Source organism: Rhodanobacter sp. FDAARGOS 1247, assembly GCF_016889805.1.
GTDB lineage: Bacteria > Pseudomonadota > Gammaproteobacteria > Xanthomonadales > Rhodanobacteraceae > Rhodanobacter.
The window spans coordinates 3,169,259-3,284,601 of the sequence record NZ_CP069535.1; the positions used below are offsets into that span (position 1 = coordinate 3,169,259).

Below are 115,343 nucleotides of genomic sequence, written 5' to 3' on the forward strand. Positions count from 1 at the left end.
CGGCAGCCACGAGATCGCGTTCGACGAGAAATCCGACCTGGTCTTCAACAAGCGCCAGAAGCTGCCGTTCCACACCAACGGCATGCGCTTCTCCGCCTACGACGCCGACGGCAACGAACTGGCCAGCCGCGACTACTACTCCGTCGGCGGTGGCTTCGTCGTCAACACCGACGAGGCGGCCGAAGACCGCATCGTGGCGGACACCACGGCCCAGCCCTACCCGTTCACCAGCGGCGACGAAATGCTGGCGCTGTGCAAGCAGCACAAGCTCACCATCGCCCAGCTGATGATGGCGAACGAGAGCGTGTGGCGCCCGGAAGCGGAAACCCGCGCCGGCCTGCTGACCATCTGGCAGGCGATGAAGGACTGCGTCGAACGCGGCCTGCGTTCGCCCGGCACCCTGCCCGGCGGCCTGAAGGTTACACGTCGCGCGCCGGCGATGCTGGAAGACCTGCGCAACCAGCCCGAGGCCGCGCTGAAGGATCCGCTGACCATCCTCGACTGGGTCAATCTCTACGCACTGGCCGTCAACGAGGAAAACGCCGCCGGCGGCCGCGTGGTCACCGCGCCCACCAACGGCGCGGCCGGCATCATCCCCGCGGTCGGCCATTACTACCTGCGCTTCTGTCCCAAGGCCGACGACGAAGGCATCATCGAATACCTGCTCACCGCCGCCGCCATCGGCATCCTGTACAAGGAAAACGCCTCGATCTCCGGCGCCGAAGTCGGCTGCCAGGGCGAAGTCGGCGTGGCCTGCTCGATGGCCGCCGGTGGCCTCACCGCCGCGCTGGGCGGCAACGTGATGCAGGTGGAGAACGCCGCCGAAATCGGCATGGAACACAACCTCGGCCTCACCTGCGACCCCATCGGCGGCCTGGTGCAGATCCCCTGTATCGAACGCAACGCGATGGGCTCGGTGAAAGCCATCAACGCCAGCCGCATGGCGCTGAAGAGCGACGGCAAGCACCGCGTGTCGCTGGACAAGGTCATCAAGACCATGCGCGATACGGGGCGCGACATGAAGGACAAGTACAAGGAAACGTCGCGAGGCGGATTGGCGGTCAACGTCATCGAGTGCTGAGGCTGCGTCGCGGAATTTTCACCGACAAAAGCGAAGGGCTTTCGGGCCGCAGGCGCACGAAAGCTTCGGCCCTCGATCATTGCGATAACAACCGACGCGCAGCGGCTCAAGAAGCCGGATCAAGAGCCATCCTTTCCTCCAGGAAAGGGAGCAAAACAGGCTCCATGACCACCGACAGGTGACATCCCCCGCCCGATTCTGCAACCATCGACCCCTTTACGGCGTGCTCGGCGCCGCTACGGGAACCTCCATGACACAAGAACGCGCGATTCGCCGCGACGTCGGCCCGTTCGCCCTGATGCTTACCGGCCTGGGCTCCATCATCGGTTCGGGCTGGTTGTTCGGCGCCTGGCGCGCCGCGCAGATCGCCGGCCCCGGTGCGATCTGGGCCTGGGTGCTGGGTGCGGCGATCATCATGACGATTGCGCTGACCTACGCGGAGCTGGGCGCGATGTTCCCCGAGTCCGGCGGCATGGTGCGCTACGGTCACTACTCGCACGGTTCGCTAGTGGGCTTCATCGCGGCGTGGGCGAACTGGATCGCGATCGTCTCGGTGATCTCGGTGGAGGCGGAAGCGTCGGCGCAGTACATGTCGTCGTGGAAGTGGGACTGGGCGAAGGACCTGTACCACAAGGTGCCCGGCGGCCACGGCGAGCTGAGCACCAATGGCCTGCTGATCGCGGCGGCGCTGGTGATCGCGTACTTCCTGTTCAACTTCTGGAGCGTGAAGCTGTTCGCCCGCTCGAACACGGCGATCACGCTGTTCAAGCTGATCATCCCCGCGCTCACCGCGGTGCTGCTGATCATGAGCGGCTTCCATCCGGAGAACTTCAGCGTCGGCATCCACGGCGAGCTGCACAAGACCGATTTCCCGTCGATCCTCACCGCAGTGGCGATCGCCGGCATCGTGTTCAGCTTCAACGGTTTCCAGAGCCCGGTGAACCTGGCCGGCGAAGCGCGCAATCCGGGTCGCAGCATTCCGTTCGCGATCGTCTGCTCGATCGCGCTGGCCACCGTGGTCTACGTGCTGCTGCAGGTCTCGTTCATCGGCGCGGTGCCGCGCGAGATGCTGGCCAACGTGGGCTGGCACGGCATCGACTTCTCGTCGCCGTTCGCCGACCTGGCGATCATCCTGGGCCTGCAGTGGCTGGCAACCCTGCTGTTCATCGACGCGGTGATCAGCCCCAGCGGCACCGGCATGACCTACACCGCCACCACCGCGCGCATGCTCTACGGCATGGAGCGCAACGGCACGCTGCCGAAGATCCTGGGCCGCGTGCATCCGAAGTGGGGCGTGCCGCGTCCGGCGATGTGGGTGAACCTGGTGGTGTCGTTCCTGTTCCTGTTCTTCTTCCGCGGCTGGGGTTCGCTGGCGGCGGTGATCTCGGTGGCGACGATCATCTCCTACCTCACCGGTCCGGTCAGCGTGATGACGCTGCGTCGCACCGCGCCGGAGCTCAACCGCCCGTTCCGGCTGGCCGGCCTGCCGATCCTGGCCGGCATCGCCTTCATCATGTCGACCGAGCTGCTGTACTGGGCGAAGTGGCCGCTGACCGGCGAGATCATCCTGCTGATGGTGGTCGCGCTGCCGGTGTACTTCTACTACCAGGCCAAGGCCGGCTGGCACGACTTCGGCCGCCAGATGAAGGGCGCCTGGTGGCTGGTCTGCTACCTGCCCGCGCTGGCCGTGGTGTCGTGGGCCGGCAGCACCACCTTCGGCGGCAAGGGTTACCTGCCGTATGGCTGGGACCTGCTGCTGGTCGCGGTGATCGGCCTGGCGTTCTACCTGTGGGGCGTGAAGTCCGGCTGGCGCACGCCGTCGGTGGAAGCGGCGCGGATGGAAGCGCATGACGATCCGGATGCGCCGCTGGTGCCGCCGGACGAGGAAACCGCCGAGCGGGTCACCGGGCACTGACACCGGCCCCTTCGTTCCACCACAGCGCGCAGCCATCGGCTGCGCGTTTTTGTTTTTGCGCTGCGCCCATGTCGAAAATGCCCGTGGCCATTCGTCGCCATGGCAGACCCGCGCAAACCGCCACGCCGCCCAACCCGAGGAATCACCCATGTCACCCAAGACCTGCCGCTCGCTCAACACGCTGTGCTTCGCCGCCCTGCTCGCCTTCGGTTCGGCGGCCAGCGCCGCCACGGTCAAGTACAACATCGATCCCGACCACACCTATCCCAGCTTCGAGGCCGACCACATGGGCGGGTTGTCGGTGTGGCGCGGCAAGTTCAACCACAGCAGCGGCACGGTGATGCTGGACAAGGCCGCAGGCACCGGCTCGGTGGACGTCATCGTCGACATGAAGAGCGCCGATTTCGGCCAGGACCAGCTCAACGCCGGCACCCAGGGCGAGGAACTGTTCGACACGGCGAAGTACCCGCAGGCGCACTACACCGGCAAGCTGGTCGACTTCGTCAACGGCGCACCGACCCGGGTCAGCGGCCAGCTGACCCTGCACGGAGTCACCCATCCGCTGGACCTGAAGATCAACAGCTTCAAATGCATGCCGCACCCGATGTTCAAGCGCGAGGTCTGCGGTGCCGATGCGCTGGCTACGTTCAAGCGCGACGCGTACGGCATGGACGCAGGCAAGGCCTACGGTTTCGACATGACGGTGACCTTGCGCATCCAGGTCGAGGCGATCGCCGCACCGGCAAGCTGAGCGACCTCAACCCAGCGCCAGCACGTCCCCCAGCAAGGCCTGCGCGGTCACTTCCGGGCCGGCGCCCGGGCCCTGGATCACCAGCGGCTGGGTGTTGTAGCGGGTGGTGGTGAGGGCGAACTGGTTGTCGGTGCCGTACAGCCGCGCGGCGGGATGGGTGAGCGGCACTTCGGTCAGGCCGACGCGGGCCTGGCCGCGCTGGTTCAGGCGGGCGAGGAAGCGCAGCACGCAGCCGCGCGAGCTGGCTTCGGCACAGCGCGCGGCGAGTGCGGCGTCCAGCTCGTCCAGCCGCGTCATGAACGCCTCGGTGTCCAGCGCGCACAAGGACGGCGGCACCAGGCCTTCCACCTGCACCTCGTCGGCGCCCAGGGCGTAGCCCGCGTTGCGGGCGATGATCAGCAGCTTGCGCGCCACGTCCTCGCCGGACAGGTCCGAGCGCGGGTCGGGTTCGGTATAGCCAAGCTGGCGCGCCTCGCGCAGCAGTTCGGAGAACGGGCGGCTGCCGTCGTACTGGTTGAACAGCCACGACAGCGAACCGGAGAAGACGCCTTCCAGGGTCAGCAAGGCGTCGCCGCAATGGCGCAGCCGGCGCAACGTCGACAGCACCGGCAGGCCGGCGCCCACGGTGGCCGAGTCGCCATAGCGCCCCCCTTGCGCCAGCGCGGCCTGCAGCGCGCGCCAGCCGGACAGCTCGCCGCCGGCCAGCGCCTTGTTGGCGGTGACCACGTGGTAGCCCTGCGCCAGCCACTCGGCATGGCGCGTGGCCAGGGTCGCGCTGGCGGTGGCGTCGATGATCACCCTGACCGGCGCGCCGCTGGCGTCCAGCGCCGCCAGCAGGCCGGCATCGTCGCGTGGTGCGCCGTGCTGGTTCAGCTGTTCGCGCAGGTTGCGCTGGGCCAGCCGGGCCGGCTCGGTCTGCTGGCGCCGCGAATTGGCCGCGCCGACCAGCCGCAAGGCACTGGCCGACGAGGTGTTCAGCAGCTTCAGCAAGGCGCCGCCGACCACGCCGGTCCCCAGCAGGACGACGGCGATCGCAGGCGCGGACTCCGGCCGCGGAAGCAGGGCCGGCTCGGCCAGCACGGCGCTCATGCAGGCACCCGGCGTTTGGACGTCTTTACGGCGATGGCGCGCTGCAGCCCCGCGTCCAGATCGCGCAGCAGGTCGTCGCCATCCTCGATGCCCACCGACAGCCGCAGCAGGCTGTCGGAAATGCCGGCGGTGCGGCGCGCCTCCGGCGCCATCGAGGCGTGGGTCATGCTGGCCGGATGGGCGACCAGGCTCTCCACCCCGCCCAGCGATTCGGCCAGCGAGAAATGTTGCAGGCCATCGACGAAGGCCTCGACCTGGGCCACGTCGCCGTCCAGCTCGAAGCTCAGCATGGCGCCGAAGCCCTGCTGCTGGCGCCCCGCCAGCACGTGGCCGGCATGGCTGGCCAGGCCCGGGTAATAGACGGTGCGCACGGCCGCGTGGGCCTCCAGGCGTTCGGCGATGCGGGCGGCGCTTTCCTGGTGCTGGCGCAGGCGCACGCCCAGGGTGCGCAGGCCGCGCAGGGTGAGGTAGCTGTCGAACGGCGCGCCGGTGAGGCCGTTGCAGTTGGCCCACCACTTCAGCTGCTCGGCCACCGCCGCGTCGCGCGCCACCACGGCGCCGCCGACCACGTCACTGTGGCCGTTGATGTACTTGGTGGTCGAATGCACCACCACGTCCGCGCCCAGCAGCAGGGGCTGCTGCAGCGCCGGCGACAGGAAGGTGTTGTCCACCACCAGCAGGGCGCCCACCGCATGGGCGGCCTGCGCCACGTGGCGAATGTCGGTGATCCGCAGCAGCGGGTTGGATGGGGTTTCCACCCACACCAGCGCCGGGCGGCGCGCCAGGCCGGCGGCCAGCGACACCGGATCGGTGAGGTCGGCGAACTCGACGCTGAAGCGGCCCTTCTTCGCCCACGCATCGAGCAGGCGCCAGGTGCCGCCGTAGCAGTCGTGCGCCGCCAGCACGGTGGCGCCGGCCGGCACCAGTTCCAGCGCCAGCGCCACCGCCGACATCCCGCTGGAAGTCACCACCGCGCCCACGCCCTGCTCCAGGTCGGCCAGGGCGTCGCCCAGCAGGTCGCGGGTGGGGTTGCCGCTGCGCGAGTAGTCATAGGCGCGCTTGCGACCGAAGCCGGCGAAGCTGTAGTTGGTCGACAGATGCAGGGCCGGCACCACGGCGCCGTGCTGGGTGTCGCTTTCGATGCCGGCGCGCACGGCGCGGGTACAGGGGGCGGGCGAGGTCATCTCAATCTCCAGGTCTTTCAGCAAGCGGTGGCTTTCTTCGTAGGGCGGGCACTGCCCGCCGGCTTTTCGACATTGCCGCCGCGTCAACGGCGGCGGGCAGTGCCCGCCCTACAGGGTCAGGGCTTCGCGCAGCAGGGGGGCGAGTTGTTCGGGTTCTTTCAGGAAGGCGTCGTGGCCGTACGGCGACTCGACCACTTCCAGCGTGGCCGGCCCGCGCAGGCGACGCTGCAGTTCGCACAGGTCGGCCAGCGGCACCAGCCGGTCCGACGGGAAGCCGATCAGCGTGGTCGGCGTGGGCACCTGCTCGGGCGCCACGTCGTGCAGGTCGATCGACTCGGACAGGGCGAGGAAACGATCGGCGTCGAAGCGCTCCACGAAGCGGCGGCCCTGGTGTTCCAGGTAGTCCTCGACCGGGAAGTGGAAGCGATCGTCGCGGAATGCCGGGGCGCCGGCAAATCGGCGGCCGAACTCGGCGCTGCCGCGGTAGGTGGTGATCGCCAGCTGCCGCGACAGCGCCAGCGCCTCATCGACGTGGCCGCTGGCCTGGCCCAGCCGCACGATGCCGCGCTGCACGCTGCGCTGGGCGGTGCTGAGCGGATGGGCGCGATGGGCGCCGGCCAGCAGCACCAGCCGTTCCAGCTGGCGCGGATGGCGGGCGGCGAAAGCCAGCCCCACCATCGCGCCATACGACGAGCCGACGAAGGCGTGCACCTGGGTCAGGCCCAGCTCGCGCAGCAGCGCGGCCAGCGCGTCGGCCTGGTCTTCGCTGGAGATGGACGCGGTGCCCAGTTGCGCCGGGGTCAGCCAGTCGATCGCCAACACCCGGCAGCGGGTCAGGTCGATCGCCGCACCGTCGCCGACCAGCTCCTGCCACCAGCCCGGGGCCGCCGCACCGGCCGGGGCGCTGACGTCGCGATCGGCCGAGATGCCGCCCTGCACGATCACCGTGGGCGCGCCTGCCGCGCCGTGCCATGCATAGCTCACCTCGACCGCGCGCGCGCCGGCGCCGTACTTCGGGCTGAGCTGCAGCCGGCGCGTGCCGCGCTGGGCGGTGAGGCGGGCGCGCGGCTCGATGGAAGACGGGGACGCGCTGTCGGCGGCGCCGCTACAGCGCGTCTCGATACAGCGGGCTTCGGGCAGGAAGGTCATCTCGCGCTCTCCGGTCGACATCGCCCTGCGAGCTACCGGAAAGGTCGTCATCCATGGCACGACGGCAGCACGCCGCGAACCGGATCACGCCCATCTACCGGTGGATGCCGAAGCATCCCCGCAGGAGTTGGCACCGTGGCGGAAACGTTCCGCAGGTTGCCCCGGCTTCAAAGGGCCTGTCCCTCAGCCGGTCTCGATGAGTGAGGCGGATCTTGAGGCCTTGCCAATCAACTGTCAATAGACGTCTAAACATCTAGACGTATATATGGACACAACTCACAAAATGCTTAAAGAGCGACTTTCCACCCGACATCCGGCCCGCTGAACCGCCTCGCAACCGCGACCACCCCGGGCGGTGCAAGGCCGTCGCCGCGCCTTCCGCGTCCTGCTAACGTATGCCGATGACTCCCCACCCCGACACGTCCGCCCTGCATGCCCGGCTGCAGCGCGACGGTTTTGCCTTCGTCACCGCCGAGATCATGCGAGACCTGCTGCCCGCCTCGGCGCTTACCGACTGGCCCGCCTTCGTCGCCAGCTGGAACGACCTGGCGCCGGACAGCTACCTGGCCGCCAGCGGTCGCCATCGCCGGCGCCGGCACGCCACCTTCTCCGCCGATGCTGGATACGGCGTGCGCGCCGAAGCGCACCAGCCGCATTACCAGAGCCTCCACTACAACCCGCTGCAGGGCGACATCCTGCGCTGGTTCGAGCCGGTACTGCCGGCGATCGCCGACGGCGCCAGCCTGCGCCGCATCCTCGCGTTCTGCCACGAGCGGTTCGGCGCGCTGGCGCCGCAGGTGCGCCACTGGCATGTCGAGGTGCACCAGTTCCGCATCGAGGCCCGCGCGGACGAGGCCGGCGAACCCACCCCCGAAGGCGTGCACCGCGACGGCGTCGACTACGTGCTGGTGCTGCTGATCGACCGCGAGAACATCGAGCGCGGCACCACCACCATCCACGCGGCCGATCGCCGCGAAGTCGGCCAGTTCACCCTGACCCACCCGCTGGACGCCGCCCTGGTCGACGACCACCGTGTCTTCCACGGCGTGACCGCGGTGACCCCGCTCGATCCCGCGCAAGCGGCACATCGCGACGTGCTGGTGGTGACCTTCCGGCGCGACGCCGCACCGCGCTGAGAGGTTGTGATTTTTCAACCTCGAAGCCCGGCCACGGATGGCCGGACGCGGATCGGTCACGCAAGTGACTGATCCGCGTGAGCACGTCCGGGCATGTACCGGACGTGCGATAGAAGCAAACCACAGGAAGTGGTTTTCTTCACAAGCTCTCAGAGGTCGTGATTGCGGGCGACCGGTTCGACTGCAACACTGCGGTCCAGCCACTCCTCTCGCCAGCCAGGGAACCCGCCATGTCCGTTGCCGCCAACATCGTGATCGCGCTGATTGCGCTGCTGCACCTGTGGTTCCTGGTGCTGGAGATGTTCCTGTGGACACGGCCGTCCGGGCGCCGCGCATTCGGCACCACGGCGGAGTTCGCCGAACAGTCGAAGGCGCTGGCAGCGAACCAGGGGCTCTACAACGGCTTCCTCGCTGCCGGACTGGTGTGGGGACTGCTGCTGGGCAACGGCGGCGCCGGCTTCAGCGTGAAGCTGTTCTTCCTCGTCTGCGTGCTGATCGCCGGCATCTACGGCGGACTGACCGCGGCGCGGAAGATCCTGTGGTTCCAGGCCCTGCCCGCGCTGGTGGCGCTGGTGTTGATCCACCTGGTCTGATGGTCCGTCACCCATGACTTCACTCCCCCGCGAAGCGGTCGGCCAGCGCTACGACCCGGCACTGATGCAGCGCGCCCGCGAGCGCAGCTGGGACGCCCTGCACGGCATCCGCCAGCGCATGCGTCCGGGCATCAGCGAGGAAGAGGCCAAGGCCGAGGCGATGGAGGTGTTCCGCGAACTGGGCTGCGAGCGGCTGTGGCATCCGGTGCTGGTACGCATCGGCGCGAATACCACCAAGGCCTACCGGCAAGCCTCCGATCCTGGCGTGCGGCTGGGCGAGAACGACAGTTACTTCATCGATCTCGGCCTGGTCTTCGACGGCCATGAAGGCGATGTCGGCGACACCTTCGTGATCGGGGATGCCCCGCAACAGCAGGCCTGCGCCGAGGCGGCGCGCGCGCTGTTCCACGAGGTGGCCGACGCCTGGCGTGGCCAGGGGCTGAGCGGCCAGGCGCTGTATGCGTTCGCCGAGGCGCGCGCCGCCGCGATGGGCTGGCGCTTCAACCAGGCCACCAAGGGCCACCGGGTGGGCGACTTCCCGCACGCGATCCACAAGGGCGGCGACCTGGCCGACCTGGGCGCGCCGCCGTCACGCGACCTGTGGATACTGGAGATCCAGATCGCGCACCCCACCGAACCGTTCGGCGCGTTCTACGAGGACCTGCTGTCCGGCTGACGGCGTGGCCGTCGCACCGCCTGCATTGAAAATCCCCGCAACAGACGGCATCTGAGCCGTCTGTTCCCGACACGTCATCGTGCCGCCCTATGGAGTTCTGCCCGTGGCCCGCAACAAACCCCTGAATCTGTACCGCAACATCGGCATCATCGCGCACATCGACGCGGGCAAGACCACGACCACCGAGCGCGTGCTGTATTACACCGGCAAGAAGCACCAGATCGTCGACGTGCACGACACCAAGGAAGGCAAGGGTTCCACCACCACTGACTACATGGAGCAGGAGCGCAAGCGCGGCATCACGATCCAGTCGGCCGCGGTGTCGGCGGTGTGGAAGGGCCACCAGATCAACGTCATCGACACGCCGGGACACGTCGACTTCACCATCGAGGTGAACCGCTCGCTGCGCGTGCTGGACGGCGCCGTGGTGGTGTTCGACGGCGTCGCCGGCGTGGAGCCGCAGACCGAGACCAACTGGCGCCTGGCCGACCAGTACAAGGTGCCGCGGCTGTGCTACGTCAACAAGATGGATCGCATCGGCGCCAACTTCGCGCATTGCGTGAAGGGCATCCGCGAGCGCCTCGGCGCCAACGCGCTGCTGTGCCAGGTGCCGCTGGGCAGCAGCGACGAATTCGTGGGCATGGCCGACCTGGTCGCCGGCACGGGCTACATCTGGGCCTCCGACGACAAGGACAGCGTGTGGGAGAGCGTGCCGCTGGAGCAGCTGAAAGACCGCCTGAAGTTCGGCTCCGACGCCGACAACGCGTGGATCGCCGACCTGCCCAGGCTGCGTGAGGACCTGCTGGAAAGCGCGCTGGCGCTGGACGACGACGCGTTCGAACATTTGATCAACACCGGCGAATTCGACCCGGCCGTGCTCAAGCGCTGCATCCGCAAGGGCACCGTCACCGGCGAGCTGGTGCCGGTGTTGTGCGGCTCGTCGTACAAGAACAAGGGCGTGCAGCAGTTGCTGGATGCCGTGGTCGACTACCTGCCCTACCCCGGCGAGAACGGCGGCATCGCGATGGTCGACGAGGACGGCAACGTCGTCGGCGAACAGGCGGTGACCGACGACGCGCCGGCGCGCGCGCTGGCGTTCAAGGTGATCAACGACCAGTTCGGCACGCTGACCTTCTGCCGCATCTACTCCGGCGTGATCAGGAAGGGCGACACCCTGCTCAATGTCACCCGCGGCAAGAAGGAGCGCGTGGGCCGCATCGTCGAAGTGCAGGCCGACGACACGAAAGAGATCGATGAGGTCCGCGCGGGCGACATCTGCGCCTTCGTCTCGATGAAGGACACCGAGACCGGCGACTCGCTGAGCGATCCGGCGCACCCAGCGCTGCTCGAGCGCATGCGCTTCCCCGACCCGGTGATCAGCGTGTCGGTCGAGCCGAAGAGCCGCAACGACGTCGACAAGCTGTCCACCGCGCTCTACAAGATGGTCAAGGCCGATCCGTCGCTGCGCATGGAAGTGGACCAGGAAACCGGCCAGACCGTGCTCAAGGGCATGGGCGAGCTGCACCTGGAAATCACCATCGACCGCATGCGCACCGAACTGGGCGTGGAAGCGAGCATGGGCAAGCCGCGGGTGAGCTTCCGCGAGGCATTCGGCCAGACCGTCGAGCACACCTATACGCACAAGAAGCAGAGCGGCGGCTCGGGCCAGTTCGCCGAGGTGAAGATGATCTTCGAGCCGGGCGAACCGGGCTCGGGCGTGGTGTTCTCCGACGAGGTGGTCGGCGGCCGCGTGCCCCGAGAATACATCCCCGCGGTCGAGCACGCGATCAAGACCGAATCGCGCGAAGGCCAGATCGCCGGCTACGAGGTGGTCGACTTCAAGGCACGCCTGATCGACGGCAAGTTCCATGACGTCGACTCCTCCGCGCTGGCCTTCGAGATCGCCACCCGCCAGTGCTTCCGCGAAGCGCAGAAGCTCAGCAAGCCGAAGCTGCTGGAGCCGATCATGAGCCTGGAGGTGGTCACCGAAGCGACCTACCTGGGCGACGTGATCGGCGACATCAACCGCCGCCGCGGCACCATCACCGACCAGGGCCAGAAGGGCACCTCGGCCTTCGTGCAGGGTTTCGTGCCGCTGTCGGAAATGTTCGGCTACATCAACTTCCTGCGCTCGGCCACCAGCGGCCGCGGCAACTTCTCGATGATCTTCGATCACTACCAGGAAGTGCCCGCCAGCATGGTCGACAAGCTGATGGAGAAGGAAGCGAAGTAAGGCCCACACACGCCACGACGAGGATCGCCGCGACGTACTGCAGCAGGCCCGGGGGCTCGTATCCCGGGCCTGTTCTGTTGGGGCGACCACCACGACCACGGGATTTTTTACGCGAATTTTATGCTGTTGCCGCACGACGCTATGCCGTTGTTACAGCCTGACGCCCAGACTGCGCGCCTGATCCGTTCCAGGTACTGCAGATGTTCTACATCCCCGCTCCTCACATCGCACCGGCTTCTGCCCAAGCCCGCGCCACCGACCAGCGCGCATGAGCAACTCTCCACAAAAGCGCCGCCTCGCCGCGCTGGCGCTCGGCGCCGTGGGCGTGGTCTACGGTGACATCGGCACCAGCCCCCTGTACACGCTGAAGGAAGTGTTCGGCGCGCATGGCGTGCCGGCCTCTCCGGCGAATGTGCTGGGCGCGCTGAGCCTGGTGTTCTGGTCGCTGATCATCGTGGTCTCGATCAAGTACCTGCTTTTCATCATGCGCGCCGACAACCGCGGCGAGGGCGGCATCATGGCCTTGCTGGCGCTGGCCCAGCGCAGCGCGCGGCACGTGCCACGGCTGCGCATGAGCCTGATTGCGCTGGGCCTGTTCGGTGCTGCGCTGTTCTACGGCGACGGCGTGATTACCCCGGCGATCTCGGTGCTGTCGGCGGTCGAGGGACTGAAAGTGGCCGCGCCCGCGCTTGAACGCTGGGTGGTACCGATCACCATCGGCGTCATCGTCGGCCTGTTCTGGCTGCAGAAGCACGGCACCCACCGCATCGGCGCCGTGTTCGGCCCGGTCTGCGCGGTCTGGTTCATCAGCATCGCCGGGCTCGGCGTGCTGGGTATCGCGCGCAACCCGGAAGTCCTGCTGGCGCTCAGCCCGGGCTACGGCTTCGACTTCTTTCTGCGCAATCAGGCCGAAGCCTTCTTCGCGCTGGGTGCGGTGGTGCTGGCGGTCACCGGCACGGAGGCGCTTTATGCGGACATGGGCCATTTCGGCAAGCGGCCGATCCAGCTGGCCTGGTTCAATTTCGTGTTGCCGGCGCTGGTGCTGAACTACTTCGGCCAGGGCGCGCTGATCCTTCACGACCCCGCTGCGGTGGCCAACCCGTTCTACCACCTGGTACCGCGGTTCATGCTGTACCCGATGATCGCGCTGGCGACCGCGGCCACCGTGATCGCCTCGCAGGCGGTGATCTCCGGCGCATTCTCGATGACGCGCGAGGCGATGCAACTGGGCTACATGCCACGCATGCCCGTGGTGCACACGTCACACGAGATGGCGGGGCAGATCTTCGTGCCGTGGATCAACCGGGTCCTGCTGGTCCTGATCGTGGCGGCCGTGCTCGGCTTCCGCTCGTCGGACAACCTGGGCGCCGCCTACGGCATCGCGGTCACCGGCACCATGGTCATCACCACCCTGCTGGCCCTGGTGGTGGCGCGCTACCAGTGGCGCTGGCGTCTTCCCGCGGTGCTCGCCACCGGCGCCTGCCTGCTCACCGTGGACCTTGGCTTCTTCAGCGCCAACCTGGTCAAGGTCGAGCACGGCGGCTGGTTTCCGCTGGCGCTGGGCCTGGGCGTTTTCGTGGCGATGACCACCTGGCGCCGCGGGCGCGAGCTGGTGGTGCGCGAAATCCAGCAAGGCGGCCTGGCGCTGGCGCCGTTCATCCGCAACCTGGCCGATCACCCGGCGACGCGGGTACCCGGCACGGCCGTGTTCCTTACCGCCAACCCCGAGTCGATCCCCAGCTCGCTGCTGCACAACCTCAAGCACAACAAGGTATTGCACGAACGCAACGTGCTGCTCACGGTGGAGACCCTGGATACGCCCCGGGCCGAGCCCGCCGAATGGTTCGAATGGACGGCGCTGGGCGAAGGATTCATTCGACTGCGCCTGCGCTTCGGCTTCGGCGAGGACCCGGATGTACCGCTGCGGCTGGCGCAATGCGGCCCGGCCGGCCTGCCGTTCGACATGATGGAAACCACCTTCTTCGTGTCGCGCGAGACCGTGGTGGCCGGCCGCCATGCCCACGGCATGGCGGCGTGGCGTGACCGCCTGTTCGCCTTCATGGCGCACAATGCGCTGTCCGCGACGGCGTTCTTCCAGATTCCTGGCAATCGGCGCATCGAGCTCGGATCGGAGGTGGAGATATGACGCGACGCCAGCCAGCAACCCCGGCACCGAGGCGCCTGCAGCATGCATGAGCCGGCGTCACGCCGCCGACGCGGTTCGATCGTAGCCGACTACCTGTTTGCCACGATGGTCACGCTGGCGGCCTTTGCGCTGGCTTTCGTCGCCGACCGCTACCTGTCGATCGCCAACCTGTCGCTGATCCTGCTGACCGCGGTGCTTGCCGTTGCGGTGCGCAAGCGCATGGCCGTGGCCGTCTATACCGCCGTGCTCTGTTTCATCGGCGACAACTTCTTCTTCACCCGGCCACGCCACACGCTGGCAGTCGCCAGCGCCGACGACGTGCTGGCGATCGGCCTGTTCCTGATCGTCGCCCTGGTCTGCAGCCGCATGGCCACCCGGCTCTCCAGCCAGGTCGTCTCGCTGCGTGCCGCCCAGTTGCGGGCACGCACGCTGTTGCAGCTTGGCAAGCAACTGGCTACCGCCAGCGATGCTGCAGCGATTCGCGAGGTCGGCGCGCGCGCACTGACGCAAGCTGTCGGTGCAACCGCGCGCATCGACCCTGCCGAGGGCGAATCCACGGTCGAACGGAACGGCGATTCTGACGATCGCTGGGTGGTTCCGTTGACCGTTGGCGCACATGACCATGGCAGGGTGACGTTTGCCACGCCGGGTTCGGACGAACCCGACGTCGAGCGGCGCGAGCTGGCGCTCGCAATGGGTCAGGACATTGCGCTGGCACTGGAACGCGCCCGTTTGGCGCACGAGCTGGAGCAGGCGCGCGTGCAAGGTGAAACCGAGAGACTGCGCAATGCCCTGCTCTCCTCCGTCTCGCACGACCTGCGCTCGCCGCTGGCATCGATGATTGGTGCTGCCGACACCCTTGTCATGTATGAAACGCAACTGCCGCGCGGCGAGCGGCAGGAGTTGCTGCAGTCGATCGTGCATGAGGGCCAGCGGCTGGACCGCTACATCCAGAACCTGCTGGACATGACCCGGCTCGGCCATGGCGCGCTCAGGCTGCATCGCGACTGGGTCGATGCGACCGAAGTGGTGGTCGCCGCCACCGACAGGTTGCGCCGGTTCTTCCCGGAACTCGCCATACGGACGGCACTGCCGCAGGAGACGGTGCTGCTCTACGTGCACCCGGCACTGATCGAGCAGGCGCTGTTCAACGTGCTGGAAAACGCCGCGCATTTCTCGCCGCCCGGCGAGGCCGTGAACGTGGAGGCGGCCGTGACCGGCGAACAGCTGCAGATCGAAGTGATCGACCACGGCCCGGGCATTCCGCCGGACGAGCGGTCGCGTATCTTCGACATGTTCCATTCGGTCTCGCGTGGCGACCGCGGCAACAAGGGCACCGGGCTGGGACTGTCGATCTGCCGCGGCATGATCGGCGCGCATGGCGGCAGCGTGGAAGCCTTGCCCACGGCCGGTGGCGGCACCACCATCCGCATCACCCTGCCACTGCCACCTGCACCGGAGACCAGCGCTTGAACACGTCCGCGCCACGCGTGCTGGTGATCGATGACGAGATGCAGATCCGTCGCTTCCTCGACATCGGCCTGCGTGCCGAGGGTTATCAGGTACTGCTGGCGGCCAGCGCGGCGGAAGGTCTGACACTGGCTGCCACGCAGTCGCCCGACCTGGTCATCCTCGACCTGGGCCTGCCCGATCGCGAAGGCCACGAAGTGCTGGCCGAACTGCGCCAGTGGAGCTCGGTGCCGGTGCTGATGCTGTCCGTGCGCAACGCCGAGAGCGAGAAGGTGCGCGCGCTGGACAACGGCGCCAACGACTATGTGACCAAGCCGTTCGGCATGCAGGAACTGATGGCCCGGCTGCGCGCCCTGCTGCGCCACCATCCCGCAACCGGCACGACCGACCTGCCGCCACGTTATGACGATGGCCATCTGGCGATCGATCTGGTACGACGTGAAGTCAGCCTCGATGGCCACGAGGTCGCGTTGACCCGCAAGGAATACGCCGTGCTCGCGCTGCTGCTGCGCCATGCCGGCCGCGTGGTCAGCCAGCAACAGTTGCTGCGCGAGGTATGGGGTGCCAGCCACGTGCAGGACACCCACTACCTGCGCATCGTGCTGGGCCGCCTGCGCCAGAAGCTGGGCGATGATCCAGCCGCGCCGCGCTGGCTGAAGACCGAGCCTGGCGTAGGTTACCGCTTCCTGGAAGGCACCGGCGAATTACCGCCTGGCTGAAGTCGTGCAGACCGGCATCGTCCCTGCCGCATCCATCGGCTCGCGGCTTCGCTGCTTGCCTACATCTCGATCTCTTCGCCGCCAAGGTCCGTGATCATCCGCTCGGCCTGCCGCACCAGGACCTGCGATGACTCCTTGTAGCGGTTCGCGATCTCGCGGATGCCGTCCGCGCAGCCGAGGAAGGCATCGACGACGTCCGGGTCGAAGTGCGTTCCGCGTCCTTCGCGGATGACCTGCACCGCCTCTTCATGGGATATCGCCCGTTTGTATACGCGCTTGTTGATCAATGCGTCGTACACGTCCGCCACGGCCATCAGCCTTGCCGAAATGGGTATCTCGTCTCCCTTCAGGCCCTTCGGATAGCCACTGCCATCCCACCATTCCTGGTGGCTGTAGGCGATCTCCTTGGCATAACGCAGGAAGCCGATCTCCTCGCCGATGGCGGCTTCGGCATTGGCAATGGCGTTGCCGCCCAGCGTGGTGTGCATCTTCATGATTTCGAATTCGTCCGGCGTCAGCTTGCCCGCCTTGAGCAGAATCCGGTCGGGAATGCCGATCTTGCCGATGTCGTGCAGCGGTGCCGACTTGAACAGCAGGTCGATCGTGCCTTCGGTCAGGAAGGCGGCGAAACGCGGGTGACGGGCGAGCTTTTGCGCCAGCAGCTTCACGTAATGCTGGGTGCGCAGGATGTGGTTGCCGGTATCGTTGTCGCGGGTTTCGGCCAGCGATGCCAGGGCGCGGATCGTCACCTCCTGGATCATCGTGACTTCCCGCGTGCGCCGCTGCACCTCGCGCTCCAGAAACTCGCTCTTGTACTTCAGGAAGTCACGCGCCGCCTTGAGCTGCAGATGGTTGCGCACGCGCGACTGCACCAGCGGTGGACTGATCGGCTTGGTGATGTAGTCGACGGCGCCCAGCTCCAGGCCGCGGCGTTCTTCCTCGACCGAGCTCATCGCGGTCAGGAAGATCACCGGGATGTCCCGTGTCCGCGGGTCTGCCCGAAGCTGCCGCAGCACTTCGTAGCCATCCATCTCCGGCATCATGATGTCGAGCAGGATCAGATCCGGTGGCGTCGACGCCTGCGCCAGCTGCAATCCCCGCGCACCACCAGGGGCGACCTTCACCTTGAACTCCCCGCGCAACACCTCGCTGATCAGGGCGAGGTTTTCCGCGGTATCGTCGATGGCCAGCACGACTTCCCGGGTTTCCGATTCGCTCATTGCCTGTCTCCGTCACTTCGCGGCTGCATTCCCTGAGACCCTGTCTAACATACACCCGTGGGTTCCGGGCAAAAAATCCGTGATCGGCGCGTTACTGCGGAAGCGCATCGAGCGCCGTCAGCGCCGCCTCAAAATCGAAAGCCGACATGGCACGCGCCACGTCATGAAAAGCGGATGCATGCGAAGTCCCTCCGGTGAGCCGGAGGATCTCCTCGATCACCGCGGCAGCCTCCGCGTCGCCATCGAGCAGCAGGATGCGCAGGCGCTGGACCAGTCCCTGCAGGTACTCCGGGTCCGCGCCGGCAGACCCGGCGATTGCCTCCGGCTCATGCGTGGTGAGGGCGGCGAGGCCAGCCATGACCTTGTCCAGTTCGACGCAGGTACGCTGCAACAGATCGACGATGCGGTCCGCGCCCGCACTGTTGATGCAGGCAAGTTCCAGTGCGGCGGCGCACGTCTCCAGCGCCCGTGCACCGAGGGTGCCGGCCAGGCCTTTCAGGGTATGCGCCGCACGCTGTCGATCGGCCGGATCGCCCTGCTCCGACGCCTTCAGGAAGCGTGTTTCGAAATCGCGCTGACTGTCGCGGAACATCGTCAGCAGGCGCGTGTACAGCGCCACGTCGTCCATCGCCGCGGCAAGGCCGACCTTCGTGTCGATGCCCGGCAACGGCGGCAGCAGGCCGTCGGTCGGGCCGGTGATGCCGGACGAGGGGTTTTCCTGCACCGGCATGGCGCCCTTCTGGACGGCCGCAGTTGACGAAGCGGCAGGCCTGACCCATTTCGCCAGCGTCGCGAACATGTCGGCGACGCGCAGCGGCTTGGCGATGTGGTCGACCATGCCGGCATCGATGACCTTCTCGCGGTCGCCGATCATCGCGTTGGCGGTCATCGCGATGATCGGCAGTCCCGCCAGCGCAGGCTGGGCGCGGATCGCCCGGCTGGCTTCGTAGCCATCCATCACCGGCATCTGGCAGTCCATCAGCACGGCGTCGAAATGGCTGTCACGGGCCAGTATGTCGAGCGCTTCCTGGCCGTGACCGGCAACCACCACTTCCATGCCGGCCTGGGCCAGGATCTCCCTGGCCAGTTCCTGGTTGACGTCGTTGTCCTCCACCAGCAACACGCGGGCGCCACGCAGCCGACGCAAGGCCTCGTTGTTGCGTTCGGCCTTGCGATGGACGCGGGAGTCGACAACCTTGCCCTTGCCCAGCGCCTCGACCACGGCGTCGAACAACGACGAGAAGGTCACCGGCTTGGTCAGCACGGCCTGGACCCGGACGCCGCTTCTTGCCGCCGCATCGAGTGCTTCATCGCGACCATGGGCGGTCACCATGATCACCGCGGGGAAGGACGTCATGGCGGTGTATTCCTGCAGACGGCGAATGGTTTCCACACCATCCATCGTCGGCATTTTCCAGTCCGTCAGCACCACGTCGTAAGGATGACCGCCGGCCGCCGCCGCGGCCTCGGCAATCATCACCAGGGCCTGGCCACCGCCACTGGCGGTATCGGCGTCCACGCCGAACTCGGTGGCGATCGTCGCCAGGATTTCGCGTGCCACGGGGTTGTCGTCGACGATCAGCAGGCGCAATCCGTTGAGATCGTCGGCATACAGTTCGGGGCGAAGCGAAGGCATGGCCTGCACGCCCAGCAGCGCATGAAAATGGAAGGTCGAGCCCTGGCCCGGCTCGCTGTCGACCCATATCTCGCCACCCATCATGCCGACCAGCCGGCGCGAAATGGCCAGGCCCAGGCCGCTGCCGCCATATTTGCGCGTGGTCGAACTGTCGGCCTGGGAGAACGACCTGAACAGCGCCGAGACCTGTTCGCCGGTCATGCCGATTCCCGAATCGCGCACCTGGAAATGCAGTTCGACCTGGTCGCCTTTCATGGCAACCCTCTCGACGCTGACCACCACCGCGCCCTTCTCGGTGAACTTGACGGCGTTGTTGCCCAGGTTGACCAGGACCTGCCCCAGTCGCAGCGGGTCGCCGACCAGCGCGGTGGGCACGTCCGGAGCGATTTCGAACAGCAGTTCGAGGTTGCGCTGTTCGGCCTTCAGGCCGACCAGGTTGGCAAGGTTGTCCATCACGTCTTCCAGACGGAAGTCGACCGATTCCATGGCCATCTTGCCTGCCTCGATCTTCGAGAAGTCGAGGATGTCGTTGATCACCCCGAGCAGGTTCTCGGCGGCGCGGTGGACTTTCTCGATGTAGTTGCGCTGGCGCGGGTCCAGCGTGGTCTGCAGGGCGAGGTAGGACATGCCGATGATCGCGTTCATCGGCGTGCGTATCTCGTGGCTCATGTTGGCCAGGAAGTCGCTCTTGGCGCGGGTCGCCTCCTCGGCAATGTCCCTCGCCCGCAGCACCTCGCCCTGGACACGCTTGCGCTCGGTAACGTCGACCAGCCAGCCGATGATGCCGTCCTCGCCATCGAACGACAGCGGAACGTAGGTGCCCTGCATGTCGCGAACGCTGCCATCACGGACAACCAGGTGGGTTTCCGCGTTCCTGGCGAATCCGTCGCGCCGGATGATCTCCATCAGGTCTTCGCGTTCGCGCAAGTCCACGTACAGACGACGCCAGTCGTCGCCCGGCCCCAGACCGAAGGTCTTCATGAACCGGGGATTGGCGAACTTGATCTTCCCGTCCACCGAGAAGTCGATATTGATCGGACTGGTATCCAGGATCATCTGGAGACGCTCACGCTCGCCGGCCAGCTTGACGGTCTGCTCGCCGACCTTCGCCTCGAGTTCGTCGGCAAAGCGCCGCAGCGCCTCGCTGGCGCGAACCTCGATGGTGTTGTCCACGCCGACGGTGGCCACGCCCACCGGTGCCTTCTCACCCGAAACCTCGATGGGAAACCGCACCAGCTGGTGGTGTCTGGTCTGGCCCTGGGCATCGGTGAAGCTGATGTCGAATCGCGTGGGCTCGCGCTTCCGCAGCACTTCGTCACGTTGCCGCTCGCGTTGAAGCCGATGCTCCGACTCGGTGCTTTCGTAGCCCGCGGCATCGACGAAGATGTCGAGCAGCGGCGCGATCGCATCGAATCGCGAGTTGGTCTGCACATACCTTCCATCGGCGGCCTGGATGCACATGTAGGCGGGCGCGTTGCTGAAGAAGCTGACAAGCCGTGCCTCGCTGCGCTGCATGTCGCGACGCAAACGTGCGTCGCGGTACGACAGCAGCAACAACAAGGTCACCGCGGTCGCCGCCAGGGCGTAGACCCAGAACGCGGCGAATCGGGAAGGCCGATACGCCTCGGACTCGTCGATTTCCACGATCAGGCCAAGATTCATGCCCTGCAGCCATTGGCCCGCGCCCACCACCGGGACCCGACGGTAGTCGAGGTAGTCGTCCATGAACCAGCTTTCGCCGCCGTTCGAGGCGAGGAGCGCCTGCGCCAGCCGCGTCGGCGGATCGCTGCCCAGCGGAAGCGGCAGCTTGTCCGATGCCGCCGGGTGGCCCGAGGGGACGCGAGCGTACAACCGGCTGACGTGATTGCCCTGCGGCGTCGACAGATTTCCCTCAAAAGCCGATTCGAAGCGGCTCGGCGTGCGCAGGCGCGCATCGCGACCGATCAGCATCGCCTCGCCGGTTTCTCCCTGCCAGCCCGCCGCAAGCAGGGGGAACAGCAACTTGCGCGGGTTGGAGCCGATGCAGAAGTAGCCCAGTACCCGCGTCCCGTCAGCCACGGTGCGACAGGCCAGCTGCACGAAGTCGCGGTCGCCCTCGGCCCTCGCCTGAGCTGACAGCTTGGTCGCGCGGAACGGCGCGGAAACCGCATAGCCGTCGGCGTCGAGCTTGGGCAGCATCGCGGTCAGCACTTGCGAAGTGTCGCCGACATGCACCGGATCATCCACGGCGAGGATCGTACCCGCGGGGTTGTAGAGCACGTAGATCCTGAAGCCGTACTGGGTCTGGCGATGGGCCGCCCACGCAGTCATCCTCGACCGCGCCCCGGCATCTGCCGGATTCAGCGAAAACGACCGGATGAGGTCGATCAACTCGGGGTCTTTCACGATGGCCGCGGTAGCCTCGATCTGGTTCCTGTACAGCACCTGCAGCAGATCGGCGGCGGCGTCGAGGCTGGCCTTGAGCTGGGAACGCACCGACTGCTGGTCGAGCACGCGAATCCGGTTCGCCGCCACGACGCTGAACAACACGATGACGATCGCGCTCGACGCGGCGACCAGTGGCAGCCAGTTGCGGAAGGGCGTGACGCCACCGCCACGCCCTTGAACGAACGAGATCAGGCTGGCCACGAACTTCATGGGTGGCCCAGGCCGGCGAAAACGATCGCAGCCGGATTCCCGGCTGCCGGGCGGGGCACGGGCACCCGCGCGGGGCCGGCGCTGCCAGGGATGATGCGCGTCAGCGCGAAGCCGCCCATCGACAGGATCGGGACGAACTTTCCTTGCAGCCTCGAGCCCATGTGAACTCCCCGCAAAGCGACAGAGATTGCATGCGCGATGGTGTCACACGCGCTTCCACTCCACGTTCACATGCCGGTCGTGCATGCGCCATGAAAGTACGCTGCGCGCGTGACCTCAAGCCGACAGGTGCTCGTACACGATCACCGCGCCCACGCCGATCAGGATGATGCCGCCAATCACCTCGGCGCGTCGACCCACCATCGCACCAAGCACGCGGCCCAGCATGACGCCCAGCGTGACCATGCTGAACGTGCACAGGCCAATCACCACGGCAACCACGGCGATCGGCGTATCGACGAAGGCCAGCCCCACGCCCACGGCCAGCGCATCGATGCTGGTGGACAGGCCGGTCAGTGCAAGGCCGATGAAGCCATGCTTCTTCATATCGTCGGCCGGTTCGTCCGACTCCGGCTTCACGCCGTTCCAGATCATGTGCAAGCCCAGCGCCAGCAGCAGGGCGAACGCGGCCCAGTGATCCCAGGCCTGGATATAACGCGAAGCGCCCCTGCCCAGCAGCCAGCCGACCACCGGCGTGATCGCCTCGATGACGCCGAAGATCAGCCCGGCGCGCATGGCCTGGGACAGCCGCGGGCGCGTCATGCCCGCACCCTTGCCGATCGCCGCGGCGAACGCGTCGGTGGACATGGCGAAGCCGAGCAGCAGGATGGAAACGGGATTCATGCAATGCCTTGTGGTCGGGCCAGGCGCAACGGCAGCACGGCGCGCCCGACCTCCGTGGCGCCGTGAACCGCTGGTCTCGCCAACCGGAATCGGTGTCTTCGCCACGGCGGATGGACGCCGAGCATGTTGACGAAGACGCCTCGTCGCAACGAGGCAGGCTACTCCCCAAGGGGTGTGGTCGAGCCGGCCGGGCCGGCACAACCGGGGGCAAGCGTAACACGGCGTCCGGGGCCATCGGCATTCCACGCTACAATTGCCGGTTCGCGTCCCCATTGACACATCTCCATGTCCAGCCATCTCCAGGAAACCCGCCGTCGCCGCACCTTCGCCATCGTCAGCCACCCTGACGCGGGCAAGACGACGCTGACCGAAAAACTGCTGCTGTTCGGCGGCGCGATCCAGCTGGCAGGCTCGGTGAAGAGCCGCAAGACCTCGCGCAGCGCCACTTCGGACTGGATGGCGCTGGAGAAGGAGCGAGGGATTTCGGTGACCTCGTCGGTGATGCAGTTCCCGTACGAAGGCAAGATCGTCAACCTGCTCGACACGCCGGGACACGCGGACTTTTCCGAGGACACCTACCGCGTGCTGACCGCGGTGGACTCGGCGCTGATGGTGATCGACTGCGCCAAGGGCGTGGAGGAACGCACGATCAAGCTGATGGAGGTGTGCCGGCTGCGCGACACGCCGATCATGACCTTCATCAACAAGCTCGACCGCGAAGGCCGCTCGCCGATCGAGCTGCTCGACGAGGTGGAGTCCGTGCTGGGCATCGCCTGCGCCCCGCTGACCTGGCCGATCGGCATGGGCAAGCGGCTGAAGGGCGTGTACCACCTGGCGCTGGACGAGGTGCACGTGTTCGAGCAGGGCAAGAATTTCACCCGGCAGGACTCCACCATCTTCAAGGGCCTGGACGCACCGGGCCTGGTCGAACGGATCGGCGAGGAGGCCATGCGCGAATTGCGCGAGGAACTCGAACTGGTGCAGGGCGCCGCGCCCTCGTTCGACCTCGACGAGTACCTGGCCGGCCGGCAGACGCCGGTGTTCTTCGGCTCGGCGGTGAACAATTTCGGCGTGCAGCTGCTGCTGGACTTCTTTGTCGAGCACGCGCCGTCGCCGCAGCCGCGCGACACCACCTCGCGGGCGATCGAGCCGGAAGAGGAAAAGCTGTCCGGCTTCGTGTTCAAGATCCAGGCCAACATGGACCCGGCGCACCGCGACCGCGTGGCCTTCATGCGCGTGTGTTCGGGCACCTACAACGCGGGCATGAAGATGGTGCAGACGCGCACCGGCAAGGAAGTGCGCATCGCCAATGCGCTGACCTTCATGGCCAGCGATCGCGAGATCGTCGAGACGGCCTACCCCGGCGACGTGATCGGCCTGCACAACCACGGCACCATCACCATCGGCGACACCTTCACCGAGGGCGAGCAGGTTTCCTTCACCGGCATCCCCAACTTCGCCCCCGAACTGTTCCGCCGCGCCCGCCTGCGCGATCCGCTGAAGATGAAGGCGCTGCAGAAGGGCCTGGCGCAGCTGTCCGAGGAGGGGGCGACCCAGTTCTTCCGCCCGCTGATGTCGAACGACCTGATCCTGGGTGCAGTGGGCGTGCTGCAGTTCGAGGTGGTCGCCTATCGGCTGAAGGACGAGTACAACGTCGACGCCACCTTCGAGCCGGTCACCGTCAGCACCGCGCGCTGGGTCCACTGCGACGACGAGAAGAAGCTGGAGGAGTTCCGCGAGAAGAACGCGATGAACCTGGCCATCGACGGCGCCGGCGAACTGGTCTACATCGCGCCGACCCGGGTCAACCTGCAGCTGGCGCAGGAGCGCTGGCCACAGGTGCGCTTCGCCAACACGCGCGAGCATGCGGCGGCCGTCGACGTCTGAATTTCCGGCGGCATGACGGTCGTCACTGGGCAACCCGGTGACTGACCGCTAACCTGCGCTGATTCCAACCGGGGGAAACCAGCACATGCCGCAGCCAGCCGTCGCCTTCGTCACGCCCGCCGATGCACCCCCGTGGAAACGCTGGCTGGTGTATTCGGCCGGGGCGCGCATCGTGATCTTCATCGCGTTGTTCATCGTGCTGAGTTTCGCCGCTGGCGCCGTGCTGCACCTGCTGGGTCTGGGCAAGGCCTCACCGCCGCTGGAACGCGCTTTCGGCCAGTTTGTCATCCGCGCCCTGATCCCGCTGCTGGTCTACCTGATCCTGGTGAAATGGATCGAGCGCCGGCGCATGCGCGAACTGGCGCCAGCCACGCTGCTGCCGCAAGGCCTGCTGGGCGTGGCGTTCGGCGTGGTGCTTTTCAGCATCATCGTCGGCGTGATGTACCTGCTGGGCAGCTACCAGGTGACCGGAACCAACCCGGATGCGGCATGGCTGCCGGCCTTGCTGGTGGTGGGGCTGGGCGCGGGCATCGGCGAGGAGATCATGTTCCGCGGCGTGCTGTTCCGCATCGTCGAGGAAGGCATGGGCACCTGGGCCGCGCTGATCATCTCGGCACTGTTCTTCGGCGCCGTGCACCTGGGCAACCCCGGCGCCACGCTGTGGAGTTCGCTGGCGATCGCGATCGAGGCCGGACTGCTGTTCGGCCTGCTGTACCACGTGACCCGCTCGTTGCCGCTGTGCATGGGCCTGCACGCGGCGTGGAATTTCACCCAGGGCACGATCTACGGCATCCCCGTTTCGGGCACTGACGCCGACGGCTGGCTGGTGTCCAGCCGCAGCGGCCCGGACTGGCTCAGCGGCGGCGTGTTCGGAGCGGAGGCTTCGGTAGTCGCGCTCGCGCTGTGTTCACTGTGCACGCTGGGCCTGCTGGTGATGGCACTGCGTCGGGGTTCGATCGTCCCGTTGCGCTCACGCCGCTGAGCGGCAGGCGGTGAAGCCGGTGGCTGGCCCGGAGCTGAATTCGCCACGAAACGCGGTTGGGGTTTGGTCGGCGCAGCGGCTACCCTGAGGAGGGGTCGCCGACCGGCGCCCCCTCCTCGCCGGTTTCGGACATCGCCATGGCCACCCACAATCCGCAGCAGCCCGGTTACCGCAGGAAGATCTCGTGGCTGGCCAACCAGCCACTGACGCGCAAGATGATGCTGGCCATCGGCCTGCTGCTGGGCGTGTTTCTGGTTGCCAACGTGGTTACCCTGCACTCCCTGCAGACGCAGGAAAACAACCGGCGCTGGGCCAGTCATACGTATAAGGTGCTGCTGCAGATCGACACGGTGCAACGCGCCGCGCAGACCGGACAGGTGGGCGCGCGCGGCTATCTGCTGGCGGGTTCGGCCAACGAGCTCGCATTGTTCCAGAAGTCCACGCGCGAGCTGGACCTGCGCATTCGCGAATTGCGCCAGTTGGTGGCAGACAACCCCTTGCAACAGGGCCGGCTCGATGCCGTGGCCGCCATGGCCAGCCGCTGGCAACGCGAGGTGGTCGACCTGGGCATCACCCCGTTGAAGCGGTTGGACCCGGGCGTCCCGGACGCCGCCCTGGAGCGTCAGCGCATCCAGACCGGATACATCGCCGGGCGCACCGTGCGCGTCGAGGACATGTCCGCGGCGCTGGATCAGATGGCCGGCGAAGAAAACCGCCTGCTGGCCCTGCGCAACCAACAGCTGGACCAGACCCTGCGCAACACCAAGGCGCTCAACGCGCTTTCCATCCTGCTCGGCATCCTGCTCGGCATCACGGTCATCCGGCTGACCTCGCAACTGGTGATCCGCCCGCTGCGCCGGCTCACCGACCAGATGACCCAGCTCTCCCACCACAACCACGACTTCGAGATACGCCGGCTGGATCGCCGCGACGAGGTGGGCGAGATCGCCCGTGCGCTGCAGGTGTTCAAGCAGATGTCGCTGGACACCGATGCGCGGTCGTGGACTCGCTCCAGGGTGGCGGACATTTCCCAGGTGCTGTTGCAGGCCACCACCCACAAGGACTTCGCCCAGTGGCTGACCAGCGAAGTGGTGCCGCTGTGCAACGCGGGCCTGGGCCTGTTCTACTCGTTCGACGACGCGCGCCATCGGCTGGACCTGCTGGGCAGTTACGGCCTGCGCCTCAGCAACCGGTCCGCCGACCAGTACATGCCCGGCGAGGGCCTGGTGGGTCAGTGCGCGGTGGATCGCAAGGCGATCATCCTGGACCAGGTGCCGGCCGATTACCTGCGCATCGATTCGGGCAGCGGCGAGGCGGTGCCTACCCACGTCGCGATCCTGCCGGTGATCTATCGCGAGACCCTGATCGGCGTGCTGGAGCTGGGCAGTTTCGCAGCGCTGACCGCCCTGCAGCGGCAGCTGCTGGACGAACTGCTGCCGATCGTGGCGCTGGCGCTGGAGAACCTCAACCAGGCCGTGCACACCCAGGACCTGCTGCAGCAGACGCAGGAGCAGGCGGACGAGCTGCGCCTGTCCGAGCTGGTGATGCGCCAGCAGAAGGAGGTGCTGCACGAAAGCAACGCCACGCTGCAGGCGAAGACCGCCGAGCTGGAGGAGCAGTCGCAGCGCCTGATCGCCTCCGAGGAGGAGCAACGCGTGCAGGCCGAGGAGCTGCGCTCCTCCAACGAAGAGCTGCGCGACATGACCGATAGCCTGAACCGGCAGAAGGTCGTGCTGGAAGATCTGCAGCGGGAAACCGAGGAAAAGGCCACCGAGCTGGCGCGCGCCAGCCAGTACAAGTCCGAATTCCTGGCCAACATGTCGCATGAGCTGCGCACGCCGCTGAACAGCCTGTTGATCCTGTCGCGCAGCCTCGCCGACAACGACACCGGCAACCTCGACGACGAGCAGATCGAATCGGCGCAGATCATCCATGACGCCGGCAACAGCCTGTTGCACCTGATCAACGACATCCTGGACCTGTCCAAGGTCGAGGCCGGCAAGATGGAGCTGATGGTCGAGCAGGTCTCCCTCGCCGAGCTCGGCAGGCGCTTGCAGCGCAACTTCGCCCACGTCGCCAGCGACAAGCACCTGGGCTTCGAGCTGGCGATCGACACGGGGCTGCCCGACGTCATCTCCACCGATGGTGGCAAGGTCGAACAGATCGCCAACAACCTGCTCAGCAACGCGTTCAAGTTCACCGCCAGCGGAGCGGTGAACCTGGACATCGGCCGTCCGCGGGCCGACCTGGAAATTCCTGCGGCGCTGTCCGGCCAGCCGCTGCTGGCGATCACCGTGAGCGACACCGGCATCGGCATTCCGCCGGACAAGCTGGAGCGCATCTTCAACGCCTTCGAGCAGGTCGACGCCAGCACCAGCCGCCAGTTCGGCGGCACCGGCCTGGGCCTGGCGATCTCGCGCAAGATGGCGCAGCTGCTGGGCGGCGACGTGGTGCTGCGCAGCGAAGACGGACGCGGCAGCCGGTTCACCCTGTTGCTGCCGGAAACACCGCCGGCCACCACCGCACCGGTCGTCGAAGCGGAAGCCGCACGCGATACGCAGACCCGGCGCATCGCTGCGCCGGCACTGCTGCCCGTCGCCATCGAGGACGACCGTCAATCGCTGCTGCCGGGCCAGGTCACCATCCTGGTGATCGAGGATGATCCCGCCTTCGTGCGCATCCTGATCGACCTGATCCATCGCCGGGGCTATCGGGCGCTGGCCGCGATGGATGGCGAGTCCGGCCTGCGGCTGGCGCGCGAACATCACCCGTCAGGCATCCTGCTGGACGTGTCGCTGCCGGTGATGGACGGCTGGACGGTGCTGGACCGGCTCAAGGTGGATGAGGCCACGCGCTCGATCCCGGTCCACTTCGTGTCGGTCAGCGACGTCGGCCGGCGCGGCATGGAACGGGGCGCGGTCGGCTTCCTGACCAAGCCGGTCAGTCGCGAGGCGATTGCCGGGGCGCTGGACCGCCTGCTGCGCTTCGGCGAGGGCCAGCGGCGCCGGCTGCTGGTGGTGGAAGATGACGCCGCCTCACGCAAGGCCATCCGCACCGCGCTGCGCGCCCACCACGTGGAGGTCGACGAAGCCGACTCGGCCGAGGACGCGCTGCCGAAGATCGCCGAGATCAGCTACGACTGCATCGTGCTGGACCTCGGCTTGCCGGGCATGTCGGGCCTGGAATTGATGGAGCACCTGTCGGCCCGGCCGGAAGCGATGCCGCCGGTGGTGGTGTACTCGGGGCGCGAACTGGACTCGGCCGAACAGCTGAAACTGCGCCAGTACGCCGACGCCATCGTGCTCAAGGGCGCGCGTTCCAGCGAGCGGCTGCTGCAGGAAGTGGGTGCGTTCCTGCAGGACATCCCGCCACCCGCAACGCCGCCCGCAACGACGGAGGCTCCCGCAACCCGGCTGGCCGGTCACCGCGTACTGCTGGTGGACGACGACATGCGCAACCTGTTCGCGCTGTCCAAGGTGCTGCGTGGCTGGGGTCTGCAGGTCGACATGGCCCAGGATGGCTACAAGGCGCTGGCCGCCTTGCAGACCGGCGAGCGGCCCGACCTGATCCTGATGGACATCATGATGCCGGGCATGGACGGCTACACGACGATACGCAACATCCGCGACATGGCCGGCTTCACGACCCTGCCGATCATCGCCGTGACGGCCAAGGCGATGACCGGCGACCGCGAGGTGTGCCTGCAGATGGGCGCCAGCGACTACCTCTCCAAACCGATCGACATCGACAAGCTCGCCGTCATGTTGCGTAGCTGGCTGACGAGCGAACCGTCGTGAGCGCCTGCCGCGACATGCTGCCAGGCAGCGTCGCGCCGGTGGAAGCGGACCGGGTTCACGCCGCACGACGGCCGCATCGGCTACGGTGGCCTCCCGGAAGCAGGGAGCAGCGGGCATGACCAGCGAATCGATGAAGCCGAAGATCCTGATCGTCGACGACACGCCGGCGAACCTGGTGGCGATGCGCCGCCTGCTCGCCCACAGCGGCGCGCAACTGTTCGAGGCGACCAGCGGCAACCAGGCGCTGGCGCTGTGCCTGGATCACGAGTTCGCGTTGATCCTGCTTGACGTCAACATGCCGGACATGGACGGTTTCGAAGTGGCCAGCCTGCTCGGCGACGCCGAGCACCTCGGCGGGACGCCGATCATCTTCGTCACCGCCGCCTACGCCGACGACATGAACCGGCTCAAGGGCTACCACTCCGGTGCCGTGGATTACATCGCCAAGCCGATCAACGACGTGATCCTGCAATCCAAGGTGCGCGTGTTCCTGGAGCTCCATTCGGCGCGGATGAAGCTGCGCGAGGCGATGGCCGAGCTGGCCGAGCGCAACGAGGAACTGCAACGCGAGATCGCCGAGCGCAAGCTGATCGAAACCATGGTGCGCCACCAGGCCAGCCACGATCCGCTGACCGGCCTGCCGAACCGGATCCTGTTCCGCGACCGCCTGCAGGGAGCGATCCAGCGCGCCAACCGGCATCACAGCCGCTTCGCCCTGGCCTGCATCGACATCGACGGCTTCAAGGGCGTCAACGACCGCCACGGCCACGCCGCCGGCGATGCGCTGCTGCAGGAGATCGCCAGCCGCCTGCCCACGCACCTGCGCAGCAACGACACCGTGGCCCGCCTGGGCGGCGACGAATTCGCGCTGGTGCTGGAGGAAATCGACGACCCGCAGGTGGCGCTGCAGCTGTGCGAGAAACTCTGCGCCGCGCTGGGCGAGCCCTACAGCCTGCGCATCAACAGCGAGCGGGTCGAGGTGCGCGTGGGCGCCAGCATCGGCGTCGCGCCATACACGCCGAGCGGACACGCCGATGCCGAAGAGCAGCTGATGCACGCGGCGGACAATGCGATGTACGAGGCCAAGCGCAACGGCAAGAACTGCTGCGTGCTGGCGAACACGTGAAACGGGCCGCGCCACCCGTCAGGTGGCGCGGCGATCCTTCGAACTTACTGGCCGGCCGAATTCTGCGGACGGATCTTGAACGCGCGCAGCTCGTCGGTGTCGAAGTCGTCCACCGAGATGAACTCGAACACGCCTTCGCGCACGCGGCGCAGCAAGTCCGTTTCGGCCTCGGAGATCACTCCCGCCTGCTGCGCCTCGGCGAGCTGACCCAGGTAGTCGTGCGAAGCGAACTGGCCCGACTTCAGCGCCTTGCCGAACTTGCGGTCGACCGGCTCGGCGGCGATCACGTCGGGCAGCAACGCCTTCATGCGGCCGATCGTGTTGTTCGCCGTGGGCGTGGTGTAGACCCAGTCGGTGAGGCGGTCGAGCGCCTCGTTCGGCGCGGTGAGCAGCGCGGCCACGCGACGGCCCAGGCGATCGGACGGCGGCACCTCGCGGCGACCCAGCGGGAACACCAGCACGCGCAGCAGCCACGCCACCGGGCGCACCGGGAAGTTGCGGATCGCGCCATCCAGCGCGTTCTGGATCAGCCACATGCACTGGTGGAAACCCCAGGCCAGGAACGGGCGATCCGCTTCCGGCCGGCCGTTGTCCTCGTACTGCTTGAGCATGGCGCTGGCGATGTACAGGTAGCTGAGCACGTCGCCCAGGCGCGCGGACAGCTTCTCCTTGAACTTCAGCTTGCCGCCGAGCACGCCCATGAACACGTCGGCGCACAGCGCCAGCGCGGCGGAGTAACGGTCGAGCTTGCGGTAGTAGCGGCGCGTATAGGCGTCACCCGCGGTCTCGCCGATGCTGGCGCCACTGAGGCCCATCGCCAGGCTGCGCACCGCGTTGGAGATGCCGAAGCCGATGTGGCCGAACAGCAGGCGATCGAACACCTTCAGCTGCTCGCCGCGATCGGCGATCGACAGCGCCTGCATTTCCTTCAGCACGTAAGGATGGCAGCGGATCGCGCCCTGACCGAAGATCATCAGGCTGCGCGTCATGATGTTGGCGCCTTCCACCGTGATCGCGATCGGCACCGCCGACCAGCCACGCCCGGCATAGTTGCTCGGCCCCAGCTGCACTGCCTTGCCGCCGTGCACGTCCATGGTGTCGCTGGCGATCTGCCGCGCCCATTCGGTGGCGTGGTACTTGGCGATCGCGGACGGCACCGCCGGCTTCTCGCCACGATCAACCGCGGCCGCGGTGGCGCGTGACAGTGCCGCGGTGGCGTAGGTCAGGCCGCCGATGCGCGCCAGCGCTTCCTCGACACCCTCGAAACGGGCCACCGCCAGGCCGAACTGCTTGCGCATGCGCGCATACGCGCCGGTGGCCAGCGCCGAGGCGCGCATGCCGCCGGTGGCATTGGACGGCAGCGAAATCGCGCGACCCACCGACAGGCACTCGACCAGCATGCGCCAGCCGTGGCCGGCCATCTGCGGGCCGCCGATCAGCACCGACAGCGGCGCGAAGACGTCCTTGCCGCGCACCGGCCCGTTCTGGAACGGGATGTTCAGCGGGAAGTGGCGACGGCCGATTTCCAGCCCCGGCGTCGAGCGCGGCAGCAGCGCCAGGGTGATGCCGAGGTCTTCCTTGTCGCCCAGCAGGTGCTCCGGGTCGAACATGCGGAAGGCCAGGCCGACTACGGTGGCCACCGGCGCCAGCGTGATGTAGCGCTTGTCGAAGGTGAGCTTGATGCCCAGCGTCTCGACGCCGTCGACGACCTGCTTGCAGACGATGCCGGTGTCGGGGATCGAGGTGGCGTCGGAACCGGCGTACGGGCCGGTCAGCGCGAAACACGGGATTTCCTCACCTACGGCAAGCCGCGGCAGGTAGTGATTCTTCTGCTCGTCGCTGCCGTAGTGCAGCAGCAGTTCGGCCGGCCCCAGCGAGTTCGGCACGGCCACCGTCGAGGCGACCGTGGCCGACATGCTGTTGAGCTTCTGCAGCACCGCCGAATGCGCCAGCGCGGAGAACTGCAGGCCGCCGTACTGCTTCGGGATGATCATGCCGAAGAAGCGGTTCTTCTTGATGAAGTCCCACACGTTCGGCGGCAGGTCGGCCAGCTCGTGGGTGATCTGCCAGTCGTCGATCATGGCGCACAGCCGTTCCACCGGGCCGTCCATGAAGGCCTGTTCTTCCACGCTGAGTTCCGGCTTCGGCTGCTTCAGCAGCTCGTGCCAGTCCGGCTTGCCGGAGAACAGCTCGCCCTCGAAGCCCACCGTGCCCGCTTCCAGCGCGGTCTGCTCGGTCTCGGACAGTTTCGGCGTGACCCTGGCGAACATCTTCAGCAGCGGCGCGCTGACCTGCTTGCGGCGGAAGTCGACCAGCAGCAGCGGTACGGCGATCGCCAGTTCGATGATCAGCAAGATCGCCGTGGTCCACGGCGCGTGCACCAGCAGGCCGACCACCAGCGTGGTGACGATGGTGGCGATCGCCCACGTGCGCAGGCTGGTGCGATGGTAGGCGCAGGCGCCGGTGGCAATCAGCGCCGCCAGCAGGGTCAGTAGCACGGACATCTCAACACCTCATTGCGATTGAACGGCGGCGGCGAGCCGGCCGACGGGTAATGAATCAAGACTCTGCACGAAGCGCACGACCTCGCGCGTGAAGGCATCGTTCGCGTCACCGGCCACCATGTGCGTGGCGTGCGGCAACTCGACGTGTTCGGCGTGCGGCACCAGTTGCAGGAACTCGTCGACCGTGGCGCGCGACACCACGTCGCTGCGGGCGCCGGACAGCAGCAGCACGGGCACGGAAATCTTCATCGCGGCGGCCTGCAGGCGCGGCTGGTAGCGCTCGCTTTCCTGCACCAGGTCGCCCGCCAGCAGGGCCGGGTCCCAGTGCCAGCGCAGCCGGCCGTCGACGCCCTCGCGCAACAACGGGCGCAGTTGCTGTTCGCTCTTGCGCTCGCGTCGCTGCGGCAGGTATGCGGCGATCTGCTCGGCCGCGTCGGCGTAGTTGTCGAAGCCGTCCGGGTGCGCCTGCATGAAGGCCAGGATGCGTTCCACGCCGGCGGTTTCCCAGCGCGGGGTGATGTCGACCAGCACCAAGGCGCGAAACGGCGAAGGATGGATCTCGCCAGCCAGCACCATGCCGAGCAGGCCGCCCATCGACGCGCCCACCAGGATCGGCGGCTGCGGTTGTGCATGGGCCAGGCGCAGCAGGTCATCGGCGAACTGGTCCATGTGATAGCCGACACCGTGGGGAACCCGATCGCTTTCGCCATGGCCACGGCTGTCGAATGTCACGCAGCGACAGCCCGCATCGGCCAGCGCCGTCGCCGCGCCCGTCCAGGCATGGCGGGTCTGGCCGAAGCCATGGGCAAACAGCAGGCTGGGATCGCCATCGGCATGGCGTGTCTCCACCGCCAGATCCAGGTCGGCGACGGGGAAGCGCAAGCAGGCAGCGGGGTGGCGATCACTCTGAACCATACGTCAGAGTATGGATTGCCTCGACGAACCTCGTCAACCGTGCCGCCAGCGCGGGTTGGCCGCCGCGCGCCCGGGTTCGACGCCCACACACATTACAAATGCACGGCGTCTGGCTACCATACGGACATGAATGTCAGCAGCAAGCCAGAACGTACCCGGCTGTCAGCCGAAGATTGGGAACTCGCCGCCCTGCAGCTGATCGCCGAGCAGGGCGTGGGCGCGTTGGCGGTGGAAGCTCTCGCCCGCCAGCTCGGCGTGACCAAGGGCAGTTTCTACTGGCATTTCCGCACCCGTGAAGCGCTGCTGCACGCGGCGCTGGAACGCTGGGAACAGTACGGCGAGCGCGAGGTGCTGGGCCAGATCGAACAGATCAGTGACCCGCGCAAGCGTCTGCCGGAACTGTTCCGCCGGGTTGCCCACGAATTGCAGCCGCACCGCGTGTATGCCGCGCTGCTGAAGGCGCTGGATCACCCCCAGGTGGTGCCGGTGATGGCGCGCGTGTCGCAGCGACGGATGGAGTTCCTGACCACGGCCTACCGTGAATCCGGCCTGCCGCCGCCGCAGGCCTTGAACCGTGCCCGGCTGACCTACGCCGCCTACGTCGGTTTCCTGCAGCTCAATTTCACCCTGGGGCTGCCACGACTGAACCTGGAGGAGTTCGACGCCTATGTCGAACACATGATCGCGACCCTGATTCCGGCCTGAACAGGAAGCTGCGGAAAGCCCCGAACGGCGCCATCTGGCGCCGTTTTTGTTGCATGAAACCTTGCAATACCAGTGCCTGCAAACTACCGTTTCAGATCACTTTTTGAAAAAACCTCAAGAGGACACGATGGCCAGCAAGCTGGAAGCGCTCGCGCAGTGGGTCGATGAAGTTGCCGCCCTGACCCGCCCCGCGAAGATTCACTGGTGCGACGGCTCGGATGCCGAATATCAATCCCTGGTGCAGGAGATGCTGGCCGACGGCACCCTGATCGAACTGAACCAGCAGACCCATCCGGGCTGCTACCTGCACCGCTCCCACCCCACCGATGTGGCCCGGGTCGAACACCTCACCCTGGTCTGCCACCCGAACCGGGAAGACTCGGGCCCGAACAACCACTGGATGGACCCGGCCGAAGCGCACGCGAAGATCGACGCCCTGTTCGACGGCTGCATGGCAGGCCGCACCATGTACGTGATCCCGTACTGCATGGGCCCGATCGACTCGCCGCTGTCGCGCTGCGGCGTGGAGATCACCGATAGCCCGTACGTGGTCGCCAACATGAAGATCATGACCCGCATGGGCGCCGCCGCGCAGGCGCGCATCGAGCGCGAGGGCAGCTTCGTCAAGGGCCTGCACTCGAAGGGTGAACTCGACCCCGAGCGTCGCTGGATCATGCATTTCCCGGCCGAGCTGTCGATCAAGTCCTACGGCTCCGGCTACGGCGGCAACGCCCTGCTGGGCAAGAAGTGCCACGCACTGCGCATCGCCTCGAACCAGGCCCGCACGGAAGGCTGGCTGGCCGAGCACATGCTGATCGTGGGCATCGAGAACCCGCAGGGCGAAACGCACTACGTCGCCGCCGCGTTCCCCTCCGCCTGCGGCAAGACCAACCTCGCCATGCTGATTCCGCCGGAAGGCTACCGCCAGGCCGGCTGGAAGGTGTGGACCGTGGGCGACGACATCTGCTGGATGCGTCCCGGCGCGGATGGACGGCTGTATGCAATCAACCCGGAAGCGGGTTTCTTCGGCGTGGCGCCGGGCACCAGCAACGCCACCAACCCGAACGCGCTGAAGAGCATTTCGCACGACACCATCTTCACCAACGTGGCCGTCACCGCCGACAACCAGCCGTGGTGGGAAGGCCTGCCCGGCACGCCGGTCACCGACTGGCAGGGGCGTCCGCATGACCCGGCCAATGGCCCGGCCGCGCATCCCAACTCCCGCTTCACCGTCAGCGCGAAACAGTGCCCGACCTGGTCGGAAATAGCCGAGGCGCCCCAGGGCGTGCCGATCAGCGCAATCGTGTTCGGCGGTCGTCGCCCCTCGCTGCTGCCGCTGGTGATGGAATCGCGCGACTGGACGCACGGCGTGCTGATGGGCGCCGCGATGGGTTCGGAAACCACCGCCGCCGCCACCGGCGCGGTCGGCGTGCTGCGCCGCGACTCGATGGCGATGAAGCCGTTTGCCGGCTATCACTACGGCGACTATTTCGCGCACTGGCTGTCGTTCGACCAGCCAGGCGCGAAGCTGCCGAAGGTGTTTCACGTCAACTGGTTCCGCAAGGGCGCCGACGGCAAGTTCCTGTGGCCAGGCTTCGGCGACAACCTGCGCGTACTGGAATGGATGATCGATCGCGCCGAAGGCCGCGTCAGCGGCGTGGAGACGCCGATCGGCATCCTGCCGGCCGAAGGCGAGCTGAAGCTGGACGGCCTCAAGCTCGACCAGGCGCAACTGGACGAACTGCTCGACGTGGACCAGGCCGGCTGGCAGGCCGAACTGGCCGCCATCGGCGACTACCTGCAGACCTTCGCCCCGCGCCTGCCCGAGTCGTTGCACCGGGAGCAGCAGCGGGTTGCCGACGCACTGGACAGCGCCGCTGACCAGCCGCGCCGCGAAGCAGCGGCGTCCTGAACTGACCGATCGCGGGCAGGCCGCCACGGCCTGCCCGCGCGGCTTCAAACCCTTTCGCGCGGTGGCGCATCCAAGCTGGCAAGATGAACGCCGCCTGCCCCGCTCTCGGAAGCACCATGTCGCCTGCCCCAGCGGGAACCAACGACAGCGATGACGTGCGCGCCGCCGCTGCCGGCGACCGCCGCGCGTTTCAACGGCTGTACCAGTTGCACGTGGGGCGGGTGCACGGCGCGGTGTACCGGCTCGCCGGCTACGACCATGCGCGCGCCGAGGATCTCACCCAGGATGCCTTCATCCGCGCGTGGCAGAAGCTGCCAGGCTTCCGTCATGAAAGCGCGTTCGGCACCTGGTTGTACCGGCTGGCGGTGAACGTGGCGCTGATGGACATCCGCGCCCGCGGCGCCGATCCGGTCAGCATGATGGACGAGGAAGACCTGCCCGATGCCGGCAGCACGCCGTTCTGCGCCGCCGAGCGCGAGGAGCTGGAACATGCCGTGGGCAAGCTGCCGCCGCGGGCCCGCGCGGTGCTGGTGCTGCACGACGTCGAAGGCTGGAAGCACGAGGAAATCAGTGCCGAACTGGGCATGGCGGTGGGCACCTCGAAGGCGCAGTTGCACCGCGCCCGCGGCCTGCTGCGCAAGGTATTGGGAGAAAGCTCATGAATGAATTCGAATGGCGTCGACAGATGCGCGAGCTGCGCCAGCCGGTGTCGCCATCGCGCGACCTCTGGGCGGGCATCGACTCGGCGCTCGATCAGGCCGAACACCGCGACGGGAGCGCAGGCAGCCATGCCCCCGCGCATCGGCGACGCTGGCTGTTCGGCGCGGCACTCGCCGCATCGCTGCTGCTGGCCGCCGGCATCGGCTGGCACGCCACGCGCGGCCCGGCCGACATCGTGACCACCCGGGTCGCCGCGAACACCACCTCGTGGAAGCCGTCCGACCCACGGCTCAGCGGCGCCGCCATCGAACTGGATGCCGCCCGCATGGAGCTGCAACTGGCGATCCGGCAGGCGCCTGACTCGCTCGCGCTGCAACGTCTGCTCGGCCGCACCGAACAGCAACAATCCCAACTTCGCCAACTGGCCAACCAGTCCGGCTGATATATCAAGGAACAAGCATGAAAACCGCACGCTATCTTCCGTTGCTGCTGTGCTTCTGCATCGGCCAGGCCCTGGCCGACACGCCGATCAACCTGCACCACGACGCCTCGGCTAACGCCAGGGTCAGCATCAGCAACGTCGCCGGCACGGTGAACGTGATCGCCTGGGATCGCAACGAGGTGCAGGTCAGCGGCCGCCTCGGCGAGGGCGCCAAGCCATTGGCGATCACCGGCAGCAAGGACCACCTGGAAATCAAGGTGGAACCCAAGGGAAGCTCCGGCGGCTGGTTCAACTGGGGCGGCGACAACAACATGTCCGCCACCACGCTGGAACTGCACGTGCCCAGGGCCGCCTCGCTCGAGGTCGACGTGATCAGCGCACCGCTGGTGATCGACGGCATGGACGGCGGCAGCATCGAGGTCAACACCGTGAGTGGCAAGGCGCGCATCAATGCACGCACGCCCTCGCTGACGGTGGACAGCGTCAGCGGCGGCATCGAGCAGGCCGGGCATGCGGACAAGGTCGAACTGCAGACGGTCAGCGGGGACATCCTCGCTCCCTCGCTCGGCAACCAGGTCGAGCTGCAAACCATCTCCGGACGCATCCAGGCCAGCGGGGGCCCGTGGCAGAAACTCACGCTCAGCACCGTGTCGGGCAATGTGCAATTGAACGGCGGGCTGACCGCCGGCGGCAGCATCGATATCGACAGCATGAGCGGCGACGTGCAACTGCAGGTCCCCGCCAGCACGGACGCCAGCCTGCACGCCACCAGCTTCAGCGGCAATCTGCGCAGCGACTTCGGCACGGCGACGCAGCCCGAACACGGCCCGGGCAGTTCGCTCGATGCCCGCCTGGGCAACGGCCAAGGCAAGATCAACGTCGAGACCTTCAGCGGTGACCTGCGCGTGCGTCGGCAGGATTGAACAGGCCAGGCGTGGCCCAGCCCGCCACGCACAAATGAAAACGCCGTCGCGCAAGCGACGGCGTTTCTGTTCGGGCTGCGACGAGCGCTGCCGCGTCGCTCAGAGATCCTGGTGGTACTGCACGTATGGCGTACGCGACTGGTCCGGCTCGGGACCCACCGGCGTGTTGGCCGGCGTACCGGAGGACCACAGGTTCTGCGCGCCGACGCTCAGCGAGCCGCGCCACGGCAGGCGCCATGTCACGCCCAGATCGATGCTGTTCCAGCGGCGATCGGCGTTGAGGTCGCCGGGAATGGCCACTTGCGGCTGCATCGTGCGCCCCGTCAGCACACCGCTCAACGAGCCGTGGTCGACACCGAAACTCAGCACCTTCTGGTCCAGCGTATCGACGCCGAGCAGATTGCCGGGAAGCAGGTGGATGCGGCCGACGCTGGCCCCCAGGTCGATGCCGCTCTTGCTGCCCAGTGCGAGCCGGCCGCGGGCATTGAGCTGCGCGCTGTTGTCAAAACTGGAAAGGCCATCCACGCCCGGCGCCGCACCCGGCAGGACGCGCGGCAACACATTGCCCGCGTTCGGTGCGCTGTTGGTGCCCACGCTGACGCCCACGCTGTAGCGGCCGGTCGCATAGGTGGCGCCCACTTCGCTGCCGCGCAAACGCTGCCCCGGATGGGTCCAGGAAAGCTCGCTCACCTCGGCATGCGCCTGCAAGCGGGGGCCGAGGCCGTATTCCACACCGGTGCTGGTCACGCTGGACCCGTCCAGCACGCGCAAGGCCAGCGGAGAATGACTGGCCATGGTCTCGGCCGTGCTGCTGCGATCGGTCTTCAGCGACAGCACGTGGCCATCGGCCGTGCGCCACAGCGGCACCAGCATGCCCGCTTCCGCCTGGGTGGCGGAGGCCGCCGGCTGCGCCAGCAGATCATCGGCCATCCTGTTGTCGGCGCCCACGGACTGACCGGCCGCGGCAAGCGGCAACGCAACGGTCAGCAGGAGGGCGGAGAGGCGGCGCATGGTCGGAAACCGGTAACTCACTCGAGCGAAAGCGTGATTGGGTGCAAGTGTACCTCGTTTTACGTTTTACTAACACCCTGAAAAGCTGCCGAAACGCACATATTGGGACTCGGCGAGGACATTCGACCCCTGACCCGCGCCGGGGTTCCCCGGCTCGACGCTAGCGGCGAAGCGGGCTTACACGATATAAAGGCGTGTCGTCCCGGCTCAACCAGGTCGTCCCGGAAGCAGCCTTTAGCCTCATGAGCGCCACACCGACGATCCGCCCCTCTTCGTCACCACCGGTGTCGCGAGACCCTGCGGCCCTGCACGCGGCGGTCGAACGCCTGTTCGAGGCGGCGGATGCCGCCGGCGTGATGGAGATTTGCGAGCTGGTGCTGACCCATTTCGGTGTCCAGGGACATCTGCGCTGGCGGCGGCGGGACGAACAGGTCGCGCACCTGGCCGGCCAGCTGGACCTCGCCGAAGACCCGCAAGGTTCGCGCACCCTGATCCTGGAATGGGCCGACCTGCCGCTGGCCGATGTCACGCGCGACCAGCTGGAGTGGCTGGGTCGGCTGGCCGACATCCGCCTGCGCCAGCTTGCCGAGACCAGCCGCCTGTACGAGGCCATTTCGCGCCTGGCCCTGGCCGAGCGCCTGCAACGCGCGCTCTACGCCATCGCCGAACAGGCGGGCGCCGGGCACGACATGCCCGAGATGATGCGCTCGCTGCATGCCATCGTCAGCAGCCTGATGTACGCGGAAAACTTCTACATCGTGCTGTACGACGCGGCAACCGACACGGTCCGCTTCCCCTATTACGTCGACATCGCCGACACCGATCCGCCGCCGCCGGACCAGAGCGTGCCGATGCACGAGCTGCTGCACAGCCTGACCTGGAACCTGTTGCAGGAAGGCCGGCCACTGATGGGTTCCATCGACGAGCTGAGGCAGCAGTTCGGCGACCGCTTCGTGCTGGTCGGCCCCAGCTGCGAGCACTGGCTCGGCGCACCGCTGCTGCGTGCCGGTCGCGTGGTCGGCGGCATCGTGATGCAGAGCTACCGGCCGGATACGCATTATTCGCGGCACGACCTGGACCTGCTCAACTACGTGGCCCAGCACGTGCAGACGGCGCTGGAACGACGCGAGGCGCACATCGAACTGGGCCGCCGCGTCACCGACCGCACGGCGGCGCTGCGCGAGGCCAACCGCGTGCTGCGCCAGCAGGTGCTGCAGCGGCAGCGCGGGGAACGCCTGCAGGCGGCGCTGTTCCGCATCGCGGAACTGGCCAACACCGCCGAAAGCCTGGAGAAGTTCTACGCCGCTACCCACCAGGTGATCAGCGGCCTGCTGTACGCGCGCAATTTCTACATCGCCCTGGTCGACGAGGAAAGCGGGCAGCTCACCTTCCCGTATTCGGTGGACGACATCGACAACGTGCGCCCACCACGGGCGCATGGTCGCGGCGCGACGGAATACGTGCTGCGCCATGCGAAGCCGCTGCTGGCGACGCCGGCCGAGATCGAGCGACTCAGCGCGCTCGGCGAGATCAGCCATTTCGGCACCCGCTCGGTGTGCTGGCTTGGCGTGCCGCTGATCTGGGGCGGCAAGGCGACCGGCGTGCTGGCGCTGCAAAGCTACTCGCCCGAACACACCTACAACGAGCGCGACCAGGAACTGCTGACCTTCGTCAGCTACCACATCGCCAACGCGCTGCAACGCAAGCAGGCGGCAACCTCGCTGAAGCAGGCCTACGCCGGGCTGGAACGCCGCGTCACCGAACGTACCCGCGCCCTGGCACTGGCCAATCGCGACCTGCGTGAACAGATCGCCGAGCGCGAGCGCGTCGAGCGCCGGTTGAAGTACGAGACGCTGCACGACTCGCTGACCGGCCTGCCGAACCGCACCCTGCTGCTGCAACGCCTCGAACAGGCGATGCAGCGCTACATCGCCAGTCCGAACGAACAGTTCGCGGTGCTGTTCATCGACCTGGACCGCTTCAAGGTGATCAACGATTCGGTCGGGCACCTGGTCGGCGACGACCTGCTGTTCCAGGTGGGTGGCCGGATTCGCGCCTGCCTGAAAACGCGCGACGTGGTGGCGCGGCTGGGCGGCGACGAATTCGCCGTGCTGCTGGAAGGCATCGTGGACACCGCCAAGCCGATGCTGATCGCCGATCGCATCATCAGCGAACTGCAGACGCCGTTCCGGCTCGGCACCAAGGAGATCTTCACCTCGGCATCGATCGGCATCGCACTGTCCAGCCCGCATTACCGCCAGCCCGAGGAGCTGCTGCGCGACGCCGACGCGGCGATGTACAACGCGAAGGATGGCGGCCGCCACCGCGCGGCGATGTTCGACGACCGCCTGCGCCGCGAGGCGCTGTCGCTGCTGGACATGGAAAGCGACCTGCGCCACGCGCTCAGCCGCAACGAATTCGAGCCGTTCTATCAGCCGATCGTGGAACTCTCCGACGGGCGCGTCACCGGCTACGAGGCGCTATTGCGCTGGCATCATCCCGAACGCGGCCTGCTGTCGCCGGGCGATTTCCTGCTGATCGCCGAGGAATGCGGCTGCGCCGAGGCAATCGACTGGCAGATCTTCGAGCAGGTGTGCACCCAGGCCGTGCGCCTGATCGGCACCGAAGGCTTCATCAGCATCAACGTGTCCGGCCGGCACTTCCGGGTGGCCGATCTCGACCAGCGCCTGCTGGCGCTGTTCAACCAGTACGCCGTGCCCACCCGCTGCATCCGCATCGAGGTCACCGAGCATGCGCTGCTGGAGAATCCGACCCAGGTCAAACAGATGCTGCAGAACCTGCGCAGCCACGGCGTTGGCATCGCGCTGGATGACTTCGGCACCGGCTATTCCTCGCTCAGCTATCTTCACCAGTATCCGTTCGAGACGCTGAAGATCGATCGCTCCTTCATTACCGAGCTGCCGCCGGACGACACCGAGACCCAGGGCCTGGCGCTGGTGCGCGCGATCCAGGTGCTGGCCGACTCGCTGCAGATGAAGGTGATCGCCGAAGGCATCGAGGAAGAGTCGCAACGCCAGGCGCTGATGCGCGTGGGTTGCCGCTACGGCCAGGGATTCCTGTTCGCCCGGCCGCAACCGGCCAGCACGTGGCTCAGTGCGGACAAGCCCCTGCTGCTGGCCTGAAGCAGTTCACTGGGCGGTATCCGGCGCCGCCGGCGCCGCACTTTCACTGAGCAGATGCTCGGCATCGATGCGGTCGAAGTGGTAGCGCTGCGCACAAAACTCGCAGATCACCTCGATCTCGTTGTCGCGGGCCAGCAGGGCCGCTTCCACTTCCTCGCGACCCAGCGAACGCAGCATCGCCGTCACCCGTTCGCGGCTGCAGCTGCATCCGAATGCCAGTGGCCGGGGTTCGAACAGGCGCACCGACTCCTCGTGATAGAGGCGGTACAGCAGCTGCTCCGGCGCAACGCCCAGCAACTCCTCCACGCCCAGGGTCGCGGTGAGCTGCAGCACGCGGTTCCACGCATCCTCGTCGTGCACGGCGTCGATGCCACCCTCGCCGGGCATCTTCTGCAGCATCAGCCCGACGGCGTGTTCGCCATCAGCGGCCAGCACGATGCGCGCCGGCAACTGTTCGGACTTCACGAAATAGTCTTCCAGCGAATCGGCCAGGCCGGCGTGCCGCAACTCGACCAGGCCCTGGTAACGCTGGCCGCGATCCACGTTGCCGATGGTGATCGCCATGATCGCATCGGACAATGCGTCCAGTGCCAGCGGTGCAGGCAGGGGTTCGCTCCAGCGTGCCAGTCCGCGCAGGTGTCCCTGATCGTTGCACTCGGCAAACAGCAGGCGCAGCGCGCCGGAGCTCTTCAGTTCCAGCGACAGCGCGCCATCGAGCTTGATGTTGCCGGTAAGCAGCGCGCTGGCCGCCAGCGCCTCACCAAGCAGGCTGCGCAGTGGCAGCGGATACTCCGCGCGCGTGGCCACTTCGCGCCAGGCCGGTCCGAGCCGGACCAGCGCCCCGCGCACGCCGGCGCGTTCCAGCAGGAAGCGATGCAGTACGTCTTCGACAGGCAGGTTTTCCACAGGCGGTGATTCCGTTTCGATTCAATCGGCCGAGATGGGGTCGCCATGGCGCCCGCACAACGCCCCTTATACTGCCAGTCATGCCCGCCTTGTTCAGCCATCCCCTGCTTCGTCGCCTGCTGCGATCGCTCGCCATTCTGCTTCTCGGCTGGCTGGCGCTGAGCTGGCTGCTGGTGCTGGTGCTGCGCTTCGTGCCGCCATGGACCTCGGCCGTCATGCTGGAACGGCAGCTCGGTGCCCTGATCCATGGCGAGAAGGACTTCCACCTGCGCCATCACTGGGTGCCGTGGAGGCAGGTTTCGCCCTGGGTGCCGCTGGCGATGGTGGCCGGCGAGGACCAGAAGTTTCCCTATCACCACGGCTTCGACCTCGACTCGATCCAGGACGCCCTCGATGCCGCCGATGACGGCAAGCGCCTGCGCGGCGCCAGCACGATCAGCCAGCAGACCGCCAAGAACCTGTTCCTGTGGAACGGCCGCAGCTTCGTGCGCAAGGGGCTGGAGGCGTACTTCACCGTGCTGATCGAGCTGACCTGGCCCAAGCAGCGCATCCTCGAGGTGTACGTGAACATCGCCGAGCTGGGCGATGGCGTCTACGGTGTCGGCGCAGCCAGCGATGTCTATTTCCACACCACGCCGGCACGACTGGGGCCGGCCCAGGCCGCCCGTCTGGCCGCGGTCCTGCCCAGTCCGCGCCGCATGCACGCGGACCGGCCAAGCGCCTACGTGCAGCGCCGGACGAACTGGATCCAGCAGCAGATGATGCAGCTGGGAGGAACCGGCTACGTCGAGGGCCAGGCCCCTGCACATCCGCCACGCCGGAGCCGCTGAATCCGGCGGCGGCCACGGGCTTCCTGCCGCGCGCCACGATTCACAACTTCACTACACGCGCGAACGAAGGCAGCGCTAGACTCGGCATCGGACAGCCCGTCCGTAGCCGAATGGGGATCCGCGCATGACCCAGGTCAAACATCTGCTGCAAGGCAAGGGCAATGCGATCTACCGCGTTGCACCGGAAACCCCCGTGCTCGAAGCGATCAAGCACATGGCCGAGCATCGCGTCGGCGCGCTGCTGGTGATGCATGGCGAGAAACTGGTCGGCGTGATGTCCGAGCGCGACTACGCGCGCAAGGTGATCCTGCAGGGCCGCTCCTCCTCGCAGACCGCGGTGTCCGACATCATGACCGGCACCCCGCTCACCGTCGGCCCCGACACCGACGTGTTCGACTGCATGCGCCTGTGCACCGACAGCCGCATCCGCCACCTGCCGGTGGTCGAAGGCGACACGGTGGTCGGGGTGATCTCCATCGGTGACCTGGTCAAGGCGGTGATCGATGCGCAGGCCGAGCAGATCGAGCATCTGGAGCGTTACATCACCAGCTGAGATTCGGGAGAGCACCGCCTCAAAGCGGTGCTTTCGCATCCGCGTTCGCGCGCACCTTTTCTTCCGGTTCCAGGTCGGGCGACCAGCCCGCACGGCGGGACACCAGCGTCGCCAGCGCCGCGACACCCGCGCCGGCGAGGGCCAGTCCGCCGATGCCCCAGCCCAGCATCCGCAGCCAGCTCACCGCGCTGGTCACCACCAGGTCGCCGAAGCGCCACACCGCGGTCTCGACGAAGTTCTTGCCCTTGTAGCGCATCTCGCGGGGCACCCGCGTATACAACGCATCCACCGCGGGCTTGGTCATGCCATAGGCAAAGCCGCGCGTGATCACCAGCATCACCGCCAGCAGCAAGGGCACGCTGTAGCCGAAGAAAGAAACGCTGCCGCTGCCGATCAGCGCCACCGCAGCGAGCAAAACCAGATTCACCAGCGACGGCACGACCAGCCCCCAGCCGGCGCCGCGACGCACCAGCAGCCACGGTGTGATGCTGAGCTGCAACGCTGCGCCAAGCAGGTTGGTGGCCAGATCCAGATTGTTGTAGAACGCCGTACGCGCCACGGCATCGGCGAAATTCGCCTTGGCGTAATCGGCCACCATCGCATACGCCAGCGTGCCGATGCCGTCACCGAACAGCATCAGCAAGGCCATGTAGCGCAGGAAGGGATGCGACCACAGTTGCTTGATGCCAGCCCACAACGAGCCGCCGATCACCTCGTCACCTCGGCTGCCGGGCTGCCGATCGTGACTGGCGGAAAGACGCAGTAACAGGATCATCGACGCGGTCAACGACACCGACGACACCAGCAGCAGTGGCGCGACGCCGATCAGATGCACCAGCAGCTTGGTCACCAGCGGCCCGAAGATCGCACCGGCCATGCCCCCCAGCGCGATCAGCGAGAACACGCGCCGCGCCTGGCCGCTGGAAAAGATGTCCGCCATGAAGCTCCAGAACAGCGACACCACGAACAGGTTGAACACGCTGACCCAGACGAAGAACACCACGCCCAGTTCGCGCGCACCGATCCGGTCCTGCGCCATGAAGGCCGGCACGAACCCGAGCAGGCACACGATGAAGAAGCTGTAGCTCCAGCCCAGCAGCTGGCGACGCGGGAAGCGCGCCACCAGGGCACCGAACAGCGGCGTCATCAACAGCATCACCACGAACACCGCGCCGTAGAACAACGGCAGCGACTGCGAGCCGACCGCGCCGCTCAACTGGTCACGCACCGGCCGGATGATGTAATACGAAGTCATCACGAAGAAGAACGCCAATGCGGAGAGCATCGGCGCTGCAGCTTGTTTCACCATGGTCCGACGATACAGACTCACTTCGCACATCCGGCGTGGGGCGCGGCAAGCCTAGCACGCGACCATGTCCACTCTTCGGGGGCAGCAGATTGATGAATCGCCATGACTACATCATCGTCGGCGCCGGCTCGGCCGGCTGCGTGCTGGCCAACCGGCTCAGCGCCAATCCGGCCACGCGCGTGCTGCTGCTGGAAGCGGGCCCGACCGACTGGAACCCGCTGATCCACATGCCCGCCGGCATCGCGCGGCTGGCCAACAATCGCCGCCTCAACTGGAACTACCGCACCGAAGCGGAGCCTGCGCTCAACCAGCGCCGACTGTGGTGGCCGCGCGGCAGGACGCTGGGCGGTTCCAGCTCGATCAACGCGATGTGCTACATCCGCGGGGTCGCTGCCGATTACGACGAGTGGGCCCGGGTCACTGGCGACCCGCGCTGGTCGTGGAACGAGGTGCTGCCCTGGTTCGTGCGCAGCGAAGACAACAGCCGCGGCGGAAGCCCGTTGCACGGCATGCACGGTCCGCTCGGCGTATCCGACCTTCGCCACGTCAACCCGTTGTCACGGATGCTGATCGAGGCGACCGCCAATGCGGGGCATCCGCGCAACGACGATTTCAACGGTGTCGGCCAGGCCGGCTTCGGCCTGTACCAGGTCACCCAGCGTGACGGCGCCCGCTGCTCGACGGCCGCGGCGTTCCTGAAACCGGCGCGCGGTCGCGCCAACCTGCAGGTACGCACGGGCGCGCTGGTCGAGCGCGTGCTGATCGAGCACGGTCGCGCCGTCGGCGTGCAGTTGCGCCGCGGCCGGCACGGCACGGGACGGATCGAGGGCGGCGAAGTGATCCTTGCCGCGGGCGCAATCAACTCGCCGCAACTGCTGATGCTGTCGGGACTGGGCCCGGCCGATCACCTGCGCGACCACGACATCGTGGTGCAGGCGGACCTGCCCGGCGTCGGCGGCAACCTGCAGGACCATCTGGACATCTGCACGCTCGATGGCAATGCCACCCGGATCAGCTACGACCACCTCAACGAACTGTCCGCGGGCCTGCGCTGGCTGCGCCATCGCGATGGACCGGGCAGTTCCAACGTGGCCGAGGCCGGCGGTTTCGTGCGCAGCCGCTTCGCCGGCGACGAGCGTTGCGACCTGCAGTTCCATTTCGTGCCGGCACTGCTCGACGATCACGGCCGCCACCGCCTGCCAGGCTACGGCTACACCCTGCACGCCTGCTACCTGCACCCGCGCAGCCGCGGCCGGTTGCGCCTGCACTCGGCCGATCCGGCGCAACCGATCGCGATCCACGCGAACTACCTGGGCGACCCGGAAGGCCATGACCTGAAGCTGATGATCGAGGCAGCGCGGCTGTCGCGCGAGATCCTGGACCAGCCCGCGTTCGCGCCCCATCGTGGCGCCCCGGTGTTTCCCGAACGCCGCATCGACACCGACGCCGAATACACCGACTTCATCCGGCGCAAGGCGGAGACCATCTATCACCCGGTCGGTACCTGCCGCATGGGCAACGACGATCGCGCGGTGGTCGACAGCGAATTGCGCGTGCGCGGCATCGACGGCCTGCGCGTGGTCGATGCTTCGGTGATGCCGGCGCTTCCCACCGGCAACACCAATGCGCCCACGATCATGATCGCCGAGCGGGCAAGCGCGTTGTTGGCGGGAAGCGGCGCGAATCAGACAGCGGCCTGATTCACCTCGTCACCGAGCGGCACCGGGCAATGCAGGCTGGCGCAGATCACGCGCAGCAGTTCGGCTTCTTCCACGCTGACCAGGTCGTCGGCGTTGATTGCCGCCACGAGAGCCTGGATCACCAGCTCCTTGGCGATCGGCAGGAGGTCGTCCAGATCATCCATCGCGCGCTCGAACGGCGCCTGCCAGGCCGCCGGCGGCGGCGTCCATTCGATCGCCTCGCCGGGAAAGACGCTCTGCATCGCCACCAGCCAGGCGCGCCGCGCGCGGGCTTCGCCGGAACAACCGCCCGCGGCAACCACGGCGCAGACCATGACCACGCTGGCGCGGCAAGCCGGCAGCTTCTTCGCGCCATCGACCGGCGCACGTCGAGGCTGCTGCGCCTCGCGCAACTGCAGGCGCAGGAGCCGGGCCAGACAATATTCGTTGAGGTCGACCCGGCCATCGGCATTGACCACCGCATCAAGCGTGTTCTGCAAAATCTGCTGACGCGCCGGCGGCAACTGCTTCAGCGCGGGAAAGGCCAGCGAGGCCAGCGGCAGCCGGGCACTCGGCGGCAGCTTCGCCACTTCGGCGGCGAAGTTCCGCACCGCCTGATGCACATCGTCGCCAAAGGCATCGGCGATGATGCGCCGTTGCGACGGCTGCGGTTCGGCCGCCGAGGCGGCCAGCGCCAGCACCACGGCAAGCGCCGGCTCGGGCTGCTGCACGGCTTCCCGCAAGCGCGTGGGCAGCGCCTGATGCAATGCGGCGGCGCGCTGGAACTGTCCGCTGGCCGGCATGCCGGCGCTCGCCGGCGCGCCGGCCAGCAGCGCCGGCGATACGGGAGGGATCGCCACTCCGGGAATGACCCCGGCACGCATCGCTGCCACAGCCGGTGCCGATGCCGACAAGGGGCTGGCCGCGGCTCGCATGGCCGCGCGCTGCATCGCCACGCCAATCCGGACCAGTTCCTCTTCGCGAAAGCCCGGTTCCAGTGCACGAATGCGCTGCAGCAGCGGCGGGTGGGTGGCGAACAGCGCATTGAAACGGCCGGCCTCACCGAACAGCATGTGTGCTACCTCCTGCTTGTTCGCCATCTGCAGGCGCGAGCCTTCGCCGAGCGCCGCGATCTTCTTCAGCGCGCCGGCAATGCCGTCGGTCTGGCGGGTGAACTGCACGGCCGAGGCATCGGCCAGCGCCTCGCGCGAGCGCGACACCGCAGCCTGGATCAGCCTCGCGAAGAAGTAGCCGATGTAGCCGACCACGATCAGCGCCAGCCCGATCAGCACCACCTGACCGCCGCCACGTCGACTGCTGCGGCCACCGCCGAACCCGATCACCCGCCGCCCTGCGATCGCCAGCACCAGGATGCCGAACAGCAGGCCCATCAGCCGGATGTTCAGTCGCATGTCGCCGTTCAGCACATGGCTGAACTCGTGCGCGATCACGCCCTGCAATTCATCGCGGGTGAGCTGGTCCAGGCAACCGCGGGTCACGCACACCGCGGCGTCCGATGCCGAATAGCCCGCGGCAAACGCGTTGATGCCGGGCTCGTCCGCCAGCAGGCAGATGTCCGGCACCGGCACGCCGGCCGCAATCGCCACTTCCTCGATCACGTTGCGCAGCTGGCGCAATGCGGGGTCGCGGGTATCGACCGCTACCACCACCGCGCCCACGCTTTCGGCGACGGCCCTGCCGCCGCCGGACAGGCTCCTGATGCGGAACCACGAACTGAGCCCGATGCCGGCGATCACCGCCAGGCTGCTGCCGAACAGCAGCGGCAGGTTCGAGCGCGCCGGCTCGCCGTCCACCGGGTGATGACCCAGCGTAAACCACACCACGGCGTCGATCGCCGCCACGATGGCAGCCACCGCCAGCACGAACAGCACGACCAGGCGCCGGCTGCTGCCACGCACGCGAGCCTGCTGCGCAAAGAAATCCATGGAGACTCCCGGACCTGCTTCGTGGCGTGGGCCACGAAGCAGCGGCGATCAGCTGAAGGAAACCTTCGGCACGTCGCGCACGGCGGGGTTCTCGATCTTCAACGATTCGGCGGCGGCGAAACCGAAACTGTTGGCCACGAACGAGGCAGGAAACACTTCGCGCTTGTTGTTGTAGGTCAGCACGGAATCGTTGTACGCCTGCCGCGCGAAGGCCACCCGGTTCTCGGTCGAGGTGAGCTCTTCGGACAGCTGCATCATGGTCTGGTTCGCCTTCAGGTCGGGATAGGCCTCCTGCAGCGCGAACAAATGACCCAAAGTCTGTGTCAAAGCATTTTCAGTGCTGGCCAGCTGCTGCATCGCAGCCGCGTCACCCGGCTTGGCCTTGGCGCCGGCCAGCCCGTTCACCGCCGCGTTGCGCGCCTGCACCACGGCCTCGAGGGTACCCCGCTCGTGGGCGAGGTAACCCTTGGCCGTCTCGACCAGGTTCGGTATCAGGTCATGTCGGCGCGTCAGTTGCACGTCAATCTGCGCGAACGCGTTCTTGTAGCCGTTGCGCGAAGTCACCAGTCCGTTGTAGATCGCCACGAAGTACAAGACAATCAGAACGACGACAATCAGAACAATGATCAGACCCATCGACAAATTCCTCACCCTGAGGCGCATCCCCACGCCGGAACCAGATCAGAATACCATGCAGTTTCACAAGCTCTTCCTGCTGGTCGCAGGCGCTCTCGGGCTGGCCTGTGCGCCGCTTTGCGCGAAGGCAGCGCCCTCTTCCGCCACACCGGCGCCAGCGCCCACCAGCGTGGGCCAGACGCCACAGAAGTTGCCGGCGGCACGCGTCAAGCAGACCCTTGCGGACTACCAGCGCTGGCTCAATCGCGTCGCGCAGCGCGATGCAGTAGCCGGACTCGCCACCGCGGTGGTGATCGACGGCAAGGTGGCCTACGAGGGCACGATCGGCTACACCGATGCCACCACGAAGGACCCGATCACGCCGCAGACCGTGTTCCGCCTGGCATCGCTGTCCAAGGCCTTCGCCACCGCGATGACCGGCCTGCTGGTCGACGACGGCAAGCTCGGCTGGGACACGAAACTGCTCGACGTGCTGCCGTACTTCAAGCTGAAGGACATGCAGGCTGCCGCACGGGCCACCGTCGGCGACATCCTGGGGCAGCGGCTGGGGCTGCCGCGAAACACCTACGACAACATGCTCGAAGGCGACACGTCCTACGAGGAACTGGTGCGCAAGCTGGACGAGGTCGACATGGTCTGCGGCGTCGGTCAGTGCTACGGCTACCAGAACGTCGCCTTCAGCATGATCGGCGACGTGGTGCTCGCGCGCACCGGCGACTTCTTCTATCACCAGGTCGACAAGCGCATCTTCTATCCGCTGGGCATGACCACCGCGAGCTATGGGCGCGCCGCCCTGGAATCCAGCAAGAGCTGGGCGCGCCCGCATCGTGGCAGCAGCCGTGGCTGGATTCCGTTCGATCCGAACGAGACCTACTACCGCGTGGCACCCGCCGCCGGCGTCAACGCCAGCATCCGCGACATGGAGAAATGGCTGATCGCGCAGATGGGCGGACGCCAGGACGTGTTGCCGACCTCGCTGCTCGACGTGCTGCATGCTCCGGGCGTATCCACACCCAGCGAACTGCACGCCACGCCCTGGCGTCGCGCCCGGCTCACCGATGCCCACTACGCGCTGGGCTGGCGCGTGTACGAATACGGCGGTGAAACCCTGATCTATCACGCCGGCGCCGTAGCCGGTTACCGCACCATGATCGGTTTCTTCCCGAAGTACCGTGCCGGCGTGGTCACCTTGTGGAACTCCACCGGCCCCACGCCCAGCGGACTGATGCCGATGGTGCTGGACGGCCTGCTCGGCCTGCCGCACGTCGACTGGGCCGAAATCGAAGGGCCGGCCAAGGCCGCCGCGCCGACCAGGGCCAGGAAACCGAAGCACAAGCCACGCGCGCGCCATCGGCCGGCACGCAAGCACTGAGGGCTGGCTTTCGCGGAAGGCGGTACCCGCTCACGCCGTGACCGTGCCCGCCGCGCGAGTCCGCACACCGAGGAAGAAGGCGCGCGCAGTCGCCTTCTTCACGGCCCCGGATTTTTGCTGGTCGAAAAAAAGGCGGCGCATGCAGAACATGCGCCGCCAGTCCATCGGTCACTTCCGGATCAGAGCTTGAACTCGATCCGCTGCTGCTTGATGCTGGACACCGCCTCACCATTCTTCATCGCCGGCGTGAAGCGGTAGCGCTCCACGGCATCGATGGCCGCACGGTCGAACACATGGCGCGGCTGCGACTCGAGCACCTTCACGTCACTGGTCTTGCCGTCGGGGTCGACGGTGAACGTGACCACGACCCAACCCTGCTGGCGTGTGCGCATGGCCGCGGTGGGATAGCGTGCCGGAGCGGCCTTCACCAGCACGGCGGCGGTGTTGGCCCCGCTCGCGCCGGACTGGTCCGCACCTGCTGCCGCAGCGCCGGTCGAGTCGGCGGCGTTGGCCGTCGTCGAGGTCGGCTGACTGGCCTGTTGCGCCGTGCGTGCCTGCTGCGCCTTCTGCTGTTCGGCGGCCAGCGCCTTCTGCTGTTCGGCCAGCTGATCGGCAGCGGCCTTGTCCGCCGCCGCCTTCTGCGCAGCGAGCTGCGCCGCCTTCTCCTGGTCGAGGGCCAACTGCTGCTGCTTGTCCAGGGTCTTGCGCTGGGCATCCAGCTTCGAACGCAGGATGGTCAGCGTGAAGTTCGCCGGATCCGCCTTGGCCAGCAGATCGATCTGGCGCTGGGCTTCATTGAAGTCACGCGAGTTGATCGCCTGCTCCGCCGAATTGGCAGCGAACGGGAACGTCTCGCGCAAGGCATCCGAAGCCACCTTGTTGCCCGGCTCCTTCTCCAGCACGCGCAGGTAGAACTCGAAGGCATTGTTGCCGGCCGGCGCCAGATAGCGCTGCTCGTTCATGGCCGTGCGAGCCTCGGCGAGCAGCTGGTTCAAATCCATCGCCGCCACGTTGGCCGGTGGCGGCGCCGCCCGCGTTGCGGTGGAAACCGGCGTGGACGGATGGCCACCCGAGTCGGCCATCACCAGGTCCTGGTGCGGCTTGATGATGAGGAACCACGCGCCTACGGCAAGCAGGACAACGATGGCGATGATGGCAATCATGGTGGGGCGAATGGCCCCGCGCGCATGCCGGCGCGTATCTAGTATGTATCGGGTATCCATGGTCTCTCACTGAGTGTCGACAGATACCCGCGCTTTTTCCCCCTGTACACCCAGGAGCGACGAATCCCCCGGATTCACCGCGGCGCGGATGTGCAGAAGGTAACTCCAATGGGACAGCACGGCAAATGGCGCAGATTCCGGACCGCCGGGGAAAGACGCCTCACCCGCCGGCGACTCGCCGGGCCCGGACGCGATGCGGGCCAGCGGGCCCCGCGCCTCCCGCCGGAAACTTTTCCGTCGCCGGAAACGAAGCGTCCCGGCCAGGCCGGGACGAATCTTTCGAAGTGCTCTCCCCGCGCTGGGCACCGCGGGGAGAGAAGTCGATTGCTTGTCTTATTGTTGGGTAACGCGGGTCGGCTTACTTCTTCGCTTTGGCTTTGGCGGTCTTGGTGGCCTTCACCACCTTGGCCGGTGCAGCTTTCTTGGCGGCAGCCTTCTTCGGCGCAGCCTTCTTCGCAACCTTCTTCACGGCAGCTTTCTTGGCAGCAGCCGGCTTCTTGGCAGCAGCCTTCTTGGCGGCCGGCTTCTTGGCGGCAACCTTCTTGGCTGCCGGCTTCTTCGCTACCGGCTTCTTGGCGGCAGCCTTCTTGGCGGCAACCTTCTTCACGGCGGGCTTCTTGGCGGCGGCCTTCTTGGCGGCCGGTTTCTTTGCAGCGGGTTTCTTGGCAGTGGCCATGGTTCGTCTCAGCTCCTCATCAGTTGGCAGTGGTTGCCCAGTAAAAGCGTGCAGGAACGCTTCGACCAACACGTCACTGTTGGTAGCGTGCCGAAGATTGTTCACTTGACGATGCGTGCGCAAATCAGAAAGCCGCCGCAATACATGCAGCGGAATCGAGACAGTGATCTTGCGTACTGCATTCGCCTTTTCACCGTGTTCGACGTACGGCTTGATGAATTTGGTTGTTGCCATAAAACGCATTCCCCGTGATCTGTTGCGAAAGCTATCCCTGAAGATTTCTGGTGTCAATTGATTTCAATCATGAAATCAACCCGCCCGACCGACCGCGATCCGCCCGGAACCACCACGCGACGCGGCCTGCGGGGTTTGCATGCATCTTTCAATTGGACGTCCATACTTCCAAACGGATTTTGGTCAGAATTTGACCAACACCTTGAAAGCCTTGTCCTGCAAGGCTTTCGCCATGCGCGATGAAAAAATGTCGAAAATCTGTCGCGCGAGAGTGCGTGTCTGGCGCGGGGCCAAACGGCCACCACAACACCGTCGCCGGCAGATGAACGGGACGCGACTGAAATCATTTTTCCGACCAGCCGAAAGATGGCCCCGATCCCGGGCCGGGCAGGTCCGGAACGCGTCGTCGACCGGATGAGGCGTCCCGACTTCTCCAGGAAGGACGACGTGCGAGCACGCGCTCGCGGACCGATCGATCGTCGCCGCGCTCCGTCCGAAAACTGCGTGACGGAAAATTGCCGAGGAAGATTGCAGCGAAAAATCCACGCGAACTTGCCGACGATTCACCGCTGATCCTGCGCTGCCGTGCCGGGAAAATGCGGCGCGATTCGCCTTGCGAAAAGAGCGCTCCGACGCAGCACGGCTAACCATCCCGAGCAGGCAAACCGCTATCGCAAAAACGGCGCCGGCCGCAAAAGCGGCCGGCGGAACATCACTCGACGAGCGAAAGACTCAGTGGTCTTCGTTCTCGACCACATCCTGGTAGTCGTTCGCATCCAGCAGCTCGTCGAGCTCGGCCCGATCGCTGGGACGCACCAGGAAGATCCAGCCTTCACCGAAGGCATCCTCGTTGATGGTTTCCGGCTTGTCATTGAGCAGCTCGTTGACCTCGACAACCTCGCCCGAGACCGGGGAGTAGATGTCCGAGGCCGCCTTCACCGACTCCACCACGGCAGCGCCGGCGCCGGCCTTCACCGCCGAACCGACTTCAGGCAGCTCGACGTAGACGAGGTCGCCAAGCTGGCCCTGCGCGTGATCGGAGATGCCCACCCGTACCAGGCCGTCGTCTTCGACGCGGGCCCACTCGTGGGATTTGAGAAATTTCAGATCGCCGGGAATCTCGCTCATGATCGGGGTCCACTCATTGGGTTGGGTTGCAGGCGGTGATTCTAGCCACATCCGCCTGCGGGAAGAATGTGCCGCGAGCGGCACGCACATGACGACAGCCTAGATCCCTTCGCAGGGTTTGCCGTCGCGCACGAAGGGATATTTCACCAGACGCACCGGCACCTCGCGACCGCGGATGTCGACGCGCACGTCACCCGGCGCGCCAGCCGGGATGCGCGCGAACGCCACCGCCTTGTTCAGGGTGGGCGCAAAGCTGCCCGAAAGGATCTCGCCCTCGCCGTTCGCGGTCAGCACCTTCTGGCCGTGACGCAGCACGCCCTTGTCATCCAGCACCAGCCCGACCATCACGCGCGGCACGCCGGCAGCCTTCTGCTGCTCCAGCGCGGCGCGACCGATGAAGTCGCGTCCCTCGTCCAGCGCGATGGTCCAGGCCAGGTTCGCCTCCCACGGCGTGACCGTCTCGTCCATGTCCTGGCCATACAGGTTCATGCCCGCCTCCAGGCGCAAGGTGTCGCGCGCGCCGAGGCCGGCCGGTGCGACACCCGCCGCAGCCAGCGCCTCCCACAGGGCGACGGCATGCTCGGCGGGAACCACGATCTCGAAACCGTCCTCGCCGGTGTAACCGGTGCGCGCCACGAACAGTGGCATGCCGTGCGGCCCCTGCGCCGCGGCAGCGGCAAACTTGCCGAGCTTCTCGATGCGCGCGCGATCCACTTCATGCAACAGTCCCAGCACCTTGGCGCGGGCAGCCGGACCCTGCACCGCGATCATCGCGAACTCGGGACGCTCCTTCACCTGCACCTCGAACGCCTGCGCCTGAAGCTCGATCCAGGCCAGGTCCTTGGCGCGGGTGCCGGCGTTGACCACCAGCCGGTAGAACTCGTCGCCCAGGTAATACACGATCAGGTCGTCGATCACGCCGCCACGCTCGTCGAGCATGCAGGAATACAGCGCCTTGCCTTGCACCTTCAGCTTGTCGACGCTGTTGGCCAGCAGGTGGCGAAGGAAGTCGCGGACCCGCGCACCGTGCAGATCGATCACGGTCATGTGCGAAACGTCGAACATGCCGGCCTCGCGGCGTACCGCGTGATGCTCCTCGATCTGCGAGCCGTAGTTGATCGGCATGTCCCAGCCACCGAAATCGACCATGCGTGCACCGAGTGCGCGATGGGTGGCATTGAGTACGGTCTTCTCGGTCATTGCGACGCAGCCTAGCGGAGGGAATGGGCCATTATCCCCGCCAGCACCCGGCAATCCAAGCCGAGCCCCCTGCCTGCCCGCTCAGTCCAGACCGGGCAGGCTGGCGATGACCTGTTCGGCCAGTGCCTCGGCACGCCGACCGTCGGCCAGCAGGTGGACTTCCGCCGCCTCGGGCCTTTCATAAGGTGCATCAATGCCGGCGAAATTGCGGATCGCGCCGGATCGCGCCTTGCGGTACAGCCCCTTGAGATCGCGTCGCTCGCATTCCTCCAGCGAGGCGTCCACGAACACCTCGATGAACTCGCCCGGCTCGAACATGTCGCGCGCGGAACGGTTACCGGGTGCGGAAGGCCAGCTGCACTTCGCGCAGAATGTGAACACGCCCGGCTTCGAGCTCGTCGAGATGGGATGAGAGCCTCGCGATGCGAGATCAGGAGCGGCGTCGATGCGGCAGGTACCGCGTGTCAGCCGATCCTCAGGCAAGCACCGGATAGGTCGGGTCGGCATCCAGCGTCGCCGCGCATACTGCCGCCAGTTCCAGCAGGCGCAGATCCGAACCGCGCGCACCGACCAGCTGCAGTCCCACCGGCATGCCGTTGGGCAACGTTCCCATCGGCAGGCTCACCGCGGGGCAACCGGCCAGGCTGGCGAAGCTGGTGAGGTCGGCCTGCGAATCGGGCACCGGGCCATCCAGCGGGAACGCACCCTGGGGCGTGGTCGGCATGACCAGCACGTCGACCCGGGAAAACAGCCGGCGCATTTTCAGCGTGGCCGCATCCAGCACGCGGTCGGCCGCCGCATAATCCGCCGCGCTCTTGCGGCCGGCGTAGCCGAGCATCTGACGGAAGCGCTCCGATACCGGGCGCTCGGTGTTGGCCAGGTCGGCGGCGAAGGTGCCGAGCATCTCCGCCTCCATCAGCAGCAGGCCGGCGCGGCGCGTGCGGGCGAAATCCCAGTCGGCGAAATCCACCGTGCGCCGATCGCCCAGCGCATGCGGGAGTTTCGCCAGCGCCGACTCGAACACCTCGATCACCTCCGGCTGCACGCCCACGCCAGCGAGATCCGGCAGCAGGCCGGCGCGCAGGTTGCCCGGCTCCCAGTCCGGCAGGGCGAACGCGACACGCCGACGGCGCGAGCGCGCATCGTCGGCGTCGTAGCCGGCCAGCACCTGCAGCAGGACGGTCAGGTCGTCGGCGCTGCGCGCCAGCAGGCCGACGGCATCCAGTCGCCGCGCCGCCGGCACCAGGCCACGGGCGGAAATTTCGCCGTGCGTCGGCTTCAATGCATACAGGCCGCAGTAGCTCGCCGGGATGCGGATCGAGCCGAGACTGTCCGAACCCACCGCAGCCACCGCCAGGCCTGCGGCGACGGCTGCCGCCGCGCCGCCGGAAGAGCCGCCGGCGGTGTAGCCGTGCCGGTGCGGATTGTGGGTGGCGCCGAAGTGCGGATTGTCGGTGGTGGCGCCCAGCGCGCCTTCGTCCATGTTGGTCTTGCCCACCAGCAGCGCGCCGGAAGCACGCAGCCGCGCCACCACGTGGGCATCCTCCTGCACCGGCTTGCCGCGACCGGGGAGGCCGACCCGCGTAGGCCAGCCGGCGATGTCGAAGTTGTCCTTCACCGCCAGCGGAATGCCGTCCAGCCGTCCGATCACGCCGTCGCGACGACGCCGGTCCGCCAAGTCCGCCTGATCCTGCAGCAGGCCCGAACGATGGTCGACATAAGCATGCAGTTCGGGGTCCAGCCGTTCGATCGCCTGCTGGTAGACATCGGCCAGCACGCGCGGCTGCACGCGGCCGGTGGCCAGCCAGTGCAGCAACTGGCAAAGCGAGGCACGACGCAAGTCGAGATCGGCGATCGGCGGCATCGAATTCATGAAAACTCCCTGAGAATGCCCCGATTATCACCGCGTCCGGTGAAGTGAATGCAAGCGGTGGCGCAGCACGCGTTGCCGCGCGGCGCCCGAAACCGGACAATGGTCGCCTGATCCATACCCCGACGCACGGCAGCCGCCTGCGCCCACACCTCGCATCCCGGAGTCCGCCATGAGCGAACGCGAAACCATGGAATACGACGTCGTCGTCGTCGGCGCCGGCCCGGCGGGACTGTCATTCGCGATACGACTCAAGCAACTGAAGCCCGACGTGAACGTCTGCGTGATCGAGAAAGCCTCGACCATCGGCGCGCAGATCCTCTCCGGCGCGGTGATCGAGCCGCAGCCGCTGGACGCCCTGCTGCCCGGTTGGCGCGACAGTCCGCCGCCGATCTGCGTGCCCGCGGGCGACGATGAATTCTGGCTGCTCGGCAAGGACGGCGGCCGCAAGCTGCCGGTACCGCCGGGCATGCGCAACCACGGCAACTTCATCGTGTCGCTGGGCGCGATGTGCGCATGGCTGGCGCCCCAGGCCGAGGCGCTGGGCGTGGACGTGTTCCCCGGTTTCGCCGCTGCCGACAACATCTACAACGAAGACGGCTCGGTCGCCGGCGTGCGCATCGGCGACATGGGCGTGGCGAAGGACGGCACGCACAAGCCCGGTTACACCGAAGGCATCGACATCAGGGCGAAAGTCACCGTACTGGCCGAGGGTGCCCGCGGCAGCCTCACCAAGCAGTTGATCAAGCGCTTCAAGCTCGACGCCGACAGCGATCCGCAAGGCTATTCCATCGGCATCAAGGAGCTGTGGCAGCTGCCCGCCGGCCGCGTCACGCCGGGCAAGATCGTGCACAGCTTCGGCTGGCCCGCCGACACGCATACCTATGGCGGCAGCTTCATGTACCACCTGGACAAGGATCGCATCGCGCTCGGCTACATCAGCGGGCTCGACTACAGCGACCCGGAATACAAGCCGTGGGAGGCCTTCCAGCAGTGGAAGAACCACCCGATGGTGAAGCCGGTGCTGGAGGACGGCACGATCCTGTCGGCCGGCGCGCGCGCCATCGTCACCGGCGGCTGGCAGTCGCTGCCGAAGTGCGAGATGCCCGGCGCGATCCTGATCGGCGACACCGCCGGCCTGCTCAACGTGCCCAAGGTGAAAGGCACCCACCAGGCACTGAAGAGCGGCATGCTGGCCGCCGAGCATCTCGCCGCGAACGGCCTGGACGCCGCCGGCTTCGACGCGAAGCTGCGCGGCTCGGACGTGATGGCCGAACTGAAGAAGGTGCGCAACATCAAGCCCGCGTTCAAGAAGGGCCTGTGGTTCGGACTGCTCAATGCGGCGTGGGAAACCGTCACCGTCGGCCTGTCGCCGTGGACGCTGAAGAACAAGGCCGACTGGTCCTCGCTGCACAAGCTCGGTGCCCAGGAAGAACCGAAGCGCGACTACGTGCAGCGCACGCTTGCCCCGCGCGACCGCCTGGCCGGCGTCTACTTCGCCGCCACCGAGCACGACGAAGACCAGCCGATCCACCTGCACGTGGCCGACACCGACATCTGCGCCACGAAGTGCGTCGAGGAATACGACAATCCCTGCACCCGCTTCTGTCCCGCCAACGTCTACGAGATGGTGGCCGACGAAAGCCAGCCGCACGGCAAGCGCCTGCAGGTCAACGCGGCCAACTGCGTGCACTGCAAGACCTGCGACATCAAGGACCCGTACGAGATCATCACCTGGGTCACGCCGGAAGGCGGTTCGGGCCCGAACTACCAGAACCTCTGAGAAGCCGCCCATGATTTCCGGCACATGGCGGCGTGGCTTCCCGGCAAACCGGCATGACTGACGCCCTGGCCCAGCTCACCGGACAAGGCTATGCGGTGATCCGCAACGCCGTGTCCGTGGCCGCGTGCGAGCGCGCGCTGGCCGGCATCGATGCGTTCAAGCGGGTGCACCGTGCGGCGATCCGCGACAATGCCAACGAACACGGCCAGCTCTACCGGGTGGTGAACATGCATCTGGCGATCGATGCACTGGCCGACGTGTTTGCGGAAAACTCCGCGTTGGCCACCTGCGATCGCTTTTTCGGGGAACCAGCCACGCTCTACACCAGCCTGTATTACGAACGTGGCTCCGAGCAGGCGCTGCATCGCGACACGCCGTACTTCTGCACGCGCCCGGCCGACCGCTACCTGGGGATGTGGCTGGCGCTGGATGACGTCGATGCGGACAACGGGCCGCTGCGGGTGGTACCGCGCAGTCATTTGTTGCCGGCGATCGACGTGGCCGCACTGGCGCGGGAACTGTTTCCCGACCCCGCCTCGATCCCGCCGATCTCCGATCTCGGCTGGAACGCTTACCAGGCCGCCGTGCAGCGGCAGTGCGACGAGCGCGGCATGCTTGCGCAAGAGATCCACGTGAAGCGTGGCGACATGATCATCTGGCACCCGTCGATGTTCCACGGCGGTTCGCCTCATCAGGTCAGGCAGCGCTCACGGCGCAGCCTGGTCATGCACGTCACGCCGCAAGGCGTACCGGTGCATCACATCGATGTGTTCTTCGATCCCGACAAGCCGGTTGCGGCAAAGGCGGACTGGCGCTACTACCGACACGGCCAGCGCCGGATCGCACGCTTCCGCGAGATCGATTTCGGCCATACCCACAAGCTGGCGGTTCGCCGGTGGCGCTGGCCGTGGCCATGACCCGCGTGGCGATGACGCTCGCCTGCAGGGGTTCGGCCACCGACAATGGCCGCCGCAATCCCCGGAGGAAGCAGTCCTGATTTCCCACCTGCGATGGCGCCTGAAGCGCTTGGTCTATATCAGCCGCCGCATCGCCGCCAGCCTGGCGCTGCGCGGCGTGCGCGGTACGCTGGCGCGCGTCGCGCAGGAGTTCCAGGCGCGTCCCGCGTTCGACGAGGCGCTGGCGCTGTTGCCGCTGGACGAGCCGTTCGCACCCTTTGCGTTGCCCGTCAGCGGGCAGCCTCGTGTCTCGGTGATCATCCCGATCCACGGCAAGCTTGCCTATACCCTCGCCTGCCTGCGTTCGCTGGCGCGACATGGAGCCCGGACGGCTTTCGAAGTGATCGTGGTGGATGACGCGTCGCCGGACGACAGCGCCGCGACACTCGCCCGGATCGCCGGCCTGCATCTGGTGCGCAACGCGGACAACCTCGGCTTCGTCGGCAGCTGCAACGCCGGTGCGGCCGCCGCCCGCGGCGAGTTCCTGCTGTTCCTCAACAACGACACCCAGGTCACGCCGGGCTGGCTGGATGCGCTGCTGCAGTGCTTCGCCGATCATCCCGACTGCGGCATCGCGGGCAGCAAGCTGGTGTATCCGGACGGCCGCCTGCAGGAAGCCGGCGCACTGGTGTTCGCCGACGGCAGTTGCTGGACCACCGGTCGCTTCGAGCCGCGCCAGGCCGCGACGTTCCGCTGGCGTCGCGAAGTCGACTACGTCTCCGGCGCGGCCTTGCTGATCCGCCGCGAGGTCTTCCGGCAGGTTGGCGGTTTCGACCTGCGTTACGCCCCGGCCTACTACGAGGATGTCGACCTGGCCTTCGCCGTGCGCCGGCTCGGCCTGCACGTGTACTACGAGCCGGCCAGCACGGTGATCCATTGCGAAGGCATCAGCGCGGGTACCGATCTCGATCGCGGCATGAAACGCCACCAGCGCCTCAACCAGCTGACCTTCGTCGACAAATGGGCCACCGAACTGGCAGCCCAGCCACCGGTTGGCACGGCGGTGGAACGGGCGATCCGCTGGCGCCAGCGCGGCCTCGTGCTGGTGGTGGATGCGATGACGCCGGAACCGGCGCGCGACTCGGGCTCGCTGCGGCTGTGCGCGATCCTGGGCCTGCTCGACGGACAAGGCTGGGGCACCGTCTTCCTGCCCGACGACGGCCGCGCCAGTCCCGCGGAGATCGATGCGCTGGGCACGCTGGGCTGCGAGGTGCTGTGCCGGCCCGCAGTGGCCGACCTGCCGCATTGGCTGCGCCGGCACGGCCACGAGCTGCATGCGGTGATCCTGTGCCGCCACACGGTGGCAGGCCAGTACGCCGCCGCCGTCCGTCGCCACGCGCCGCAGGCCCGGCTGATCTTCGACACCGTGGACCTGCACTTCCTGCGCGAGGGCCGCGCTGCCGAAGTGGGTGGCAGCGCAGCGATGGCCCGCCAGGCGGAAGCGGCACGCCGCAGCGAGCTGGCCCTGATCGAACAGTCCGACGTCAGCCTGGTGGTCAGTCCGCACGAACAGGACTTGCTGGCGCAGCTGCTGCCCCGGGCGCGGGTGGAGCTGCTGTCGAACATCCATACCGTGCAGGCTTGCCGGCGCGCTCACCACGAGCGGCGCGACCTGGTCTTCATCGGCGGCTACGGCCACCCGCCGAACAGCGACGCGCTGCGCTGGATCGCCACGGAAATCCTGCCGAAACTGCGCGAGTTCTCACCGGAGATTACCGTGCACGTGCTCGGCGACATGCCCGACACCGCGCGGCGCGAACTGGCCGTGCCCGGCATGGAACTGCACGGGCGCGTCGCCGAGCTGACGCCATGGCTGGATGCCTGCCTGGCGTCCCTCGCACCGCTGCGCTTCGGTGCCGGCGTGAAGGGGAAGATCAACATGGCGATGAGCCATGGCGTGCCGGTGATCGCCACGCCGGTGGCGGTCGAAGGCATGCAGCTTGTCGATGGTCGCGACGTGCTGGTGGCCAGCGACGCCGCCGGTTTCGTCGACGCGGTCCTGCGGCTGCAACGCGACGAGGCGCTCTGGCGGCAACTGTCGGCCGGCGGCCAGGACAACGTGCGCCAGCACTTCTCGCCCGAGGCCGCCGACGCCACCCTGCGCCGGGTGCTGGATTGACCACCGGTCTTCCAGCGCCGATGCTGCGGCATTGCCCCTGATCCTCCGTCATGCCCTCCTCTCACTTCGCCAAGCGACTCCTGTTCACCGCGCTGCGTGCCGGCTTCCGCCTCACGCCGATGCCGGCGACCACGCGTGACCGGCTGCGCCAGCAATTTCTGGACCGTCACGCCGACCTGCTGCCACCCGGTCCGCGCGGACAGGCGGGCAGCGGCTCGCAGGTCGAACACCGGCTGCGCACCAGCGCGGACGCGCGTGCCATCGGCTTCGCACCGCATCGCGCCGGCAACCTGCCGGCATCGCTGCCCGCCACCGTGGTCGCGTTCTACCTGCCGCAGTTCCACCCGATTCCGGAGAACGACGCATGGTGGGGCGCAGGCTTCACCGAGTGGCACAACGTGACCCGCGCCCTGCCGCAATTCGAGGGGCACGCGCAGCCACGCCTGCCCGGCGAACTGGGCTTCTATGACCTGCGCCAGCCCGACGCCATGCGCCAGCAGATGACGCTGGCCCGCGAGTACGGCCTTGGCGCGTTCTGCAGCTATTTCTACTGGTTCGCCAGCAAGACCCTGCTGGAGCAGCCGCTGCAGCAATGGCTGGCCGATCCCGCGCTCGATCTGCCGCTGTGCCTGTGCTGGGCCAACGAGAACTGGTCACGCCGCTGGGACGGTCGTGCGGACGACATCCTGATCGGCCAGCGCCACGACCATGCCGATGATCATGCCTTCATCGCGCACGTCGCGCGTTACCTCACCGACCCGCGCTACCTGCGCGTCGACGGCAAGCCGCTGTTGCTGGTCTATCGACCCGGCCTGCTGCCGGACGCGAAGGCCACCGCCGCGCGCTGGCGCGAGTGGTGCCGGGGCAACGGCATCGGCGAGATCCAGCTGGCCTATGTGCAGAGCTTCGATTGCGTCGATCCGCGCACGATCGGCTTCGATGCCGCGGTCGAATTCCCGCCGAACAACACCACGCTCGACCCGATCACGGCCAGGCAGCGCCTGCTCAATCCGGACTATCACGGCGACGTGCATGACTGGCGCGAACTGGCCCGACAGTCGATGGCGCAAGCCGATCCGCCCTATCCGCGCTATCCCGCGGTCAACCCGGGCTGGGACAACGAGCCGCGGCGCAGCGGGCGCGGCCGGGTGTTCGCGCATGCCTCGCCGCGCGGCTACCGCGACTGGTTGCGTCATGCGGTGGCCACCGCGCGACGGCGCTTTCCGGCGCAACCGCTGGTCTTCGTCAACGCCTGGAACGAATGGGCCGAAGGCGCGGTGCTCGAACCGGACAGGCGGCTCGGCCACGCCTGGCTCGAAGCCACCCGCAACGCACTGCAGGCCGAAGCGACCCCGGACGCGCGACCCTGCGCGGTGATCCACATCTGGTACCCCGAACTGCTGGACGAGCTGGTCGCCGCGCTGCGCGCCAGCAATATCGACTGGCGCATCGTGATCACCACCGCGCACGAGCGCGAACAGGCAGTGCGCGAGCGCGCCGGCCAACTTGGCCTGGACGCCGAGATCGACGTGTTCGAGAACCGCGGCCGCGACATCCTGCCGTTCCTGCACGTGGCCAACCGCCTGCTCGACGAAGGCGTGACCACGGTGCTCAAGCTGCACGGCAAGCGCTCCACCCATCGCCAGGACGGCGAGGCCTGGCGCCGCGAACTGCTCGACAAGCTGCTTGCGCCGGAACGGGCCAGTCGCATCGCCGCCGCCTTCCGCGACGACGCGGAGCTGGGCTTGGTGCATGCCGAAGGGCACCTGCAACCGCTGGACTACTACTGGGGCGCTAACCAGGACAACGTCGACTACCTCACCCGCCGTCTGGGCATCGCGGCCCCAAACGTGGAGACCGACAGCTTCATCGCCGGCAGCATGTTCTGGGTGCGACCGGCGGCGTTTCGCCCGCTGCTCGACGCCCATCTGGAGATGGCGGGATTCGAAGCCGAAGCGGGCCAGCTCGATGGCACGCTGGCCCATGCGATCGAGCGGGTCTTCAGCCTCGCCGCGCGTAGCGGAGGATTCACCGTGAAGAGCACGGCCGGGCTGCTGGGGCTGCTCGACGCCGCCCCCGGACCGTATCCCTATGCCCGGCGAAGCGGCTGAGGCTGCGTCGCATCGCCGCAGACCCGCCCCGTTTCGTACGAATGTTTGAAGCCGGTTAGAATGGCGGCTCCCGCGCCCCCGCAGGGGTGGTCCATGAGGTCAAGGAATCGCAGATGAAAATTCTGGTCGGCTACAAGCGCGTCGTTGATTACAACGTGCGCATCCAGGTCAAACCCGACGGCAGTGGCGTGGTCACCGACGGCGTGAAGCTCTCGGCCAACCCGTTCGACGACATCGCGCTGGAAGAGGCGCTGCGCCTGCGCGAGAAAGGCGTCGCCGACGAGGTGATCGTGGTCGGCATCGGTCCGGCCGATCTCACCGCGCACCTGCGCAACGGCCTGGCGATGGGTGCGAATCGCGCCATCCACGTGACCACCGCCGATGCCGTGCAGCCGCTGACCGCCGCCCGCGTGTTCCTGAAGCTGGTCGAGAAGGAACAGCCGGGCCTGGTGATCCTGGGCAAGCAGGCGATCGACGACGACGCCAACCAGACCGGCCAGATGCTGGCCGCGCTGTGGGACCGCCCCCAGGCCACCTTCGCCAGCCAGGTCGAGATCGCCGACGGCAAGGCCACGGTGACGCGCGAAGTGGACGCTGGCCTGGAAGTGATCGAGGCCGAGCTTCCCGCGGTGATCACCACCGACCTGCGCCTCAACGAGCCGCGCTTCATCAAGCTGCCCGACATCATGAAGGCCAAGAGCAAGCCGATCGACACGATCGAGTTCGGCTCGCTCGGCGTCGAGGCACACGACCACCTCAAGACCACCCACCATGCCGCGCCGGCCAAGCGCAGCAAGGGCGTGATGGTGAAGGACGCGGCCGAACTGGTCGCCGCGCTGAAGCAGAAAGGGCTTTTGTGATCGTCCCTGATCAGGCCCCGGCCATCCATGGCCGGACTTTCGAATAAAGCTCCCCACGCTCCAAGTTTGAGGAAACCCCATGAGCAAGATCCTGGTCATCGCCGAACACCTCGGCGGCAAACTCAACTCCGCCACCGCACGCGCCGTGAGCGCCGCGATCGCCATCAAGGGCGAGGCGATCGACGTGCTGGTGCTGTCGGACGCGCCCGATGCGATCGCTGCCGAGGCCGCGCAGATCGACGGCGTGAGCCGCGTGCTCACCGTCGCCAGGCCCGAGAACGCGCATCCGCTGGCCGCCGTGCTGGCGCCGCAGATCGCCAGGGCCGCCGCCGGTTACAGCCACGTGTTCGTGCCGTCCACCACGTTCGGCAAGGACGTCGCCCCGCGCGTCGCCGCCCTGCTCGGGGTGGCCCAGGTCAGCGACGTGATGAGCGTCGAGGCCGCACACACCTTCAAGCGCCCGATCTACGCCGGCAACGCCATCATCACGGTCGAGGCCGATGCCGCCCACACCGTCGTGGCGACCATCCGCTCGGCCTCATGGCCGGCCGCCGCCACCGGCACCAACGGCGCGCCGGTCGAGGCACTGGCCATCGACGTCGCCCTGCCCACGCACACCCGCTTCATCGAACTGAAGCAGGGCAGCAGCGACCGCCCCGACCTGCAGAGCGCGAGCAAGGTCGTCTCTGGCGGCCGCGGCGTGGGCTCGAAGGAAAACTTCGACATCATCTTCAAGTTCGCCGACCGGATCGGCGCGGCCGTGGGTGCCTCGCGCGCCGCCGTCGACGCCGGCTACGTGCCCAGCGACCTGCAGGTTGGCCAGACCGGCAAGATCATCGCGCCCGAGCTGTACATGGCGATCGGCATCTCCGGCGCCATCCAGCACCTCACCGGCATCAAGGACGCCGGCACCATCGTGGCGATCAACAAGGATGCCGAGGCGCCGATCTTCGAAATCGCCGACTTCGGCCTGGTGGGTGACCTGTTCAAGATCATCCCGGAGCTGGAACAGGCACTGGGCTGAGAACCGAAGGGGCAGGATCGGCGCTGTCGGGTGCCCTGGCCAGAACGCCCTCCGCTCCGCCCCCGCCCGGCGCGCCCGATAGCGCAATCACGAGGCTATCGGGTGGCCACAATCACCAGTTGCTCGTCGCCGATGTGACCATATTCCAGGGACCAGTAAGCCTCGATCCGCGCCCCTCTGAAACCGGCGGCCTCAAGCTCATCCAGAAGCTGCCAACCGAAATGGTAGTAACACAGGATGCCTCCATGGGGATCGACCGGGTCCCCGTGGAATTCCGGCGCAAGCAGGTGTTCTACCTCGCCGTCCGACCCGATACGCGCGCGGACGATGTTCTTCTCGGATAGCAGTGCGAATGGAACGGAAAGAACAAGCCCCCCATCGTCCTTCAATACGCGCCTGAACTCCGCGAGAGCCTTCCGGTAGTCCGGAACGTGTTCGAGAACATCGAAACTGAGGACGTAATCGAAGGATTGGTCACGAAAGCTCAGCGCGGTCACATCCTCATGGCGGATGCCACGCGCATCCACGCTGCCTGATACAAGGTCGTCACCGAGATACTCGCTCTTCGCGAGCTTGCGGTAGCGCCGACTCAGGCGGCTCGCCAGGGCCGTGACCTGTTCCGTCAGATACAGCGATGAACCTCGCGGTGCCAGGCGTTCGATCAGCTGGGCACACAACCGCAAGCGATTGTTGAGACCGCAACTCGGGCACACCAGGCGCTCACGCCAGTTCACATGGGTGCCGTCGGAATAGTTCCGGTCGTACAGAAACTCCCGGGTCGTGGAACAAACCCAGCATTCCCCGGCCAGAATGCCCTGTTCGTCCTCGCCCAGCTGCTCCTCCAGCCGGCTTTCAAGAAGCCGCCGCTGATGGAACTCTTCGGCATGAGCCTCAATCAGGGTCTTGCATTCGGTGAAAGAGCCGAGCGTCAAATGCCAGAGGTTCCGGTCCGCATGCCTGGCCGAACGGCTGGCACTGTCCCGGATGAACAGGCCCCGCGCAAGACTACTGATCCTGTTCAGCACTAGGCTCTCCCTATGCGGCAAGCTGCCGCGTTGGTGGTTCACTGCTTGTCATTGAACCGGACCAGCCTGCCCTGCGAAACGCCCTGCCCAGAAAGCCGGTGCATCGCCCCGTCCGATCATTCATGGAGCGGCAGGAAACCGGCTGCGCTCGCAAGACGCGCCCGCGCCCCGAAAAGGCACCGACAGGTCCGCCATGTTACAGCGCCTCACTGGCCGGCGCTGTCAGGGCGGAAGGGTGGACTTTCTCTGCGCGTCTCGACGATGCGGGTCGCCAACGAGAGCGGATGAGAGCCATGACATCATGACAAAGTTCGAGAGCGTCCGCCGGGAGAGCACCAGCGATACAGCCGCCGCCACGACCGCGGAACCCGTCAGGACCACCGGCCAGGGGATCCGCAGCAGGATCGCCGCAAGGCCGACCGAGACCGCCTTGAGCAGGAAGCCATGCAGGATGTATGCGCTGATGCTGTACTGCCCCGCAGTCGCGATGATGCCATCGCGGCGTGGCACAAGAATGAGGAACGCCCCCGATGCAACGATGACCGCGGCAAGATGGACAGCTCTGGTGGCAACGGCCTCCAGCCCCGTGACGCGAAGCTGGCCGTAATTAGTATTTCCATACAGCCAGTGCATGTCGAAATGATTGTGCATCGCCATGAAGATCACGACGCAGCAAAGGATCCCGGCAGCTGCAATCTTGACCGACACCTTTTCGCCCCATGCCGAGATCGCTCCGAAAAAGTAGTGTCCCGCCATGAACACCGGCAGGAACACCAGGATTCGCTGGGTGGTGGGGGGCAGATCGCCGAGAAACCCGGCGACGAGCGACAGCAGGATGGCTATCGTCCAGCGCGCGGTCACTTTCATCGTGTCGAATAGAGGAAGCAACACGCGCCAGGCGGCCAATGCCGCTAGATACCACAGCAGCCACCACGGCTGGTCCAGGTTTGCGACTCTGGGGCCGGGCCACCACGCAAAATGGTCGAGCAGCCAAGCAGCGAATTGAAACACCGCGAGTGGCACGAGAAGGCGCGAGACCACGCCGGACAACGCCTTCCTGCTCAGTTCGCTGCTGCACACCGCCCCGGACAGGAAGATCAGTGCAGGAATGTGCACCAGATAAATGGAGCGATAGACGACCAGGAGCTGGGAGCGTTTCCAGATGACCAGCTCCAGCAGGTGACCGAGCACCACCAGCGCAATCAGCGCCCAGCGGGCGTTATCAATATAGGCGCTTCTTCGCATCAACGGTCCCGACCTTCCCGCAAATCACTCTATCACGGGCGACAACGTTCTTTTCCGGTGTGGATCTGCGGCGGCTGCATCGAGGAAAATTCATGCTCTACGGCAAGCCTGCAGGGCGACCCTGCGACGCTCACGCAGGTGATGACGTCCCGACGGCCGGGTTTCGGCGCGTAGTGATCCGTCACTTTTTCACATCGTTGCAAGGTGTGGTTTCGATGGTGTGCCGACCAAGAACTCTGCCATTGGAAGTCTCCAGCACCAGGGTCGAACCGTCTGCAATCCACTTGCCGGTATCCTTGTCGCCCTTGGGGGAACCCTGGTACCAGAGCACCTTGGGATTGCCCACTTTGTAGATATAGATGCGTACGGGGTCTGTCGTGACCGACTGGGCATCCCAGCTCACATGGGCAACGATGTTGGGACCACGGCATTCCGGAAAGGAGGCCGGCGTCACGTCAAACCTGGCACCGCGACCGCAGCCGGCGAGCAGCGAGACGGCGACGATGCCCGCAAGAGTGATCAAAGATGAATTGCGCATGTCAGTGATTCTGCCCGGCCTGGACGCCAAGAGTCCCCTGCACGGGCGACTCGCCGATGTTCTTTTCCAGCCCGCCCTTCAGATACAGACGCGCCAGCGAATAGATACCCTGCATGACCTCATCTTCATGCCTTGCCCCTGACTCCTCCTGCAGCGCGACTTCCGACTTGGCAATCAGCCGGTAGTAGGGCGTTTCCCTGATGCCTGCAGCGCGCAGGATCTCGCTGCCGATCATCCAGGACTGGACGTGCCGATTGGCATGAGCGAGATCGCTCCCCACGACAAACCATGGCACGAACTGCGAGGGGCCGGTCTTGCCATCGTCGAACTCGGCCGCCTTGTACACATGCTGCAGCCCGGGCAGATGATCACCGTAGAACACCAGAACATAGGGACGCTTGCGCGCCGCGAGAAAATCCCACAGCCGCCCCAGCTGCGTGTCCGCATTCTCGATGTGGTAAAGGTAGTTGCCGTATTCCTGTGCTTCCTTGCCCGACAAGTTCGATGGAATCGGAATCGCGGCCCGCTGCGCCTGGTCCCTGGTCGGGACATGCAGATACGGTCCGTGCGCCTCGATGCTTATGGCGAAGATGAGCGTTGGCTTGCTGGCTTTCCCGAGCTGATCGATGATCTGGTCGGTCATGGCGGAATCGGCGTAATACCAGCCGTCGCGCTTGGCGTCTCGCGGAAAATCATCCGCTGTAATGAACTTGTCGAAGCCGATCGCCTTGAAGGCCTTGGCCCTGTTCCAGAAGTTTCCGTCGTTGCCGTGGATGGCGACGGCGGCGTAACCGTTGTTGCGGGCCACGTCGATGATGCTGGGGATCGCTTTCTGGGTGATCTGCAGATACGGAAATTCGATGGCCGGGTAGGTCTCCATGGGAATGCCCGTCAGCACCTCGAACTCGGTACGCAATGTACCGCCGCCGAAAGTCGGCGCTTCCATGCTCCCGCCGATGCCGCTGGCCAGTGCACGATGCAGGTTCGGCAGGATCGTGCTGGTGTCATCGACATCTTTCAGGATGCCCGGATCAAAAAAGGACTCACTCTGAACCACCACGATATCCGGTCGCTGTCCGACCGCCAGGTGTTCCGGCAACGCCGGACCGACGTCCAGCTTCAGGAATGCGTCGACCGCCTGCTGATTTACCGGCACCTCGAGCGCACGTCGGCGCTCGGCACTGGTATACACAATCGAGCTGAACAAGCCCGAGTGAAGAATGCTCTGCATCGGGGACCACGCGATCACCCGCAGGTTGTCCGCGCCATATATGCGACCCACCCAACGCGAGCCGGAGCCGATCCCGACCATGCACGAGACCACGAGCACCGCGACGATTGCCCGTGCGATGCTCCGACGCCGGAAGATGACCGGTTCCAGCCAGAACGAGAGTGCAAACAGGCCGATGATTGCAACCAGGCCTGCAACCACGTAGCGGAGGTTGACGTAATTGGCCAGAAGTTCGACGGTCGCGGCATGCAGGTTGCCAAGAAGATACACATCGCTGAACGCGACCGGCACATCCAGGTATCTCAATTTCATCATGTTGGCGGCATACACCACAGCCACCAGGGTCAGACTGATGATCAACGACAACAACGCCCGATTGCACAGCGTCAGTAGCAGCAGGAAGACCAGGATTGCCGGCACGGAGTTGACCAGGAATCCGTAGCTGAAGAGGTACGCATCCAGTTCGACCCTGATCGACGCCCGATCCATCAGCCAGCTGAAAACCGCGATCAGGGCAGACAGCGCGATCACGATGGCAACCCTGATTGCGCGCCCGCTGCCCTTTGACTCGCGTGATGAAATCGCTTTGCTCACCGCATATAGCCTCTTGAATGGAATTGCCCCCGCAGCGTGAATTTTCACGCTGCGCCGGCTCGTGCCACCAGACGACGGAACTGGAGGAGACCGCCCGGCGCCCCTGCCGCCCGGCTGGTCCGGGTCAGCCTCAACATGCCGGCAGCTACCTCACCGTACCAGCAGGTTCACGGGGTCGCTCTGAAAGCTGACGCCATTCTGCACGCCAGTCACGCGCAGCACGTAGGTTCCCGGCTTTGCATAGAGCTTGGCAGGCACGCTGGCCGTTATCAGGTCGGCGGAAACAGCGCTGTCCAGACGTTCGTCATTGAGGTAGATGGATGCCTCGCTGCCGGCCAGTGAGCGATCCACGCGAACCCAGACTGCGGCCTGTCCATCGGGCTGCACGTTGAACGGCTTGCCTGCAACAACTTCATCCGGTCCATAGCTGCTGATCTTCAACGACGCCTGGCTCCGGGCCACAGCATCTGGTGCGTGCGTCTGCGATTGCGGGTTGCCCGCATCGCTGCAAGCGGACAGGAGTATCGCAGCGCCCAGCAGGACAGCGCACGCGACCCGTTCGATTCGAATGATCATTTCATTGCTCCAACGTCATAAATCAACAATTCGGGGATTCGCCACTTTCAAGCAGTGCGACAACCAGCTGCAGGTCTGCGGCACGCAACGTCATGCGCCCGCTGACCTCGTCAGGTTCACTGCGCATCAGGACGCAATGCCGCACGCCCGCATTCTTTCCGGCCTGGATGTCGCTTGGCTTGTCTCCGACAAGCAGCGACCTTTCCAGGCTGATGTCGCATTCACGCTGTGCGGCGAGCAGCATGCCTGGCTCCGGCTTGCGACAGCTGCACTCGCGCGCATAGTTTTCCACCACGCCATCGCGATGATGGGGACAGTAGTAGATCGCATCCAGCCGCGCCCCATGTTGCACGAACACCCCGGACATCCATTCCATGTAGCGATGAAAATCATCCTCGGAATAGTAGCCACGGGCTATGCCCGCCTGGTTGGTGACCACCACCACCAGATGGCTCGTCCGGTTTGCCAGTCGCACGAGATCGAAGATGCCGTCGATGAACTCCGTTCGTTCCGGCGTGCAGACATAACCGTGATCGACATTGATAACGCCGTCCCGGTCGAGAAAGAGGGCCGGCCGTTGACCCATCAACTTGAACCCGCGCTTTCGCCGAGCCCGAGCTGGGCGCGCGAATAATCCTCCGGCACGCCGATATCGATGAACCCGGTCGTTCGCGTAAAGGCCCGTACCTTCCCTCCCCGCACTGCCGGAGACAGAACGGCATCCTCGAAGGAAAAATGGTCCGACTCGGGGAATGCTCCCGCAAGCTCCCGGGCCACCCGGTATACCCCCGCATTGATGTAACCAGGGCCACTCAGCCCCTTTTCGGAAAAGCCGATGACCCAATCATTCCGGACCTCGACGGCCCCGTAACGGGCCACGTCCGGCACTCGGGCAAGCGCCATGCCGAGCTTCGCGCCGGAGGAGGCAACCTGTTCCTCGAAGGCTGCATGATCGAGTTCGAGATAAGTGTCGCCATTCAGGACGAAGAAGGCGTCGCCACCGATCTGCGGCAACGCCTGTGCGATCGCCCCACCGGTGCCCAGCGGACGGGTCTCCCGCGAATAGACCAGTGACATGTCGCCCCAGCGATCGCCCAGCGCCTGGTGGACTTTCTCTCCCATGTAACCCGTTGCCAGCACTACCCGCCTGAACCCCTGCGCCGCCAACCGCTCGAGCAGGAAGGCGAGGAACGGCCGGCCCTGGACGGGAGCGAGCGGCTTGGGTACATCGCTGACAACGCTTTGCAGCCGGGTACCAAATCCACCGGCGAGGATCACGGCCTCGTCAATGAGCGCCATGGCCGAAGATCTCCTGCTCGATCAGGCCGCACAGGAGATGCCCGATGAACTCGTGTCCTTCCTGGACTTTCGGTGTCTCCGATGACGGCATGCGAAAGCACAGGTCGCAGAGTTCGGCCATCTTCCCGCCCTCGTGGCCGGTAAATCCGATCACGACAATCCCGATGGCGCGGGCCGCTTCAATCGCCCGCAGGATGTTTTTCGAATTTCCGGAGGTGGAAATGACAAAAATCACGTCCCCCTTTCGACCGAGCGCCTCCACTTGTCTGGCAAAAACGTAGTCATAGCCGTAGTCATTGCCGATAGCCGTGAGGATGCTGGTGTCCGTCGTCAAGGCGATTGCCGGAAGTCCCGGACGATCAAAATGGAATCGGCTGACCAGCTCGCCTGCCCAATGTTGCGCATCTGCGGCGCTGCCGCCGTTACCTGCAAACATCAACTTGTTGCCGCGCCGAAACGCTTCGACCGACAGGGTCACCGCGCGCGATATCAGCTCCCGCAATGCCGCGTCCGCCGACATGGCAGTCAGCAACTTGATCGACTTGTCGAATTCGGCCTCGATGTAGCCGTTCAAATGATCCGCCATGAGGTGGCTCCCTGGTGCGTGAAATGAAAATCCATGATGCTCCCTCCTTCCTCCAGCAATGCGCGTGTCAGGCCGATGCGCTGCTCGGGGCTGCACAGGAACATCATGAAGCCGCCGCCACCAGCGCCAGACACCTTGGCGGCGCGCGCACCGCTGGCGAAAGCGACCTTCTCGACTCGTTCGATCAACGGGTTGCTGATGCTGGTAGCCGTTCTCTTCTTGGCCACCCAGCCCGCCTGCAACGTGGACTCCAGCCGGCGCAGGTCGCCCTTGAGAATGCATTCCTTCATCTGGATGGCCTCATCCTTCAGCTGGTGCATGGCGTCAATGGATGCCTGGTCCCGGTTGCCCACGTTGCGCGACTGCTGGGCAATGATGTCCGCGGAAGCACGCGAAACGCCGGTGAAGTACAACACCAGCGAACTTTCGAGCTCTGCCCAGACCCAATCCTTGATGCGCAACGGATTCACGATGACCCGATCGTCCGCATAGAACTCCATGAAGTTGAAGCCTCCGAAGGTGGCTGCATACTGATCCTGCTTGCCCCCCGCCAGCTCCAGATCCTTGCGCTCGATGTCGTAGGCCAGCTGGGCCACTTCATATTCGCCAAGAGGCAGGGAGAAATACTCGACGAAGGCCTGCAGCAGCGCCACTACCATGGTCGAGGATGACCCCAAGCCGGATCCCGGAGGCGCATCAGAGAACGTCTTGACCGTCAGCGAAGGCTGTTCGCCCTGGAGAAAGTCGCGCGACACCCGCGCATACACGCCCTTGAGCAATTGCAGGGGGCCGCCGCACGGAATGTCACCGTCACAGGAATGCATCTCCTCGTGGCGTACGTCGAGTGCATGAAAGCAGGTTTCCTTCCCGTTGCCTGCCGTCACGATTGCATACGCATAACGGTCGATGGTGACGTTCATCACGCGACCGCCGTAGACATCGCAATATGGCGACACATCGGTGCCGCCGCCAGCAAGCCCCAACCGGAGCGGTGCACGCGCACGCACGATCATGGGGAAGGCTCCCCGGCCGTCATCGTCCACGGAAGTTCGCGGGCGAATTCGCTCCACTGCGCGTCTTCCGTGAAGCTGGCACGCACGAACGCCTGACCTGCAGCAGAGCATCGGCGCCACGCAGCATCATCTTCAAGCAGGCGCAGGACATGCCCCGCAAACTCCTCGGCCGTGTCGGCGGCCGCAAGAAAATCGGCCGTCTGTTCGAGCCCCTGAACGCCGGTCGATGTAGTCACGCAGGGCACGCCGAAACGCATGGCCTCGATCACCTTTCCCTTCATGCCGCCGCCAAACCGCAGTGGCGCAACAACGACTCGAGCATTCGCGTAGCGTGCCGAAAGCTCCTCGTCGGTGACAAAACCCGTCACCGTGACAGGCCCGCCATGCAGTGCCTTGACCGCATCGGACGGGTTGGAGCCGACCAGATCAAGGTGGATCTGCGGATGGCGCTTCTGGATGAGGGGAAGTACCTCATGGGCGAACCATTCCGCGGCATCCACATTCGGCGGGTGCGCAAATCCCGCAACGAAGACCAGATCGTGTCGATCGGTCAGGTTCGCATCCGGTTGCTCGGGGAAGTCATCGAAGGCATACGCGGCGATCGTATGGGCGCGGACCGTCGACGACTGCCCGTCCAGCCACTCGCGCACATGGCGAGTCTCGCTGGCAGACGGATAGTAAACAGCGTCCACCAGCTTCCAGATCCCGTGCTCCAGCTTTCTCACCCTGTCGCACTCGGCCCGCAGCAGCTTGTCCGCAGGCTGCATTCGCAACTGATCCTCGATGCGCAGGTAATGTACGTCATGTCCGTAGTACAGCAGCGGAGCGCTACTGTGCTTGCGTATCGCCCCGACGAAGTCGACTGCGATATGCGGCCGGCTCAGCAGCACGACATCAATGTCCGAAGCATGTTGCTCCATCCATTGACTGAAGCCCTGATGATATTCGGCGCCGTAGACAACTTCGACGCCAAGCTGCTGCAGCAACGGCGCGTAGGCCGGATCGTTGTACAGGTTCTCCGGCCAGAATTTTACCGAAAAGCCCTTCCGTACAAACATGCGGATGAACTGCCACATCGTGCGCGAGCCGGCATCCCTGTCCGGCTGGGGAATGTAGTGGTCCACGACGAGAATCGTCCGGGTCGCCCGCGTGCGACCGCGCGCCCTGAAAACGTTCTCGCCGTTGGGAAAATGCTCGCGCTTGAGCACCTCGTGCCAACGCTCGTAGAAGCGCCGCTGGTTCTCGACCTGGTAGGCCTTGATCCCGGAATTGACGTCGGTACCGTGCGACACGCCTTCGTGATGCACGACCACCGAGCGCGGCTGGTAATAGAGTTTCAGCCCGGCCTCGCGGACCTTGAAGGCGAGATCCGAATCCTCGCAGTACGCAGGCACGTAACGTTCGTCGAAGCGACCCAGTCGAGCGAACAATTCGGCGGGAATCAACAACGACGCGCCGGAGCAGTAATCCGTTTCGCGCACATAGTTGTAGATACTGCGCGAGGGATCATCCAGCCGGCCGTAGTTCCAGGCGCTGGCATCGGCCCAGATGATCCCTCCGGCTTCCTGCAGTCGACCGTCGGGATAGACCAGCTTGGAACCCACCATGCCGCAATCCGGGAATCGCCGGAACAGTTCGAGCATGCTGTCCAGCCAGCCGTCCGTAACCTCGGTGTCGTTATTGAGAAAATAGATGTAGCTGCCGCGCGCCAGCCCGGACGCGCGATTGCATGACCTCAGGAAGCCAAGGTTCTCCGAATTCACTTCGTAGCGAAGTCCGGGCACCGCCGCCAGCGAGTTCATCTCGGCATCGCCCGAAGCGTCCTCGGCAACGAGGATTTCATACGGCACTTGCGGCGGATGCGCGGCAATCGAGCGCAGGCATGATGCCGTGATGGCCAGATTGCCGTAAGTCGGAATGATGATCGTGACTTCCGGCTCGTTATAGAATGGAAACGCCAGTTCGGACACTTGCCCGGATGACTGCGGTGCGTCGATGCGGGGCGCGGAATGAAGATCCGGGAGCGTCTCTGCCGAGGCTTTCGCGCTGCGAAGGCCGAGCATGCGCCGCTCCGCGAAGCTGCCCCGCATGCCATGCCAATCCCGACGAAACAGCATGCCGAGGGCACGCAAGGGCCGGGTCAGGGTCCACGAGCGTGACCGCCGCAATTGTTCGTTCTGATCGCCCAGTTTCGCCAACTCCCCGGTCAACAGCTCCGCACGGGCTCTCAGGCGACCCTGTTCATCCTGCAGTGAAGCGACCAGCGTATTTCGATCGGCCAGTTCGGTGTCCAACGAACGGGCCCACTGAGCGACTTTCTCGTGTTCGATGCACAGTGCCCCATAACGGGCATGAAGCTCGCCCAGTTCGCGGTTGATTCGTGCGAAAGCCTCGATCAGCTTTTCACCCACCACTGCGTCACGCGAGTATTCGCCGGTGAAGTCCCGGATATGCTGCCCGACCGCAGTCAATTGCTGTTCGACAGCGCGCCCCCACTCTTCCATTTCCAGTTTTTCCTTCTGCAGCACCGCATGTTCTGCATGCAACCGCGTTACTTCAACGACCGTCTTTTCATGTTCCGCAGCAAGCGTTGCGCCGTGTGCACGCTCCCGCGCCAATTCCGCATTCAGCGATGTTGCCCACGCGGACGCTTTTTCATGACCCGCCTGGGTATCTCCGTACGATTCACGCAGGGCATTCAGTTCCGTCTCCAGCGCCTTGGCCCAGTTCACGATCTTTTCGTGATCCGCCTGGGTCCGCCCATACGTTTCGCGCAGGGCGCTCAATTCCGTGTCCAGCTCCTTGGCCCAGCCCACGATCTTTTCATGATCCGCCTGGGTCCGCCCATAAGTCTCACGCAGGGCGCTCAGCTCCGTGTCCAGCGACTTGGCCCAGCCGACAGTCTTTTCATGCTCCGCCTGGGTCCGCGCGTGAGTCTCACGCAGCGCATTGAGCTCCGCGTCCAGCGACTTGGCCCAGGTCACCGTGGACTCATGCTCCGCCACCATGCGTCCGTGCGTCGCCCGCGCCTCGCTCAACTCGCTGTCGAGAGCAGTAGCCCACGCAGCGACCTTTCTATGATGCGTATAAAGGTCCTCCGCCTCGGAAAACAGGATGGAGGGACGCAACTCCCGCAGAATACGCTCATCCAGCGAGCCGGCAACCGCAATGAAATAGACCGGGTCGGCCAGCGAGGTGGCGCGTTCGACGATTTCCGAGCCCGTATCCGTCAATGCATCGACCTCCTGCGCGCTGGCTTCAGCGCCCTGCAGCGTGAAGATCGATGACCCAACCGCGAGCCTCTGGCCAAAATAACGGATGTCACCAAACTGTTCCCGCAGAACCGCATCGAACTCTGCAAAGTCCAGTTCCTTGACATGGAATTCGTTGTGGTGCCCCGCAAGCTCCGTGTACACCGTCCGGTTTGGCGACGACATGACAAGCAAACCGTCCGGGCGCAATACCCGACGGATCTCGCTGAGCATTTCCCGATGGCGGTCGTGATGCTCGATGGTTTCGAACGAAACCAGCACGTCCACGCTGTTGTCCGCCATCGGTATCTGCGCGGCGTTTCCCTGCACGAAACGCAGGCCGGGAATGTCCGGATACGTCGCACGGGCATGGCTCACCGCGTTGTCGTCGATATCCACTCCCACCACGGAGTTGGCGCGGCGCGCCAGCATGGCGCTGCCGTAGCCCTCGCCACAGGCGATATCGAGGACGTCCTTGCCTTCGACCAGACGTGCGCACCAGGCATAACGATGCAGATGTTCGTGTCGGATCTCTCCCGCTTCGGTAGGTACGTAGCGCTCGCCGGTAAACTCCATCGACCTAGACTCCTACCTGCTCGATTCCGATGGCATGCATCGGGATGCCAACCAGGCCATGCCGCATGGTGCTGTCACTGGCCTTGAACGTGAGAGCGTCATGGATCCAGTGATGCTGGGTATGGTTCTCCTGCGTTCCGTTGGCCAGCGCCACATCCACCGAATAATCGCCACTGGGCAGTATCGGCATGCGGAAGCGGAAATGTGCGCGCAGGCGCGTTCCGCCCCTCGCATCGACGGATCGCCCTCGATAGCTGAGGTATGTGTTGTCACCGAACAGTCGCTGCCCCAGGCGGTCCTTGACGTAGAACCCGAAGATCGGCGCATCCAGCGATTCGGAGACTTCGGCCTCGATCACCAGATCTGCCACTTCGCCACCTGCCGTCAGCCGCCGCGTCTGGCCATTGCCGTCCAGCAACTGCACGTCAACGATCCGCGCGGCTCCCGTGCCGAATTCATTGTCGATTCGTGCCGGATCGAATTCGAATATTTCGACCAGGTTGCGAGTCGCCTCCCCGTTCAGGATTGCCTTGCGCGGATCAACCACATCGGCGGGCACCGTCGTGTGGTCCGCACGATGACCGTCACCCGCCGCGCCCGCTCCCGGAATGGACGTCCGAACGGTCACCGACTCGCCCAGTGAAGCGCGATCAGCCGCGTGCTGCTCGGCCAGGTACCTCTCGACGACATCGCGGGCCGAACCGTCCATCACCATTTGTCCGGAGTCCAGCCAGACGGCCCGGCTGCAGAGGCTGGTCACCGCACCAGTGTCATGACTGACGAACAGCAACGTGCCCCGCTTCTGGAATTCGCGCAGGTAACGCATGCACTTCTGCGTGAAACGCACGTCACCCACGCTCAGCGCCTCGTCGATCACCAGGGTGTCCGCATCGACGTGGGCCGCGATCGCAAACGCCAGCCGCACGTACATGCCGCTTGAGTACGTCTTGACCGGCTGGTTGATGAATTCCCCGATATCGGCAAATTCCGTGATCGACCGGTACCGCTTGCGCAATTCGCCTTCCGGAATGCCATACAGCAATCCGCTCAGGTAGACATTTTCTTCACCGGTGAACTCCGGATTGAACCCGGCACCCAACTCAAGCAGCGCCGCGATCCGTCCGTGCACCGCCACACTGCCTTCCGTGGGGTGGAGTGTTCCGCAGACCATCTGCAGCAGGGTGGATTTGCCCGAACCGTTGCGCCCGATGATTCCGACGGTTTCGCCTCGGCGCACGTCGAACGACACACCACGAAGCGCCCAGAACTCGTTGAAATAGGCAACGTCGCCCTTCCCCATCGCCCGCCGGAAACGGGGCAGGATCATCTGCCTGAGCCGGTCGGATGGTTGCGCATAAATCTCGTAGCGCTTGCCCAGCCCGGCTATGCGAATGCTGAAATCGTCAGAGGACATCGGCAAACCCTTTCCTGCTCCGCTCGAACCACGCAAAGGAAAACCACGCGAACAGGCACGCAGATACGCTGTAGATGCCGAGATGAAGCCACGACGGCGGCTTTCCCCAGACCAGAACGTTCTGGGAGGCTTCCACGATGACGGTGAGCGGATTCAGGTACATCCAGTCGCGGTATGGTTCAGGAATGAATTCCTTGGGATACAGGATCGGGGCAAGGAACATCAGGGCCGTGGTGATGATGCCGGTGGCCTGCTTGAGGTCGCGAAGAAACACGCCCAGAGATGCCAGCAACCAGATGGTTCCGGCGACGAAGGGCAGAAATGACGCAATGACGATCGGGAAAAGCACGATCGTCCATGGCAGTGAGCCCTTGGCAAACAGGGAGATGATCAGCAGGACCAGGGTGGAAACCAGCAGGTGGAATAGCGCGGAGCCCAGCGTGCTCCACGACAATATTTCCAGCGGAAACACCACCTTCTTGACGAAATTCGTGTTCTCCACGATCAGCGTGGGTGCCCGATTGGCGCATTCCGTGAACATCGAATTGATGTTCAGTCCCGCGAACAGGATCACCGCGAACTCGAAGTGACCTGTTACCTGGTCGTTCCAGCGCGACTTGAAGATGATCCCGAACACGAACGTGTAGATCATCAGCATGAGCAGGGGGTTGAAGAACGACCAGAGCAGTCCGACAAACGACCCGCGATAACGACCTACCACATCGCGTCGAGCCATCTGCATGACCAGCGCGAAATGTCGGGACAATGCCCGATATGGAATGAGCGGGTCGATGAGACGATAGGCTGAAATCATGACTTGGGGATGGACCTTTTCAGGGCTGCACTGTCGACCTTCACGAGGATGTACGACACAGCTGCATGGATCGTGGTTTTGCGCGCGAACGGAACGCGAACTGTCGGCAAGGGCTCGCTCAGCTCAACGCGCGTTCAAGCTCCTCGCGCAGGTCCTTCAAGTCCTCCACGCCCACCGACAGCCGGATCAGCCCGTCGCTGATGCCCAGCCGCTTGCGATTGGCTGCGGGCACCGAGGCGTGGGTCATGATCGCCGGATGCTCGATCAGGCTTTCGACGCCGCCCAGCGACTCGGCCAGCGCGAACAGTTCGCAGCGCTCCAGCATGCGCCGGGCCTTCTTCAGGCCACCCTTCACCTCGATCGTGATGATGCCGCCGAAACCGTGCATCTGGCGCTTCGCCAGCGCGTGCTGCGGATGGCTTTTCAGGCCCGGATAGATCACCCGCTCCACGGCGGGATGCTTTTCCAGCCACTTGGCCAGCTCCAGTGCGCCGTCGCAATGCGCCTTCATGCGCAGGTGCAGGGTCTTCAGCCCGCGCATGGCGAGGAACGCATCGAACGGGCCGGCCACCGCACCGACCGAGTTCTGCAGGAAGCCCATCTGGGTGGCCAGTTCCTTGTTGCCGGCGACCACGATGCCGCCGACCATGTCCGAATGGCCGTTGAGGTACTTGGTGGCCGAATGCAGCACCAGGTCGGCGCCGTATTCCAGCGGCCGCTGCACCATCGGCGAGCAGAACGTGTTGTCGACCACCAGGATCAGGCCGTGCTTCTTGGCGAACGCGGCGACCTTAGCCAGGTCGACCAGCTTCAGCATCGGGTTGGTCGGCGTTTCCGCCCAGATCATCCTGGTGTTCGGCTTCAGCGCCGCCTTCATCGCCGCGGTGTCGTTCAGGTCGACGAAGCTGAAGTCCAGCCCCGCCGAGCGCCGGCGTACCTTCTCGAACAGGCGGTAGGTGCCGCCGTACAGGTCGTCCATCGCGATCACGTGGCTGCCCGAATCGAGCAGGTCCAGCACGGTCGCCGCGGCGGCCAGTCCCGACGCGAAGGCAAAGCCGGCGACGCCGCCTTCCAGATCCGCCACGCAACGCTCGTAGGCCATCCGGGTCGGGTTCTGCGTGCGCGAATACTCGTAACCCTGGTGCACGCCGGGACTCTTCTGCACGTAGGTCGAGGTCGCGTAGATCGGCGTCATGATCGCGCCGGTGCTCGGATCAGGGTGCTGGCCGGCGTGGATGGCGCGGGTGCCGAGGCCGTGCGGGGCTTGCTTGCTGCGTTTGTTCATGATGATCCGTGATATCCCCGGGGCGGGATCTGCTGGCAAAGCCGCTATCTTACTCGTCGCGGCGCACCATGCCGAACCTCGACGGGTGCATCCATTCATCGAAGCTTACGGATGGGAATGCGTGAATTTTCCGTCGAGCATGCGCTCGCGTATTGCACATCGCACCGGGACACGCGATCTTTGACGTTCGCAGCCTTCCCCGTCGACCTGACTCGTCGAGGGGTTTTCGTTCCAGTCGAGATCCGTTGATGATGAACAACCCAATCACTTTCCCGTCCGCATTGCTGCTGGAGGGGGTCGTGGACGGCATCACCAACCACATCGTGCACGGCTGGGCCTGGTTCCCGGATGAACCGGCACGAACGGCCAGCATCGAGGTACGTGCCCACGGTACCGTGCTGGGCCGCGGCGAGGCCGACACCATGCGTGCCGATCTCGCTGCCGCCGGGAAGCGAAACGGCTACTGCGCCTTTGCGCTTCGTCTGGAGGCCACGTTGCCCGAACTCGGCACCGCGCTGGAAGTCGTTGCGGTGCAAGCATCCGGCGCCCAGCCACTGGTTGGCAGCCCGGTGGTGATGCCTGCAGCCGCGTCCGCCGAAAGCAGCGACATCCTGCCCATCCCGTTGCACCGGCCGGGCCTGCACGGTTCGCTGGACCAGTGCGGGCCGGCGCGTATGCGGGGATGGCTGCGCTGGACGGACGGCACCCAGGCATCGCCGAACCTGGTACTTCGCGAAGGCAGCCGCGAATGGATGCGGTTTGCGGCCAATCAGTGGCGGCCGGACATCGCCGAACTGCATCAGGGCGACGGTTGCTGCGGCTTCGATCAACCGCTTCCGGACGAGCTGCGCGACGACCGTCTGCACGAGCTGCGGTTGTGCCTCGCCGACGAAGAGGCGTCGCCGCTGGCCATGCCGTTCCGGGCGCTGACCTCGCCTGCTTCGCCGGAGAAACTCGCAAGCCGCGCGAAATTGCCGCCTCCGCTGTCACGCCAGCCGGTCGCCGACCCGGTCACGCTGTCCATCGTCGTCAACTTCTACAACATGCAGCGTGAAGCGGCGCGCACGCTGACTTCGCTGACCCGCGCCTATCAGGCCGATTCCGCGGACCTCGATTACGAAGTCCTGTGCATCGACAATGGATCACAACCACCGCTCGACCCTGCCTGGGTGGCCAGCTTTGGCCCGGAATTCCGGCTGGTCCGGCCAAGCCGCCAGCACGCCTCGCCGTGCGGTGCGCTCAACGAGGCCGCGTTGGCGGCGCGCGGCAGGTATCTGGCGGTGATGATCGATGGCGCCCACGTACTCAGCCCCGGCATTTTTCGCGAGGCTCGCCAGGCCTGGCGCGAGCATGCCGGCGCGGTGGTCGCGGTGCGCCACTGGTTCATCGGCGGCGACCAGCGCTGGCTGACCCTGGTCGGTTACAGCCGCGAACAGGAAGACAAGCTGTTCGAACGCATCCGCTGGCCTCTGAACGGCTATGACCTGTTCCGCATCGGCACGCCGATGAGCGAGAACCCCGAGCCCTGGTTCGACGGCCTCAGCGAGAGCAACTGCCTGATGTTGCCCACCGAGTTGTATGACCGCATCGGCGGCTTCGACGAGGCTTTCGATCAGCCTGGTGGCGGGTTCGCCAATCTCGACCTGTGGCGTCGGACCTGCATGGCTGCCTCCGCACCACTGGTCGCACCCATCGGCGAGGCCACCTTCCACCAGTTCCACGGCGGCACCACCACCAATGTGGATGACGTGGAAAAGGATTTGCGCGTGCGCGCCTATGCCACGGCCTACCGCACGCTGCGCGGCGAAGACTTCGCCATGATCGAGCGGGGCCAGCTCACCTTCCGTGGCCAGCTGCGTTCCGAGTTCGCCACCGGCATGCGCCAGCGCACGCTGATGCCGATGCGACTGGGCGTCACCGAGGAAGTGCGCCCGGGCAAGCTGGCCGCCCACTTCGATGACGGCGCCCAGTCGCACCTGCTGTCCGTGTATGCCGAATGCGGCCTGCAACGCGATGTGCGCTGGCTGGGCCAGCCCACCGGCATGGCGCCGGCCGACCTGAGCAGCGTGCAGGACATCATTCATCAGATCCGGCCCGATGCCGTGATCGGCGTGGGCGTGGAGCGCGGCCTGATCGCCTATGTCGACAGCGTGCTGCAGGCCGCCGGGATCGGGGCCGCGCGCATCCTGCACGTGGCGGACGACGCCGTGGCGGCGTCTGCCCGGATCACCGGCTTGGTCGGCACGCCTGCGGATGCCTCCGCCCCGACCGCGGCCCGGCTCTGGGCCGGCACGGCCGAGACCGTGCTGGTGCTGCACGCCGCCGGCGATGCGGGCCGGTTCAACGGCGCCACCCTGGCAGCGTGGGGGGAGCTGGTCTCCCATCGCTCGTACATGATCTGCGTGGGCACGGTGTTCGGCCAACCCTGGCTGGGCTACTCGACGCGGCAGCACTACAAGACCCTGCGCGAGTTCACCGAAGGCAACCCGATGTTCGTCATCGACCGCAGCTGGACGCGACAGCTGATCACCACCTGCCCCTATGGCTACCTGCGCAAGATCGGCGGCGGCGTCAACGCAGCCAGCTACGATGCCGCGCTGGACGAGCTCGGCACCGACACGTCCCTGGATCTGGAGAACATGCAATGAATCGTTTCTGGCAGCGCTACATCCGTCCGATCTTCGAGACGGTGCAGCCCCGGCAGATCATGGAGATCGGCGCCGAATACGGCTGGAACACCCGCCAGATCCTGGCCTTCTGCCGTGACAACGGCGCGCATGCCGACATCATCGATCCGGCGCCGCTGCCGAGCCTGCGCGAGGAACTGGCCAGGTTCGGTCCGGCCGAGTACCGCTTTCTCGCGCTGAAGAGCCTGGCCGCCATTCCGCAACTGGAAGCACCCGACATCGCGCTGGTGGATGGGGATCACAACTGGGCCACCGTGTTCAGCGAACTCAACCTGCTGCAGGCGCGCGCCGAGCAATGCGGCAAGCTCCCGCCCATCGTGCTGTGCCACGACGCGGCCTGGCCGTATGCGCGACGCGACATGTATTACAGCCCGGACGACCTCGACGGATGGCAGCGGCACCCCTACAGCTACAAGGGCATGCTCCCGGACCAGTCCGAACTGACCGAGCAGGGCGTCAACGGCTGGCTGGCGAACGCCACGCATGAGGGCGGGCCACGCAATGGCGTACTCACGGCCATCGAGGACTTCATCGCCAGTTCGCCTACCGAATGGAGCCTGCGCAAGCTGCCGTTTTTCAACGGCCTGGCAATCGTGGTGCCGGTGCCGCGCATGACGCCGGCGCTGCAATCGCTGATCGACGGATTCTTCAGCGGTGACGCCATGCTGGAAGCCAGCAAGGCGCTGGAGTCGGACTGCATCCAGCTGCGCGCGATGCTGTGCCAGGCGGAGGCCTGCCTGACCCGCCGCACCGAGGCGCTGGAACGCGCCCGCGCGCTGATCGATGCGCAGCAACGGCGCATCGCCCAGCTGGAGAACCGGGCGATCGCCGGCATCGACTGAAGCGGCGACCGGTCAGGCCATGCCGCGCCTACAGCCGGAGCGGCACCTGGTCGGCGGGATACGCCGTGGGCGCGAAGAACCATGACTCGATCGCGTAGCGATCCCGGCTGATCGCGGCCGGGATGCCGGTACGGTGCACGAAGAAGTGATCGAACAGCAGGGCGTCACCGGGTTCGAATTGGGGCGTCCAGGTGCCACCGGCCCCGGCAACCTGGCGGACCATGTCGGGTCCCACCGACCAGTCGAAGCTGGCGCCATGGCTGCCGGTGGGCAGGATGCGCTCCACGCGCTGCGGGAGCACCTCGAGGCCGGAAGCCTCGACCCCACAGGACGACAACGCCATCCAGATGTTGAGGCTCCTGATTTCCGCGCCCATGAACGCGCCGTCCTGGTGCCAGTCCGATGCACGGATGGTGCTGGGCACGCAACGCAAGGTGGATTTGCCTACCGACATCATCGCGGGCTCGCCGAAATAGTCGGCCACCACCCGGGTGATGCCCCGGCGCTCGAGCAGCTCGGTGAGCTCGTAGAGCATGCGCGGGGAGTCTGCCAGCCAGACACCGCCATTGCCCTCGACCCAGGGGCGGGCCACGCCGAGTTCGCAATCGGCGGGCAGCGCCAGGCGGGAGTACCAGGTGTCGGGAAACTCGCCCTGGCCACCATCGTGCCACGCCTGGCAGGCATCCAGTGAGCGCTTGACGCCATCAGCCAGCATCGCGGCCGTCGCCGTATCGAACAGTCCACGCACCAGCAATGCGCCGTGCTTGCGGACGCCCGCCGCCACGGTGCGGGCGTCGAGCTCGCCGGCCTGCACTTCGGGAATGCCCTCGACGTGCTCGAAGCGGTCCGCGGCATCTCCTGCCCAGCGATCGGGCACGGTGGAAACAGGCACCCTGGCCTGGTAGGCCTCGAAGCGGCAGGTCGCGAGGAGACGCTCCAGGCGTGCATCCTGATGCCGGCGACGGACAGCGGTCAGACAGGCGATGGCCTCGTCGTGATGTCCCTGCGCCCGGCATGCATCGGCGAAGTTCAACGCCGCATCGGGCGAGTCAGGCGCGTTCATCGGGAGTTCTCCAGTGGACGGATCCAGTCGTTGTTCGTCGCAGAGGACATCGACGAACCGCCGGCTCTGCGACAGGAAGTCGTTCTCTTCAGGCAACGCGTGGGGCGAACCGGTGCCGTCCAGCACATGGTGCGAGAAGAGTTCCATGACCCGCCGCACGCCCGGCTCAAGAATGGTGCGGCGGTCCGGCGCGAGGTATTCGCCGCCACCTGCCGTGATGATTTCGTAGGCAGGAAAGTAGTAGGCCCCGTCCTGCCTCGCCAGGGTCTCCGCCGCCACCCGCAGCACGGACTTGGAATACGTCGTCGCTGCCAGTACATGCTGCGACTCGGCGGTGGCCGCCAGCGGAACCGGCGAGACGGTCAGGATCAGGCGCAGGCGCGGATTGATCGCGCGCACCTCGCTGATGAAGGCGCGGAGATCCTCCACTACCTCCTGCACACCCAGATTGACCAGCTCGTGCCGTTCGGCGTCAAAGCGCCCCGCGGCGACACCGGGGCACACCGGATAGGCCGCGCCATCGAGGCGGGAAACCCAGCACTCGGTGAGCCCCAGCGTGAACACGAAGACGTCCATTTCCGAGAAGGCGCGGCGAACCGCGGCAAAATGCTGCCGGCGATCCTCGGTGTACTCGCGCATCGAGCTGAACCCGCCCGGCTGGATCGTGGGCCGGAACGGATCGAACCAGCCACCGTCCTGCTGCCAGCAATCCTCGACCGGTTGCATCCGCCCGGTCGCCCGTCGCCACAACTGCAGCAACTGGCGCGAGGTGTAGATGTTTCCGTAACGCGCGGCGTAGACGCCATAGCCATATGTCTCGGCCAGGCTCGCCGGCATCAGCGGATGCGCCGGCTCCGTCTCGAACAGGGCGTAACCTTGGTCGCGCAGGTGACGCGCCACGTGCTGGGCGAAGCAACTGCCGGCCGTGACGATCTTCGCCTCGCTGCCGATCCGCCAGGGTGGCGGCAAAACAGGATCGATGGCAGCAAGCTCGCGGCCCGCCATCGTCCGGCTCCATCGCTGCCGATCCGGCGCGGAAGCATAGGGATGGGTCACGCCAGTTGCCTCATCTGCGCCAGCACCAGTTCACCGTAAGCATCGTTCGCATGTGCACCGTCGCCATAGTAGTCGTCAAGCATGAAGCCGTCGGCGTCACTCGTCCCGGCCGGTGCCTCGACAAAAGTCACGCCGTTGCCGCTGCACCATGCGCGGAGAATCTGCGAGTGCAGCCGCCACAGCTTGTAGCGCAACGCCGCGGGTGAAATTTCCCTGCAGCGATCCGGAAACATCACCCACGGCACGTCGGCATGCATGCGCAGGGCGTCGGCCGAGGGCGGTGGCGGCTCGATGTGGAACATCGCCCCGCTGGCCAGCCGGCGAACCTCGCCCATCAGGGTCAGATATTCGTCGGTCATGGATTCCAGAATCCGCCTGACCGCAGTGGCCGGCAACACTTCGGCCGCCGGGTCGAGGGCCAGGTCCGGCTGGTCGGGCAGCACGAAATCGAAACGCCGCGGATGCACCAGCATGCCAAGCACCACATGCGCCCCGCCACCTACGAAGGAGAACACGGGACCGGCGTGTCCGATCAGCGCCTCGCGGATGTCTTCGGCAAATCGCGGCTGGCCGCCATCGTTGACGATCGCCCCGGGCAAGTCCCAGAAGTTGAACGCGCGGAACGGGAGCTCCGCAGCGACGGCGGCGCGCGTCACGCACGCAAGATGGCTGTGGCCTATGCACAGCAGTGGCATGGACTGCTCCAACCGACAGGCTCCCGACCCGGCCATCAGTGCACCGAAGTACCGGCGTGCGCCCGGGGGTATGCGACCTCCTCCGGAAGCGGCGAACCGGGTTCCACCTGGCGCCAGTCACGCGGCGGGAAGGCCAGCGTGAACGGTTCGCCGCGCAGGGTCAGGTTGGGGTTGTACGCCGGGTCCCGTTCAAGCTCGACACCCCAGCGCTGGCGCATGAAACCCACCTCGCGCTCGAAGCGTGCCTGCTTCTGCGGCGTGTCTTCGTGCCCCCGCGAGGCGGACTCGTGATGGTACAGCTCCGCGTACGGCGTCCACACGTTGCTGAAACCCGCCCGACGCAGGCGCAGACAGAAATCCACGTCGTTGAAGGCCACTTGCAGCGTGGCGTCCAGGCCACCCACCTGCTGGTAGACCTCGCGTCGCACCATCAGACAGGCAGCGGTCACGGCGCTCATCGCCTGGGCCAGTCGTGCGCGCGCCATCTGTCCCGAGTGCCCGCGCGGCATGCCGCAGTACGGATGCGCCGCGACCCCATGCACCCCCGTCACGACCCCTGCATGCTGGATCGTGTCGTTCGGGTAATACAGCATCGCGCCAACCGCGCCCACGTGAGGGCGCATGGCATGGCTGGCCAGTTCCTCCAGCCAGTCCGGGGTGATCACCTCGATGTCGTTGTTGAGCAGGCACACCAGCGGAGAAGCGCATTCACGCACGGCCTCGTTGTTGATGACCGAATAGTTGAACGGCCGGTCGTGCGCACGCACGCGTACATTCGGCAGCGCGGCCAGCTGGGCAAAGTAGGCGATCGACGCCGGCTCGACCGACTGGTTGTCGACCACCACGATTTCGTAGTCCGGATAGGTCGTGTGCCGGAGAATCGATTCCACGCACTGTCGCAGCAGGTCGATCCGGTCCCGCGTCGGCACGATGATGCTGATCCGCGGTGCCGGCTCGGGCAACGGATGGCGAACCCGGAAAGCTCCATGAATGCCTTCGATCTCGTGCACCTCGGCAGCCTGCCCCTGCCGCGCGAAATGTTCCCGCACCGCGCGCAGGCCTGCCGTGTGCGCATATCCCTTCTGCTCCACGCCTTGCGCCGTGGAGCCCTCGATGGCGCGCCAGTGATACAGCACCATCGGTATGTGCCCGATCTGGTCGGGGCGCAGCTGCTCGCTGCAACGTAGCGCCAGGTCCCAGTCCTGGCTGCCTTCCAGGCCTTCGCGGAACCCGCCCAAGGCGGTCAGCAGCTCGCGCGAATAGACGCCCAGATGGCTGACGCAGTTATGCCCGCACAGCAGGTCGGGGTTCCAGTCCGGCTTGAAATACGGATCGTAGCGCCTGCCCTCGGCGTCGATCTTGTCTTCGTCGGAGTAGGCCATCTGCCACTGCGGATGCTCGCGCAGCGCCTCGCTGACCGTGGCGATCGCCTGCGGGTGCAGTTCGTCGTCGTGATCGAGCAGGATGACATGGTCGCCGGTAGCCAGCGCCAGCGCGCTGTTCGAGGCCGCCGAGATATGCCCGTTGCGCTCGCGCCAGTGGATCCGGATGCGCGGGTCGCGCGCGGCGTACTCCTCCAGCACGCTGCGAACCTGCGGTTCGCCGGAGGCATCGTCGGCCACGCACAGCTCCCAGTCGGGGCTGGTCTGCGCCAGCACGCTGTCGAGGCAACGGCGCAACCAGACTTCCGCCGTGTTGTAGGTCGGCAGCAGGATGGAAATCGGCTGACCGCCGGCCCGCGAAGCAGGCGCCGGCTGCCGGTCGTAGAGTCGAAGCCAGCGCTCGTAGGTCGGTGCCTTGCCGCCGCGCCGGGTATAGCGGCCATGCAGCCAGCTCGCGAAGGCGCGACGACCACCGCGCTGGCGCAACTCGGCCCAGGCTTCGCGCCGGAGAGCACCGACCTGCCCGCCCTGCGCTTCGTGTGCTTCCGACACCGAACGCCACATGTGCCAGCTGGCCGCGATGCGGCCCAGTCGCACCAGGCTCATGTTCCGCGCGCGCAGCCTGCATGGCTGGCCGGCCGGATCCAGCCGCAGGCGATGGATGTCGTGCGTCAGCAACACCACGCCGCTGTGCCGCCTCCTGCCGGGGTCGAAGAAGCCCAGGCGCAGCGACCAGTCCTCATGCATGCCCCATCCATAGTCGAAGTACAACGTCGGCTCCAGCCGGTCGCCATCCAGATCTTCCAGCTCGATGGACAGCAGGTACCAGCCCGCCCGGACCGGGAAGCGCTGACTCACGCACTCGAACTGGGGGTCGTTGCCATCGGATTGCCAGCCGTCCGGCACTCCCTCGACCGGCCGCAACTGATGCAGCGGACGCAGCGAGATGGCGGGCCCGTGCAGATGCCGCAATGCTCGGCGCAGGCGCCGCAACACCCTGCGCAGCAAGCCGCCACGTTCGATCGGGGGTTCGCCGCCGGGGATCATCGTGCGCGCCCCAGCAGTCTGCGCATCCGCGCAACCAAGCCCCGCTCGGCAAGCGAATCCACTCCCTGCTGCAGGCGTTCGATCGCCGACTGCATGTCGACCTGTTGCCGGGTCGACTGCTTCACCAGCGCTTCGAGTTCATCCCTGCCCGACAATGCCTCGGTCAACTGGGCCTGCTGCTGCGCCAGGCTGGAGGCAAGCCCCTGCAGCTGCTCGCGCTGGTGCGAGAACCCCAGCAGGAGGTGTTGCAGCTGCTCCCGCCGTTCGGCCAGCTCGGCGGATTGCTCCCGCAGGGCCTGGCCTTGTTGTCCGAATTCGCCACAGATGGCCAGCAACTGCTCCTGCTGGCCGGCGAACTCGCGCAACAGGTTCTGCACATCGATGCGCTCACGCGACAGATGCACCATTTCGACGATCGATTCCGACTGCCGCTCGAGCAGGCGATGAAGCGCCGGGCGATCGATCACCACTTCGTACTCGATCCGGATCGCGACCTCCAGCCACTCGCCGGGCAGTCGCTGCGGCAGCGCGCTGCCGATCTCGAATTCCAGATGGGGATCGCTGTCAAAGCTGGCCAGGCGCACGCCCTGCGTCGCCTGCGATGGCAGCAGCTCGCCGTGCACGTGCCCCAGCCGACCGGGCAAGCCGCCCAATTCGTGCCACGCTTCGTCAGCTTGCGTACGCCACGCGACCCGACCCAATCCGTAGATGCCGGGATGGTCCGCCGGATCGATCCGCAGGTAGTCCGGCGTGGTGTCCGCGGGCAGCCGGAATTGCAGGTCCAGCACGCCCTCGAGCGCATCCGGTGCCAGTGAGACCATGCGGCTTTCGTCGTAGTTCTCGTCACGCCGGCGGTAGTACAGATGGCTGCCGGGCGGCGGCACCTCGGCCGGCGCTCCCTCGACCGGATGGCCATCCGCGTCGACCAGCTTGCCGCCCAGCGCGGCAAAGAATCCCCGCACGGCCTGCGGCGCTTCCGCTGCCCTGTGCATGAATGCGGCAAATGACGGCGGGATGCGTGCGCCCACCGCCACCACGCCCAGGCCATGGCTGTGCTCGAATGCAAAAGACGGATAACGGGCGGCCAGTTCGTCAAAGAAGCGCCACACGCCGAAGTCGCGCCCACGTTCCCCGGTATCGTGCAACAACACCACCGCGCGTTCGCTCAGCCTGGGCAGCCAGGTCTCGAAATCGTGGCGCACGGCATCGTAGGTATGGAGCCCATCGATGTGCAGCAGGTCGATGCTTCCCTCGGGAAACTGCCCGACCGCGTCGTCGAAGCGTGCACGCAGCAACCGCGAAAAGTCGCCGTAGAGCGGATCATGCCGCGCGCGCAGCGCCTGATAGACCTGTTCTCCGTAGTGCAGCGCATGGGCGTCGCCCTGCCAGGTATCGACGGCGCTGCAACGGCAGTCCAGCGCCAGCGCCCGCACCGCCTGGCAGAACGCCATGTACGAGTTGCCCGAATGCGTGCCCAGCTCGACCAGGGTTCGCGGGCGCAGCAGGTCGATCGCCAGGAAGGCGAACGGAATGTGGCCCGCCCATCCATACGGTGGCACCAGACGCGGGTTCAGCAGAAGCAGCGGATGCTCTTCGAGGAGAAAGTCAGGCTTCATCAGTCAACCGTTCAACACGAATGTCCAGCATCGGTATGCCGATCAGTCCGGCCACCATGGAACCACCCTCGGCGGTAAAACGCAGCGCTTCGTGCAGCCAGTGCTGCACGACGTGCTGCTCCTGCGTTCCCTCGGAAACACCTGCGGCCACAAAATATTCCCCGGGTATCAGCCGCGGCATCACGAACTGGAAGCTGGCGCAAAACCGCTGCCCCCCGCTCACCGCGAAGTCGCCCCCGTGGCTGATGGCCGTATTGTCGCCGAACATCAGCTGCCCCAGACGGTTCTTCACGTAGAACCCGGTGATCGCATTGTCCATGGCTTCATCGGCGATCAGCTCGATCCGGAGCGTCACGCATTCTCCGGCCAGCACGAGGGCGATATCCCGTCCCTGCTCGTTGCAGATCGAGACATGCGCGATGCGGACCTTGCACTCGCCGAAGCCGTCCTCCTCCGGCTGGAAGGGGAATATCTTCATGTCGTTGCGCAACGTGGAGCGGTCGATCAGCTCCTGACGCGGATCGACCTGACGCCGGGTCGAAGGCTGGGGGCGTTCCTGCAACCTTTGCCCCTGCGCCCCGATCCCGTGTTGCCGTTCGATCAGCGACGCCTCGATATAGGCTTCCATCACCTTGCGTGCCGTGCCGATCTGCTGCACCCGGCCGTGTTCGAGCCAGATCGCGCGGTCGCACAGGCTGGTCACCGCGCTGCCATCGTGGCTGACGAACAGCATGGTGCCCCGTTTGCGGAACTCGCGCAGGTAACGCATGCACTTCTGCATGAAGAACGCATCGCCCACGGCCAGCGCTTCGTCGATGATGAGGATGTCCGCGTCCACGTGCGTCACCACCGAGAACGCCAGCCGCATCACCATGCCCGTGGAGTAGCTGCGCACCGGCTGGTCGACGAAGTCGCCGATCTCCGCATAGGCGAGGATGTCCTCGATGCGGGCATCGATCTCGTCGCGGCTCAGGCCCAGGATGGCGGCGTTCAGATAGACGTTCTGGCGACCGGTGAAATCGGGATTGAATCCGCTGCCCAGCTCCAGCAGCGCCGCCACCCGGCCATGGATGCCGGCGCGCCCCTCGGTCGGCTTGAGCGTACCGGCGATCAGCTGCAGCAAGGTGGATTTGCCGGCGCCGTTGCGACCGACGATGCCAAGGGTCTCTCCGCGATGAACCTCGAAGTCCACCTCGCGCAGGGCCCAGAACTCACGGTAGAAGCGTCGATTGCCACCCAGCAGGCTCTGCCACATCCGGTGCACCGGCTTGTCGTAGAGCTGGTAACACTTGCCCAGCCCACGCACCTCGATCGCCACGTCGACGGCGGTGCCCGGCACGGGGACGGTTTCAGAGGACATCGGCGAATCCATCGCGCGTGCGCTGAAACCAGGCAAAGCCGAACAGCAGCACGGCGATCGCCACCAGGGTGTAGCTGCCCAGCGCCGCCCAGTCCGGCGGCTGACCGAACAGGACGATCTGGCGCGTCTGTTCGATCATCAGGGTCAACGGATTGAACGCGAGCCAGTCACGATACGGTTCGTGCAGGGTCGAGGCAGGATAGAAGACCGGGCTGAGAAACATCAGCATCGCCGAAAGCACGCCGGCCACTTGGGCGATATCGCGGATGAACACGCCGAGCGAAGCCATCAACCAGCTCACGCCGCAAAGCAGGAGGACGTACGGCGCGTACACCAGCGGCAGATACAGCACCGCGACGGGAATCGCGTGTTGCGAGAGCAGCACGAACAGCAGCAGGACCAGCAGGCTCAGCGCCGCGTTGAAAAGGGACGATGCGACCATCACGCACGGCAGGATGGACAGCGGGAAAACCACCCGCTTCACCAGGTTGCTCTGCGAAACGATCACCGACGGCGCCCGCATCAGGCATTCGGCCAGCAGCGAGTGGATGATCATGCCGCAGAAGATCATCAGCGAAAAATCGACTCCGGATTTCATGCCGGGCCAGCGCATGCCGAGGAAAACGCGGAAAGCCAGGGTATAGACGGCCAGCATCAGCAACGGATTGATGAAGGACCAGAGCAGCCCCAGGAAGGACCCGCTGTAACGCCCTTCCACGTCGCGTCGGGCAAGTTCCCAGAACACGTCTCGCCGCGCCCAAAGGCGGCGCGGCAGGGACAGATTTGCCAATTCCATCGTCTCTCCAGATGCTGCTTCGGACACCGCGCCATGCACGCGCGACATCAACCCTCAATGAACCCGTCTCGCCGGCAGCGTCCTTACTTGCCTCCATCAATGGCAAACTATCGGGGCAAACGCCCCACGCTGGCGCAGCCAGCCACGGGTTCGCGCATGACGTTTTGCCGATCCACCATTCGCTTGCGGATGTATGCCCATATGACACCAAAGAAGGCCCGATGAACAGCCCATCCAGTCACGTCCCCCTGCTCATGGTCACCGGCGGAGCCGGTTTCATCGGTGCCAACTTCGTCCTGCAGGCCATCGCCGATGGTCTGCGCGTGGTGAACCTGGACAAGCTCACCTACGCCGGCAACCCCGACACGCTGGCTTCGCTGGACGGGAACGAGCGGCACCTGTTCGTGCAGGGCGACATCGGCGATCGTGAACTGGTGGCGAAGCTGCTGGCCGAGCACCGGCCCGACGCCATCGTCAATTTCGCCGCCGAATCGCATGTGGACCGCTCGATCGACGGCCCGGTCGAGTTCGTGCAGACCAATGTGGTGGGCACGCTGGGCCTGCTCGAATGCGCCCGCGACTACTGGCGCGGCCTCGACGGCGCCGCCCGCGACGGCTTCCGCTTCCTGCACGTGTCGACCGACGAGGTCTACGGCTCGCTGGGGGCCGAGGGCAAGTTCACCGAGACCACGCCGTACGCGCCGAACTCGCCGTACTCCGCGTCCAAGGCCGCCTCCGACCACCTGGTGCGGGCGTTCCACCACACCTACGGCCTGCCGGTGCTGACCACCAACTGCTCGAACAATTACGGGCCGTACCAGTTCCCCGAGAAGCTGATCCCGCTGGTGATCCAGAAGGCCCTGGCCGGCGAGCCGCTGCCGGTCTACGGCGATGGACTCAACATCCGCGACTGGCTGTTCGTGGGCGATCACTGCAGCGCGATCCGCCGCGTGCTGGACGCCGGTCGCGTGGGCGAAACCTACAACGTGGGCGGCAATGCCGAGCGCGAGAACATCACCGTGGTGAAGACCATCTGCGCCCTGCTCGATGCGCGCCAGCCACTGGCCGACGGGCGCCCCCGCGAATCGCTGATCACCTACGTCAGGGATCGCCCCGGCCACGATCGCCGCTATGCGATCGATTCGAGCAAGTTGCAGGACGAACTGGGCTGGCGGCCGACCCACACCTTCGAGACCGGCATCGCGCAGACGGTGGACTGGTATCTCGCCCATCAGTCGTGGAGCCAGCGCGTGCTGGACGGCAGCTATCGCATGGAGCGCCTCGGCTCATGAGCAGCACACGGAAGGGCATCATCCTCGCCGGCGGTTCCGGCACCCGGCTGCACCCGATCACCCGCGCGATCAGCAAGCAGCTGCTGCCGGTGTACGACAAGCCGATGATCTACTACCCGCTGGCCACGCTGATGCTGGCCGGTATCCGCGAGATCCTGATCATCAACACGCCGCACGAGCAGGCGATGTTCCAGCGCCTGCTGGGCGACGGCTCGCAGTGGGGCCTGGACATCCGTTACGCGGCGCAGCCGTCGCCGGACGGGCTGGCCCAGGCGTTCACCATCGGCCGTGATTTCGTCGACGGCAAGCCCAGCTGCCTGGTGCTGGGCGACAACATCTTCTACGGCCACGGTTTCACCGAGCGCCTCAAGCGTGCCGCGGCGCGCGAACACGGCGCCACCGTGTTCGGCTACTGGGTGAAGGACCCGCAGCGTTACGGCGTGGCGGAATTCGACGCCGACGGGAAAGTGGTCGGGCTGGAGGAAAAGCCCGCCACACCGAAGTCCCACTACGCCGTCACCGGACTGTATTTCTACGACGCCCGCGTCTGCGACTACGCCGCCGCATTGCAGCCGTCGCCGCGCGGCGAGCTGGAGATCACCGACCTCAACCGCTGCTACCTCGACGACGGTTCGCTGCACCTGGAGCAGCTGGGCCGCGGCTTCGCCTGGCTCGACACCGGCACCCACGAATCGCTGATGGAAGCGGGCAACTACATCGAGACGATCGAGAACCGGCAAGGCCTGAAGGTCTGCTGCCCGGAGGAGATCGCCCACCTCAACGGCTGGATCGACGACGAGCAGCTGCTGGGCCTGGCCGCGCCGCTGGCCAAGACCGGCTACGGCCAGTACCTGCAGGGCCTGGTGCGCGAGGGACACGCCCGATGAAGGTGATCCAGACCAGCCTGCCCGGAGCGCTGATCCTCGAACCGCAGGTGTTCGGCGATGCCCGCGGGTTCTTCTACGAAAGCTACAACGAGGCGAAGTACCAGGAGGCCGGCGTCGACCACCGCTTCGTGCAGTCCAACGTGTCGCGCTCGGCGCGCGGCGTGTTGCGCGGCCTGCATTACCAGTGGCCGAATCCGCAGGGCAAGCTGGTCAGCGTGCTCGAAGGCGAGGTCTATGACGTGGCGGTGGACATCCGCCGCGGCTCGCCCACCTTCGGGCAGTCGATCGGCGTGATGCTGACGGCCGACAACCATCGCCATTTCTGGGTGCCTGAAGGCTTCGCGCACGGCTTCTGCGTGTTGTCCGAGTTCGCCACCTTCAGCTACCAGTGCACCGCGCTGTATGACCCCAGGGCCGACGCGGGCATCCGCTGGAACGACGCCGCGCTCGGCATCGACTGGCCGATCAGCGCGCCGCTGCTGTCGGACAAGGACGGCAAGACGCCCCTGCTCGCCGACGTGCCAGCGGAGCGCCTGCCGGTCTACGCGGCATGAAGATCCTGCTGCTCGGGGCCAACGGCCAGCTCGGCCGCAGCCTGCTCGATCACGGCGGCCTCGCCGCGCGCGGCGAGCTGGTCGCCGCCAGTCGTGATGGCGTGCTGGCCGGCGGCGGGCACGGCGAGCTTGCCGACCTGTCGAACCCCGCATCCCTGCCCGCCCTGCTCGACCGCCTGCAACCCGACCTGATCGTCAACGCCGCCGCCTATACCGCAGTCGATCGTGCCGAGCAGGAGGAAGCCCTGGCCACCCGCGTCAACGGCGAGGCGGTGGGCGTGCTCGGCCACTGGGCGGCGGCACGTGGCGCGCTGGTGATCCACTACTCCACCGACTACGTGTTCGACGGTCGGCAGTCGCAGCCGTACGCGGTCGATGCAGCCACCGGCCCGCTCGGCGCCTATGGCCGCAGCAAGCTGGCCGGCGAACTCGCGCTGCGCGACAGCGGCGCCGACCACTTCATCTTCCGCACCGCCTGGGTCTACGCGGCGCACGGCCACAACTTCCTGCGCACCATGCTGCGCCTGGGCGCCGAACGCGACGAGCTGCGCGTGGTGGCCGACCAGCACGGCGCACCCACCGACACCGGCCTGATCGTGGACGGAACGCTCGCCGCACTCGATCGGTGGTTGTCGTCGGATCGTGTGCAACGCGATGCACTGGCCGGCACCCATCACCTGGTTGCCAGCGGCGCGACGACCTGGCACGGCTTTGCCGGCGCGATCTTCGCCGAGGCCGCCACCCAGGGCCTGCTGGCACGCGCGCCCCGCGTGCTTGCGATCGACAGCAGCGAATTCCCCACGCCGGCCGTGCGCCCGGCCTGGTCGCTGCTGGACAATGGCGGTTTCCAGCGGCATTTTGGCCTTGGCCTGCCGGACTGGACGCAGGGCTTGCGCGATGTCGTGCGCCAGCTTGCCTCATCCATGCACTGAACGAGATCCTGCCACCATGTTGATTCCCCTCATCCTCAGCGGTGGCAGCGGCACCCGGCTCTGGCCCGTCTCGCGCAAGAACCTGCCCAAGCAGTTCCTCGCGCTCGCCGGCAAGGGCACGCTGTTCCAGCAGACCATCGCGCGCACCCGCCAGTTGCCCGACGTCGCCGCGCCGATCGTGGTGGCCAGCGAGGATCACCGCTTCCTCGCCGCCGACCAGTTGCTGGAGGCCGGCATCAGGGACGCCAGCATCGTGCTGGAACCGCTGGCCCGCAACACCGCGCCGGCGATCGCGCTGGGTGCGTTGCAGGCCTTGCAGCGCGACCCCGAGGCCATGCTGCTGGTGCTGCCGGCCGATCACCTGATCGGCGACACCGACGCCTTCGTCGAGGCCGTGAGACAGGCGCAGCCGCTGGCGGCGCAGGACTGGCTGGTGACGTTCGGCATCCGCCCGGACCGGCCGGAAACCGGCTTTGGCTACATCCGCCGCGCCGACGCGATCGACCACCACGGCTATCGCGTCGAGCAGTTCGTCGAGAAGCCCGACCTGGCCACCGCCCAGTCCTACCTGGCCGACGGCGGCTACGACTGGAACTCCGGCATGTTCCTGTTCAAGGCCGCGCGCTACCTGGAAGAACTGGCCGCGCACGCGCCGGCGATGCTGGAAGCGGTGCGCATGGCGCACGCGAAAGCCACGGTCGATCTGGACTTCGTGCGCATCGACCGCGATGCGTTCGCCCGGGTGCCCGACGATTCGATCGACTACGCCGTGATGGAGAAGACCCGCCGCGCCGCGGTGATCCCGGTCAGCTGCGCATGGAGCGACATCGGTTCGTGGTCGGCGCTGTGGCTGACCGGCGACAAGGACGCCGACGGCAACCTGCGCGAAGGCGACACCCTGGCGGTGGACACGCATCGTTCGCTGCTGCGCTCGCACGACCGCCACCTGCTGGCCACCGTGGGCGTCGACGACCTGATCGTGGTGACCACGCCGGACGCGACCCTGGTGGCCCACCGCGACGCCGCGCAGGACGTGAAGAAGATCGTCGAGCAACTGAAGGCCGCCGGCCGCAGCGAACACTCGCTGCATCGCGTGGTGCACCGCCCCTGGGGCAATTACGACTCCCTGGAGGAAGGCGAGCGCTTCCAGGTCAAGCGGATCCAGGTCAAGCCGGGCGCTTCGCTCAGCCTGCAGAAGCATCATCATCGCGCCGAACACTGGATCGTGGTCTCCGGCACCGCCGAGGTCACCTGCGACGACAAGGTGTTCCTGCTCGGCGAGAACCAGAGCACGTATATCCCGCTGGGCAGCAAGCACCGCCTGCGCAACCCCGGCAAGGTCGTGCTGGAACTGATCGAGGTGCAGTCCGGCAGCTATCTGGGTGAGGACGACATCGTGCGTTTCGACGATGTCTACGGCCGCGTCTGAGCGCGACGGCAGCTGCCGCAGCGGGCCACGGATTCGCTGAAACGGGAACCTCGATTCGCCCCAGGGCTGCCGACCGCCACGTCGTTCAGGCCGTCTGCGCGCACTTCGCCGACGCGGGCCAGGAGCCCGCCCCGGCGGTGCGCAGCACGGCTTGGGCCGCCCATTCGCCGGTCTCGCAGCCACCTTCCATGAAGCCCTGGTTGTCGTACGCGCAATGCTCGCCGGCGAAGTGCAGGTTGCCCACGCGCTCGCCGATGGCGCCACGGATGCCGGTCCACTGGCCCGGCAGGAAGCACGCGTAGCTGCCCAGGGTCCACGGGAACGTGGGCCAGTGCATGCGCGCCTCGCGCGCCCCGTCCCTCGCCCCGGACAGTCCCGGGAAGACCGCTTCCAGTTGTTGCACGGCGGCGGCAGCCTGCTGCTTCGCGCTGCCGCTTCCCAGCTCGACGCCATGCCGTCCGCCGGTGAAGTTGGTCAGGATGCCGGCCGTACCAGGCTGCATGCGGCTGGTTTCCCAGGTGGTCTGCAGCGGCAGGTCGGCATAGATGGCGCCACCGCTCTGGTGGCGCGTGTGCCAGACCCGCTCGTTGAAGCCGATCATCAGCTTGGCGTTGGTGCCATAACCGAGTTCGGCGATCGCACGGCGTTTCACCGCCGGCAACGCCGCGTCGATGCGTACGCGGCGCAACGTGGTGAAGGGCAAGGCCAACACCACCTGTTGCGCGCGCACCTCGAATGCGCCGGCATCGCGCTTGAAGCCCAGCACGTAGCGGCCATCGGCGCCCTGGCCGAGCGACTCCAGCACGCTGCCAGTGTGGATGGCGTCGGCCAGTCCCGCGCCCAACCGCTGCACGATCAGGTCGTTGCCGCCGCGCGCGTGGAAGCGCTCGTCGCTTTCGCCGAAAATGCGGAAATGGTCCCGACCCGGATCAATGAAGGTGAGGAAATTCAGCGCGGACTGTTCGTCGCAGTCCAGTCCCATCTCCGTCGTGTACGCCACCTCGATCATGGTGCGCAGCCAGCCGCTGGCGCCCTGGCGATCCAGCCATTGCGTGATCGTTTCGCGATCCAGTCGCTGCGCGCCGCCGGGCGTGGCCGCGGTGATTTCTTCCTCCGGCAAGGTCGCCGCGTCGCGGGCGATCGCCGCGGCCAGCGGCGCGAATTCGCGCAGGATGTCGTCCTCGCCGTAACGCCGACCGTTGCAGAACCAGATGTCGCCGAACGCAGCCGTGGGATCGCGCGACAGGTCGTCCAGTTCGATGCCCAGCTCACAGGCCAGCGCGCGGATATGCACGTGGCCAGTGTCGATCAGCTCGCCGCCCAGTTCGCACACCTGGTTGTCGGCGAAGTGGCCGCGCAGGCTGAGCATGCGCCCGCCGATGCGCTCCTGTGCCTCGTACACACGCACCGGCACGCCGGCCTGGCGCAGCCGGTGCGCGCAGGTCAACCCGGCCACGCCGGCGCCGACCACCACCACTTCATCCGTGCCGGTGGCGCGAAGGGGCATCGGCACGCGTGCGCAGGCGCCCAGCATCAGCGCTGCGGAAGCCACCGCCGATTGCCGCAGGAATCGGCGCCGCGCATGATCCACCCGCAAGCTGCGTTCGCGCGCAATCGCCTCGTCCAGCGGCTCGCCCGTACTCCGGGACACGGCCGCAATCGCCGCGGCCCGCCGCAACACATCGACCAGAGCCGTCCGAGCCATCGTCTTACCCCCAGTCGGTACACCCCCGCGCACGGGCGCAGCCTACGCCGAATCTGCCACCGCATCGAGTGCGCCGACAGGTATCCCGGGGCCACACCCGGCGGCGATCGCGCTGCGCCCGTGAACCTGGGCGATCGTCACTCGATGTGGAAATGGCGTTTGAACGGGACGCCGACCGCGGCCGGTTCTTCCAGCTCACGGGCGTAGCGATGTCCCGCATACACCGCGTGGGCGATCAGGCCCGGCGCCTCGGCGTCGCCGATGCAGCGCAGTGATTGCAGGCCCGCAGCGGACCACTCGGGTTCGCGCCGCAACAGCTCCTGGTATAGCGCATCGTCGGGCAGGCGGGCGGTGACCGTGACGACGGCGTCGCAGGCCAGTTCGCGGCGCTGGTGGTCCCACACGTTTTCGATGGCGAGCGTGCTGCCGGCATAGCCGACGATGTCGTGCGACACGACCGCCTCGATGCCGAGCTTGGCCATCCGCTTGCGGATGTGCCGGTAGTCCAGCGTGTGCTGGCTCCATGGCGCGACGCTGTCCTCCGGCGTCAGGTACGCCACTTCGCAACCGCGCAGGCGCAAGGCCTCGGCCGCGATGCCCGCGTGGTAGAAACCGTCATCGTCGAACACCACCACGCGGCCCTCGGGCAGACGGCCGTCCATCAGGTCGTCGGGCGTATAGATGCGCGCGCCGTCGGCGAAACCGTCGATGGCGGTGCCGTGGCTGCGGCCGTAGCCGTCGCGGCGCCAGTGGCAGCCGGTGGCGATCACCACGTGTTCGGCGCCGAAATCGAGCACGTCCTGGGCGGTCAGCGGCGAGTCGAGATAGACGGCTATGTTCGCCAGCTTGTTGATCTGACCCACGCGCCAGTCGCGCACGCGTGCCCATTCGGCCAGGCCCGGCAGGCGCGCTTCGCGGGCGACGCGGCCGCCGAGTTCCTTGCGCGCCTCGGCCAGGCTCACCTCGTAACCGCGCTGGCCCAGCGCACGCGCCGCTTCCAGCCCGGCCGGGCCGGCACCGACCACCAGCACGCGCGCTGCCGAACGCTTCGGCGCGATGCGCTCCGGGTGCCAGCCCTTGCGCCACTCCTCGCCCATGGTCGGGTTCTGCGTGCAGCGGATCGGCGAGATCGTCATGTCGCCGGAGACGCAGATGTTGCAGCCGATGCATTCGCGGATGTCGTCGCTGCGGCCTTCTTCGATCTTCTTCGGCAGGAACGGATCGGCGATCGACGGGCGCGCGCAGCCGATCATGTCGAGCACGCCGCGCTTGAGTTGCGAGACCATGGTGTCGGGCGAGGTGAAGCGGCCCACGCCGACCACCGGCTTCGTCGTGGTTTGCTTGACGAAGTCGATGAACGGCTCCTGCGCGCCTTCGGCGGCGAAGCGCGACGGCACCGAGTCGTTGTACCAGGCGGCCACGTTCACGTCCCACAGGTCGGGCAGCTCGGCCAGCATGGCCACGATTTCCTTCGCCTCGGCCAGCTCGACGCCGCCCGGCCCCAGCAGCTCCTCGGTGGCGAAGCGCAGCGCCACGGCGCAGGTGTCGCCTACCGCATCCTTGGTGTCTTCGAGCACCTCGCGCAGCAGCCGCACGCGATTCTCCAGCGAGCCGCCGTACTCGTCGCTGCGCTGGTTGCGCCGGCGCTGCAGGAAGTGCATCGCCAGCGACAGGTCGTGCGCCGCGTAGACGTAGATGATGTCCATGCCCGCGCGCCTGCCGCGGATCGCCGCCTCGCGATGCCAGCGGCGGTATTCGCGGATGTCGTGCTTCGTCATCGCCCGCGCCTGGTGCGGGTAGCCGTACTTGGTCGGCTGGTGCGACGGCGCGATCAGCACTTCACGCGAATACAGATTGGACGCCGTCGGCCCGTTGTGGGTGAGTTCCAGCGCAGCCAGCGCGCCGTGCGCGTGCACCTTGTCGCACATCAGCGCCAGCGCGGGGATGTCGCGGTCATCCCACAGCCGCGCCTCCACGTACGGCGTGAGATCGCCGCTGGGGTGGATCTCGCACTCCTCGGTGGAGACCACCGCCCAGCCGCCCTCGGCCTTCATCTCGCGCATCGCCGCATGGGCCAGCGGCATCGCGTGGCCCATGCCGTTGCAGTGCGGCACCTGGAAGAAGCGATTCTTCGCGGTGACCGGGCCGATCTTCACCGGTTCGAACAGGATGTCGTAGCGGGGGTCGCGCATGGTGCTCAGGCCTCGGTGGCGGCGACCGGCTTGCGCCGCCACCGCATGAAGACATACAGCGGCAGGCCCGCGGCGATCAGGCCCAGCGCATACACGAACGGCCCGCCGCCGATGCCGACGAAGGCGAAGACCACATACGCCGCGCCGATGCCCGCCACCAGCAGCACGCCGCGCCCGCTGCAGCCCGGCGCGCCGCGCCGCCACAGCACCGCCAGCGCCAGCGCACAGGCCAGGTACAGGGGCAGGTTCGCCGCCGTCACCACCAGGGTGATGAAGGTGAACGCCGCCACCAGCGAACTGCTGTAGCTCATCCACACCATCACCGAGGCCAGCGTCGCGGTGATCAGCAGGGCGGCAACCGGCGCGCCATGGCGATTGCTGCGCGCAAGCAACGGGGGCAGCACGCCGTTGTCCGCCATGGTGCGGGTCAGTTGTCCGGCCAGCAGGGTCCAGCCGTTCAGGGCGCCGAGTCCGCTGATCACCACGAACAGCGCCAGCCAGCGACCCGACCCGGCATGGCCGAACGTGTCCATCAGCAGCGCAAACGGCGCGCTGGCGCTGGCCAGCACGTCCTGCCGCAACAACAGCAGCGGCACGGTCGACACCACGACGTAGATCAGCGCGACCACCACCGCGCCCGTCATCGTGGCGCGCGGAATGGTGCGGCCGGGGTTGTCCACGCGGCTGGCCGGAATGCTGGCCGATTCGATACCCAGCATCGCGAACAACGCGATGGTGGAAGCCGCCATCACGCCACCAAACGTCACCGGGGTGGTCGGTGGATGGGCCGCATAGCTGCCCGGCGAGCTCAGCAACACCCAGCCGCCAAGCACGGCGATCGCCAGCATCGGCAGCAGCTTCAGTGTGGTGGTGACGATCTGCACGATGCCGCCGGTGCGCACGCCGAGCAGGTTGACCAGGGTGAACAGCCACACCAGTACCAGCGCAAACCACACCGGCGGAATGACGCCGAGTGCCGGCATCACCACGGTGACGTAGCCCACCACGCCAGTGGCCAGCGCCGCGTTGGTCAGCCACAGCGACACCCAGTACGCCCACATCGACATGTAGGCCGGCAGCTCGCCCAGCGTGTCGCGGACATAGCCGTAGGGGCCATCGGCCGCAGGCAGCGCCGCGGACAGATGCGCGAACACCCGCGCCAGGGTGAGGCAGCCGAACAGGGTGATGCCCCAGCCGATCAGCGCGTTGAAACCGAACGGCGCCAGCGACGAGGGCAGCAGGAAGATGCCCATGCCGATCACGTTGCCGACCACCAGCGCGGTGCAGGTCCAGAAGCCGATCCGGCTGCGGTCACGCATCTCGACGCGCGCCTGTCCGCTTCGGTGGCAGCACATGCGGCGACGAGTTCATGCAGATTCGCCGGCCGGCCCCGCATAGGCCGCGCGCAACAGGTTCTGGAAATGCCATACGCCGCTTTCGCGCTTCGGGTTGAGCCGGCCCGGCGTGTACGCGCCGGAGGCCAGCCCCCGCTGCACCGCCTCGCAGATGCCGATGTCCTCGTTCTGCACCTCGTCGCTGAAGCTGCGGTCGGCCTCCATGCGCGCCTGCGCCGCGGCGTCCTGCGCGTAGTAGTAGTCGAACACGATGCGGCAGCGGCCCGGGCCCAGCGGCAGGATGCGATTGGTCTGCAACCTTCCCGGCATGATGTTGAGCATCACGTTGGGATAGATGAAGTAGTAGAACGCCTCGCCGTCGCCGTAGATGTCGGTGCTGTTGCGCAGCGGCGAGGATTGCAGCGAATGCCAGGCGAACAGCTCGGTGTCGTAGGCGCGGTAGTCGAGCACCTTCGACAGGCCCGGATGCACGTGCGGCAGGTGGTAGCCCTCGAGGTAGTTGTCGACGTAGACCTTCCAGTTGCAGTCGATGTCGTAGGTGTCGCGGCGCAGGTAGCGCATCGCCGCCAGGTCGATCGGCGCGATGCGTTCGGCGATGCCGCCATAGACCTCCTCGAACGGCGGCACGGCAGCGTCCAGCGCCACGAACACCAGCCCCTGCCATTCGTGCACGCGCAGCGGCGGCAGGCGGATGTCCTCCACGCGGAAGTCGGCGGCGTCCTGCATCTCCGGCGCGCTGCGCAGCTGGCCTTCCAGCGTGTAGGTCCAGCCGTGGTACTTGCAGTGCAGCGCCCGCGCGCCCTTGCCGTCGCACAGCGCCAGCGGGCCGGCGCGGTGGCGACAGACATTGGGAAAGGCCCGCAGCACGCCATCCTGGCCGCGCACCAGCAGCAGGGGCACGCCGCCGACCTGATCGACCACGTGATCGCCGGGCTCGGCCAGCTGCTCCCGATGGGCCACCAGTTGCCAACTGCGCGCGAACACCGCGCGCTGCTCCATCGCCAGCATCGCCTCCCCCGCGTAGTAGCGCGCCGGCAAGGCGTGTGCCCGGTCGAGCAGTTCGACGACGGTGTCGGTGTGCATGGATTGCTGTCCCCCGGTTGGATGGCCGCGAACAACCCGGCCGATGCGACCCGCCCAGCCCGGCGGAGGCGTCCGGCTGAGCCTAGCGCTTGTGTCGAACCGGCGGCAACCGCAGCTGCGCCGCGCCGGCCGACGCCACTATCTCCCAGCCGGATTCGGTTGTAGATTGCGGCGAACCCCGCGAGAGGCCGCTACCTTCCATGTCAGGCGCCGCACCGCTGTCGTCACTCCGGCCCGTCGCCCCGCGTGGGGCGTTCCCGTCGCCAGCACGAGGCGACGCATGATCGCGGCGTCGGCCAGCGGCACGCTGGAGCAGGCGCTGGCACACGCGGAGCGGCTGCTGCAACGCGACCCCGCACTGGCGGTGGAACAACTCGAAGAAATCCTGCACGCCGTCGGCGCCCATCCGCTGGCGCTGCAACTGCTGGCCGCCGCGCGCCTGCGTCAGGGCGATGCCCGGGCCGCGCTCGACATCCTGCTTCCGCTGGCGCCGTCGCAACCGACATGGGCGGCACTGCAGTTCGACCTGGGCGTGGTGCTGGGCCGGCTCGGCCGCGGCGAAGAGGCGATCGCCGCGCTGCGCCGCGCGGTCGCACTGCAACCCGACCTGCCGCAAGCCTGGCGCGAACTCGGCGACCACCTGATGGCCGCCGGCGAGCAGGACGCGGCGGACGCCGCCTACGCCCGGCACGTGTTGCACTCCACCCATGACCCGCGCCTGATGGGCGCGGCCGTGGCGCTCGCCGAAGGCCGCGTCCCGCAGGCCGAGGCGCTGCTGCGCGAGCATCTGAAACAGGTGCCCACCGACGTGGCGGCGATCCGCATGTTCGCCGAAGTCGCCGCCCGCGTGGGCCGCAACGAGGATGCGCTGAACCTGCTGGCGCGCTGCCTCGAGCTGGCCCCCGGCTTCGACGCCGCGCGCCAGCACTACGCCATGGTCCTGCATCGCAGCAACCAGCCCGAACAGGCGCTCGCGCAGATCGAACACCTGCTGGCCAACGATCCGCAACACCCGGCCTACCGCAACCTCAAGGCGGTGGTGCTGTGCCGCATCGGCGATTACGAGCCGGCCCTCGCGATCTACGCCGACCTGGTGCAGCGCTACCCCGACAATCCGCGGGTATGGATGAGCTACGGCCACGCGCTGAAGACCGCCGGTTTCGGCGAACGCGCGATCGCCGCCTACCGGCACAGCCTGGAGCGCCTGCCCTCGTTCGGCGAAGTCTGGTGGAGCCTGGCCAACCTCAAGACCTTCCGCTTCAGTGCGGGCGACCTCGCCACGATGAGCGATCAGCTGGCCCGCAGCGACCTGTCGGACGAAGACCGCCTGCACCTGGAGTTCGCCATGGGCAAGGCGCGCGAGGATGCCGACGCCTGCGCGGATTCGTTCGCCCACTACGCGTGCGGCAACGCGATCCGCCGCGCGCAACTGCACTACAGCGCGGACGCGACCAGCGCGCGGGTGGACCGCGCCTGCGCGCACTACACCGGCGATTTCTTCGGCGCGCGCGCGGGCATGGGCTGCCCGGCGCGCGATCCGATCTTCGTCGTCGGGCTGCCGCGCGCCGGTTCCACCCTGATCGAGCAGATCCTGTCCAGCCACAGCCAGGTCGAGGGCACGATGGAGCTGCCCGAAGTCGCCTCGATCACCCGCGGCCTGCGCCGGCAGGGCGACGGCGACGGCGACGGCGCGACGCCCTACCACGATGCGCTGGCCGCGCTCGACGCCGACGCGCTGCGCGCGCTCGGCGAGCGCTACCTCGCGCACACGCGCATCCATCGCAAGACCTCGGCACCGCTGTTCATCGACAAGATGCCGAACAACTTCATGCACGTCGGCCTGATCCAGCTGATGCTGCCGAACGCCCGAATCATCGACGCGCGCCGGCATCCGCTGGCGTGCTGCTTCTCGGCGTTCAAGCAGCACTTCGCGCGCGGGCAGAGTTTCAGCTACGACCTGGAAGACGTCGGGCGCTACTACCACGACTACGTCCGCCTGATGGCGCACTTCGACACGGTGCTGCCCGGACGCATCCACCGCGTGTTCTACGAGCGCATGGTGGCGGACACCGAGGGCGAGGTTCGTCGCCTGCTGGATTATTGCGGCCTGCCATTCGAGGACGCCTGCCTGCGCTTCTTCGAGAACCCGCGACCGGTGCACACCGCCAGTTCGGAGCAGGTGCGCCGCCCGATCTATCGCGAGGGCGTGGATCACTGGCGCCACTTTGCGCCGTGGCTGGGGCCGCTGGAACAGGCACTCGGGCCGGTGCTGGACAGCTATCCCGAGGTGCCCGGGTTCATCTGAAAAGTTTGGGGGTTGGGTTGGTTTGCCGTTCACCGGATGAGGGGAAATCGCATGCATGCAAGCAGTTCCAGACAGGCCATGAACGCCCGACGGGCGACGTTGATCCGGTTGCCGCTGGCGGCCGCCATCTGTCTCGCCATGGCGGCGCCCGCCATGGCGCAGGACACCGGACAGTCCACGCCGCCCGACACCACGTCGTCAACAAAGAAAGCCACCACGCTCAGCGTGGTCACAGTGACCGCGCAGAAACGCACGGAGAACCTGCAGAAGGTGCCGATCAGCATGGACGTGCTGGCCACCGACCAGCTCGAAGCGCTGCACGTGAAGAGCTTCGACGACTACGTGAAATACCTGCCCAGCGTGACGTTCCAGCAGGGCGGCGGCGGCATCGCCACCGGCCCCGGCTTCGTCTCGATCTACATGCGCGGCGTGACCAGCGGCGGCAACACCAACCACTCCGGTTCGCAGCCGAGCGTGGGCGTGTACCTCGACGACCAGCCGGTGACGACGATCCAGGGCCCGCTCGACATCCACATGTACGACATCGCCCGCATCGAAGTGCTGGCCGGCCCGCAGGGCACGTTGTACGGCGCCAGCGCCGAGGCCGGCGCCCTGCGCATCATCACCAACAAGCCCGACCCCAGCGGTTACGCGGCCAGCTACAGCCTGGGCGTGGACACGCTCGCCCACGGCGGCATCGGCTACACGGGCGAGGGCATGCTCAACCTGCCGATCAACTCGACCGCCGCGATCCGCCTGGTCGGCTGGCGCGAGCACGACGCCGGCTACATCGACAACAAGGCCGGCTCGCGCACCTTCCCCACCTCGGGCATCACCATCAGCAACGCGCCGGGCTGCACGGCGAGTGGAACCTCGCCCTCGTCGGCGTCCCAGTGCGTCGGCCATGCAAAAGACAACTACAACGACGCCAACATCACCGGCGCGCGCGCCGCGCTGAAGGTCGACCTCGACGACAACTGGTCGATCACGCCGATGCTGATGGGGCAGCAAACCATCTCGCACGGCAACTTCGCCAGCGACCCGGCGGTGGGCGATCTGGCCGTCACGCACTTCTACCCCGAGCGCGTCAACGACCGCTGGTGGCAGGGCGCGCTGACCGTGCAGGGCAAGATCGGCAACTTCGACCTGACCTATGCCTACGCCCACCTCAAGCGTAACCAGGAGGAGCAGACCGACTACAGCGACTACGGCTTCTGGTACGACGCGCTGTACGGTTCCGGCGCGTATTTCTATGACAACAGCGGCGCGCTGATCAATCCGTCGCAACACATCAGCGATCGCGACGGCTACACCAACAGCAGCCACGAGCTGCGCCTGGTCTCGCCGGCGGACGATCGCCTGCGCCTGGTCGCCGGCGCGTTCTGGCAGAAGCAGAAGCACGACATCATGCAGAACTACCAGGTCGACGGCCTGGCCGACTCACTCTCCGTCACCGGCTGGAACGACACCATCTGGCTGACCCGGCAGATGCGCTACGACCGCGACGAGGCGCTGTTCGGCGAATTGTCCTGGGATTTCATCCCCGACGTGCTCACCGGCACCTTCGGCGAACGCTACTACCGCACCAGCAACCAGCTGTACGGCTACTTCGGCTACGGCGCGGGCTTCTCCTCCAGCCAGGGCGAGGCCGCCTGCGTGTCGCCCGAACCGTTCATGGGCGCGCCGTGCCTGGACTTCAACAAGAAGGTGAAGGAGAGCGGCAACCTCACCAAGTTCAACCTGACCTGGAACATCAGCGACACCAAGATGATCTACGCCACCCGCTCCGAGGGCTTCCGCCCCGGCGGCGTCAATCGGCGCGGCACCTTGCTGCCGTACCACGCCGACTTCCTGATCAACCAGGAGCTGGGCTGGAAGACCTCATGGCTGAACAACCGGGTGTCCTTCAACGGCGCGGTGTTCCGCGAAACCTGGAACGATTTCCAGTTCCCGATCCTCGGCGCGAACGGCCTCACCGAAATCAAGAACGCCAACTCCGCCCGCATCGAAGGCCTCGAATCGCAACTGAACTGGCAGGCCACCTACAACCTGCAACTGACCGCCGGCTGGGCGCTGTATCGCGCGCGGCTGACCGCCAACTACTGCGGCTTCACCGACGCGAGCGGGCGCCCGATCACCGACTGCCCGCCCGGCTCGCTCAATCCGCAGGACGGCAGCGTGGTGTCCGGGCCGCTGGCGCCCAGGGGTACCCAGCTGCCGATCACGCCGAAGTTCAAGGGCAACCTGATCGCGCACTACAGCTTCAACATCGGTGACAGCGACGCGTTCGTGCAGGCGGCACTGGTCCACGTCGGCAAGCGCACCACCGACCTGCGCCTGAGCGAGCGCGCGCTGCTCGGCGACCTGCCCGCCTACACCACGCTGGACCTGTCCGCCGGCGTGCAGAAAGGCAGCTGGTCGGCCGACGTCTACATCAACAACGCGTTCGACAAGCGCTCGGCGCAATACAAGTACACCGAGTGCGGCGTCGACGTCTGCGGCGCGCACGGCGTGGTGGCGCCATACCCGAACGGTCAGGTCTACACCGGCTACAGCCTGCCGCGCACCATCGGCATCCGCTTCAAGCAGGAGTTCTAGCTGCCAGACGGCGAAGGCCCCGGCGTGAACCGGGGCCTTCGCAGGGGACGGCACATCCCGAGCCGGGTTGAAAGCTCCGAACTACTCCACCGTGACCGACTTGGCCAGGTTGCGCGGCTGGTCGACGTCGGTGCCGCGCAGCACGGCGACGTGATAGGCCAGCAGTTGCAGCGGCACGGTAAACACCGCCGGTGCGATGAAGCTGCCGCCGGATTCCACGCGCAGCATCGTGCCGTGGGCGGCCATGTCGTCCATGCCGGCGGCACCGTCGGCGAACACGATCAGGCGACCGCCGCGGGCACGCACTTCCTGCAGGTTGGACTTCAGCTTGTCCAGCAGCGGGCCGTTCGGCGCCACGGCCACGATCGGCATGTGCTCGTCGACCAGGGCCAGCGGCCCGTGCTTGAGCTCGCCCGCGGGATAGGCTTCGGCGTGGATGTAGGAGATTTCCTTGAGCTTCAGCGCGCCTTCCAGCGCGACCGGATATTGCGCGCCGCGACCCAGGAACAGGGCGTGCTGGCGGTGGATGAATTCGGCCGACAGCTCGATGATCGCCGGCTCCAGTTGCAGCGCGTCCTCGATCGCCCGGGGCAGGTGCTGCAACTCGGCGCACAGCGCGGCATAGCGATCCTTGGCCAGGCCATTGCGACGCGCCAGTTCCAGCGCCAGCAGGGCCAGCCCGGCCAACTGGGTGGTGAACGCCTTGGTCGAGGCCACGCCGATCTCGGGGCCGGCGCGGGTCATCAGTTTCAGGTCGGCTTCGCGCACCAGCGAGGATTCGGGCGAATTGCAGATGACCAGGGTGCCCAGATAACCGCGACGGCGTGATTCGCGCATCGCGGCCAGCGTGTCGGCGGTTTCGCCGGACTGCGAGATGGCGACAAACAGCGTGCCGTCCGGCACCACCGCCTCGCGATAGCGGAATTCGCTGGCCACTTCCACGCTGACTGGCAGGCGCGCGAATTCCTCGATCCAGTACTTGGCCACGAGGCCGGCGTGATAGCTGGTGCCGCAGGCGATGATGTGCACGCCGCGCGTGGCTTGCAGCAGCGCGTCGCTGTCGATCCCGAAGATGTTCGGCAGCACGCCATGCGGGCCGATGCGCGCCTCCAGCGTGTCGGCCACCGCGCGCGGCTGCTCGAAGATTTCCTTCTGCATGTAGTGGCGGTATTCGCCGCGCTCGACCGCGTCCCTGGACAGCTCGCTCTCGTGCATGTCCCGCTGCACCGGCGTACCGTCCAGGCCGAACACCTGCACGCCGTCGCGGGTGATCTCGACCACGTCATCCTCGTCGAGGTAGAGCATCCTGTTGGTGACCTGGATCAGCGCCTGCGCGTCGGAGCCCAGGAAGTTCTCGCCGATGCCGAGGCCGACCAGCAGCGGCGCGCCGCGGCGCGCGCCGACCACGCGATCGGGCTCGTCACTGCTGAGCACGGCGATGGCATAGGCACCTTCCAGTTCGCGCACCGTGGCCAGCACCGCCTCGCGCAGGCTCACGCCCGCCGTGTAGCGCCGGTCGATCAGCGCCGCCATCACTTCGGTGTCCGTTTCCGAGGTGAATACGTGGCCCTCCGCCTGCAACTCGGCGCGCAGGCCGGCGTAGTTCTCGATGATGCCGTTGTGCACGATGGAGATGCGCCCGGCCATGTGCGGATGCGCGTTCGCCTCGCTGGGCACGCCGTGGGTGGCCCAGCGCGTATGCGCGATGCCGGTGCCGCCGGGCAGCGGATCGGCCAGGTACAGCGCCTCCATTTCGCGCACCTTGCCCTTGGCACGCGCCCGGCGGATCTCGCCACGATCGATCACGGCCACGCCGGACGAGTCGTAACCCCGGTATTCGAGCGCCTTCAGGCCGGCGATCAGCAGTGGCGCGACATCACGCTGGGCAACGGCAGCAACAATTCCACACATCGTTCGGATTTCCTTGGAGAAGCAGGGCCTCCGGCCCTGCATGGACGGGCGATTATGCCCGTTCATTCATGACTGTTCGCTGCCCGAACCGGGTGCTTCCGGCGATGGCCGCGAGTTTCATTCAGCCTGTTCAGTTCACCTTGCGACGCAGCCAGTTCAGCAGGTCGATGCGGGTGATCAGGCCGAGGAAGTCGTCGCCGTCGACCACGATGGCCACGTGGCCGCGCTCGAACACCGGCAACAGCGACTCGACCGGCGAGCGCACGTCGAGCTTCTGCAGGCTGGTGATCATGGCGCTCGACACCGAGTCGCGGAAACGCGACTCGTCGGCGTGCACGTGCATCAGCACGTCCGATTCGTCGACGATGCCCACCAGCTTGCGGCCGTCCATCACCGGCAGCTGCGACACGTCGTACAGCTTCATGCGGTTGTAGGCGGTGATCAGCAATTCGTTGGGGCCGACCACCACGGTGTCGCGCTGGGCGAACGGGCGCAGCAGCAGGTCGCGCAGGTCGCCGTGCTGCTCACGCTCGATGAAGCCGTTGTCGAGCATCCAGTAGTCGTTGTACAGCTTGGACAGATACTTGTTGCCGGTGTCACAGACCAGGGTCACCACGCGCTTCGACGTGGTCTGCTCGCGGCAGTAGCGCAGCGCCGCGGCCAGCAGGGTGCCGGTGGACGAGCCGCCCAGGATGCCCTCCTTCGCCAGCAGCTCGCGGGCGGTGAGGAAGCTCTCCTTGTCCGGGATCGCGTAGGCCTTCTTCACCCGGGTGAAGTCGCTGATGCCCGGCAGGAAATCCTCGCCGATGCCTTCGACCATCCAGCTGGCCGACTTGGTCGAGAGCGTGCCCTCGTTGATGTATTCGGCAAGGATGGAACCGACCGGATCGGCCAGCACCAGTTCGGTCTGCGGCGAGTGCTCGGCGAAGAATTTCGACAGGCCGCTCAGCGTGCCGGACGAACCGCAGCCGAGCACGATCGCGTCGACCTGGCCGTCCATCTGCTCGAGGATTTCGGGCCCGGTGGTGGCGATGTGCGCGGCCGGGTTGTCGGGGTTGCCGAACTGGTTGATGAAGTACGCGCCGGGCGTCTCGCGGGCGATCCGCTCGGCCATGTCCTGGTAATACTCGGGATGGCCCTTGGCCACGTCGGAACGGGTCAGCACCACTTCGGCGCCCATCGCCTTCAAGTTGAAGATCTTCTCGCGGCTCATCTTGTCCGGCACCACCAGGATCAGGCGGTAACCCTTGGCCTGCGCCACCAGGGCCAGGCCAAGGCCGGTGTTGCCGGCAGTGCCTTCGACCAGGATGTCGCCCGGGCGGATGCGGCCGTCCTTCTCGGCACCCTCGATCATCGACAGGCCGATGCGGTCCTTGATCGAACCGCCGGGGTTGGCGCTCTCCAGCTTGAGAAACAGTTCGCACAGGCCGGTGTCCAGGCGCTGGGTGCGGACCATCGGCGTGTGGCCGATCAATTCAAGAACGCTCTGGTGGACCGTCATGGGGGCTCCGTGATGTGGCTGCGACGCGATGAGGACCGTCGCGACAAGAGGGCCATGATACCCGAGCGCTCGAAGCGGACAGCGCAAACGCGGCGGCCCCGGCACCCTTTCCGTCTGGCGGAAAGGGCCCGGGGCCGCGTTCGCGAACAGCCGAGGTCAGTGGACGAGATGCGCCCGATCTGCCCACATGCGTTCGAGTCGGGACTTGGCCAGCAATTTTTCCTTCTTCATGCTGGCCAGGGTCATGTCGTCGATGGGCAGCACGCCGATGTCGGCGTCGTGCACCTTGCTGTCGAGTTCCCTGTGATGCTGGTAGAGCCGCCGGAATTCCGCATCAGCCTTCATCAATGCCTCGACATCATCACGCTGCTGGTTTTCAAACATGGTCCGACCTCCTCGCGAGTTGACGTGCGGACGCAACAGGCCGTCCGCAGACGGTGAACCGGGGCGCGCACCCTCGATCCGCGCCGGAACACCGGATGCGGAGGAAGCTTTCGAAGCGAGGAATGCGTGCATGGTTCGGTCAGTGACCCACGGGACCGGGATGCCCCGTGGGACTTTGACCCTACTCCCCCACCGGAGGGGGTGCAAGCGTTTCGAGGGCACTTTCGGGGGGCGTGGAAAGTTCCGTAAAAAACTGTCAAAACAGCCTTTTACATCCGCTCAACGACTTTCTTCCGCGACCGTAACGGGGCCGGAAACGACCCG

The 115,343-nt window shown here is 66.4% G+C and carries 85 protein-coding genes, 1 pseudogene and 2 riboswitches (1 of these 88 cut by a window edge); of the genes and pseudogenes, 39 read left to right on the forward strand and 47 right to left on the reverse strand.

Features of this window, described 5'->3' with window-relative positions:
• From I6J77_RS14490 to I6J77_RS14500, 3 genes are all read left to right on the forward strand, one after another.
• Window positions 1–1,081, forward strand: the 3' portion of a protein-coding gene (locus I6J77_RS14490) for an L-serine ammonia-lyase (RefSeq protein WP_007807684.1). Its footprint begins 302 nt before the window's first position; only the last 1,081 of its 1,383 coding nucleotides appear in the window; the start codon falls outside the window, past its left edge; the stop codon is at window positions 1,079–1,081.
• Between the two features lie 250 nt (window positions 1,082–1,331).
• Entirely contained in the window at window positions 1,332–2,996 is a 1,665-nt protein-coding gene (locus I6J77_RS14495) for an APC family permease (protein WP_204109547.1), read from the forward strand.
• A gap of 148 nt (window positions 2,997–3,144) precedes the next feature.
• Window positions 3,145–3,747, forward strand: coding sequence for a YceI family protein (locus I6J77_RS14500; protein ID WP_204109548.1), 603 nt, complete (start codon window positions 3,145–3,147; stop codon window positions 3,745–3,747).
• A gap of 6 nt (window positions 3,748–3,753) precedes the next feature.
• Here the strand turns inward: I6J77_RS14500 and I6J77_RS14505 are convergent, their stop codons facing one another.
• The 3 genes from I6J77_RS14505 to I6J77_RS14515 all read right to left on the reverse strand — a co-directional run bounded on the left by I6J77_RS14505 (window position 3,754) and on the right by I6J77_RS14515 (window position 7,169).
• Complete coding sequence (locus I6J77_RS14505) at window positions 3,754–4,836, reverse strand: homoserine dehydrogenase (RefSeq protein WP_204109549.1); 1,083 nt, start codon at window positions 4,834–4,836, stop codon at window positions 3,754–3,756.
• A complete protein-coding gene (gene metB, locus I6J77_RS14510) occupies window positions 4,833–6,020 on the reverse strand; it encodes a cystathionine gamma-synthase (RefSeq protein ID WP_204109550.1) in 1,188 nt (395 codons plus the stop codon). The genes I6J77_RS14505 and metB overlap by 4 nt, the downstream gene beginning before the upstream one ends.
• 108 nt (window positions 6,021–6,128) lie before the next feature.
• The gene (locus tag I6J77_RS14515) at window positions 6,129–7,169 is read right to left on the reverse strand and encodes a homoserine O-succinyltransferase (protein ID WP_204109551.1); all 1,041 of its coding nucleotides are present in this window, start codon (window positions 7,167–7,169) and stop codon (window positions 6,129–6,131) included.
• A gap of 87 nt (window positions 7,170–7,256) precedes the next feature.
• A riboswitch (SAM riboswitch) is annotated at window positions 7,257–7,372 on the reverse strand.
• 198 nt (window positions 7,373–7,570) lie between these two features.
• On the opposite strand from I6J77_RS14515, the gene I6J77_RS14520 reads away from it, so the two are divergent.
• The 7 genes from I6J77_RS14520 to I6J77_RS14550 all read left to right on the forward strand — a co-directional run bounded on the left by I6J77_RS14520 (window position 7,571) and on the right by I6J77_RS14550 (window position 16,142).
• On the forward strand, window positions 7,571–8,305 hold the full coding sequence (locus tag I6J77_RS14520; protein ID WP_204109552.1) for a 2OG-Fe dioxygenase family protein: 735 nt from the start codon (window positions 7,571–7,573) through the stop codon (window positions 8,303–8,305).
• A gap of 230 nt (window positions 8,306–8,535) precedes the next feature.
• Entirely contained in the window at window positions 8,536–8,898 is a 363-nt protein-coding gene (locus tag I6J77_RS14525; RefSeq protein WP_204109553.1) for a DUF1304 domain-containing protein, read from the forward strand.
• 13 nt (window positions 8,899–8,911) lie between these two features.
• Window positions 8,912–9,574: a M24 family metallopeptidase gene (locus tag I6J77_RS14530; RefSeq protein WP_204109554.1), complete on the forward strand. Its 663-nt coding sequence runs from the start codon at window positions 8,912–8,914 to the stop codon at window positions 9,572–9,574.
• A gap of 103 nt (window positions 9,575–9,677) precedes the next feature.
• Window positions 9,678–11,807 carry an elongation factor G gene (gene fusA, locus I6J77_RS14535; RefSeq protein ID WP_204109555.1) on the forward strand — a complete coding sequence of 710 codons (2,130 nt, stop codon included), beginning with the start codon at window positions 9,678–9,680 and terminating at the stop codon, window positions 11,805–11,807.
• A gap of 268 nt (window positions 11,808–12,075) precedes the next feature.
• Window positions 12,076–13,953: a potassium transporter Kup gene (locus I6J77_RS14540; protein WP_204109556.1), complete on the forward strand. Its 1,878-nt coding sequence runs from the start codon at window positions 12,076–12,078 to the stop codon at window positions 13,951–13,953.
• A gap of 42 nt (window positions 13,954–13,995) precedes the next feature.
• Complete coding sequence (locus tag I6J77_RS14545) at window positions 13,996–15,426, forward strand: ATP-binding protein (protein WP_204109557.1); 1,431 nt, start codon at window positions 13,996–13,998, stop codon at window positions 15,424–15,426.
• 38 nt (window positions 15,427–15,464) lie between these two features.
• The gene (locus I6J77_RS14550; protein ID WP_239309293.1) at window positions 15,465–16,142 is read left to right on the forward strand and encodes a winged helix-turn-helix domain-containing protein; all 678 of its coding nucleotides are present in this window, start codon (window positions 15,465–15,467) and stop codon (window positions 16,140–16,142) included.
• Window positions 16,143–16,201: 59 nt separating this feature from the next.
• Here I6J77_RS14550 and I6J77_RS14555 read toward each other — a convergent pair whose 3' ends face one another.
• The 4 genes from I6J77_RS14555 to I6J77_RS14570 all read right to left on the reverse strand — a co-directional run bounded on the left by I6J77_RS14555 (window position 16,202) and on the right by I6J77_RS14570 (window position 22,478).
• The gene (locus tag I6J77_RS14555) at window positions 16,202–17,362 is read right to left on the reverse strand and encodes a two-component system response regulator (protein WP_204109559.1); all 1,161 of its coding nucleotides are present in this window, start codon (window positions 17,360–17,362) and stop codon (window positions 16,202–16,204) included.
• A 91-nt stretch (window positions 17,363–17,453) separates the two neighbouring features.
• On the reverse strand, window positions 17,454–21,635 hold the full coding sequence (locus tag I6J77_RS14560) for a response regulator (protein ID WP_204109560.1): 4,182 nt from the start codon (window positions 21,633–21,635) through the stop codon (window positions 17,454–17,456).
• Window positions 21,632–21,796: a hypothetical protein gene (locus I6J77_RS14565; protein ID WP_204109561.1), complete on the reverse strand. Its 165-nt coding sequence runs from the start codon at window positions 21,794–21,796 to the stop codon at window positions 21,632–21,634. Before I6J77_RS14565 ends, I6J77_RS14560 begins: the two co-directional genes overlap by 4 nt.
• Before the next feature lie 115 nt (window positions 21,797–21,911).
• On the reverse strand, window positions 21,912–22,478 hold the full coding sequence (locus tag I6J77_RS14570; protein ID WP_204109562.1) for a manganese efflux pump MntP family protein: 567 nt from the start codon (window positions 22,476–22,478) through the stop codon (window positions 21,912–21,914).
• A 2-nt stretch (window positions 22,479–22,480) separates the two neighbouring features.
• A riboswitch (yybP-ykoY riboswitch) is annotated at window positions 22,481–22,657 on the reverse strand.
• Between the two features lie 106 nt (window positions 22,658–22,763).
• Here I6J77_RS14570 and I6J77_RS14575 point away from each other — a divergent pair.
• The 4 genes from I6J77_RS14575 to I6J77_RS14590 all read left to right on the forward strand — a co-directional run bounded on the left by I6J77_RS14575 (window position 22,764) and on the right by I6J77_RS14590 (window position 30,270).
• A complete protein-coding gene (locus I6J77_RS14575) occupies window positions 22,764–24,365 on the forward strand; it encodes a peptide chain release factor 3 (RefSeq protein WP_056716228.1) in 1,602 nt (533 codons plus the stop codon).
• An 85-nt stretch (window positions 24,366–24,450) separates the two neighbouring features.
• The gene (locus I6J77_RS14580; RefSeq protein WP_204109563.1) at window positions 24,451–25,347 is read left to right on the forward strand and encodes a CPBP family intramembrane glutamic endopeptidase; all 897 of its coding nucleotides are present in this window, start codon (window positions 24,451–24,453) and stop codon (window positions 25,345–25,347) included.
• Between the two features lie 137 nt (window positions 25,348–25,484).
• The gene (locus I6J77_RS14585) at window positions 25,485–29,144 is read left to right on the forward strand and encodes a response regulator (RefSeq protein ID WP_204109564.1); all 3,660 of its coding nucleotides are present in this window, start codon (window positions 25,485–25,487) and stop codon (window positions 29,142–29,144) included.
• A gap of 115 nt (window positions 29,145–29,259) precedes the next feature.
• Window positions 29,260–30,270, forward strand: coding sequence for a diguanylate cyclase (locus tag I6J77_RS14590; protein ID WP_239309023.1), 1,011 nt, complete (start codon window positions 29,260–29,262; stop codon window positions 30,268–30,270).
• A gap of 44 nt (window positions 30,271–30,314) precedes the next feature.
• On the opposite strand, the gene I6J77_RS14595 is transcribed toward I6J77_RS14590, so the two are convergent.
• On the reverse strand, window positions 30,315–32,774 hold the full coding sequence (locus I6J77_RS14595; protein ID WP_204109565.1) for an acyl-CoA dehydrogenase: 2,460 nt from the start codon (window positions 32,772–32,774) through the stop codon (window positions 30,315–30,317).
• Window positions 32,775–32,783: 9 nt separating this feature from the next.
• Window positions 32,784–33,689 carry an alpha/beta fold hydrolase gene (locus I6J77_RS14600; protein ID WP_204109566.1) on the reverse strand — a complete coding sequence of 302 codons (906 nt, stop codon included), beginning with the start codon at window positions 33,687–33,689 and terminating at the stop codon, window positions 32,784–32,786.
• A 126-nt stretch (window positions 33,690–33,815) separates the two neighbouring features.
• Between I6J77_RS14600 and I6J77_RS14605 the strand changes: the two genes are divergently transcribed.
• The 5 genes from I6J77_RS14605 (at window position 33,816) to I6J77_RS14625 (ending at window position 38,331) form a co-directional block, all read left to right on the forward strand.
• Window positions 33,816–34,394 carry a TetR/AcrR family transcriptional regulator gene (locus I6J77_RS14605; protein ID WP_007807633.1) on the forward strand — a complete coding sequence of 193 codons (579 nt, stop codon included), beginning with the start codon at window positions 33,816–33,818 and terminating at the stop codon, window positions 34,392–34,394.
• 127 nt (window positions 34,395–34,521) lie between these two features.
• Entirely contained in the window at window positions 34,522–36,306 is a 1,785-nt protein-coding gene (locus tag I6J77_RS14610) for a phosphoenolpyruvate carboxykinase (GTP) (protein ID WP_204109567.1), read from the forward strand.
• A 116-nt stretch (window positions 36,307–36,422) separates the two neighbouring features.
• On the forward strand, window positions 36,423–36,968 hold the full coding sequence (locus tag I6J77_RS14615; RefSeq protein WP_204109568.1) for an RNA polymerase sigma factor: 546 nt from the start codon (window positions 36,423–36,425) through the stop codon (window positions 36,966–36,968).
• A complete protein-coding gene (locus I6J77_RS14620) occupies window positions 36,965–37,408 on the forward strand; it encodes a hypothetical protein (protein WP_204109569.1) in 444 nt (147 codons plus the stop codon). The genes I6J77_RS14615 and I6J77_RS14620 overlap by 4 nt, the downstream gene beginning before the upstream one ends.
• A 17-nt stretch (window positions 37,409–37,425) precedes the next feature.
• Window positions 37,426–38,331, forward strand: coding sequence for a DUF4097 family beta strand repeat-containing protein (locus I6J77_RS14625; protein WP_056766791.1), 906 nt, complete (start codon window positions 37,426–37,428; stop codon window positions 38,329–38,331).
• A 99-nt stretch (window positions 38,332–38,430) separates the two neighbouring features.
• Here the strand turns inward: I6J77_RS14625 and I6J77_RS14630 are convergent, their stop codons facing one another.
• The gene (locus I6J77_RS14630) at window positions 38,431–39,342 is read right to left on the reverse strand and encodes a hypothetical protein (RefSeq protein WP_056766789.1); all 912 of its coding nucleotides are present in this window, start codon (window positions 39,340–39,342) and stop codon (window positions 38,431–38,433) included.
• A gap of 242 nt (window positions 39,343–39,584) precedes the next feature.
• On the opposite strand from I6J77_RS14630, the gene I6J77_RS14635 reads away from it, so the two are divergent.
• Window positions 39,585–42,485 carry an EAL domain-containing protein gene (locus tag I6J77_RS14635; RefSeq protein WP_056716261.1) on the forward strand — a complete coding sequence of 967 codons (2,901 nt, stop codon included), beginning with the start codon at window positions 39,585–39,587 and terminating at the stop codon, window positions 42,483–42,485.
• A 6-nt stretch (window positions 42,486–42,491) separates the two neighbouring features.
• On the opposite strand, the gene I6J77_RS14640 is transcribed toward I6J77_RS14635, so the two are convergent.
• Window positions 42,492–43,391, reverse strand: a complete 900-nt coding sequence (locus tag I6J77_RS14640; RefSeq protein WP_204109570.1) for an Hsp33 family molecular chaperone HslO — start codon at window positions 43,389–43,391, stop codon at window positions 42,492–42,494.
• 80 nt (window positions 43,392–43,471) lie between these two features.
• Here I6J77_RS14640 and mtgA point away from each other — a divergent pair, with 80 nt between their 5' ends.
• Window positions 43,472–44,221 carry a monofunctional biosynthetic peptidoglycan transglycosylase gene (gene mtgA, locus I6J77_RS14645; protein ID WP_204109571.1) on the forward strand — a complete coding sequence of 250 codons (750 nt, stop codon included), beginning with the start codon at window positions 43,472–43,474 and terminating at the stop codon, window positions 44,219–44,221.
• A gap of 124 nt (window positions 44,222–44,345) precedes the next feature.
• Complete coding sequence (locus I6J77_RS14650) at window positions 44,346–44,774, forward strand: CBS domain-containing protein (protein ID WP_056716269.1); 429 nt, start codon at window positions 44,346–44,348, stop codon at window positions 44,772–44,774.
• A 19-nt stretch (window positions 44,775–44,793) separates the two neighbouring features.
• On the opposite strand, the gene I6J77_RS14655 is transcribed toward I6J77_RS14650, so the two are convergent.
• Entirely contained in the window at window positions 44,794–46,059 is a 1,266-nt protein-coding gene (locus tag I6J77_RS14655) for an NTP/NDP exchange transporter (protein WP_204109572.1), read from the reverse strand.
• Between the two features lie 116 nt (window positions 46,060–46,175).
• On the opposite strand from I6J77_RS14655, the gene I6J77_RS14660 reads away from it, so the two are divergent.
• Window positions 46,176–47,783 (forward strand): GMC family oxidoreductase, encoded by a 1,608-nt coding sequence (locus I6J77_RS14660; RefSeq protein WP_204109573.1) that lies wholly within the window; start codon window positions 46,176–46,178, stop codon window positions 47,781–47,783.
• On the opposite strand, the gene I6J77_RS14665 is transcribed toward I6J77_RS14660, so the two are convergent.
• Window positions 47,768–49,708, reverse strand: coding sequence for a M48 family metallopeptidase (locus I6J77_RS14665; protein WP_204109574.1), 1,941 nt, complete (start codon window positions 49,706–49,708; stop codon window positions 47,768–47,770). The two genes, I6J77_RS14660 and I6J77_RS14665, sit on opposite strands and share 16 nt — an antisense overlap.
• 48 nt (window positions 49,709–49,756) lie before the next feature.
• A complete protein-coding gene (locus tag I6J77_RS14670; protein ID WP_204109575.1) occupies window positions 49,757–50,344 on the reverse strand; it encodes a LemA family protein in 588 nt (195 codons plus the stop codon).
• 55 nt (window positions 50,345–50,399) lie between these two features.
• On the opposite strand from I6J77_RS14670, the gene I6J77_RS14675 reads away from it, so the two are divergent.
• The gene (locus I6J77_RS14675) at window positions 50,400–51,716 is read left to right on the forward strand and encodes a serine hydrolase (RefSeq protein ID WP_204109576.1); all 1,317 of its coding nucleotides are present in this window, start codon (window positions 50,400–50,402) and stop codon (window positions 51,714–51,716) included.
• Between the two features lie 30 nt (window positions 51,717–51,746).
• Here the strand turns inward: I6J77_RS14675 and I6J77_RS17880 are convergent, their stop codons facing one another.
• The 7 genes and pseudogenes from I6J77_RS17880 to I6J77_RS14705 all read right to left on the reverse strand — a co-directional run bounded on the left by I6J77_RS17880 (window position 51,747) and on the right by I6J77_RS14705 (window position 58,050).
• Window positions 51,747–51,881, reverse strand: coding sequence for a hypothetical protein (locus I6J77_RS17880; RefSeq protein ID WP_255519750.1), 135 nt, complete (start codon window positions 51,879–51,881; stop codon window positions 51,747–51,749).
• Between the two features lie 14 nt (window positions 51,882–51,895).
• Window positions 51,896–52,939: an energy transducer TonB gene (locus I6J77_RS14680; protein ID WP_056716284.1), complete on the reverse strand. Its 1,044-nt coding sequence runs from the start codon at window positions 52,937–52,939 to the stop codon at window positions 51,896–51,898.
• A 358-nt stretch (window positions 52,940–53,297) separates the two neighbouring features.
• The gene (metJ, locus tag I6J77_RS17915) at window positions 53,298–53,849 is read right to left on the reverse strand and encodes a met regulon transcriptional regulator MetJ (protein ID WP_082542781.1); all 552 of its coding nucleotides are present in this window, start codon (window positions 53,847–53,849) and stop codon (window positions 53,298–53,300) included.
• Between the two features lie 732 nt (window positions 53,850–54,581).
• On the reverse strand, window positions 54,582–54,977 hold the full coding sequence (gene gcvH / locus I6J77_RS14690; RefSeq protein WP_056717402.1) for a glycine cleavage system protein GcvH: 396 nt from the start codon (window positions 54,975–54,977) through the stop codon (window positions 54,582–54,584).
• A gap of 99 nt (window positions 54,978–55,076) precedes the next feature.
• Window positions 55,077–56,177, reverse strand: coding sequence for a glycine cleavage system aminomethyltransferase GcvT (gene gcvT, locus I6J77_RS14695; protein WP_204109577.1), 1,101 nt, complete (start codon window positions 56,175–56,177; stop codon window positions 55,077–55,079).
• 81 nt (window positions 56,178–56,258) lie between these two features.
• Window positions 56,259–56,510, reverse strand: a pseudogene (locus I6J77_RS17825) (adenylyl-sulfate kinase); the annotation flags it as partial.
• Window positions 56,511–56,652: 142 nt separating this feature from the next.
• Window positions 56,653–58,050, reverse strand: coding sequence for an amidase (locus tag I6J77_RS14705; RefSeq protein ID WP_204109579.1), 1,398 nt, complete (start codon window positions 58,048–58,050; stop codon window positions 56,653–56,655).
• Between the two features lie 169 nt (window positions 58,051–58,219).
• Between I6J77_RS14705 and I6J77_RS14710 the strand changes: the two genes are divergently transcribed.
• The 6 genes from I6J77_RS14710 (at window position 58,220) to I6J77_RS14735 (ending at window position 66,900) form a co-directional block, all read left to right on the forward strand.
• Complete coding sequence (locus I6J77_RS14710; RefSeq protein WP_204109580.1) at window positions 58,220–59,830, forward strand: electron transfer flavoprotein-ubiquinone oxidoreductase; 1,611 nt, start codon at window positions 58,220–58,222, stop codon at window positions 59,828–59,830.
• A 53-nt stretch (window positions 59,831–59,883) separates the two neighbouring features.
• A complete protein-coding gene (locus I6J77_RS14715; RefSeq protein WP_204109581.1) occupies window positions 59,884–60,747 on the forward strand; it encodes a phytanoyl-CoA dioxygenase family protein in 864 nt (287 codons plus the stop codon).
• A 109-nt stretch (window positions 60,748–60,856) separates the two neighbouring features.
• Window positions 60,857–62,905 (forward strand): glycosyltransferase, encoded by a 2,049-nt coding sequence (locus tag I6J77_RS14720; protein ID WP_239309026.1) that lies wholly within the window; start codon window positions 60,857–60,859, stop codon window positions 62,903–62,905.
• Window positions 62,906–62,955: 50 nt separating this feature from the next.
• Window positions 62,956–65,016: a glycoside hydrolase family 99-like domain-containing protein gene (locus I6J77_RS14725; protein ID WP_204109582.1), complete on the forward strand. Its 2,061-nt coding sequence runs from the start codon at window positions 62,956–62,958 to the stop codon at window positions 65,014–65,016.
• A gap of 113 nt (window positions 65,017–65,129) precedes the next feature.
• Entirely contained in the window at window positions 65,130–65,876 is a 747-nt protein-coding gene (locus I6J77_RS14730; protein WP_204109583.1) for an electron transfer flavoprotein subunit beta/FixA family protein, read from the forward strand.
• A gap of 79 nt (window positions 65,877–65,955) precedes the next feature.
• A complete protein-coding gene (locus I6J77_RS14735) occupies window positions 65,956–66,900 on the forward strand; it encodes an electron transfer flavoprotein subunit alpha/FixB family protein (RefSeq protein ID WP_204109584.1) in 945 nt (314 codons plus the stop codon).
• A 95-nt stretch (window positions 66,901–66,995) separates the two neighbouring features.
• Here the strand turns inward: I6J77_RS14735 and I6J77_RS14740 are convergent, their stop codons facing one another.
• The 13 genes from I6J77_RS14740 to I6J77_RS14800 all read right to left on the reverse strand — a co-directional run bounded on the left by I6J77_RS14740 (window position 66,996) and on the right by I6J77_RS14800 (window position 82,347).
• On the reverse strand, window positions 66,996–67,925 hold the full coding sequence (locus I6J77_RS14740; protein WP_204109585.1) for a class I SAM-dependent methyltransferase: 930 nt from the start codon (window positions 67,923–67,925) through the stop codon (window positions 66,996–66,998).
• 222 nt (window positions 67,926–68,147) lie between these two features.
• On the reverse strand, window positions 68,148–69,170 hold the full coding sequence (locus I6J77_RS14745) for an acyltransferase family protein (RefSeq protein WP_204109586.1): 1,023 nt from the start codon (window positions 69,168–69,170) through the stop codon (window positions 68,148–68,150).
• 181 nt (window positions 69,171–69,351) lie between these two features.
• Window positions 69,352–69,708 carry a hypothetical protein gene (locus tag I6J77_RS14750; protein ID WP_204109587.1) on the reverse strand — a complete coding sequence of 119 codons (357 nt, stop codon included), beginning with the start codon at window positions 69,706–69,708 and terminating at the stop codon, window positions 69,352–69,354.
• A gap of 1 nt (window position 69,709) precedes the next feature.
• Window positions 69,710–71,533: an LTA synthase family protein gene (locus I6J77_RS14755; RefSeq protein WP_204109588.1), complete on the reverse strand. Its 1,824-nt coding sequence runs from the start codon at window positions 71,531–71,533 to the stop codon at window positions 69,710–69,712.
• A gap of 150 nt (window positions 71,534–71,683) precedes the next feature.
• A complete protein-coding gene (locus tag I6J77_RS14760; protein WP_204109589.1) occupies window positions 71,684–72,109 on the reverse strand; it encodes a hypothetical protein in 426 nt (141 codons plus the stop codon).
• Window positions 72,110–72,131: 22 nt separating this feature from the next.
• Window positions 72,132–72,695 carry a D-glycero-beta-D-manno-heptose 1,7-bisphosphate 7-phosphatase gene (locus I6J77_RS14765; RefSeq protein WP_204109590.1) on the reverse strand — a complete coding sequence of 188 codons (564 nt, stop codon included), beginning with the start codon at window positions 72,693–72,695 and terminating at the stop codon, window positions 72,132–72,134.
• Complete coding sequence (locus I6J77_RS14770; RefSeq protein ID WP_204109591.1) at window positions 72,695–73,408, reverse strand: nucleotidyltransferase family protein; 714 nt, start codon at window positions 73,406–73,408, stop codon at window positions 72,695–72,697. The genes I6J77_RS14765 and I6J77_RS14770 overlap by 1 nt, the downstream gene beginning before the upstream one ends.
• Entirely contained in the window at window positions 73,395–73,994 is a 600-nt protein-coding gene (locus tag I6J77_RS14775; protein WP_204109592.1) for an SIS domain-containing protein, read from the reverse strand. The genes I6J77_RS14770 and I6J77_RS14775 overlap by 14 nt, the downstream gene beginning before the upstream one ends.
• On the reverse strand, window positions 73,979–75,007 hold the full coding sequence (locus tag I6J77_RS14780) for a dehydrogenase (protein ID WP_204109593.1): 1,029 nt from the start codon (window positions 75,005–75,007) through the stop codon (window positions 73,979–73,981). The genes I6J77_RS14775 and I6J77_RS14780 overlap by 16 nt, the downstream gene beginning before the upstream one ends.
• Window positions 75,004–78,834, reverse strand: a complete 3,831-nt coding sequence (locus tag I6J77_RS14785; protein ID WP_204109594.1) for a glycosyltransferase — start codon at window positions 78,832–78,834, stop codon at window positions 75,004–75,006. The genes I6J77_RS14780 and I6J77_RS14785 overlap by 4 nt, the downstream gene beginning before the upstream one ends.
• Before the next feature lie 4 nt (window positions 78,835–78,838).
• A complete protein-coding gene (locus tag I6J77_RS14790; RefSeq protein ID WP_204109595.1) occupies window positions 78,839–80,248 on the reverse strand; it encodes an ABC transporter ATP-binding protein in 1,410 nt (469 codons plus the stop codon).
• Window positions 80,238–81,062: an ABC transporter permease gene (locus I6J77_RS14795; protein ID WP_239309028.1), complete on the reverse strand. Its 825-nt coding sequence runs from the start codon at window positions 81,060–81,062 to the stop codon at window positions 80,238–80,240. The genes I6J77_RS14790 and I6J77_RS14795 overlap by 11 nt, the downstream gene beginning before the upstream one ends.
• 118 nt (window positions 81,063–81,180) lie before the next feature.
• Entirely contained in the window at window positions 81,181–82,347 is a 1,167-nt protein-coding gene (locus I6J77_RS14800; RefSeq protein WP_204109596.1) for a cystathionine gamma-synthase, read from the reverse strand.
• Window positions 82,348–82,595: 248 nt separating this feature from the next.
• Between I6J77_RS14800 and I6J77_RS14805 the strand changes: the two genes are divergently transcribed.
• Together I6J77_RS14805 and I6J77_RS14810 are read left to right on the forward strand one after the other, a co-directional pair.
• Complete coding sequence (locus I6J77_RS14805; RefSeq protein WP_204109597.1) at window positions 82,596–84,995, forward strand: CmcI family methyltransferase; 2,400 nt, start codon at window positions 82,596–82,598, stop codon at window positions 84,993–84,995.
• On the forward strand, window positions 84,992–85,876 hold the full coding sequence (locus I6J77_RS14810; protein WP_204109598.1) for a class I SAM-dependent methyltransferase: 885 nt from the start codon (window positions 84,992–84,994) through the stop codon (window positions 85,874–85,876). Before I6J77_RS14805 ends, I6J77_RS14810 begins: the two co-directional genes overlap by 4 nt.
• Window positions 85,877–85,904: 28 nt before the next feature.
• Here the strand turns inward: I6J77_RS14810 and I6J77_RS14815 are convergent, their stop codons facing one another.
• The 6 genes from I6J77_RS14815 to I6J77_RS14840 are packed head-to-tail and all read right to left on the reverse strand — an operon-like array spanning window position 85,905 to window position 94,939.
• The gene (locus I6J77_RS14815) at window positions 85,905–87,995 is read right to left on the reverse strand and encodes a GSCFA domain-containing protein (protein ID WP_204109599.1); all 2,091 of its coding nucleotides are present in this window, start codon (window positions 87,993–87,995) and stop codon (window positions 85,905–85,907) included.
• Window positions 87,992–88,690, reverse strand: a complete 699-nt coding sequence (locus I6J77_RS14820; protein WP_204109600.1) for a hypothetical protein — start codon at window positions 88,688–88,690, stop codon at window positions 87,992–87,994. Before I6J77_RS14820 ends, I6J77_RS14815 begins: the two co-directional genes overlap by 4 nt.
• Window positions 88,691–88,725: 35 nt before the next feature.
• Window positions 88,726–91,119 carry a glycosyltransferase gene (locus I6J77_RS14825; RefSeq protein WP_204109601.1) on the reverse strand — a complete coding sequence of 798 codons (2,394 nt, stop codon included), beginning with the start codon at window positions 91,117–91,119 and terminating at the stop codon, window positions 88,726–88,728.
• Window positions 91,116–92,735 carry a class I SAM-dependent methyltransferase gene (locus I6J77_RS14830; RefSeq protein ID WP_204109602.1) on the reverse strand — a complete coding sequence of 540 codons (1,620 nt, stop codon included), beginning with the start codon at window positions 92,733–92,735 and terminating at the stop codon, window positions 91,116–91,118. Before I6J77_RS14830 ends, I6J77_RS14825 begins: the two co-directional genes overlap by 4 nt.
• Window positions 92,725–94,053, reverse strand: coding sequence for an ABC transporter ATP-binding protein (locus I6J77_RS14835; RefSeq protein ID WP_239309030.1), 1,329 nt, complete (start codon window positions 94,051–94,053; stop codon window positions 92,725–92,727). The genes I6J77_RS14830 and I6J77_RS14835 overlap by 11 nt, the downstream gene beginning before the upstream one ends.
• 31 nt (window positions 94,054–94,084) lie before the next feature.
• Window positions 94,085–94,939 (reverse strand): ABC transporter permease, encoded by an 855-nt coding sequence (locus I6J77_RS14840; RefSeq protein WP_239309295.1) that lies wholly within the window; start codon window positions 94,937–94,939, stop codon window positions 94,085–94,087.
• Window positions 94,940–95,112: 173 nt separating this feature from the next.
• Here I6J77_RS14840 and rfbB point away from each other — a divergent pair, with 173 nt between their 5' ends.
• From rfbB to I6J77_RS14865, 5 genes are read left to right on the forward strand one after another with little or no spacing between them, the layout of a single operon-like run.
• On the forward strand, window positions 95,113–96,183 hold the full coding sequence (gene rfbB / locus I6J77_RS14845; RefSeq protein ID WP_204109603.1) for a dTDP-glucose 4,6-dehydratase: 1,071 nt from the start codon (window positions 95,113–95,115) through the stop codon (window positions 96,181–96,183).
• Window positions 96,180–97,070: a glucose-1-phosphate thymidylyltransferase RfbA gene (gene rfbA, locus I6J77_RS14850; RefSeq protein WP_204109604.1), complete on the forward strand. Its 891-nt coding sequence runs from the start codon at window positions 96,180–96,182 to the stop codon at window positions 97,068–97,070. The genes rfbB and rfbA overlap by 4 nt, the downstream gene beginning before the upstream one ends.
• Window positions 97,067–97,624 (forward strand): dTDP-4-dehydrorhamnose 3,5-epimerase, encoded by a 558-nt coding sequence (rfbC, locus tag I6J77_RS14855; protein ID WP_204109605.1) that lies wholly within the window; start codon window positions 97,067–97,069, stop codon window positions 97,622–97,624. The genes rfbA and rfbC overlap by 4 nt, the downstream gene beginning before the upstream one ends.
• The gene (gene rfbD, locus I6J77_RS14860) at window positions 97,621–98,556 is read left to right on the forward strand and encodes a dTDP-4-dehydrorhamnose reductase (RefSeq protein WP_204109606.1); all 936 of its coding nucleotides are present in this window, start codon (window positions 97,621–97,623) and stop codon (window positions 98,554–98,556) included. Before rfbC ends, rfbD begins: the two co-directional genes overlap by 4 nt.
• Before the next feature lie 16 nt (window positions 98,557–98,572).
• Complete coding sequence (locus I6J77_RS14865) at window positions 98,573–99,985, forward strand: mannose-1-phosphate guanylyltransferase/mannose-6-phosphate isomerase (RefSeq protein ID WP_204109607.1); 1,413 nt, start codon at window positions 98,573–98,575, stop codon at window positions 99,983–99,985.
• An 85-nt stretch (window positions 99,986–100,070) separates the two neighbouring features.
• On the opposite strand, the gene I6J77_RS14870 is transcribed toward I6J77_RS14865, so the two are convergent.
• The 4 genes from I6J77_RS14870 to I6J77_RS14885 form a co-directional block, all read right to left on the reverse strand.
• Complete coding sequence (locus I6J77_RS14870; protein WP_239309032.1) at window positions 100,071–101,636, reverse strand: NAD(P)/FAD-dependent oxidoreductase; 1,566 nt, start codon at window positions 101,634–101,636, stop codon at window positions 100,071–100,073.
• Window positions 101,637–101,827: 191 nt separating this feature from the next.
• Window positions 101,828–103,882, reverse strand: a complete 2,055-nt coding sequence (locus I6J77_RS14875) for an FAD-dependent oxidoreductase (RefSeq protein WP_204109609.1) — start codon at window positions 103,880–103,882, stop codon at window positions 101,828–101,830.
• 5 nt (window positions 103,883–103,887) lie between these two features.
• The gene (locus I6J77_RS14880; protein ID WP_204109610.1) at window positions 103,888–105,201 is read right to left on the reverse strand and encodes an amino acid permease; all 1,314 of its coding nucleotides are present in this window, start codon (window positions 105,199–105,201) and stop codon (window positions 103,888–103,890) included.
• A gap of 48 nt (window positions 105,202–105,249) precedes the next feature.
• Window positions 105,250–106,320: an aromatic ring-hydroxylating dioxygenase subunit alpha gene (locus tag I6J77_RS14885; protein ID WP_204109611.1), complete on the reverse strand. Its 1,071-nt coding sequence runs from the start codon at window positions 106,318–106,320 to the stop codon at window positions 105,250–105,252.
• A gap of 280 nt (window positions 106,321–106,600) precedes the next feature.
• On the opposite strand from I6J77_RS14885, the gene I6J77_RS14890 reads away from it, so the two are divergent.
• Together I6J77_RS14890 and I6J77_RS14895 are read left to right on the forward strand one after the other, a co-directional pair.
• Complete coding sequence (locus tag I6J77_RS14890) at window positions 106,601–108,625, forward strand: tetratricopeptide repeat-containing sulfotransferase family protein (RefSeq protein WP_204109612.1); 2,025 nt, start codon at window positions 106,601–106,603, stop codon at window positions 108,623–108,625.
• 78 nt (window positions 108,626–108,703) lie between these two features.
• A complete protein-coding gene (locus I6J77_RS14895) occupies window positions 108,704–111,223 on the forward strand; it encodes a TonB-dependent receptor (protein WP_204109613.1) in 2,520 nt (839 codons plus the stop codon).
• Window positions 111,224–111,304: 81 nt separating this feature from the next.
• Here the strand turns inward: I6J77_RS14895 and glmS are convergent, their stop codons facing one another.
• The 3 genes from glmS to I6J77_RS14910 form a co-directional block, all read right to left on the reverse strand.
• Window positions 111,305–113,134 (reverse strand): glutamine--fructose-6-phosphate transaminase (isomerizing), encoded by a 1,830-nt coding sequence (gene glmS, locus I6J77_RS14900; protein WP_204109614.1) that lies wholly within the window; start codon window positions 113,132–113,134, stop codon window positions 111,305–111,307.
• Window positions 113,135–113,264: 130 nt separating this feature from the next.
• Window positions 113,265–114,635: a pyridoxal-phosphate dependent enzyme gene (locus tag I6J77_RS14905; RefSeq protein ID WP_056766717.1), complete on the reverse strand. Its 1,371-nt coding sequence runs from the start codon at window positions 114,633–114,635 to the stop codon at window positions 113,265–113,267.
• 156 nt (window positions 114,636–114,791) lie between these two features.
• Window positions 114,792–115,019 (reverse strand): YdcH family protein, encoded by a 228-nt coding sequence (locus I6J77_RS14910; protein WP_056717360.1) that lies wholly within the window; start codon window positions 115,017–115,019, stop codon window positions 114,792–114,794.
• Window positions 115,020–115,343 lie beyond the last annotated feature (324 nt).

Excerpts from the sequence above, each read along its gene's own strand:
- I6J77_RS14780 (WP_204109593.1), bottom strand. The coding sequence starts at position 75,007 with ATGATCGTGCGTGCGCGTGCACCGCTCCGGTTGGGGCTTGCTGGCGGC.
- I6J77_RS14635 (WP_056716261.1), top strand. The coding sequence starts at position 39,585 with ATGAGCGCCACACCGACGATCCGCCCCTCTTCGTCACCACCGGTGTCG.
- I6J77_RS14575 (WP_056716228.1), top strand. The coding sequence starts at position 22,764 with ATGTCCAGCCATCTCCAGGAAACCCGCCGTCGCCGCACCTTCGCCATC.
- gcvT (WP_204109577.1), bottom strand. The coding sequence starts at position 56,177 with ATGACCGAGAAGACCGTACTCAATGCCACCCATCGCGCACTCGGTGCA.
- I6J77_RS14565 (WP_204109561.1), bottom strand. The coding sequence starts at position 21,796 with ATGGGCTCGAGGCTGCAAGGAAAGTTCGTCCCGATCCTGTCGATGGGC.
- metB (WP_204109550.1), bottom strand. The coding sequence starts at position 6,020 with ATGACCTCGCCCGCCCCCTGTACCCGCGCCGTGCGCGCCGGCATCGAA.
- I6J77_RS14650 (WP_056716269.1), top strand. The coding sequence starts at position 44,346 with ATGACCCAGGTCAAACATCTGCTGCAAGGCAAGGGCAATGCGATCTAC.
- I6J77_RS14610 (WP_204109567.1), top strand. The coding sequence starts at position 34,522 with ATGGCCAGCAAGCTGGAAGCGCTCGCGCAGTGGGTCGATGAAGTTGCC.
- I6J77_RS14745 (WP_204109586.1), bottom strand. The coding sequence starts at position 69,170 with ATGCGAAGAAGCGCCTATATTGATAACGCCCGCTGGGCGCTGATTGCG.
- I6J77_RS14800 (WP_204109596.1), bottom strand. The coding sequence starts at position 82,347 with ATGAACAAACGCAGCAAGCAAGCCCCGCACGGCCTCGGCACCCGCGCC.
- I6J77_RS14715 (WP_204109581.1), top strand. The coding sequence starts at position 59,884 with ATGACTGACGCCCTGGCCCAGCTCACCGGACAAGGCTATGCGGTGATC.
- glmS (WP_204109614.1), bottom strand. The coding sequence starts at position 113,134 with ATGTGTGGAATTGTTGCTGCCGTTGCCCAGCGTGATGTCGCGCCACTG.
- I6J77_RS14545 (WP_204109557.1), top strand. The coding sequence starts at position 13,996 with ATGCATGAGCCGGCGTCACGCCGCCGACGCGGTTCGATCGTAGCCGAC.
- I6J77_RS14540 (WP_204109556.1), top strand. The coding sequence starts at position 12,076 with ATGAGCAACTCTCCACAAAAGCGCCGCCTCGCCGCGCTGGCGCTCGGC.
- gcvH (WP_056717402.1), bottom strand. The coding sequence starts at position 54,977 with ATGAGCGAGATTCCCGGCGATCTGAAATTTCTCAAATCCCACGAGTGG.
- I6J77_RS14675 (WP_204109576.1), top strand. The coding sequence starts at position 50,400 with ATGCAGTTTCACAAGCTCTTCCTGCTGGTCGCAGGCGCTCTCGGGCTG.
- I6J77_RS14500 (WP_204109548.1), top strand. The coding sequence starts at position 3,145 with ATGTCACCCAAGACCTGCCGCTCGCTCAACACGCTGTGCTTCGCCGCC.
- I6J77_RS14735 (WP_204109584.1), top strand. The coding sequence starts at position 65,956 with ATGAGCAAGATCCTGGTCATCGCCGAACACCTCGGCGGCAAACTCAAC.
- I6J77_RS14580 (WP_204109563.1), top strand. The coding sequence starts at position 24,451 with ATGCCGCAGCCAGCCGTCGCCTTCGTCACGCCCGCCGATGCACCCCCG.
- I6J77_RS14820 (WP_204109600.1), bottom strand. The coding sequence starts at position 88,690 with ATGCCACTGCTGTGCATAGGCCACAGCCATCTTGCGTGCGTGACGCGC.
- I6J77_RS14515 (WP_204109551.1), bottom strand. The coding sequence starts at position 7,169 with ATGACCTTCCTGCCCGAAGCCCGCTGTATCGAGACGCGCTGTAGCGGC.
- I6J77_RS14505 (WP_204109549.1), bottom strand. The coding sequence starts at position 4,836 with ATGAGCGCCGTGCTGGCCGAGCCGGCCCTGCTTCCGCGGCCGGAGTCC.
- I6J77_RS14620 (WP_204109569.1), top strand. The coding sequence starts at position 36,965 with ATGAATGAATTCGAATGGCGTCGACAGATGCGCGAGCTGCGCCAGCCG.
- I6J77_RS14660 (WP_204109573.1), top strand. The coding sequence starts at position 46,176 with ATGAATCGCCATGACTACATCATCGTCGGCGCCGGCTCGGCCGGCTGC.
- I6J77_RS14825 (WP_204109601.1), bottom strand. The coding sequence starts at position 91,119 with ATGATCCCCGGCGGCGAACCCCCGATCGAACGTGGCGGCTTGCTGCGC.
- I6J77_RS14525 (WP_204109553.1), top strand. The coding sequence starts at position 8,536 with ATGTCCGTTGCCGCCAACATCGTGATCGCGCTGATTGCGCTGCTGCAC.
- I6J77_RS14730 (WP_204109583.1), top strand. The coding sequence starts at position 65,130 with ATGAAAATTCTGGTCGGCTACAAGCGCGTCGTTGATTACAACGTGCGC.
- I6J77_RS14895 (WP_204109613.1), top strand. The coding sequence starts at position 108,704 with ATGAACGCCCGACGGGCGACGTTGATCCGGTTGCCGCTGGCGGCCGCC.
- I6J77_RS14770 (WP_204109591.1), bottom strand. The coding sequence starts at position 73,408 with ATGGCGCTCATTGACGAGGCCGTGATCCTCGCCGGTGGATTTGGTACC.
- rfbA (WP_204109604.1), top strand. The coding sequence starts at position 96,180 with ATGAGCAGCACACGGAAGGGCATCATCCTCGCCGGCGGTTCCGGCACC.
- I6J77_RS14630 (WP_056766789.1), bottom strand. The coding sequence starts at position 39,342 with ATGCGCCGCCTCTCCGCCCTCCTGCTGACCGTTGCGTTGCCGCTTGCC.
- I6J77_RS14605 (WP_007807633.1), top strand. The coding sequence starts at position 33,816 with ATGAATGTCAGCAGCAAGCCAGAACGTACCCGGCTGTCAGCCGAAGAT.
- I6J77_RS14805 (WP_204109597.1), top strand. The coding sequence starts at position 82,596 with ATGATGAACAACCCAATCACTTTCCCGTCCGCATTGCTGCTGGAGGGG.
- I6J77_RS14590 (WP_239309023.1), top strand. The coding sequence starts at position 29,260 with ATGACCAGCGAATCGATGAAGCCGAAGATCCTGATCGTCGACGACACG.
- I6J77_RS14680 (WP_056716284.1), bottom strand. The coding sequence starts at position 52,939 with ATGGATACCCGATACATACTAGATACGCGCCGGCATGCGCGCGGGGCC.
- I6J77_RS17880 (WP_255519750.1), bottom strand. The coding sequence starts at position 51,881 with ATGGACTGGCGGCGCATGTTCTGCATGCGCCGCCTTTTTTTCGACCAG.
- I6J77_RS14840 (WP_239309295.1), bottom strand. The coding sequence starts at position 94,939 with ATGTCGCGCGTGCATGGCGCGGTGTCCGAAGCAGCATCTGGAGAGACG.
- I6J77_RS14600 (WP_204109566.1), bottom strand. The coding sequence starts at position 33,689 with ATGGTTCAGAGTGATCGCCACCCCGCTGCCTGCTTGCGCTTCCCCGTC.
- I6J77_RS14905 (WP_056766717.1), bottom strand. The coding sequence starts at position 114,635 with ATGACGGTCCACCAGAGCGTTCTTGAATTGATCGGCCACACGCCGATG.
- I6J77_RS14615 (WP_204109568.1), top strand. The coding sequence starts at position 36,423 with ATGTCGCCTGCCCCAGCGGGAACCAACGACAGCGATGACGTGCGCGCC.
- mtgA (WP_204109571.1), top strand. The coding sequence starts at position 43,472 with ATGCCCGCCTTGTTCAGCCATCCCCTGCTTCGTCGCCTGCTGCGATCG.
- I6J77_RS14520 (WP_204109552.1), top strand. The coding sequence starts at position 7,571 with ATGACTCCCCACCCCGACACGTCCGCCCTGCATGCCCGGCTGCAGCGC.
- rfbD (WP_204109606.1), top strand. The coding sequence starts at position 97,621 with ATGAAGATCCTGCTGCTCGGGGCCAACGGCCAGCTCGGCCGCAGCCTG.
- I6J77_RS14665 (WP_204109574.1), bottom strand. The coding sequence starts at position 49,708 with ATGGATTTCTTTGCGCAGCAGGCTCGCGTGCGTGGCAGCAGCCGGCGC.
- I6J77_RS14560 (WP_204109560.1), bottom strand. The coding sequence starts at position 21,635 with ATGAAGTTCGTGGCCAGCCTGATCTCGTTCGTTCAAGGGCGTGGCGGT.
- I6J77_RS14585 (WP_204109564.1), top strand. The coding sequence starts at position 25,485 with ATGGCCACCCACAATCCGCAGCAGCCCGGTTACCGCAGGAAGATCTCG.
- I6J77_RS14495 (WP_204109547.1), top strand. The coding sequence starts at position 1,332 with ATGACACAAGAACGCGCGATTCGCCGCGACGTCGGCCCGTTCGCCCTG.
- I6J77_RS14760 (WP_204109589.1), bottom strand. The coding sequence starts at position 72,109 with ATGATCATTCGAATCGAACGGGTCGCGTGCGCTGTCCTGCTGGGCGCT.
- I6J77_RS14550 (WP_239309293.1), top strand. The coding sequence starts at position 15,465 with ATGCAGATCCGTCGCTTCCTCGACATCGGCCTGCGTGCCGAGGGTTAT.
- I6J77_RS14555 (WP_204109559.1), bottom strand. The coding sequence starts at position 17,362 with ATGAGCGAATCGGAAACCCGGGAAGTCGTGCTGGCCATCGACGATACC.
- I6J77_RS14890 (WP_204109612.1), top strand. The coding sequence starts at position 106,601 with ATGATCGCGGCGTCGGCCAGCGGCACGCTGGAGCAGGCGCTGGCACAC.
- I6J77_RS14625 (WP_056766791.1), top strand. The coding sequence starts at position 37,426 with ATGAAAACCGCACGCTATCTTCCGTTGCTGCTGTGCTTCTGCATCGGC.
- I6J77_RS14795 (WP_239309028.1), bottom strand. The coding sequence starts at position 81,062 with ATGATTTCAGCCTATCGTCTCATCGACCCGCTCATTCCATATCGGGCA.
- I6J77_RS14910 (WP_056717360.1), bottom strand. The coding sequence starts at position 115,019 with ATGTTTGAAAACCAGCAGCGTGATGATGTCGAGGCATTGATGAAGGCT.
- I6J77_RS14595 (WP_204109565.1), bottom strand. The coding sequence starts at position 32,774 with ATGTCCGTGCTACTGACCCTGCTGGCGGCGCTGATTGCCACCGGCGCC.
- I6J77_RS14705 (WP_204109579.1), bottom strand. The coding sequence starts at position 58,050 with ATGAATTCGATGCCGCCGATCGCCGATCTCGACTTGCGTCGTGCCTCG.
- I6J77_RS14880 (WP_204109610.1), bottom strand. The coding sequence starts at position 105,201 with ATGCGTGACCGCAGCCGGATCGGCTTCTGGACCTGCACCGCGCTGGTG.
- I6J77_RS14865 (WP_204109607.1), top strand. The coding sequence starts at position 98,573 with ATGTTGATTCCCCTCATCCTCAGCGGTGGCAGCGGCACCCGGCTCTGG.
- I6J77_RS14570 (WP_204109562.1), bottom strand. The coding sequence starts at position 22,478 with ATGAATCCCGTTTCCATCCTGCTGCTCGGCTTCGCCATGTCCACCGAC.
- metJ (WP_082542781.1), bottom strand. The coding sequence starts at position 53,849 with ATGGCAACAACCAAATTCATCAAGCCGTACGTCGAACACGGTGAAAAG.
- rfbC (WP_204109605.1), top strand. The coding sequence starts at position 97,067 with ATGAAGGTGATCCAGACCAGCCTGCCCGGAGCGCTGATCCTCGAACCG.
- I6J77_RS14750 (WP_204109587.1), bottom strand. The coding sequence starts at position 69,708 with ATGCGCAATTCATCTTTGATCACTCTTGCGGGCATCGTCGCCGTCTCG.
- I6J77_RS14810 (WP_204109598.1), top strand. The coding sequence starts at position 84,992 with ATGAATCGTTTCTGGCAGCGCTACATCCGTCCGATCTTCGAGACGGTG.
- I6J77_RS14775 (WP_204109592.1), bottom strand. The coding sequence starts at position 73,994 with ATGGCGGATCATTTGAACGGCTACATCGAGGCCGAATTCGACAAGTCG.
- I6J77_RS14785 (WP_204109594.1), bottom strand. The coding sequence starts at position 78,834 with ATGGAGTTTACCGGCGAGCGCTACGTACCTACCGAAGCGGGAGAGATC.
- I6J77_RS14885 (WP_204109611.1), bottom strand. The coding sequence starts at position 106,320 with ATGCACACCGACACCGTCGTCGAACTGCTCGACCGGGCACACGCCTTG.
- I6J77_RS14875 (WP_204109609.1), bottom strand. The coding sequence starts at position 103,882 with ATGCGCGACCCCCGCTACGACATCCTGTTCGAACCGGTGAAGATCGGC.
- rfbB (WP_204109603.1), top strand. The coding sequence starts at position 95,113 with ATGAACAGCCCATCCAGTCACGTCCCCCTGCTCATGGTCACCGGCGGA.
- I6J77_RS14710 (WP_204109580.1), top strand. The coding sequence starts at position 58,220 with ATGAGCGAACGCGAAACCATGGAATACGACGTCGTCGTCGTCGGCGCC.
- I6J77_RS14530 (WP_204109554.1), top strand. The coding sequence starts at position 8,912 with ATGACTTCACTCCCCCGCGAAGCGGTCGGCCAGCGCTACGACCCGGCA.
- I6J77_RS14790 (WP_204109595.1), bottom strand. The coding sequence starts at position 80,248 with ATGTCCTCTGACGATTTCAGCATTCGCATAGCCGGGCTGGGCAAGCGC.
- I6J77_RS14725 (WP_204109582.1), top strand. The coding sequence starts at position 62,956 with ATGCCCTCCTCTCACTTCGCCAAGCGACTCCTGTTCACCGCGCTGCGT.
- I6J77_RS14830 (WP_204109602.1), bottom strand. The coding sequence starts at position 92,735 with ATGAAGCCTGACTTTCTCCTCGAAGAGCATCCGCTGCTTCTGCTGAAC.
- I6J77_RS14670 (WP_204109575.1), bottom strand. The coding sequence starts at position 50,344 with ATGGGTCTGATCATTGTTCTGATTGTCGTCGTTCTGATTGTCTTGTAC.
- I6J77_RS14765 (WP_204109590.1), bottom strand. The coding sequence starts at position 72,695 with ATGGGTCAACGGCCGGCCCTCTTTCTCGACCGGGACGGCGTTATCAAT.
- I6J77_RS14655 (WP_204109572.1), bottom strand. The coding sequence starts at position 46,059 with ATGCTCTCCGCATTGGCGTTCTTCTTCGTGATGACTTCGTATTACATC.